At 51.3% G+C, this 112,500-nt stretch carries 108 protein-coding genes, 5 tRNA genes and 2 rRNA genes (2 of these 115 cut by a window edge); 24 read left to right on the top strand and 91 right to left on the bottom strand.

The annotated features are described in order from the left end of the window. The 3 genes in view from ilvC to ACJJIQ_RS23355 are tightly spaced (at most 22 nt apart) and all read right to left on the bottom strand, a layout consistent with a single transcriptional unit that may run on beyond the window. A protein-coding gene (ilvC, locus tag ACJJIQ_RS23365; protein WP_282934339.1) for a ketol-acid reductoisomerase crosses the window boundary here: on the bottom strand, positions 1–167 show its start. The gene continues 859 nt to the left of window position 1, outside the view; the window shows 167 of its 1,026 coding nt (coding positions 1–167); it begins with the start codon at positions 165–167; its stop codon lies beyond the left edge, outside the window. 22 nt (positions 168–189) lie between these two features. Then, positions 190–681, bottom strand: coding sequence for an acetolactate synthase small subunit (gene ilvN / locus ACJJIQ_RS23360; protein ID WP_282934340.1), 492 nt, complete (start codon positions 679–681; stop codon positions 190–192). An 11-nt stretch (positions 682–692) separates the two neighbouring features. Next, a complete protein-coding gene (locus ACJJIQ_RS23355) occupies positions 693–2,429 on the bottom strand; it encodes an acetolactate synthase 3 large subunit (RefSeq protein ID WP_413664326.1) in 1,737 nt (578 codons plus the stop codon). A 451-nt stretch (positions 2,430–2,880) separates the two neighbouring features. Between ACJJIQ_RS23355 and ACJJIQ_RS23350 the strand changes: the two genes are divergently transcribed. After that, on the top strand, positions 2,881–3,354 hold the full coding sequence (locus ACJJIQ_RS23350) for a DUF4124 domain-containing protein (protein ID WP_445363147.1): 474 nt from the start codon (positions 2,881–2,883) through the stop codon (positions 3,352–3,354). 24 nt (positions 3,355–3,378) lie between these two features. Here ACJJIQ_RS23350 and ACJJIQ_RS23345 read toward each other — a convergent pair whose 3' ends face one another. Together ACJJIQ_RS23345 and ACJJIQ_RS23340 are read right to left on the bottom strand one after the other, a co-directional pair. Continuing rightward, on the bottom strand, positions 3,379–4,452 hold the full coding sequence (locus ACJJIQ_RS23345; RefSeq protein WP_445363146.1) for a DUF4785 family immunoglobulin-like domain-containing protein: 1,074 nt from the start codon (positions 4,450–4,452) through the stop codon (positions 3,379–3,381). A gap of 30 nt (positions 4,453–4,482) precedes the next feature. Further along, on the bottom strand, positions 4,483–5,700 hold the full coding sequence (locus ACJJIQ_RS23340) for a hypothetical protein (protein WP_444926624.1): 1,218 nt from the start codon (positions 5,698–5,700) through the stop codon (positions 4,483–4,485). A gap of 255 nt (positions 5,701–5,955) precedes the next feature. Between ACJJIQ_RS23340 and ACJJIQ_RS23335 the strand changes: the two genes are divergently transcribed. Continuing rightward, on the top strand, positions 5,956–7,020 hold the full coding sequence (locus ACJJIQ_RS23335; RefSeq protein ID WP_444895245.1) for a helix-turn-helix domain-containing protein: 1,065 nt from the start codon (positions 5,956–5,958) through the stop codon (positions 7,018–7,020). A gap of 16 nt (positions 7,021–7,036) precedes the next feature. On the opposite strand, the gene ACJJIQ_RS23330 is transcribed toward ACJJIQ_RS23335, so the two are convergent. The 5 genes from ACJJIQ_RS23330 to rluD form a co-directional block, all read right to left on the bottom strand. Continuing rightward, positions 7,037–10,102, bottom strand: coding sequence for an efflux RND transporter permease subunit (locus tag ACJJIQ_RS23330; protein WP_445363145.1), 3,066 nt, complete (start codon positions 10,100–10,102; stop codon positions 7,037–7,039). 18 nt (positions 10,103–10,120) lie between these two features. Next, on the bottom strand, positions 10,121–11,227 hold the full coding sequence (locus tag ACJJIQ_RS23325) for an efflux RND transporter periplasmic adaptor subunit (protein WP_445363144.1): 1,107 nt from the start codon (positions 11,225–11,227) through the stop codon (positions 10,121–10,123). Between the two features lie 207 nt (positions 11,228–11,434). Next, a complete protein-coding gene (clpB, locus tag ACJJIQ_RS23320; RefSeq protein ID WP_282934348.1) occupies positions 11,435–14,038 on the bottom strand; it encodes an ATP-dependent chaperone ClpB in 2,604 nt (867 codons plus the stop codon). A gap of 282 nt (positions 14,039–14,320) precedes the next feature. After that, positions 14,321–15,100 carry a peptidoglycan editing factor PgeF gene (pgeF, locus tag ACJJIQ_RS23315; RefSeq protein WP_445363143.1) on the bottom strand — a complete coding sequence of 260 codons (780 nt, stop codon included), beginning with the start codon at positions 15,098–15,100 and terminating at the stop codon, positions 14,321–14,323. 75 nt (positions 15,101–15,175) lie between these two features. Then, a complete protein-coding gene (gene rluD, locus ACJJIQ_RS23310) occupies positions 15,176–16,129 on the bottom strand; it encodes a 23S rRNA pseudouridine(1911/1915/1917) synthase RluD (protein ID WP_445363142.1) in 954 nt (317 codons plus the stop codon). A 100-nt stretch (positions 16,130–16,229) separates the two neighbouring features. Between rluD and ACJJIQ_RS23305 the strand changes: the two genes are divergently transcribed. Then, on the top strand, positions 16,230–17,180 hold the full coding sequence (locus ACJJIQ_RS23305) for an outer membrane protein assembly factor BamD (protein ID WP_444906458.1): 951 nt from the start codon (positions 16,230–16,232) through the stop codon (positions 17,178–17,180). A gap of 57 nt (positions 17,181–17,237) precedes the next feature. Here ACJJIQ_RS23305 and ACJJIQ_RS23300 read toward each other — a convergent pair whose 3' ends face one another. Beyond that, on the bottom strand, positions 17,238–18,866 hold the full coding sequence (locus ACJJIQ_RS23300; protein ID WP_445363141.1) for an NAD+ synthase: 1,629 nt from the start codon (positions 18,864–18,866) through the stop codon (positions 17,238–17,240). 92 nt (positions 18,867–18,958) lie between these two features. Between ACJJIQ_RS23300 and ACJJIQ_RS23295 the strand changes: the two genes are divergently transcribed. Further along, positions 18,959–20,539, top strand: coding sequence for a sensor histidine kinase (locus ACJJIQ_RS23295; RefSeq protein WP_445363140.1), 1,581 nt, complete (start codon positions 18,959–18,961; stop codon positions 20,537–20,539). A 116-nt stretch (positions 20,540–20,655) separates the two neighbouring features. Continuing rightward, entirely contained in the window at positions 20,656–22,047 is a 1,392-nt protein-coding gene (locus tag ACJJIQ_RS23290; RefSeq protein WP_445364848.1) for a sigma-54-dependent transcriptional regulator, read from the top strand. A 66-nt stretch (positions 22,048–22,113) separates the two neighbouring features. On the opposite strand, the gene ACJJIQ_RS23285 is transcribed toward ACJJIQ_RS23290, so the two are convergent. Genes ACJJIQ_RS23285 through ACJJIQ_RS23260 form a run of 6 tightly spaced genes read right to left on the bottom strand, consistent with a single transcriptional unit; the run spans position 22,114 to position 28,731 of the window. Continuing rightward, a complete protein-coding gene (locus ACJJIQ_RS23285; RefSeq protein ID WP_445363139.1) occupies positions 22,114–22,536 on the bottom strand; it encodes a type IV pilin protein in 423 nt (140 codons plus the stop codon). Between the two features lie 13 nt (positions 22,537–22,549). Continuing rightward, positions 22,550–26,074 (bottom strand): pilus assembly protein, encoded by a 3,525-nt coding sequence (locus tag ACJJIQ_RS23280; RefSeq protein WP_444895254.1) that lies wholly within the window; start codon positions 26,072–26,074, stop codon positions 22,550–22,552. A gap of 24 nt (positions 26,075–26,098) precedes the next feature. Next, positions 26,099–26,647, bottom strand: a complete 549-nt coding sequence (locus tag ACJJIQ_RS23275) for a pilus assembly PilX family protein (protein WP_444895255.1) — start codon at positions 26,645–26,647, stop codon at positions 26,099–26,101. Between the two features lie 14 nt (positions 26,648–26,661). Beyond that, positions 26,662–27,711 carry a PilW family protein gene (locus ACJJIQ_RS23270; RefSeq protein WP_444895256.1) on the bottom strand — a complete coding sequence of 350 codons (1,050 nt, stop codon included), beginning with the start codon at positions 27,709–27,711 and terminating at the stop codon, positions 26,662–26,664. A gap of 11 nt (positions 27,712–27,722) precedes the next feature. Further along, a complete protein-coding gene (gene pilV / locus ACJJIQ_RS23265; RefSeq protein WP_444895257.1) occupies positions 27,723–28,160 on the bottom strand; it encodes a type IV pilus modification protein PilV in 438 nt (145 codons plus the stop codon). A gap of 10 nt (positions 28,161–28,170) precedes the next feature. Next, positions 28,171–28,731, bottom strand: a complete 561-nt coding sequence (locus ACJJIQ_RS23260) for a GspH/FimT family pseudopilin (RefSeq protein ID WP_444895258.1) — start codon at positions 28,729–28,731, stop codon at positions 28,171–28,173. Positions 28,732–28,929: 198 nt separating this feature from the next. Between ACJJIQ_RS23260 and ACJJIQ_RS23255 the strand changes: the two genes are divergently transcribed. Beyond that, complete coding sequence (locus tag ACJJIQ_RS23255) at positions 28,930–29,442, top strand: GspH/FimT family pseudopilin (protein ID WP_444895259.1); 513 nt, start codon at positions 28,930–28,932, stop codon at positions 29,440–29,442. A gap of 41 nt (positions 29,443–29,483) precedes the next feature. On the opposite strand, the gene ispH is transcribed toward ACJJIQ_RS23255, so the two are convergent. From ispH to murJ, 6 genes are all read right to left on the bottom strand, one after another. Beyond that, a complete protein-coding gene (gene ispH / locus ACJJIQ_RS23250; RefSeq protein WP_445363138.1) occupies positions 29,484–30,416 on the bottom strand; it encodes a 4-hydroxy-3-methylbut-2-enyl diphosphate reductase in 933 nt (310 codons plus the stop codon). Between the two features lie 43 nt (positions 30,417–30,459). Further along, the gene (locus tag ACJJIQ_RS23245) at positions 30,460–30,900 is read right to left on the bottom strand and encodes an FKBP-type peptidyl-prolyl cis-trans isomerase (protein WP_282934364.1); all 441 of its coding nucleotides are present in this window, start codon (positions 30,898–30,900) and stop codon (positions 30,460–30,462) included. A gap of 6 nt (positions 30,901–30,906) precedes the next feature. After that, entirely contained in the window at positions 30,907–31,434 is a 528-nt protein-coding gene (gene lspA / locus ACJJIQ_RS23240) for a signal peptidase II (protein ID WP_444895261.1), read from the bottom strand. Then, positions 31,427–34,231 (bottom strand): isoleucine--tRNA ligase, encoded by a 2,805-nt coding sequence (ileS, locus tag ACJJIQ_RS23235; protein WP_445363137.1) that lies wholly within the window; start codon positions 34,229–34,231, stop codon positions 31,427–31,429. Before ileS ends, lspA begins: the two co-directional genes overlap by 8 nt. 51 nt (positions 34,232–34,282) lie before the next feature. Next, positions 34,283–35,263: a bifunctional riboflavin kinase/FAD synthetase gene (ribF, locus tag ACJJIQ_RS23230; RefSeq protein ID WP_445363136.1), complete on the bottom strand. Its 981-nt coding sequence runs from the start codon at positions 35,261–35,263 to the stop codon at positions 34,283–34,285. Between the two features lie 99 nt (positions 35,264–35,362). Beyond that, the gene (murJ, locus tag ACJJIQ_RS23225) at positions 35,363–36,973 is read right to left on the bottom strand and encodes a murein biosynthesis integral membrane protein MurJ (RefSeq protein ID WP_108731696.1); all 1,611 of its coding nucleotides are present in this window, start codon (positions 36,971–36,973) and stop codon (positions 35,363–35,365) included. A 174-nt stretch (positions 36,974–37,147) separates the two neighbouring features. On the opposite strand from murJ, the gene ACJJIQ_RS23220 reads away from it, so the two are divergent. The 5 genes from ACJJIQ_RS23220 (at position 37,148) to rpsT (ending at position 41,499) form a co-directional block, all read left to right on the top strand. Next, positions 37,148–37,282 (top strand): hypothetical protein, encoded by a 135-nt coding sequence (locus tag ACJJIQ_RS23220; protein ID WP_445363135.1) that lies wholly within the window; start codon positions 37,148–37,150, stop codon positions 37,280–37,282. Positions 37,283–37,441: 159 nt separating this feature from the next. Continuing rightward, positions 37,442–38,128, top strand: coding sequence for an OmpA family protein (locus ACJJIQ_RS23215; protein ID WP_445363134.1), 687 nt, complete (start codon positions 37,442–37,444; stop codon positions 38,126–38,128). A gap of 211 nt (positions 38,129–38,339) precedes the next feature. Continuing rightward, positions 38,340–39,029, top strand: a complete 690-nt coding sequence (gene pdsR / locus ACJJIQ_RS23210; protein WP_108735148.1) for a proteobacterial dedicated sortase system response regulator — start codon at positions 38,340–38,342, stop codon at positions 39,027–39,029. Positions 39,030–39,064: 35 nt separating this feature from the next. Further along, positions 39,065–41,089: an ATP-binding protein gene (locus ACJJIQ_RS23205; protein ID WP_445363133.1), complete on the top strand. Its 2,025-nt coding sequence runs from the start codon at positions 39,065–39,067 to the stop codon at positions 41,087–41,089. A gap of 143 nt (positions 41,090–41,232) precedes the next feature. Continuing rightward, on the top strand, positions 41,233–41,499 hold the full coding sequence (gene rpsT, locus ACJJIQ_RS23200; protein WP_108731693.1) for a 30S ribosomal protein S20: 267 nt from the start codon (positions 41,233–41,235) through the stop codon (positions 41,497–41,499). Between the two features lie 67 nt (positions 41,500–41,566). On the opposite strand, the gene proB is transcribed toward rpsT, so the two are convergent. The 4 genes from proB to rplU form a co-directional block, all read right to left on the bottom strand. Next, the gene (gene proB / locus ACJJIQ_RS23195; RefSeq protein WP_445363132.1) at positions 41,567–42,703 is read right to left on the bottom strand and encodes a glutamate 5-kinase; all 1,137 of its coding nucleotides are present in this window, start codon (positions 42,701–42,703) and stop codon (positions 41,567–41,569) included. A gap of 64 nt (positions 42,704–42,767) precedes the next feature. Further along, positions 42,768–43,976, bottom strand: coding sequence for an Obg family GTPase CgtA (gene cgtA, locus ACJJIQ_RS23190; RefSeq protein WP_445363131.1), 1,209 nt, complete (start codon positions 43,974–43,976; stop codon positions 42,768–42,770). A 189-nt stretch (positions 43,977–44,165) separates the two neighbouring features. Further along, entirely contained in the window at positions 44,166–44,423 is a 258-nt protein-coding gene (gene rpmA / locus ACJJIQ_RS23185; RefSeq protein WP_073277572.1) for a 50S ribosomal protein L27, read from the bottom strand. Positions 44,424–44,440: 17 nt separating this feature from the next. Then, the gene (gene rplU / locus ACJJIQ_RS23180) at positions 44,441–44,752 is read right to left on the bottom strand and encodes a 50S ribosomal protein L21 (protein WP_444936710.1); all 312 of its coding nucleotides are present in this window, start codon (positions 44,750–44,752) and stop codon (positions 44,441–44,443) included. 249 nt (positions 44,753–45,001) lie between these two features. Between rplU and ispB the strand changes: the two genes are divergently transcribed. Beyond that, complete coding sequence (ispB, locus tag ACJJIQ_RS23175; protein WP_445363130.1) at positions 45,002–45,964, top strand: octaprenyl diphosphate synthase; 963 nt, start codon at positions 45,002–45,004, stop codon at positions 45,962–45,964. 251 nt (positions 45,965–46,215) lie between these two features. Continuing rightward, a complete protein-coding gene (locus ACJJIQ_RS23170; RefSeq protein WP_445360580.1) occupies positions 46,216–46,845 on the top strand; it encodes a hypothetical protein in 630 nt (209 codons plus the stop codon). A 90-nt stretch (positions 46,846–46,935) separates the two neighbouring features. On the opposite strand, the gene ACJJIQ_RS23165 is transcribed toward ACJJIQ_RS23170, so the two are convergent. Both ACJJIQ_RS23165 and galU read right to left on the bottom strand, forming a co-directional pair. Next, positions 46,936–48,282 (bottom strand): phosphohexomutase domain-containing protein, encoded by a 1,347-nt coding sequence (locus ACJJIQ_RS23165; RefSeq protein ID WP_445363129.1) that lies wholly within the window; start codon positions 48,280–48,282, stop codon positions 46,936–46,938. Next, positions 48,279–49,130, bottom strand: coding sequence for a UTP--glucose-1-phosphate uridylyltransferase GalU (galU, locus tag ACJJIQ_RS23160; RefSeq protein ID WP_445363128.1), 852 nt, complete (start codon positions 49,128–49,130; stop codon positions 48,279–48,281). Before galU ends, ACJJIQ_RS23165 begins: the two co-directional genes overlap by 4 nt. Before the next feature lie 318 nt (positions 49,131–49,448). On the opposite strand from galU, the gene fabA reads away from it, so the two are divergent. Together fabA and fabB are read left to right on the top strand one after the other, a co-directional pair. Then, on the top strand, positions 49,449–49,973 hold the full coding sequence (gene fabA / locus ACJJIQ_RS23155; RefSeq protein ID WP_108731685.1) for a 3-hydroxyacyl-[acyl-carrier-protein] dehydratase FabA: 525 nt from the start codon (positions 49,449–49,451) through the stop codon (positions 49,971–49,973). Between the two features lie 67 nt (positions 49,974–50,040). Further along, on the top strand, positions 50,041–51,264 hold the full coding sequence (gene fabB, locus ACJJIQ_RS23150; protein ID WP_413664294.1) for a beta-ketoacyl-ACP synthase I: 1,224 nt from the start codon (positions 50,041–50,043) through the stop codon (positions 51,262–51,264). Between the two features lie 59 nt (positions 51,265–51,323). Here the strand turns inward: fabB and ACJJIQ_RS23145 are convergent, their stop codons facing one another. The 4 genes from ACJJIQ_RS23145 to ACJJIQ_RS23130 form a co-directional block, all read right to left on the bottom strand. Then, positions 51,324–52,172, bottom strand: coding sequence for a sugar nucleotide-binding protein (locus tag ACJJIQ_RS23145; protein WP_445363127.1), 849 nt, complete (start codon positions 52,170–52,172; stop codon positions 51,324–51,326). Between the two features lie 15 nt (positions 52,173–52,187). Then, positions 52,188–52,811 (bottom strand): single-stranded DNA-binding protein, encoded by a 624-nt coding sequence (gene ssb, locus ACJJIQ_RS23140; RefSeq protein WP_282934376.1) that lies wholly within the window; start codon positions 52,809–52,811, stop codon positions 52,188–52,190. Between the two features lie 172 nt (positions 52,812–52,983). Then, a complete protein-coding gene (locus ACJJIQ_RS23135) occupies positions 52,984–54,135 on the bottom strand; it encodes an MFS transporter (RefSeq protein ID WP_444934820.1) in 1,152 nt (383 codons plus the stop codon). Positions 54,136–54,225: 90 nt separating this feature from the next. Next, positions 54,226–55,632 (bottom strand): mannose-1-phosphate guanylyltransferase/mannose-6-phosphate isomerase, encoded by a 1,407-nt coding sequence (locus tag ACJJIQ_RS23130; RefSeq protein WP_445363126.1) that lies wholly within the window; start codon positions 55,630–55,632, stop codon positions 54,226–54,228. Between the two features lie 159 nt (positions 55,633–55,791). Between ACJJIQ_RS23130 and uvrA the strand changes: the two genes are divergently transcribed. From uvrA to ACJJIQ_RS23100, 6 genes are all read left to right on the top strand, one after another. After that, on the top strand, positions 55,792–58,617 hold the full coding sequence (gene uvrA, locus ACJJIQ_RS23125; protein ID WP_444918924.1) for an excinuclease ABC subunit UvrA: 2,826 nt from the start codon (positions 55,792–55,794) through the stop codon (positions 58,615–58,617). 87 nt (positions 58,618–58,704) lie between these two features. Beyond that, entirely contained in the window at positions 58,705–59,304 is a 600-nt protein-coding gene (locus ACJJIQ_RS23120) for a hypothetical protein (RefSeq protein ID WP_444940089.1), read from the top strand. Positions 59,305–59,370: 66 nt separating this feature from the next. Continuing rightward, positions 59,371–60,120 carry a 5-oxoprolinase subunit PxpA gene (gene pxpA / locus ACJJIQ_RS23115; RefSeq protein ID WP_444918922.1) on the top strand — a complete coding sequence of 250 codons (750 nt, stop codon included), beginning with the start codon at positions 59,371–59,373 and terminating at the stop codon, positions 60,118–60,120. After that, complete coding sequence (gene pxpB, locus ACJJIQ_RS23110) at positions 60,117–60,845, top strand: 5-oxoprolinase subunit PxpB (protein WP_445363125.1); 729 nt, start codon at positions 60,117–60,119, stop codon at positions 60,843–60,845. The genes pxpA and pxpB overlap by 4 nt, the downstream gene beginning before the upstream one ends. A 12-nt stretch (positions 60,846–60,857) precedes the next feature. Beyond that, entirely contained in the window at positions 60,858–61,835 is a 978-nt protein-coding gene (locus ACJJIQ_RS23105) for a 5-oxoprolinase subunit C family protein (RefSeq protein ID WP_444918921.1), read from the top strand. Positions 61,836–62,195: 360 nt separating this feature from the next. Beyond that, positions 62,196–63,650, top strand: coding sequence for a pectin acetylesterase-family hydrolase (locus ACJJIQ_RS23100; RefSeq protein ID WP_413664286.1), 1,455 nt, complete (start codon positions 62,196–62,198; stop codon positions 63,648–63,650). A gap of 56 nt (positions 63,651–63,706) precedes the next feature. Here ACJJIQ_RS23100 and ACJJIQ_RS23095 read toward each other — a convergent pair whose 3' ends face one another. From ACJJIQ_RS23095 to rpsJ, 30 genes are all read right to left on the bottom strand, one after another. Then, positions 63,707–64,342 carry a hypothetical protein gene (locus tag ACJJIQ_RS23095; protein WP_444940090.1) on the bottom strand — a complete coding sequence of 212 codons (636 nt, stop codon included), beginning with the start codon at positions 64,340–64,342 and terminating at the stop codon, positions 63,707–63,709. A gap of 133 nt (positions 64,343–64,475) precedes the next feature. Continuing rightward, entirely contained in the window at positions 64,476–64,733 is a 258-nt protein-coding gene (locus tag ACJJIQ_RS23090; RefSeq protein ID WP_413664284.1) for a YeaC family protein, read from the bottom strand. A gap of 72 nt (positions 64,734–64,805) precedes the next feature. After that, complete coding sequence (gene rplQ / locus ACJJIQ_RS23085; RefSeq protein ID WP_108731671.1) at positions 64,806–65,192, bottom strand: 50S ribosomal protein L17; 387 nt, start codon at positions 65,190–65,192, stop codon at positions 64,806–64,808. Between the two features lie 123 nt (positions 65,193–65,315). After that, positions 65,316–66,320, bottom strand: a complete 1,005-nt coding sequence (locus tag ACJJIQ_RS23080; RefSeq protein ID WP_282934387.1) for a DNA-directed RNA polymerase subunit alpha — start codon at positions 66,318–66,320, stop codon at positions 65,316–65,318. Positions 66,321–66,364: 44 nt separating this feature from the next. Then, on the bottom strand, positions 66,365–66,985 hold the full coding sequence (rpsD, locus tag ACJJIQ_RS23075) for a 30S ribosomal protein S4 (RefSeq protein ID WP_108731669.1): 621 nt from the start codon (positions 66,983–66,985) through the stop codon (positions 66,365–66,367). 15 nt (positions 66,986–67,000) lie between these two features. Continuing rightward, positions 67,001–67,390, bottom strand: coding sequence for a 30S ribosomal protein S11 (gene rpsK / locus ACJJIQ_RS23070; protein WP_020411406.1), 390 nt, complete (start codon positions 67,388–67,390; stop codon positions 67,001–67,003). Between the two features lie 87 nt (positions 67,391–67,477). After that, positions 67,478–67,834, bottom strand: coding sequence for a 30S ribosomal protein S13 (gene rpsM / locus ACJJIQ_RS23065; RefSeq protein WP_282934388.1), 357 nt, complete (start codon positions 67,832–67,834; stop codon positions 67,478–67,480). Between the two features lie 344 nt (positions 67,835–68,178). Next, a complete protein-coding gene (gene rpmJ / locus ACJJIQ_RS23060; RefSeq protein ID WP_010133825.1) occupies positions 68,179–68,295 on the bottom strand; it encodes a 50S ribosomal protein L36 in 117 nt (38 codons plus the stop codon). Positions 68,296–68,336: 41 nt separating this feature from the next. After that, a complete protein-coding gene (gene secY, locus ACJJIQ_RS23055; protein WP_444918919.1) occupies positions 68,337–69,683 on the bottom strand; it encodes a preprotein translocase subunit SecY in 1,347 nt (448 codons plus the stop codon). Positions 69,684–69,694: 11 nt separating this feature from the next. Continuing rightward, a complete protein-coding gene (rplO, locus tag ACJJIQ_RS23050) occupies positions 69,695–70,129 on the bottom strand; it encodes a 50S ribosomal protein L15 (RefSeq protein ID WP_282934390.1) in 435 nt (144 codons plus the stop codon). Position 70,130: 1 nt separating this feature from the next. After that, positions 70,131–70,316 (bottom strand): 50S ribosomal protein L30, encoded by a 186-nt coding sequence (gene rpmD / locus ACJJIQ_RS23045; protein ID WP_020411402.1) that lies wholly within the window; start codon positions 70,314–70,316, stop codon positions 70,131–70,133. 38 nt (positions 70,317–70,354) lie between these two features. Next, positions 70,355–70,861, bottom strand: coding sequence for a 30S ribosomal protein S5 (gene rpsE / locus ACJJIQ_RS23040; protein ID WP_282934391.1), 507 nt, complete (start codon positions 70,859–70,861; stop codon positions 70,355–70,357). Positions 70,862–70,871: 10 nt separating this feature from the next. Continuing rightward, entirely contained in the window at positions 70,872–71,222 is a 351-nt protein-coding gene (gene rplR / locus ACJJIQ_RS23035) for a 50S ribosomal protein L18 (protein ID WP_282934392.1), read from the bottom strand. Between the two features lie 13 nt (positions 71,223–71,235). Continuing rightward, positions 71,236–71,769 (bottom strand): 50S ribosomal protein L6, encoded by a 534-nt coding sequence (gene rplF, locus ACJJIQ_RS23030; RefSeq protein WP_282934393.1) that lies wholly within the window; start codon positions 71,767–71,769, stop codon positions 71,236–71,238. A gap of 12 nt (positions 71,770–71,781) precedes the next feature. Beyond that, positions 71,782–72,174 carry a 30S ribosomal protein S8 gene (gene rpsH / locus ACJJIQ_RS23025; RefSeq protein ID WP_282934394.1) on the bottom strand — a complete coding sequence of 131 codons (393 nt, stop codon included), beginning with the start codon at positions 72,172–72,174 and terminating at the stop codon, positions 71,782–71,784. A gap of 40 nt (positions 72,175–72,214) precedes the next feature. Beyond that, a complete protein-coding gene (gene rpsN / locus ACJJIQ_RS23020) occupies positions 72,215–72,520 on the bottom strand; it encodes a 30S ribosomal protein S14 (protein WP_020411397.1) in 306 nt (101 codons plus the stop codon). A 9-nt stretch (positions 72,521–72,529) separates the two neighbouring features. Beyond that, positions 72,530–73,069, bottom strand: a complete 540-nt coding sequence (rplE, locus tag ACJJIQ_RS23015) for a 50S ribosomal protein L5 (protein ID WP_020411396.1) — start codon at positions 73,067–73,069, stop codon at positions 72,530–72,532. Positions 73,070–73,100: 31 nt separating this feature from the next. Then, positions 73,101–73,412 carry a 50S ribosomal protein L24 gene (gene rplX / locus ACJJIQ_RS23010; protein ID WP_108731661.1) on the bottom strand — a complete coding sequence of 104 codons (312 nt, stop codon included), beginning with the start codon at positions 73,410–73,412 and terminating at the stop codon, positions 73,101–73,103. Between the two features lie 20 nt (positions 73,413–73,432). Further along, a complete protein-coding gene (gene rplN / locus ACJJIQ_RS23005) occupies positions 73,433–73,801 on the bottom strand; it encodes a 50S ribosomal protein L14 (RefSeq protein ID WP_067151032.1) in 369 nt (122 codons plus the stop codon). 46 nt (positions 73,802–73,847) lie between these two features. Next, positions 73,848–74,111, bottom strand: a complete 264-nt coding sequence (gene rpsQ, locus ACJJIQ_RS23000; RefSeq protein ID WP_108731660.1) for a 30S ribosomal protein S17 — start codon at positions 74,109–74,111, stop codon at positions 73,848–73,850. Between the two features lie 2 nt (positions 74,112–74,113). Further along, positions 74,114–74,305: a 50S ribosomal protein L29 gene (rpmC, locus tag ACJJIQ_RS22995; RefSeq protein WP_020411392.1), complete on the bottom strand. Its 192-nt coding sequence runs from the start codon at positions 74,303–74,305 to the stop codon at positions 74,114–74,116. Continuing rightward, positions 74,305–74,718, bottom strand: a complete 414-nt coding sequence (gene rplP, locus ACJJIQ_RS22990) for a 50S ribosomal protein L16 (RefSeq protein WP_282934395.1) — start codon at positions 74,716–74,718, stop codon at positions 74,305–74,307. The genes rpmC and rplP overlap by 1 nt, the downstream gene beginning before the upstream one ends. An 11-nt stretch (positions 74,719–74,729) precedes the next feature. Continuing rightward, positions 74,730–75,410: a 30S ribosomal protein S3 gene (gene rpsC / locus ACJJIQ_RS22985; protein ID WP_282934396.1), complete on the bottom strand. Its 681-nt coding sequence runs from the start codon at positions 75,408–75,410 to the stop codon at positions 74,730–74,732. A 19-nt stretch (positions 75,411–75,429) separates the two neighbouring features. Then, positions 75,430–75,762 (bottom strand): 50S ribosomal protein L22, encoded by a 333-nt coding sequence (rplV, locus tag ACJJIQ_RS22980; protein WP_282934397.1) that lies wholly within the window; start codon positions 75,760–75,762, stop codon positions 75,430–75,432. 15 nt (positions 75,763–75,777) lie between these two features. Then, positions 75,778–76,056 carry a 30S ribosomal protein S19 gene (rpsS, locus tag ACJJIQ_RS22975; protein WP_069946924.1) on the bottom strand — a complete coding sequence of 93 codons (279 nt, stop codon included), beginning with the start codon at positions 76,054–76,056 and terminating at the stop codon, positions 75,778–75,780. Positions 76,057–76,093: 37 nt separating this feature from the next. Then, complete coding sequence (gene rplB, locus ACJJIQ_RS22970; protein WP_108731657.1) at positions 76,094–76,918, bottom strand: 50S ribosomal protein L2; 825 nt, start codon at positions 76,916–76,918, stop codon at positions 76,094–76,096. Positions 76,919–76,932: 14 nt separating this feature from the next. Beyond that, on the bottom strand, positions 76,933–77,229 hold the full coding sequence (gene rplW, locus ACJJIQ_RS22965; protein ID WP_282934398.1) for a 50S ribosomal protein L23: 297 nt from the start codon (positions 77,227–77,229) through the stop codon (positions 76,933–76,935). Continuing rightward, positions 77,226–77,840 carry a 50S ribosomal protein L4 gene (rplD, locus tag ACJJIQ_RS22960; RefSeq protein ID WP_020411385.1) on the bottom strand — a complete coding sequence of 205 codons (615 nt, stop codon included), beginning with the start codon at positions 77,838–77,840 and terminating at the stop codon, positions 77,226–77,228. The genes rplW and rplD overlap by 4 nt, the downstream gene beginning before the upstream one ends. An 18-nt stretch (positions 77,841–77,858) precedes the next feature. After that, positions 77,859–78,494: a 50S ribosomal protein L3 gene (rplC, locus tag ACJJIQ_RS22955; protein WP_108731654.1), complete on the bottom strand. Its 636-nt coding sequence runs from the start codon at positions 78,492–78,494 to the stop codon at positions 77,859–77,861. 110 nt (positions 78,495–78,604) lie between these two features. Then, positions 78,605–78,916 carry a 30S ribosomal protein S10 gene (gene rpsJ / locus ACJJIQ_RS22950; RefSeq protein ID WP_010133849.1) on the bottom strand — a complete coding sequence of 104 codons (312 nt, stop codon included), beginning with the start codon at positions 78,914–78,916 and terminating at the stop codon, positions 78,605–78,607. A 174-nt stretch (positions 78,917–79,090) separates the two neighbouring features. Here rpsJ and ACJJIQ_RS22945 point away from each other — a divergent pair, with 174 nt between their 5' ends. Then, positions 79,091–79,567: an aminoacyl-tRNA deacylase gene (locus ACJJIQ_RS22945; protein ID WP_445363124.1), complete on the top strand. Its 477-nt coding sequence runs from the start codon at positions 79,091–79,093 to the stop codon at positions 79,565–79,567. 1,601 nt (positions 79,568–81,168) lie between these two features. Here ACJJIQ_RS22945 and ACJJIQ_RS22940 read toward each other — a convergent pair. Beyond that, positions 81,169–82,182, bottom strand: coding sequence for a hypothetical protein (locus tag ACJJIQ_RS22940; RefSeq protein WP_445363123.1), 1,014 nt, complete (start codon positions 82,180–82,182; stop codon positions 81,169–81,171). Between the two features lie 131 nt (positions 82,183–82,313). Between ACJJIQ_RS22940 and ACJJIQ_RS22935 the strand changes: the two genes are divergently transcribed. Continuing rightward, a complete protein-coding gene (locus tag ACJJIQ_RS22935; protein ID WP_445363122.1) occupies positions 82,314–83,282 on the top strand; it encodes an IS30 family transposase in 969 nt (322 codons plus the stop codon). A gap of 137 nt (positions 83,283–83,419) precedes the next feature. Here ACJJIQ_RS22935 and tuf (ACJJIQ_RS22930) read toward each other — a convergent pair whose 3' ends face one another. The 25 genes from tuf (ACJJIQ_RS22930) to ACJJIQ_RS22810 all read right to left on the bottom strand — a co-directional run bounded on the left by tuf (ACJJIQ_RS22930) (position 83,420) and on the right by ACJJIQ_RS22810 (position 109,560). After that, positions 83,420–84,613: an elongation factor Tu gene (tuf, locus tag ACJJIQ_RS22930; RefSeq protein ID WP_108731642.1), complete on the bottom strand. Its 1,194-nt coding sequence runs from the start codon at positions 84,611–84,613 to the stop codon at positions 83,420–83,422. Between the two features lie 76 nt (positions 84,614–84,689). Then, on the bottom strand, positions 84,690–86,795 hold the full coding sequence (gene fusA, locus ACJJIQ_RS22925; protein WP_282934400.1) for an elongation factor G: 2,106 nt from the start codon (positions 86,793–86,795) through the stop codon (positions 84,690–84,692). A 90-nt stretch (positions 86,796–86,885) separates the two neighbouring features. Then, positions 86,886–87,356: a 30S ribosomal protein S7 gene (rpsG, locus tag ACJJIQ_RS22920; RefSeq protein WP_152451131.1), complete on the bottom strand. Its 471-nt coding sequence runs from the start codon at positions 87,354–87,356 to the stop codon at positions 86,886–86,888. Between the two features lie 110 nt (positions 87,357–87,466). Further along, positions 87,467–87,841 (bottom strand): 30S ribosomal protein S12, encoded by a 375-nt coding sequence (gene rpsL / locus ACJJIQ_RS22915; protein ID WP_108731651.1) that lies wholly within the window; start codon positions 87,839–87,841, stop codon positions 87,467–87,469. A gap of 250 nt (positions 87,842–88,091) precedes the next feature. Further along, positions 88,092–92,321, bottom strand: a complete 4,230-nt coding sequence (gene rpoC, locus ACJJIQ_RS22910) for a DNA-directed RNA polymerase subunit beta' (RefSeq protein ID WP_282934401.1) — start codon at positions 92,319–92,321, stop codon at positions 88,092–88,094. A 135-nt stretch (positions 92,322–92,456) separates the two neighbouring features. Further along, positions 92,457–96,530: a DNA-directed RNA polymerase subunit beta gene (gene rpoB / locus ACJJIQ_RS22905; RefSeq protein ID WP_282934402.1), complete on the bottom strand. Its 4,074-nt coding sequence runs from the start codon at positions 96,528–96,530 to the stop codon at positions 92,457–92,459. A 298-nt stretch (positions 96,531–96,828) separates the two neighbouring features. Next, positions 96,829–97,197 (bottom strand): 50S ribosomal protein L7/L12, encoded by a 369-nt coding sequence (gene rplL, locus ACJJIQ_RS22900; RefSeq protein WP_282934403.1) that lies wholly within the window; start codon positions 97,195–97,197, stop codon positions 96,829–96,831. Positions 97,198–97,274: 77 nt separating this feature from the next. Beyond that, positions 97,275–97,769, bottom strand: a complete 495-nt coding sequence (gene rplJ, locus ACJJIQ_RS22895) for a 50S ribosomal protein L10 (protein WP_282934404.1) — start codon at positions 97,767–97,769, stop codon at positions 97,275–97,277. A gap of 277 nt (positions 97,770–98,046) precedes the next feature. Further along, positions 98,047–98,742 carry a 50S ribosomal protein L1 gene (gene rplA / locus ACJJIQ_RS22890; protein ID WP_444895283.1) on the bottom strand — a complete coding sequence of 232 codons (696 nt, stop codon included), beginning with the start codon at positions 98,740–98,742 and terminating at the stop codon, positions 98,047–98,049. Continuing rightward, complete coding sequence (gene rplK / locus ACJJIQ_RS22885) at positions 98,743–99,174, bottom strand: 50S ribosomal protein L11 (RefSeq protein WP_108731645.1); 432 nt, start codon at positions 99,172–99,174, stop codon at positions 98,743–98,745. A gap of 154 nt (positions 99,175–99,328) precedes the next feature. Then, positions 99,329–99,862, bottom strand: a complete 534-nt coding sequence (gene nusG / locus ACJJIQ_RS22880) for a transcription termination/antitermination protein NusG (RefSeq protein WP_108731644.1) — start codon at positions 99,860–99,862, stop codon at positions 99,329–99,331. Positions 99,863–99,872: 10 nt separating this feature from the next. Continuing rightward, positions 99,873–100,241, bottom strand: coding sequence for a preprotein translocase subunit SecE (gene secE, locus ACJJIQ_RS22875; RefSeq protein WP_108731643.1), 369 nt, complete (start codon positions 100,239–100,241; stop codon positions 99,873–99,875). A gap of 116 nt (positions 100,242–100,357) precedes the next feature. Next, positions 100,358–100,433, bottom strand: a tRNA-Trp gene (locus ACJJIQ_RS22870). A gap of 97 nt (positions 100,434–100,530) precedes the next feature. Continuing rightward, the gene (tuf, locus tag ACJJIQ_RS22865; RefSeq protein WP_108731642.1) at positions 100,531–101,724 is read right to left on the bottom strand and encodes an elongation factor Tu; all 1,194 of its coding nucleotides are present in this window, start codon (positions 101,722–101,724) and stop codon (positions 100,531–100,533) included. A gap of 129 nt (positions 101,725–101,853) precedes the next feature. Further along, positions 101,854–101,928 (bottom strand) — tRNA-Thr (locus tag ACJJIQ_RS22860). Positions 101,929–101,997: 69 nt separating this feature from the next. Next, positions 101,998–102,071, bottom strand: a tRNA-Gly gene (locus ACJJIQ_RS22855). 56 nt (positions 102,072–102,127) lie between these two features. Further along, positions 102,128–102,211 (bottom strand) — tRNA-Tyr (locus ACJJIQ_RS22850). Between the two features lie 108 nt (positions 102,212–102,319). Beyond that, a tRNA-Thr gene (locus ACJJIQ_RS22845) sits at positions 102,320–102,395 on the bottom strand. A gap of 192 nt (positions 102,396–102,587) precedes the next feature. Then, positions 102,588–103,277 carry an SPOR domain-containing protein gene (locus ACJJIQ_RS22840; protein ID WP_445363121.1) on the bottom strand — a complete coding sequence of 230 codons (690 nt, stop codon included), beginning with the start codon at positions 103,275–103,277 and terminating at the stop codon, positions 102,588–102,590. 14 nt (positions 103,278–103,291) lie between these two features. After that, a complete protein-coding gene (locus tag ACJJIQ_RS22835; protein ID WP_445363120.1) occupies positions 103,292–104,029 on the bottom strand; it encodes a type III pantothenate kinase in 738 nt (245 codons plus the stop codon). After that, positions 104,026–105,027, bottom strand: coding sequence for a bifunctional biotin--[acetyl-CoA-carboxylase] ligase/biotin operon repressor BirA (birA, locus tag ACJJIQ_RS22830; protein ID WP_445363119.1), 1,002 nt, complete (start codon positions 105,025–105,027; stop codon positions 104,026–104,028). Before birA ends, ACJJIQ_RS22835 begins: the two co-directional genes overlap by 4 nt. Positions 105,028–105,032: 5 nt before the next feature. Then, positions 105,033–106,145, bottom strand: a complete 1,113-nt coding sequence (alr, locus tag ACJJIQ_RS22825; protein ID WP_445363118.1) for an alanine racemase — start codon at positions 106,143–106,145, stop codon at positions 105,033–105,035. 27 nt (positions 106,146–106,172) lie between these two features. After that, a complete protein-coding gene (locus ACJJIQ_RS22820) occupies positions 106,173–107,363 on the bottom strand; it encodes an ABC transporter permease (protein ID WP_444895288.1) in 1,191 nt (396 codons plus the stop codon). Beyond that, entirely contained in the window at positions 107,360–108,097 is a 738-nt protein-coding gene (locus ACJJIQ_RS22815; RefSeq protein WP_444895289.1) for an ABC transporter ATP-binding protein, read from the bottom strand. Before ACJJIQ_RS22815 ends, ACJJIQ_RS22820 begins: the two co-directional genes overlap by 4 nt. After that, positions 108,094–109,560: an alpha/beta fold hydrolase gene (locus ACJJIQ_RS22810; RefSeq protein WP_445363117.1), complete on the bottom strand. Its 1,467-nt coding sequence runs from the start codon at positions 109,558–109,560 to the stop codon at positions 108,094–108,096. The genes ACJJIQ_RS22815 and ACJJIQ_RS22810 overlap by 4 nt, the downstream gene beginning before the upstream one ends. 136 nt (positions 109,561–109,696) lie before the next feature. Between ACJJIQ_RS22810 and ACJJIQ_RS22805 the strand changes: the two genes are divergently transcribed. After that, complete coding sequence (locus ACJJIQ_RS22805; protein WP_444895291.1) at positions 109,697–110,656, top strand: hypothetical protein; 960 nt, start codon at positions 109,697–109,699, stop codon at positions 110,654–110,656. Between the two features lie 771 nt (positions 110,657–111,427). On the opposite strand, the gene rrf is transcribed toward ACJJIQ_RS22805, so the two are convergent. Together rrf and ACJJIQ_RS22795 are read right to left on the bottom strand one after the other, a co-directional pair. Beyond that, positions 111,428–111,543 (bottom strand): 5S ribosomal RNA (gene rrf, locus ACJJIQ_RS22800). Positions 111,544–111,746: 203 nt separating this feature from the next. After that, positions 111,747–112,500 (bottom strand): 23S ribosomal RNA (locus ACJJIQ_RS22795) (it continues 2,128 nt past the right edge of the window).

The following is a 112,500-nucleotide window of genomic DNA, read 5'->3' as shown; positions in this document are numbered from 1 at the left end:
TTTTTCCAGGAAGCAGACCCCTCGCGCAACCCAACAACAACATTCGCTACACCAGAGTCTTTCAGGTTATTGGCATGGGCATGACCTTGAGATCCATAACCAATAATGGCTACTGTTTTTCCCTGAATTAAAGAAAGGTCACAATCTTTGTCGTAATAAACTTGCATCGCTCAATTCCTGTTTTTTGCTCTATACACTTAATACTTTTTCACCACGGGCAATCCCGGAAACTCCGGATCGCACCACTTCCATAATTGTGTGTTCCCCCAGCGCCTGGAGGAACGCATCGAGTTTTTCGCCGGTTCCTGCCACCTGTACCGTGTACATACTGCTGGTGACATCAACGATCTGCCCGCGAAAAATATCGACACTACGCTTCACCTCATCGCGCTGGGCACCATTGGCTCGCACTTTCACCAATAGCAGCTCCCGCTCGATATGAGAGCCTTCAGTGAGGTCCACCAATTTCACAACATCGATAAGCTTGTTTAGGTTCTTGGTAATTTGCTCAATCTTGTGATCGTCACCAATCGTCACCAAAGTGAGACGCGATAAAGTCGCATCCTCAGTAGGCGCCACGGTGAGGCTTTCAATGTTGTAGCCACGCTGGGAAAATAAGCCAACAACACGAGACAAAGCCCCTGGTTCGTTCTCCATCAGAACCGAAATTATTCTACGCATCGCCCTACCCTTTAAGTTCTCTCAGTTTTGCTCAGCCACATGTCACGCATGGAGCCATTTGGTAGCACTTGCATGGGATAGACATGCTCAGATGGGTCGACGTATACGTCGATAAATACAGTGCGATCCTTAATTGCAAAAGCTTCTTGTAACTTGTTGTGTAGGTCTTCACGACGCTCCACTTTCACTCCGACGTGACCGTATGCCTCGGCGAGTTTCACAAAATCAGGCAGCGATTCCTCGTAAACACTATTGGAAAGCCTTCCTTCATATTGCATCTCCTGCCACTGCTTCACCATCCCCAGAGCCTGGTTGTTAAGGCAGAGGATTTTTACTGGCAGATGATATTGGGTAGCCGTAGAAAGCTCCTGAATACACATCTGGATACTTCCCTCGCCAGTTACGCACACAACCTCTTTATCCGGGTGAGCTATTTTCACCCCCAAGGCTGCCGGTAAGCCGAAACCCATAGTCCCCAACCCACCGGAGTTAATCCAGCGGCGCGGCTTATCAAACAGGTAATATTGCGCAGCAAACATCTGGTGTTGCCCTACATCGGATGTCACAAAAGCATCACCCTCAGTAATGTCATACACCGCCTTGATCACATCCTGCGGCATTATCAGAGCACCATTCGTCTGATAACGAGGAGCCGTGTAGAGTCCGTGACGCTCACGCCAATCATCGATTTGGCGCCACCAGTCAACTATCGCGGAGTGATCCGGCTGCTCATCATTGGCTTTCAACGCTTCGAGCATCTCCCGAAGGACAGCCTGGACCGTGCCGACAATCGGGATATCGGCAACAATCGTTTTAGAGATCGAAGCCGGATCGACGTCGATATGAATAATTTTGGCACCCGGGCAGAATTTGCCTGGAGTATTTGTCACCCGGTCATCAAAGCGCGCACCTACAGCCAAGATAACGTCGGCGTGATGCATGGCTGTATTTGCCTCGAAAGTGCCGTGCATACCGAGCATTCCCAAGAAACGCCTGTCACTTCCGGGAAATGCTCCGAGCCCCATCAAGGTATTAGTCACCGGGTAGTTCAACTTTCTAGCCAGCTCGGTGAGAAGCTCGGCGCCGCCACCCTGCACCACTCCCCCGCCGGCATAAATCACCGGGCGGCGAGCTGATAGCAACATAGCAATCGCTTTGCGAATCTGGCCGCTATGCCCCTTACCGGCTGGGGTATAGGAGCGCATCCGCAATTTTTCAGGGTAGTGGTAGGGGAATCTCTCCGCCGGGTTGGTTACATCCTTTGGAACATCGATCACTACGGGACCGGGACGGCCAGTATTGGCGATAAAAAATGCCTTTTTGACGATCGTAGGAATATCTTCAGCATTTTTTACCAAAAAGCTGTGCTTCACGATCGGCCGCGAGCAACCGACCATATCTGTTTCCTGAAACGCATCCTCACCGATCTTATCCCTGGGTACCTGGCCGGATATCACCACCATAGGGATAGAATCCATATAGGCCGTTGCGATGCCAGTAATCGCGTTCGTAGCACCGGGACCAGACGTCACCAGTACCACACCCGCCTTACCAGTAGACCGTGCATAGCCATCAGCAGCATGGGTCGCACCCTGCTCGTGGCGCACGAGAATATGCTTTATCGATTTCTGCCGAAAAATAGCATCATAGATATGTAACGCTGAGCCGCCCGGGTATCCAAAAATCAGATCCACCCCTTCATCCTGCAGCGCGCGAACCAACATATCGCCGCCGGAAAGTAATTCCACTTGAGTCTCCTCAATTTTCCTGTTTTATAGGATAGCCATCACCGAAAACGTATAAAACGCCTACTAGCAAGAATGCCAGACAGCAATTATAGGGGAAAATGGTGACAAATATCAGCCTGTTGCGTGTTTAGCTGCCGATTTTTAGGATGAACTGATCGCGCATAAACACCCAACCCCAAGTAAATCTACAAAGGTTCACTACGGGGTTAGCAGGCCTCCAGGGGTGGGGAGGGCCACTCAGTAGAATTTCGATGGAGGATGTTCCACCAGGGTTAGACTCAAAACCACGGGTTTGCGGTGAAATCTAGTCACTGAGTAAACCCCCGATTTTGCCAATTGAGTCCTAGCTGTCAATAGGTGTCTGCGAAAGTGTTAAGACAGTTACAGGAAAACCCGCCAGTACCGGTACAATAAGGGGACGGAAGGAACATCAACACAAGGGGTAAGCACCATGCGCATCTTACTGGCGCTATTGATTGCAGTAACAGCTACGACCACTCAAGCCGACGGCATCTATAAATGGGTAGATGAGAATGGTGTTGTCCACTTCGGTGAGCAACCTCCAGGAGACGCTCAAGTGGACGTGATCAAAAAGCCCAAGTCAGAGCGCTATAAGAAATGGGAAGCTGAACAACATGCGATAGCCGCACGTGAAGCACAGAAAAATGCACCTCAAGTACCTCAACAGTCAAAGGAAGAACAGCTGCCCGACGCTGAGCAACAGAGACAACTGGAGGCCAGAGCTAAAGAAGAGGCAGCAAAACGAGCAGAGCTCTGTGTCGCGTACCAAAAGAACCTTAAGAGCCTGACCACACACGCGAGAGTGCGCGAAAAAGATAAAGATGGAAACTATCGCAGGCTCGGAGAAGATGAGCGGCAAGAACGCATTACCAAAGCCCGCGAGCAAATCAAGAAAAACTGCTAGTCGCCCTTCTAACGATGCCGATTCCTAAGGCTCACGGTAGGGGCTATCAGTAAATTGATCCAGGCTATAGCGCTCAGTGTAATAGCCTGGTTCAAAAGCACTATCCCTGGCCATAGGTACCGTCACCCTGGCAATACTCAATTGTTTCACCAAGTAGGGGCCGTCCTGCCCGGCATCGCGAATTAAGAGCCCATAAAACTCTAGGGGAATCCAGTGCCGCCCCGCCGTTAACTCAAGAGCATTTTGCGTTGTGCCTATCGGGGATTGCTCATCGTTATACAGGGAGCCCTGAAAATAGTAGCGCCCCTCTCTGCTGATATCGACTTCCGCCTCAATTAATAAATTGCCATCGGCGGTAACGGAATCCCGCAACGAGCCCGTATAGCTTCCCGTATCCTCAGATAGGGTGAATGCTGCCGCATCTCGGAGACCATCAATATCCGTATCCACAATGACCTTAAAAATGCCCGCTTCCAGCACCTGGCTATTAAAGGAGCCCGCCTCCATCAATACTTCGTAGACTAAGTCTCCATCCGAATCACTAAAAGCCAAGGTACCCACGACTTGTTGGTCTTCGTAAACCAACAGCGCAGTCAGGTCAGCACTGACCCGATCTCCATCACTATCGGCCTGATAGGCAAAAACCCGAATAGTATCCCCACGCAAATAAAACTTTTCATCTGTCCATATAGTCAGAGAATCCCCTTCCTCACTGTGAGTGGTTCTTTCATCCACCGCAAATGTCTGAGTAATCGGGTCCTGTTCAGGAGTTTTAATTGCTCGGTTTTCTGGCGGATAGCGATGAAAGCGGGCCAGATCCGAGAGAAGGGATTCGTGTAACTCAGTCTTGTTGGGCAGGGACTGAATTCCCTTCCATAGTTTTACAGACTGATCCTCTTGCTCCAGTTCCGCCGGCTTAACGTTATCAGGCTTGCGGCTTCGGATAGATTGCTCTTCAGCTTTTGCTTTGGCTACAACAACGGGCGTCGCCTCTTCACCACCAGCCAGGGCCCAGTAACCCACCAATCCAGTAACTACGGCCAGTACACCCCAGCCTGCCAGCCGGGCCTTTGAGCGATCTTTGCTTGATGTGGACATCAATACCTCCGAAGCCTTTTATTTTTTTAGTTAATTTGTGCAGGCTGAGATTCTACCCGCGCTGTTCTTTCCTGAGCCACAGTCCAGTCCATCGGGAATAGAATCATAATCGGGGGATAGAATACCACCGTTACGCTGCGCATCATGATCTGTATAGATACTGGCCAAATTGTAAGATCGAGCAGTGCCTTTACTGTCGTTATCACAAGAGAAAATCGCGCTGCCGTAAGCTACGCCAAACAGGGTTTCATATTCTTTGAGATTCGACCACAGGTTGCGCTTGGCAGATCCGGAACAGTTCATTTGCGAAGCCAAATTAATGTAACCGTCATCCTCACCATTCAGCAGCATGGAGGTAGCACTTTCCACACCTGGGAAGCCCGCATAACCCCCAATGGTGTACACCGGCGCACCGAGATTAGTCCCTACATAATTTCTCACAGTGTAAACATCATTAGTCTGCATATAGCGAACCGCCGAACACTCACGCCCAAGAAATAGTGCATTGACCAAATCGTCATACCAGCTTCCATTACATATCCGATCAACGCCTTCAGTACCGGTAATTGCACCTCCTGTGGTGAATATTGCAGCAACACCGCTGATAGCCGCATCAAAATCAACGCTCACTGCGTAGCTCTCGTTAAGCCCGGCAACTCGAACTTCTTCTTCAACCGTTTTACAGGATTTACTGCCATACCAAGTCGTGGAACATTTTTTTACTTCTTGAATTTCTGTATTGCTATCGAACTGGTTGTAGGCGCGATTGTAGTATGGAGATCCTTCAACAGCGTTACCCGCGATATACACCATTTGAGCGGCACCCTGGCTGTGGGAAATAATCCAGAAAGTGTCCTCTGCTGAGCACTGGTTTTCGTGTTCAAACCGATCTCCCTGGCCAGAGCGGATCTCTATAATTTGACGAGCAATTTCACCCGCAGTCTCATCATGCCAGTAGGGAAATTCACCTTCATCAGTTGAGTTATAACCGACAACGCCGTAATTGCCGCCATCAACTAACAATTGCTCAATAAAATCACTGCTAGAATATTCGTCGAAAACCGCCTCACTCCAATAGTCCAGTGCTGGCTGCACTAAACTCCCATCATTACTTTCACTTGTAGTGTGTCCTTCGACTCCGTGTCCATGAACCAGGATATAGCAGTTTTCCGCTACCGCTGATGAAGCTCCAATTATCGCCGAGAAAAAAATAGACAGGCTTGTACCCAGCCTTTTAGACAGTGCCATTGTTATTTTCCTTTATTGTTTTAGTAAGTGGTAACTCTCGTGACTGAAGAGTTTTAAAAAATCTGAATAACGCAATGTACAGCAGACGACTAAAACTTATCCTTAACGCTCTATTTCGGAATAGGATTAAAGGCGCCAGAGGGGGGTCGAATCCGCCACGCGAAGCGACCAATTCGTCATATTCCTCAATTTATACTCGTGCTTTGAGGCGCCTTTGCTATGATGCCGGCAACGCCACCCGGACGGCAGTAAGTCATGAGAGACCAAAATAAAAATATGTCCGGCCATGCCGGCGTGCCCAAGATATTTGCGCCTTACTTTGTGGTTGCAGCCGCCAGGCTCGGCATCCCCACCGAGACGCTAATTGAACGATTGCCATTCTCATTTAGCTGGAATCCAGGAGAGAGTGAATGGCTCAATTACAGTGAATTCAATGCTCTAATTGAAAGCATACTTGCGCTATCCCCTGTTACCTCACCAGGTCTCAGCTTTAGTCGCTTCCCAATTATGCTTTGGCTTGAAGAAACTATTATCGAAGCTCAGCCCTCCTTGAGACGGCCGAGGGAGATCTTTCGCCCTGCAGAAATTGTACTCTCACAAACTCTGGCCCCCCTCCTGCGGTTCCAGACTTACCAGGAAGCCGATGCGGAAGTACTCACACTCAACTGGCAGCAGGAACTCTTTAGCGCTCCGGTCAATCATTTTATTGCTGAAATGCTGATGAGTCGTGGAGTAGACCTATTGCGCACTCTTAACCCCAGGTTTCCCGAGGTCCGGGGATTAAAGTTACGCAGTGAAAAGCCAGAAGATGACTCTATCCACAAGAGGATTTTCCAGTGCCCGATTGAATTTTCCGCTGATGAAAATGCGATTATCCTGGGATCCCAGATACTGGACTTCCCTATACCCAGTTACCATAAAATCATTCGCAGCCAGAGCCGAAATATATTAAAAGCAGTTCTACACAACACTTTGACCAGCTATAACCTGGCAGCGAGTTTGCGAGCCTGGCTCGAAAAGCACTTGCTCAGTGAAGAAATTACTATCAAACAAGCCGCAGCCCACTTCCGCACCAGCGGCCGTACTTTACAGCGCAGACTGAGAGAACAGGGAGTAACATTCCAGCAGCTTAAAGACAGTGTTACGCTATCTCTGACCAAGAAACTCCTTCTCTCAACCAATGATTCCGTAGAAAGTATTGCGGTACAACTTCATTTTGCCGAACGCGCAGTATTTACTCGCTTCTTTAAAAAACATGAGGGAGTCACCCCTTCTGAGTTCCGTCGCAGCAATGTCGACAGAGATATTTTCGAAGCGTAAATAAGTGTAAAGAAACTCAGGAGGCCGCTACAGCCTCCGCCTCAAAATTCCGCCCAAGATACATATACATCGCCGGCACGACAAATAAAGTAAATAACGTTCCAATTGTCATACCGGTCGCCACTACCAAGCCCATTGCAAACCTTGCTCCTCCTCCTGGCCCCGACGCTATTAACAATGGAACCATCGCCAAAACCAGAGATGCGGTAGTCATTAAAATCGGTCGCAAACGGATTGAAGTGGCCTGCTCAATCGCTGATCGCTTATCAAGCCCTGAGAGCTGTAACTTATTGGCAAACTCCACTATCAGAATGCCGTGTTTGGAAATAACCCCAATCAGGGTAACCAGGCCCACTTGTGTGTAAATATTGAGAGTCGTCAATCCTAGACTGACAAAAATCATCGCTCCGCAAACACTCATCGGTACGGTGACCAACATAATCAAGGGATCGCGCCATGATTCAAATTGAGCAGCCAGCACCAAATAAATTACTATCAAGGCAAAGAAAAAGGTAACCACCAAATCTGATCCTTCAGTTTTGAACTGTCTGGACTGCCCCGAGTAGTCCACAGAATACTCGACCGGTAAGATTTCTTTTGCCGCATTATCCAACACCATCAGTGCTTCACCCAACGTAATTCCAGGGCGTGGCACACCCGAAATAGTGACGGCATTTAACTGTTGAAATCGCTTTAGTTGCTGTGGTTCAACAGTTTCCGTGAGCCTTATCAAAGTACTCACAGGAACCAACTTGTCGTTTACCGCCCGAATATAATATTGCTCCAACTGATCAGGGGTTAGGCGGTCAACTCTCTCGACTTGAGGGATAACTTTATAACTGCGATTATCCAGGGAAAAACGGTTAACATAAGCTCCGGATAACATCGCACCTAAGTCACGACTCAAGTCCACCATTTCCACACCCATACTGGCCGCTTTATCACGATCAATTTCTATTACAATTTTTGGCTTATCAATTTTCAGATCAGAATCTAGAAAAATAAACTTTCGACTCTCCAAAGCTCGGGTCATAATATCGCTTGCCACCGATGCCAGATTCTCCATGGGCTCTGTAGAACCGATAACAAATTCAACCGGAAGCTGCCCTCCCGCAGTTGGCAGACTTGGTGGCACCACAACGGCTATTTTTAACCCGGCTATTTGCTGTACATCACTGCTAATCAACTCCTGCATCTTTTCCGTATCGCGGTCTCTCCCTTCCCAAGGAGCCAAAACAAACCCGGCCACCGCATTATTAACACCACTACTGAAGGTGCCCGCCCCATTAAGCAGAAAAAGATTTTCAACCTCAGTAAATCTCTCAGCAATGACATTAAGTTCACCACTGTACTGTTCAACATAATCTAAAGTTGCGTAAGCATCGGCAGTAGAAATTGTAAGAACAAGCCCCCTATCCTCTGTAGGTTCAAGCTCTTGAGGGGACGTCACAAATAAGAAGTAACAACTTATCAATACAATTAAGCCGAAAACCAAAATAACTCGGCGCTCATCAAGAGAAGAATGGAGCGATTTTTCAAATCTCGTCTGAAGTCGATTAAATTGGCGTTCCAGCCAAATTTCAAACCGGGTACCTCCACCATCGCGAGGCTTTAATATTTTCGAGGCCATCATGGGAGATAAAGTAAGAGCGACCACTCCAGACAGTAATACGGCGCCAGCTAGGGAGAATGCAAACTCTATGAATAGGGTCCCGGTTAAACCACCAAGAAAACCAATAGGAATATATACTGCAATTAGCGTTGTAGTCATAGCCACTACAGGCCATGCCAACTCTCGAGCCCCTACGATCGCAGCCTCTTTTGGAGGCAAGCCCTCCTCTATATGTCGATGGACATTTTCCAGAACAATAATGGCATCATCAACAACAATTCCGATTGCCAGAACCATGCTTAGCAATGTGAGCAAGTTGATGGAAAATCCCATTAAAAACATTAAAAAGAATGCACCAACAAGAGAAAGCGGTAGTGCAATTGCTGGAATTAATACGCTTCGAACTGATCCCAGAAACAAATAAATCACCAAAATTACTATAAACACTGCTTCAACAATTGTTTTGACGACCTCTTCAATGGAGTCCTGAATATATTCAGTACTGTCGTAAGGAGTCTCGCCTAGCATACCCTCTGGCAACTGTGGAAAAATTTTCTGCTCCAACTCCTCGCGTACTTTTTTAATAACATCAAGGGAGTTCGCATCGGGTGCCACCTCAATAGCAATAAAAGTGGCCGATTGTCCGTTAAAAGTCACAGAGCTGTCATAGGATTCCGCTCCTAACTCTATCTCCGCCACTTCACCTAGACGAACCAACTTATCCCCATCGGCTCTAACCACTAGCTTGCGGAAATCCAATTGACGTGCAATATCTGTATCCGCACGTATTTCCAGTGCCACACGGGTTCCCTTTGTTGAACCAACTGCCGACAGAATATTATTATCCCTAAGCGCATCAGAAATATCCGCAGGTGTGACTTCCAATGCCGCCATCTCTGTCGGTTTTAACCAGACTCTCATTGCAAAGGTACTGTCCCCCAAAAGGCGAGCTCGCTGCACACCAGCTATAGTCGCCAATTTAGGTTGAACAACGCGTGTCAGATAATCCGTAATTTGATTATTAGCGAGAATATTTGAGGAAAAAGAAAGGTACATTGCAGCAGTGGTTTCTCCCTGCTGCATTTCCACGCTGGAATCCTCTGATTCATCAGGCAATTCACTGCGCAGCTTATTTACCTTGGCAACGACCTGAGTTAACACTTCATTTGGATCGTAATCAAAACGTACATAAACGTTTATCGTCGAGAGACCTTGCACGCTGGTGGAGACCATGTAATCGATACCATCTGCAGTAGCAATCTCTTGCTCAAGCGGCGTAGTAATAAACCCCTGCACTAGATCTGAGTCGGCACCAACATAAACGGTGGTTACTGTAATAACTGCATTTTCAAGTTCCGGGTACTGCCTGACATTTAATTCCGTTAGCGACCTTAAACCCAATAGAAAAATAAATAGGCTGACTACGCAGGCCAACACTGGTTTTCGAATGAAAATCTCTGTGAAATTCACAACCTATAAATTCCAGGTTTAACTATTTTCCGGTGTGGGGTCCGCGCTTTCTGGGGGTTGATTCTGATTATTGATAACCGCTTTCTCTCCATTGCGAAGTTTGAGTAATCCGCTGCTAGCCACTATATCCCCCACCAAAAGCCCTTGTGTAATTTCAACTAGATCCCCACGCTCCTCACCAGTTTTCACAAACCGTTTAACTGCGATCATATGCTCGCCATCTTTATCGGGCTCCAACACAAAAACCGCCACCCCATAGGGAGCAAAAGCCAATGCGGTTCTGGGAATAACGAGCACTTTTCGCTGTGCACTTATCTTTACGGATACCTGGGCAAACATCCCAGGACGTAAATCGTGTTGGGGATTTTCCAGAGTAGCTTGAATCAGAAAGTTTCTACTCGCACTATCCACTTGGGGGTCAACAGCGGTAATTCTTCCTTCGTAGGTATTTTTAGGGAAAGCATCTGTTGTCAACTGAATAGCAAGCCCAGCCTTAACCAAGGCATATTTTTGTTCAGGGAGGGAAAAATCAACAAAAATAGGATCAAGTTGCTGTAGAGAAACAACAGACTCCCCCGGGCTTACATTCTGCCCAAGATCGATTTGTCGAATTCCCAGTACTCCACTAAAAGGCGCCACGATAACTCGCTGATCCACCCTGGCCCGCTGCACTTCTATATTGGCAACCACCTGGTCCAAAGTACTGCGAGCGCTATCCAAATCTGCTTCGGTTGTTACACCTCGCCCCAGCAGAGTCTTGATCCGCACGTAATTACGACGGGCCAAGCGAAGCTCTGCATCCAACACCTGCAACTGCGCTTTTTCCGGTTCAGCAAAAATTTCCGCCAATAAATCGCCCTTACTAACATGCTGGCCCGACTTGAAGTGAATAGCGCTGATAACCCCCTGAGCTTCGGTAGTAACCTCTACACCATTAACAGCTCGAATGGTGCCTATTCCTTTCAGGTCTTCCTTCCAATATTGAAACTGGGCGGTTGCTGAAGTCACTGTGGCCGCAGGCAGGGCTAAGTTGTCTATGAACTGATTCACCATATGCCTGCCAATTAATTTATAAGCAAAAATTCCGCCGAAGAGCAAAAGGCATCCCAGCAGCATTAGCAACATACGCGTACTGATATCAGGCCCCCGTAAGGTGTCGTCAATAAAAACTATAAACTGATACTTGCAAGGGAAACTATGCGCTACGGAGGGGTACCCCTCTACGTAAATATCCGAACAAACGGATTAGCGCACCTGTGAGTATAGATATGGAGAGAGTGAGGAATCGGCGGGAGTTTAGGGGTGCACTATATGGCACCCCCAAGTGCTTTTTTATCGGAATACGGCTTTATCGCCTTCAACATCCGCACGGATTGTTGCTCCCGGGGAAAACTTACCGGCGAGAACATCTTGCGCCAGCGGGTTTTCCAGCCATACCTGAATAGCACGCTTTAATGGCCGTGCACCATAAACGGGATCGAACCCAACTTCTGCTAATTTATCCAGCAGACTTTCAGATACCTCTAATTTCAGGTCCCTCTCTGTCAGTCGACGGCAAAGTTGTTGCAACTGAATTTCGGCAATAGAGCGTACTTCTGCCTTATCCAGTGGATGGAAAACAACCACTTCGTCAATACGATTTATGAACTCTGGCCTGAAATGGTTCCCCACCACTTCCATCACCGCACTTTTCATCTGTCGATAACGAATTTCAGCGTCCAGGTCATCACCATTTTCAGCTGTGGCGTATTTTTGAATTAAATCTGAGCCAAGGTTTGAAGTCATTACGACAACGGTATTACGAAAGTCTACCGTGCGTCCCTGGCCGTCGGTCAGGCGGCCATCATCAAGAACCTGTAAAAGAATATTGAATACATCGGGATGCGCTTTCTCCACTTCGTCTAATAGCACAACAGAATAGGGCTTTCTCCGCACCGCTTCAGTCAGGTATCCCCCTTCTTCATAACCTACATATCCGGGAGGTGCGCCAATCAGTCGGGCAACAGAGTGCTTCTCCATAAATTCCGACATATCGATACGCACCATGGCATCTTCTGTGTCAAACAAGAACTGAGCCAATGCCTTGCATAATTCCGTCTTACCCACACCGGTTGGGCCGAGGAACAAGAATGAGCCATTGGGTCGGTTGGGATCAGCTAGTCCCGCCCTCGAGCGGCGTACGGCATTAGCAACCGCCTCCACCGCTTCCCCCTGTCCGATGACTCGCTTGTGCAACTCATCTTCCATTCGCAGTAGCTTTTCACGCTCACCTTCGAGCATCTTAGATACAGGAATACCCGTCCAGCGGGATACCACTTCAGCCACCTCTTCATCGGTCACCCGATTGCGCAGCAGGCGGGGTTCTTCAGAAGCTTCAGCGGTAGCGGCACTTTTAAGCTGTTGTTCAAGTTGTGGAATTACACCGTACTGTAATTCAGACATTCTATTGAGATCACCTGCACGCCGTGCAGACTCCATATCGAGCTTGGCCTGCTCGAGCTTTTCCTTGAGGTCGTGGCTGCCGGCAAGCTGTGCCTTCTCCGCCTTCCAAACCTCTTCAAGGTCGGAGTATTCCCGCTCCAGTTGTAGAATCTCTTCTTCCAGTTTCGACAGGCGTTTTTTAGTCGCCTCGTCATCCGTATCCTTTTTAACCGCCTCACGTTCAATCTTTAATTGAATTAAACGGCGCTCCAATTTATCCATGGATTCCGGTTTGGAGTCGATCTCCATGCGTATCCGGCTGGCGGCTTCATCAATAAGATCAATCGCTTTATCTGGTAATTGACGATCAGTGATATAACGCTGCGATAATTTTGTCGCGGCAATAATTGCAGAGTCGGTAATATCAACACCGTGGTGTACTTCGTAGCGTTCTTTTAATCCGCGCAGAATCGCAACCGTATCCTCTTCAGTTGGTTCATCAACCAATACTTTTTGGAAACGCCGCTCAAGCGCTGCATCTTTCTCAATATATTGCCGATACTCATCCAGAGTGGTTGCACCGACACAATGTAATTCCCCGCGGGCCAAAGCGGGTTTCAGCATATTTCCCGCATCCATGGCCCCCTCAGCTTTACCGGCACCCACCATCGTGTGGATCTCATCGATAAAGAGAATAATGCGACCTTCCTGTTTTGATAATTCGTTGAGTACTGCTTTTAATCGCTCTTCAAATTCTCCACGAAATTTTGCGCCCGCCAACAATGCCCCCAAATCCAGGGAAAGAAGACGTTTGTCCTTTAGCCCTTCCGGTACTTCACCATTGACGATACGTTGAGCGAGCCCTTCAACAATGGCAGTTTTACCAACACCCGGCTCACCAATTAGTACAGGGTTATTCTTGGTACGCCGCTGTAAGACTTGAATCGTCCGCCGTATTTCATCATCGCGGCCGATCACTGGGTCAAGCTTGCCGGCCAGAGCCCTCTCGGTCAGGTCGAGAGTATATTTATCCAGCGCCTGGCGCGCTTCTTCCGCATTGGGGTCATCCACTTTTTCGTCGCCACGCACTTTTTGAATTGCCGCCTCTAATTGTTTAATGTCGCCGTTGGCATTTAAGATTTTGGAAATCTCTCCCGCCGCAGAGTCGAAAGCCGCCAGTAATACAGTTTCACTGGAAATAAAACTGTCACCATTTTGTTGGGCTCGCTTGTCCGTAAGATTCATTAAGCGCATTAATTCCTGGGACATCCCCACATCACCCGTGGGGGAAGTCACCCGCGGCAAGCTATCCAACCGCTTAGCAAGATCATTGCGCAAGCCGTTTAGGTTAAATCCCGCCTGTGACAGGAATGCGGGTACGCTTCCGTTGTTCTGGTTAAGCAGTGCCAGAATCAAGTGCTCGGGATAAATCTGGTTATGGTCGCGCCCTACCGCCAGGGATTGCGCATCAGCAAATGCCGCCTGTAGCGGGTTTGTCATTCGGTCAATTCGCATGAACGAAACCTCTTTTACTCGATTTTTTCAAAAGCGCTGCAATAGTGGCACTAATTTGCCTTATACATTCGCTATGGTACTGACAAGTAAAATAGGGGCGCAGGAAGGGTTTTCAATGATTTAAATCAATAGCGGCATTTATTCTATGCAAAATGGTTTTGCGGCAAATCTATCTCTTATAATTTTTACAGCTCAGTCAACACCCAGCCTTGTAATTGCCCAAGCTGCCCCAATATTATCGATTGGCTTACACAGAAAAAATAAGCCATCTAGAACTTCAATTCAGTCTTTATCCCGCCATATCAAAGTTGCCATACGACCGGTTTCAGACTCTCTGCGGTAGGAAAAAAACTTCTCAGGTTCTGACATTGTGCAGAGCCCCCCGCCATACACCCCGCCATACACCTCGCCAATCCCCAGCTCTGCCAACTCCGCGCGAGCCAGGGCGTAAATATCTGTTAAAAAGTGCAGTGGTTTCTTAGTGTGTGGGCGGAAACAGCTAGCGATTTTTTCTGTGTGCCGACTGCTAATTGCATTTTCAAAGAATGCCTCGAGGACATCGATTCCGGTTTCAAAGGCCTCCGGGCCAATCGCTGGCCCCAACCAAACCATCAACTCCTCAGGATCACACTTCATCGCGCGTACGGTGTTGCGCAATATACCACCGGCCAATCCGCGCCACCCGGCATGGGCTGCTGCTACACGGGTACCACTCTTATCGCTTAACAAAACAGGCAAACAGTCTGCGGTTAACACGGCACAGACAACACCTCTTTTCATGCTAAAGCAGGCATCTGCGGTTCGAACTAAGGCGTCATCACTTGCCTCGACTACCTTGTCGCTATGGATCTGCTCCAGCCACTGCGGTTCTGAGGGCAACTCAAGCTCCCCCCTTAACTGTTGGCGATTGGCAGTAACAGCTGACTCCTTGTCCCCCACGTGAGCAGCAAGGTTAAAGGAGGAGAAATGGCCACAACTTTGGCCCCCAGTGCGTAGCGTCGTCGCCGCCCTCACCCCTGCGGGTGCGGGCCAATCGGGTATCAGGTAGTGGTTACTTGGCATTGAGATATCTTGCTTTGCGAAATTGTCCTTTCGAGAACCGGCGATAGGTGCCCAGGCGAATTTATAACCGGTACTTCAAGGTTCATCAGCGCGCAACTGATCGAGCAGTGCTTGCATGTCAGCAGGCATTGGCGCACACCAATGCACGTCCTGTCCACTGGTGGGATGCACTAGCGCTAGTTCAGCCGCATGCAGAGCCTGCCGAGGGAAGCTTTGGAGAGCTTCAACAAGGTCTGCCGAGGCCTCTGGAGGCAACTTTGGGCGGCCTCCGTAGAGTGGATCTCCCACGAGCGGGTGCCTGATATGGGCCATGTGTACCCGAATCTGATGAGTACGACCGGTTTCCAGCTTGCAGCGTAAGAGCGTGTAAGCACTGTAACGCTCCTGTACACGATAATGAGTGATCGCCTCTTTGCCGCCAAAGTCCAAAACAGCCATCTTGAGACGATTTTGACGATGCCGACCGATGGGCGCATCAACACGACCCGCAGTGGTGATATATCCTTGGACCAGGGCATCATACTGTCGACTCACCGTTCTCTGCTTTAATTGATCCACGAGATGGGTCTGAGCGGCCAAAGTCTTAGCCACAACCATCAGGCCACTGGTGTCCTTATCCAGCCGGTGAACAATACCGGCTCGGGGTATCAGCTCCTGTGCTGGATTGTGATAAAGCAGGCCATTGAGCAGAGTGCCGTCGGGGTTACCGGCAGCGGGGTGGACTACGAGGCCCGCGGGCTTATTGACCACCATCAGGCAGTCATCTTCGTACATAATATTGAGGTCGAGGTCCTGGGCAGCCCAGCTACCCTGGGGTTCCAGCTCTGCGCGAAGCTGGATAAGCTCGCCGCCAAAGAGCTTTTCCTTGGCCTTAGCTGGGGCTCCGTTTAAGGTGAGCTGACCGCCTTTGATCCACGATTGGAGGCGCGCGCGCGAAAAATCGGGAATTAATTCGGCTGCGGCCTGGTCTAAGCGTCGACCAGCCATATTGGCAGGAACTTGGATATCTAGTTTTAGGTGTTCAATCATCAATCAATTGCAAATACTTTGGGCAGCTCCGCGACTGTGGTTAAATGTCCGACGCGCCAGGTTAATACTGGTGGGTAGTTTAATAAGGTAGAGTGTAAGAATGATAGAGCGAGGGGCTATGCAGACCTGGAAAATGCTGTGGCTGGCCTTGGTGTCCGCAATATTGGTTGCCTGCGCCAACACAGATGATTCGGAAGTGGGCCTACCCACAGGTTCACGTACAGAGCAGGCATACTACGAGATGGCCCAGCGACAGCTGCGAACCAGCCAGTGGGATCTTGCCATCAGAAACCTGCGAGCCCTGGAAGACAACTTCCCATTCGGCAACTACGCGGAACAGGCTCAGCTTGAGCTGATCTATGCCTACTACCGCAACTATGAAAACGATGCTGCTATCGCCGCTGCAGACCGCTTTATCCGCCTACACCCCCAGCACCGCAATGTCGACTACGCCTACTATATGAAGGGCCTGTCGTCCTTTACTGAGGGCACAGGCCTGTTCGAGCGCTTTATGCCTACCGACTTAACCAGTCGCGATCCAGGATCGGCTCGAGAGTCATTCGCTTACTTCTCCCAGTTAATGGCCCGCTACCCTGAGAGCCGCTACGCTCCAGACGCGCAAAAGCGCATGATCCACTTGCGTAACCTGCTGGCCCGCTATGAAGTTCACGTGGCCAACTACTACTTTAAGCGCGGCGCCTACCTTGCAGCGGCCAATCGCGGCCGCTACATTGTGGAAAACTTCCAGCAGACACCCGCAATTCCCGATGCCCTGGCAGTTATGGTTCAAGGTTACCATTTGATGGAAATGCAAGATCTTGAGGCTAATGCCCTGGATGTGCTGCGTAATAACTATCCAAAGCACCCCGCTTTTAACGAAGACGGCACTTTCAACTACGACTTTTACAAAGGTCCGAGCGGCCGCAGTCTAGTGCACAGGGTCACCCTGGGCCTGTTTGAAAAATCTGATCCGCGGGGCTTTGACAGCCGGGAGCTCTACAATCCCGAATACAACCGGGACGAGACTCCCCTGCCTCCAGAGCTTCTGTAACTTATCACTTAAAAATAGAAACGGCGCCATTCGGCGCCGTTTCTATTTTCAGGATAGCTAGTCACCCAGCTTCCAGCCATTGGTGATGGGATAACGGCGATCCCTTCCAAATCCGCGTTCAGAAATGCGCACCCCGATGGCTGCCTGGCGCCTCTTGTACTCATTGCGTCCCACTAACCTGACCACACGCTCTACATCCTCTCTCTGGAAACCACGCTGAATGATTTCCTCAGCACTGTGGTCTTGATCAACATAGAGGTTGAGAATTTGATCCAGAATCTCATAAGGCGGAAGGCTGTCAGAATCCACCTGGTCCGGGGCCAACTCAGCACTGGGAGGGCGAGTAATAACCGTTTCAGGAATCACTTCAGAAATTGTGTTTCGATAACGGGCCAGCTCGAATACCAATACTTTGGGAACATCCTTCAGGGCATTGAATCCGCCTACCATATCCCCGTATAAGGTTGCGTAACCAACGGCCATCTCACTCTTGTTACCGGTGGTCAGGACCATCGCGCCCTTCTTATTGGAGATAGCCATCAAAAGAACACCACGAGAGCGGGCCTGCAGGTTCTCCTCAGTGGTATCCCTCTCACTGCCAGCAAATTCTTCAGCGAGAGCGCCCATAAACGAATCAAAGATGGGCTCGATACTAATTTCCCGATAGTGAACCCCCATTCTTTCCGCTTGATCGGCCGCATCGCCTTTACTCAGATCCGAGGTATAGCGAAACGGCATCATTACTGCCTCAACACGCTCTTTGCCCAGCGCATCGACCGCAACTGCCAATGTAAGAGCTGAGTCGATTCCACCCGACAACCCCAGTACAACACCATTAAAACCATTTTTATTAACGTAGTCGCGCACCCCAAGTACCAGGGCTTGGTACACGGAAGCCAAATCGCCTTGAGGAGAAGCAATTTCCCCAGGGAGTACCGTCAAATCCTGTCCCTGCAAAGATATGGAAGCTGGCAGCAACTGCTCTGTAAACTCCTCAGCCCTGGCACATACCTCTCCCTCAACGTCAACAACGATTGAGCCACCGTCAAAAACCAGCTCGTCCTGACCACCGCACCAGTTTACATAGGCAATGGGGACTCCGGCATTTCTTGCCTGCCTGGAAACCAATTCCAACCTCTGCTGAGCCTTGCCCCGATGGAAAGGTGATGCATTGATGTTGAGAATCAACTTGGCTCCAGCATCGACTGACTGCTTGATGGGCTCTGGAAACCAAATATCCTCACAAACACTCAGCCCCACAGGAACTCCCTTGATATGCACTACACAGGGAGATTTACCCGGTTTGAAGTAACGCTTTTCATCAAAGACCTGATAGTTAGGCAGCTTCTGTTTGGCATATTCTGCGATTAACTCTCCCTCAACTATTACCCCCGCCATATTGAACATAACGCCATCGAGCAACTTGGGGTAACCCACAACAATGGCACAGGGCAGATCTGCAGTTTTGAGTTCATCCAATGCCGTATCAATACGAATCTGCATACTGGGTCGCAACAACAAGTCTTCAGGAGAGTAACCGCACAGGGTCAGCTCCGGAAAAAGTACCAAGTCAGCACCCAGTTCCTGGTACGCTCGGCGCGTAATTTCTATCACCTGCTTGGTATTCCCTGGAATATCTCCCACCAGGGAATTGATTTGTGCCAGCACTAACTGCAAAGTAGACATCGTTGAACCTCGGACAAGACAGGCCGCTATTGTAACCTTATCGGGGTAACAACAGCAGCGGCTCACCACTACAAGAATACCGGGCATCTACAGTGAGCAGTTCCCAAACATCCCCCCAACAACACCATGAGCTTTTGCGCATAAGCGCAATCTACCGAGTAGCAATAGCCCTAGTTCTGCTAGGAGTATTCTACTCCGACATAGGTGGAGGCTCACTTGGCACGTACTTGCCAACACTATTTATATATACAACATCTTCCTATGCCCTTCTGAATGTGGCGTGGTTACTATTTTTACGCCAGAAGGCTTACCAGACAAATAGCAGCCAAGTTGGGATTATTTTGGGCTGTGACATTTTGGTTTTCTTGTTATTGATCGAGGCTAGTGGAGGGCTAAACTCTGGCCTCGGTTATTTACTGCTTATCAGTTGTTCAATCGGTGCCATCCTACTTGATAAGCGCCTCAGTGCATTTTTTGCGGCCATTGCCAGCTTGGGTGTTATCGCACTCCAGCTTTACCATTTACTAACTGAATCGGGTTCTAGCCAGGAGATTGTGTCTGCTGGCGGACTAGGTCTACTACTATTTGTAACCGTAAGTGCCATCCAATACCTATCGGAACGTATTCGTAAAGCTAATATTCGCGCAGACAAACAAAGCCGCCAGGCTGCACACCTTCAACGCCTGGCTCAAGAAATCATTGAAAGAATGAATACCGGTGTATTAGTTTTAGGCCCTACTTACAAGCCAGAACTGATCAATAAATCAGCAAGAAGATTACTAGAAAACCAAATCGATACAGCACATGACTACCATGCAGAGCTGAGGCAAAAGGTTAAGGAATGGCGCAGTCATAAGAGTCAAAATAATGTCCTTATCCCCGCAAAAAATGGAGACGAGCTTCATGCAAACTTTTCAGAATTACAGCATGACACGGGTCATAGCACATTAGTTTTTGTGGAGGACAACCGGAAGCTGGCAGAGGCAGCCCAAAAGCTCAAACTCGCCTCCCTGGGCCAACTAACAGCTTCAATTGCTCACGAAATACGTAACCCCTTAGCGGCAATCAAACACGCCGCACAGCTACTATCGGAGTCCCCAGAATTAAAAGAAGAGGACCACCAATTAACAGACATAATTTGTCGCCAAAGCCAGCGCATCAATCAGATTGTTGAAAACGTAATGCAGCTTTCACGAAAGCGCGCCCACTCAGCCCAAAAATATGAGCTGGGGGCTTGGCTCAAGCAATTCTTAGTAGACTTCAATGCCGGGAAAGCGGATGACCTCGTCGAGTTGGACGCTATAGGGCAGGTGCCACTGGTATATTTTGACTCCGCACAATTGTCACAAGTAGTCACCAACTTAACAGAGAACGCCTTGGAACACTCAAAACTAGCTACAGGAGTGGGCCATGCCTCTATTAGTGCTTACTACAATATGGAGCGCAAGAATACAGTTTTAGAGATCAAAGATCTTGGTAAGGGTGTACCTGAAGAGGTTCTCAATAAAATATTTGAGCCATTTTTCACAACAGGAAAAAACGGCAGTGGACTGGGCCTATATATCGCGCGCGAGCTATGTGAAGCCAACAACCTTACCCTCTATCACTGCCGGAGTAGTGATAACAAAAGTTGTTTTAGGATTGAATTTTCCAACTGTGAAGAAGTTACTTGATCTGGCTCATAGATTTTTTTCGACCTATGAGCCATTATGCTATAGAGATTTCTGACATAATTTCAGTTAGTAAGCCGCCAAATAATTTCACCGCAACAAGAAAAGACAAAGAAATAATGCGACCTCTGGCACTGGTTGTTGACGACGAACCAGATATTTGTAACTTAATTAGCCTAACACTTAAGCGAATGGATGTAGACTGTCACAGTGCAGGCACGCTCGCACAAGCAAAGGAACTGCTACACAACCATAGCTATCAATTTTGCCTCACAGATTTACGACTTCCTGATGGCGATGGCTTACAACTGGTTGAATATATTCAGCAAGTTGTCGAGACACATCTGCCTATAGCGGTCATAACCGCTCACGGGAATATGGATAGTGCAATCAAAGCATTGAAGCTGGGCGCATTTGACTTTGTTAGTAAACCTGTTGATTTAGAGCGCTTAAGGAATCTTGCTCAACTGGCCCTCCGGTTGAATCATCAACAAAGCGACGAGTTAACCCAAAGTGACACAGAGTTGTTATTGGGTGATGCTGGTAACATGCGTATACTAAGGAATCAACTGGCAAAAGTTGCACGCAGTGATGCACCTATATTTATCAGCGGTGAATCCGGATCGGGGAAAGAGCTTGCAGCTCGATCCATCCATCAGCACGGAGCCAGAGCTGATAAGCCTTTTGTCCCGATTAATTGCGGAGCGATTCCAAAAGAATTAGTAGAAAGTGAGTTTTTTGGGCATCGAAAAGGTAGCTTTACTGGCGCTTATAAGGACAAGGTCGGCTTACTTCAAAGTGCAGAGGGAGGAACTCTGTTTCTCGATGAAATCGCTGACCTTCCCCTGGATATGCAAGTCAAGCTACTTAGGGTTATACAAGAAAAATCTGTTCGTCCTATTGGCGCAAACCAGGAAATCCCTATTGACATTCGCATTCTGAGCGCGACTCATAAAAATCTAGCTACTGAAGTGGCGGAAGGGCGCTTTCGTAGCGACCTCTACTATCGAATCAATGTTATAGAGATCTCTATACCTCCACTACGTGATCGTGTTGAAGATATTCCTGTTCTTGCACAAGCTTTCATGCAAAGAATTGCACGGAAGTCCGGCCTACCCCGACCGAAAATACATCCTCAAGCAATGTTAGCCCTTCAAAAATTTCATTTTCCAGGAAATGTTAGGCAGCTAGAAAATATTCTCGAAAGGGCTTTCACTTTATGCGAAAAGAGAGAAATTAAAGAGTCAGACCTTAAGCTTGATCAAAATACGGCATCAGCAAAAGAGCTTCCTGAGCTTAGCCAGTTCCCCGTCATGCCTGTTCCTTCACGACAGTTATTTGAGTCCTCTCAATACACAACGATTGATGAATATCTACAAGAGATAGAAAAAGAAGTTATAGAGAGCGCACTAAGCAAGACAAGATGGAATAGAACTGCGGCAGCAGAGCGCCTTGGAATCAGCTTTCGCTCACTTCGATATCGACTAAAGAAATTAGGTCTAGAAACCTAACCTGCTAGATTGAGTAGCTCCATAAAAAAGAGCTACTCAATATTTATCTTATAATTTCACAAAGAATTACCAACAGTCTCCACTACTAGCACTTTTTACACCTGCCTGAGTTAAAGTAAAACTAGCACAGCTACTGTCACCCGCTTGAACCGAGCCCGACTGAGGCGCTGCCGTCAATGTATAGGTTGTCGCCGTTAGAACACCCGAAATAGAATAAAGGTCATTTTCCGTTGATAGGGTATTCCCACTAGATATTTCACCGGCAACAGAACAGTTAGCATCATCATAAGCGCTAAAAGCCGTAAAGCAGCGTTGCAAACGCTGCGCCACATCATTTAGTTCAGTTTTAGCCTCTGCACGATTACTTTTCCTAACAGAATCCATATAGGAGGGGTAAGCAATTGCCCCTAAGATTCCAATTATTGCAACAACCACTAAAACTTCTATTAACGTAAATCCGTAATTTATACTCAAACTAGAATTCTTCATAAAATGCTACTCTTTATGGTTGCCGCCAAGATAAACGATCATTTAATCGCTCCAAAGCGCCATCAAATGAGTCCACAGGAGAGCCTGACGTATCTGAGTAAGGGATAAATACTTTTTTCCCTGCAATAATAACATCAGAAAAAGCGATGGTAGCGCTATCTTCTTTCGTGTTGGGCTCATCCAGGATACTCTCATTTGCAAACCTGGGATCGCCTAGCCCAATAAGTTCCATAGTCCAGCCTGTTGCACCGTAAGCACAAGGATCCTTAGATGGAGTTAGAGTCGGAAAAATTAAGCGATCTCGAATTAATAGGGGCTTACTGATAATTCTTTCACCTGTTACATTTACAGTAGATCCAGAAACCGCCCCAAAATCTAAATACCATCCCTTTTTAGTATCCCACCAAGAGGTATCGCTATCCCCGTTAATGGTTCTCGAACCAGAAGACTCTGAGATAGTTTTCTCAAACAACTCTGACCTATCTGTAGATGTGATATTAGTGTCGTTATCAACAATGCCATAAAAAGTATGGACCACATCCCCTTCCCCGTCATCAGCTGAAGATAAATAACTACCGGTACCAAAGTACACCATAATAGCATTATCCACCTTCGAATTGGCTCCCAGCACTGGCGCTGCGGTGATAGGCTGTGGGCGGCCATTAATATCATTTGCAGTGAATAGGGGCTCGGGGGATGAATCGCTTCCAAATGCAACCTTCCAACTGCTCTCAGATTCACTGCTTAGATCAAACTTCCACATATTGCCGTAAATATCACCTGCATATGCAGCTCTAACTATTCCGTAGATATCAGGTAATAGTGATGGCCCAGCCAAACCGTTATTGGTTGAGCTACCGGCCTCTAATACTTCAATATCGCTCGGATCAGCCAAGTCAACAATCACTAATGAAGCAGCATCATTATCGGAGTTGTATCCATTTCCAAAAATTAACTTCCAGCCCGCTGGTGTAGGCGCAATAAGCGGTTGCCCAATAATATTTCCTATACTGTCATCATCTGAACTATCCAGTTCAAACAGAACTTCTGGGCTCGATGGGTTAGTTACATCAAGAACAAACAGGCCCTCTGATCCAGCACCGTAAGTGCCCACTAAAATATTCCGCCATGACTCACTGGCGCCCTTCTTAAAGTAGGCATCGCTTACATATAAGGGACCATCCACAATATACTCATGGGGGTTAGATTCAGTGCCGTAATCAGTCTCTGTTAAATCAGCCAACTTTTCATAAGCGCCCGATGGTATATAAGCAAACTCCTCGACACCAGTGGCAGAGTTTAGCCCATGCAACATTCCATCGTTGGCACTCACATAGAGAATTTCTTTCGAGCGAGCTTCTTTAGTATCTGATAAGTAAGAAGCGTATTTGTCTCCACCAAGGTAAGTGGGTAGAGACGAATAATACATATCCTTATTATCCGCTAATGCTGGGCTGCTATTAACAACATCACCCAACAAATAAGTTCGGCTACGCATTCCTGAGATCGATTTACCCCACAGCCATTCCAAACGCTCCTCACCGACAGAATCACTATCAGTTCCAATCAGGGCTGATTTTTGTTTGTCTGTTAAATTATTCCAAGTAAAACTCACTGTGTCGGAGCCATCATAGGTGAGTATCGTTCGACCCGACGTGGGTATTTTCCCTGAGGACGAGGTACTCCACTTAGGGGTATCGCTCAAGTCTCCATCTGTATCCATCGCAAAAGCTTTGACTTCACCACTCCAGTCGTTTGAATCAAATAGCGCTTGGAAAACCAATGTATCAGTTCCCAAGCGAGTGGAGTTGGCAGCAACCGCTGATGACGATCCAGCGCGCCCGCTAATATTACTTAATACTGCGGTTAGTTGATCGGCGAAAGTTTTGGAATCACTTGCGCTGTAGAAACCTCCACGACTATTCAGAGAGGCATGTAATAGATCGTCTAATTTATTTGCATTAATATTGGAGTCTGTATAACTGGGATCTGGATCTCCCCAGGAAATAGCGGTACTGGTATCAATCGCATTAAATGCGGTAGTCGGGTCAACGTTGCCTGTAACTCCAAGCGCAACCCCAAAAGTCACCATATGTTGCCAGGTGGCTGTATCAATACTTCCTTCAGCTTGGTTTACACTATTTGATAGATTGGTGTTTAAGTCAGTTTTCCAATAATGCATGGCAATATCTGCCAATGTATTCGCATATGAATCAGAGAATGGCGCGCCATAGGCTCCATCCACATTGCCGTAGTAACTAACCTCGTCACTACCATAATCATTACCATAACCATCTGTCATCAGAATGGTATAGCTGGATCTACAGGCTATATCTGAACTAGTGCTACCGCTTTCTCCAGGTGTTGAAGACCAAGGCCCCCTGCTATCCGTGCGACTGTAGTACTTACCCGCTGCTTCCAGAGCGTTTAATAAAGGAGTCCCTTCTGAAGGAATCGTTGTTCCATACAGTCTCTCAAAGAAATTCTCTCTATCGGTATCCTTAAAAGTTCGCACCCCCTCTAGGACCACATCAGTGCTATAGCCATCAATAGTTTTACTACCAGTATTAAGTGTACCAAAACCTACGCGCAACCCCTCCCCTTGAGCTGAAAAAGCATGTCCGATCCCTGCCCGGGACATCAATACACGAGAGCGATGGTAGCTATACCAGTTAGCAAAATTCTGAATTTCCTCTGCATAGGTACAAGCACTTGAATCTGCACAGTCCGTTCGCGCACTGCCCCCCGCATAGGTACTTCCATCATTCTTAATTTGGATGCGATCATAGCTACTAGACAAATAAACGTCTGATGAAGCTGTACCTTTATAATTAAAATAGGTAGCGGGATAGAAAGTAAGGTCTCCGCTCTCACACAGATTGCTTGATGAATTACTTGAATCCTTAGTAGCGCTATTTTTTATCCAACAATTTGCACTCTGCGTATTATTTACCGTGAGGTTGCGCCAGCCTTTAGAGGTATCATACGGATTGTGATATGCCTTCTGAGGATTTGCATCAGAAAATTCATTGCCATTTTCATCCTCCTCAGCCCATGGAAGATACAAAATAGTCGGATCATAATAAGATTTGTTATTGTATGAAGAGCGATAATAGGCAGCCCATTTATTGTCACTGTCAAATTTTGCTATTGTCTGTTTATCATTGGAGCCATTCCAATAATCACAACCGGAAGTCGAAGAGCTATTGTAAGGGCAGGGCGTTAATCGCACAGCAGAATTACTACTGCCAGCCTCAGTCTGCGGAAAGGTATAACGGACCGGATAAGAGTCGTTATAAGTACGACCTCTTCTATGTACAGGAACATAAAAATAGTCGGTAATTTCCGAGGGAGTAACTTCAAATTGCATTGATCCAGAGTCATCCAAAATAAACATAATATTTGGATCAACAGAAGTACTTAAAAACAGTGGCTGTTGGGAAAAATCAATAGATACCGCACTATGTGATATTCCTAAACTTAAAAATGCGGCCGTAATTGTCGAGGCGCTTTTTAATTTTTTTACAAGACTAATCATAATCATTATTCCAAGCGCAAATTATTAACGAACAGCATTAGACTGGAGAATTACTACGGTACTATCGCTACCGCCGACACCGCGACTGGTAATTCGGTAGTACTCTGGCGGCTCTTCACCAGCTAAGCAAGCCTGATCAATACAGCCACCGTCATTAGCATTCCACTTTGCCCCCTTAAATCTCTCGACGACATAAACCGGCTGGCTGGCAACCCCACTGAGTTCGAGATCGGTCGAAACCGAGACGCTGTCCCAGTCATAATCCAGCCAAAACTCAGTCGCAGAAGAGCCGTCCATTTCTTCAACATATCCAACATTAGTTCCATCGTAAAGCTGGCTTATCGAACGGTCAAAGTCCTCTACCAGCCTAACTTCAGCAACCCGCAATGCAGCTTCAGCCGCCTGGAATGCAAGCTGGCGATCGCGCATATTACCGGCCATTAACTCCTGCATACCACTTCCGCGAATCGCCGCCAGCCCGATAAAAGTCATCAGTAGTAAAATAATCAGCCCAACAAGCAATGTTGCCCCACCTTGCTGTTGCAGGCTTTTAACATAAGGTCTTTCTTTCATTTCCCTACCTCCAATTACGGCAAACTACGGCTACGGAGAGATACAATACTCGTGAAGACCTGGCGCAGGCGCCTATCGCCTGGATCGAGATCCTCCTCTCCATTGAAACTGTATAGCTGCGTGTCCTGAAGTACATTATCGTCGTCTGAGGAAACCAATAACTCCACCCTAATACTGACTAATCTTTCCCAGCCTTTACTGGAAATTTCTTTTGCGGTCTTAAACTCATCTGGGTTATTAGTATCCAAGCCGTAAGTGATCTGCATTTGTTCAACTCCAGTTAAGAGTTCTTGAGATTCACCATTTATCTCTCGAAACAAACTTGGGCGACCGGAGGTACCATTATCGATATAATAAAATGTACTGGTTGTTACAAAAACCTGTGCATCTTGATCGAAATAATGGCCTTGGTTTTTTTCACTTTCGTTAAAGACTCCATAGCCCTTTTTATTTCCCGGTGTAAAGCCATCGGCATCTGAGTGGTATAGCCCAACCTCCCCAGGCCTACTTCCACTATCAAACCCAGTCACTTGGAAAGCTAGCGCTTTTGTACAATCGGCAATTATCGCAATATCACTGGCACAAATACCGCTGTATTTATCTTTACCTTCATCGCAGCCATCTTTTTCGACTTCGGTATTTTCAATATAAAATCGATCTCTCGATGTTGCGCCAGTTACTGCCACAGCCGCCTCATTCGCGCTTCGCAACAACAAAACATCCGAATCTCCGGAATGGTTTGGATAGCTTGGATCGACTTGGTCGTGATCGATTCCCTCTGCGGGATCAGCAAAATTATAAAGCGTTGATTCGCTATCATTTAATATGTTTTCAAAATCACCGGTCGCGGCATTCATACAGCCGAGAAAACCGGCCATACGTATATCTTCACTCATAAAATCAATTGCAAGGCGTCCAGTTTCCTGCACCCTAGCGATGGCCTGCTGGGTAGTGAATGTGACTTTACTCGACAAAAAAAGCTGTACCACTCCAGCCATCAATATCAAACCAACGGTAATAGATACCATGAGTTCAACAAGTGAGATTCCTCGCTGCTTAAACATTACAATTTCCACTAAATTATTGTCATATATTGAAAGCTACTGGTACCTTCATCATCACCAGTGCCAGTGGAATCCTCCTCCCCCCACTGGACAATTACCGTACACACATCATTTACATCACAACTAATTCCCCCCGTACCCGCCGGGAGGAGATCTGACAATAAGTTTCGCCACTCACCTAAATCAATATCAGCGCGGTTTGAACTCGAACTTGGCGTGGGATCATCAACATCTATCTCATAGTCTGATAAATTCTCACGATTAGCCCTTAAACGCTCAAATACATCTTGAGCCAGAATATTCGCCTGTGAGCGCATGTAGGCACTGTGATTGTATTGCAGCGCTTTGTTTTGCAGCGCTGCCAAGCCAAGCAGTGATGTGGAAAGGATTAATACGGTTACTAGAACTTCGATTAATCCAACTCCACGCTGGGAATTTAATAATTTCACCTCATCTCCTTTAGCAGTCTGCTCTTGCTACTGTTATCAAGCCGGCTGCACCAACTGTCATGCTTCTAGCGTTACTGCTAATACATTTAGAGTTTTTCGCAACTATAGTAGTATCAGTAAAGCGCCCTAGAGTACCCAGGCTTGTGTAGCGGATAAAATTTGTAGCTGCACCCTGATCAACCGTAATAGAAGCATCTGGATCATCAACATCCCACACTCTTAAAACTGTATCGACAACGGGCGTACCAGCCTTATCGGTAGCCGCGCTGTCAACAAATACTATCCATCCCTGGTCCCAAGTATTTGCAGCTCCACAGCTAGCCCCATTTGTACTCGCACAGATAGAAACCCTCTCCCCACGTCTAATGGCCTCCGAGCGCGAGTAATTAAGGGCCCCTATAAAGTCCTCAGCCAAAGCCACTGAACGGCTGTTGTTGATCATATCTGTGAACTTTGGGACTGCAATACCAATGAGTACAGATAAAACCACCAGTGTGGTCATCATCTCTATCAGAGTAAATCCATATTGCTTCCGGGGAAGATTTCCCGGATCTGTGTTTCTAAACTGCATCTATTTCAAACGCCTGTGCCAATAATTCAGAGTTCACTTTACCGCCAAACATCTAGAAAGAGAAAAAGACCGTGGATATAGTCGGGAAAGTAGCATTTCACTTCGTTATCAAACCAGATCAAACCGACTAACGGCCTTTCCAGCAGATTCAATGGTCATTTAAATGAGACCTGCGTCTAATAATCCCGGGAGGGAATCATGACTCAGCGGGGATTTACGTTACTTGAGCTACTAATCACACTTTGTATTTTATCCATACTTCTATTTGTCGGTCTGCCAAGCTTTACGCAGATTATTGAAAAAACACAGTTAGAGCTTGCGGGTGAGGAGCTAATTAGCGCTATACAGCTAACAAGAAATACGGCTGTTGTGAAGAATCAGCGCGTCACTATGCGTAACTCAGGAAGCTGGGATCTTGGGTGGGAGATTTTTGTCGATGCCGACAATGACGGTTCCCGCGGTGAAAGAGACACTCTAGTAATGTCTGGGGCTAGATTAGATAAAGTGCAGGTTCTATCTAACTCTCCACTTAGAGATTACATTTCCTTTATTGGAACCGGTGAAAGTCGCAAGGCAGGCTCTCCTCAAGGCGCATTACAAATGGGAAGTCTCTATGTTTGCAGCCTTGATGGATCACAGGGCCTAGCCCTGATATTGTTTCACAGCGGTCGCCTGAGAGTCGAGCAGGCGAATCAAAGCCAATGCTCCTAGCCTCCTAAAACCAAAGGGAAAGGAGGCGCGAGAAGTTTTGATTATTTGAGTTCTTTAGGCAGGGAAAATCGTATATTTTCAGCTCGCCCATCCATTTCTTCAGGAAGGCTCGCACCAAGTTGTTGCAGTCGGCCAATCACTCCTTGTACCAAAACTTCCGGTGCCGAGGCTCCTGCCGTGATTCCTATGGCCGACTTATCCTGAAGCCAATCCGCATCGATATCATCCGCACCATCGATCAATTTGGCAGCAGCACCACAGCGTTCAGCGAGTTCACGCAGGCGATTAGAGTTAGAACTATTCGGGCTACCAACAACAAGGACCAGGTCACTTTCCAGAGCCAGCTGCTTTACCGCATCCTGGCGATTCTGGGTTGCGTAACAGATATCATCTTTTCGGGGGCCACGAATTTCAGGAAAGCGCACTCTCAGGGCATCAATGACTCGAGCGGTATCATCCATGGATAGTGTTGTTTGGGTAACATAGGCGAGATTACTCTCGTCTTTAACAGTTAACTTCGCAACATCCTCTTCGTCTTCAACCAGGTAGATGGCACCGCCAGCAGAGTTGTCATACTGCCCCATTGTGCCCTCCACTTCCGGGTGCCCGGCGTGGCCGATAAGTATGCATTCAGCACCGTCGGTGCTGAACTTACTCACTTCAATATGCACCTTGGTAACCAGCGGGCAAGTAGCATCGAATACACGCAGGCCGCGCTCTTCAGCTTCGCGCTGCACAGCTTTTGAAACACCGTGAGCACTGAAGATAACGATAACATCATCGGGCACTTCATCGAGTTCATCGACAAAGACCGCACCTCGCTCTTTCAGACTTTCCACCACAAATTTATTGTGCACCACCTCATGGCGGACATAGATCGGCGCACCAAATACATCCAGGGCACGATTCACAATATCAATTGCCCGATCAACACCGGCACAAAAGCCCCGGGGGTTAGCCATTCGGATTTGCATGTCTACTTCAGCACCCTACTTGCGACAAAGGGGGACCCCGACCCTATTGGATCGAATCCACCGCAATAATTTTTACATGGAAATTTAACGTTTGGCCGGCCAATGGATGGTTAAAGTCGACAGTAACATCGTCCTCACCAATCTCACTGATTACTCCGGGGAGTTCGCCGCTGCCATTGTCAAAAGAGACTACCAACCCGCGCTCCAGCTCCATATCGGGAGAAAAGGTATCCCGGCGCACCTTTTGCAGGTTTTCCGGGTTGCGCTGACCAAATCCTATCTCCGGCGGTATCTCGATCTCGGCTTCATCCCCCGCTTTTAAACCAAAAAGCGCTTTTTCAAAGCCCGGCAGCAAACTGCCATCGCCAACACTGAAAGAGGCTGGGTCACCTTTGAAGGTTGAATCCACCTCAGTGCCATCATCCAATTTCAGGCTAAAGTGCAGTGTCACCCGGCAGTGTTCACCGATAACGGCATTACTCATAGTTCGTTAGACTTCCACGTTATTTTTTGCTTTGCCACTTTCTTTTTCTGCAAAAAAAAGTAGCTCAATAACCAGCATTGCAGCGCCGATACTAATTCCCATATCCGCAACATTGAATACCGGGAAGTGCCAGTTGCCGTAATAGACCGAAATAAAATCCCTTACGTAACCCAGCAGCACTCGATCCCAAAGGTTGCCCAAGGCCCCCCCCAGAATTAGCGCCAGGGCACAGGGTTCCCAGCGCTTTGTTGCCGGCAAGCGCCATAGCCAAACACTGACAACAACGCTAAATACAAAGGCAATAATTCCGAAAAACCACCGCTGCCACCCCCCAGCATCAGACAGGAAGCTAAAGGCGGCACCGTAGTTTTCCGCATAAGTAAATTGCAGCAAGCCGGGAATAATTTGCATTGATGGGCCGTGCATAAACATATCCACGGCCCAGACTTTGCTGGCGATATCGAGGACAACCACCACCAGCGCCAGCCAGTACCAGCGCCATGGATGCCCCCAAACAGGGTTGGAACTAGGCATAGTGCCTCACTTCTCCTTCACCAGAAACGTTTTCCACGCAGCGCTCACAAATGTCTGGATACTCTGCTGATACACCCACATCGGCACGGTAATGCCAACAGCGCGCACACTTGGGGTGATCCACTTTGCTTACGCTGACTTTCAATCCTTCCAGCTCTGTGGACTCTGCACCGGCAGCATCGCTGAGTGGCTGTACAGAAGTGGAGGAGCAAATCAAAACAAAGCGCAACTCGTCTTCGAGCTCCAAGAGCTTTTCACGCAGGTCATCCTCGGCGAACAGAGTCACCGCCGCTTGCAGGGAGCCGCCAATAGCACCAGCTCCACGCTGCTCTTCAAGCACCTTGTTTACCGCAGTTTTTACTTCGGCGATGGCGGCCCAATAGTCCGCACCTTTAACCGAGTCTGCGGGCAGCTTCGGCAGCGAATACCATTCTTCAATAAAGATGCTGTCCGCTTTGGCACCGGGAATAAACTGCCACAGTTCTTCTGCGGTAAAGCTCAGGATAGGCGCAATCCAGCGAACAAATGCCTGAACAATATGATAGAGGGCAGTTTGCGCAGAGCGGCGTGCAGTACTGTCCTCTTTAGTGGTGTACTGGCGATCTTTGATGATATCCAGGTAGAAGCCACCCATTTCCACGACACAGAAGTTATGTAACTTCTGGTAGATTTGGTGGAACTGGTAGTTATCGTAAGCCGCGATAATTTCATCCTGTAGACGCGCAGCCTTATCCAGCGCCCAGCGATCCAGCGCCAGAAGTTCACTTTCCGGCAATAAATCTTTTTCCGGGTCAAACCCAGCCAGGTTGGACAGGAAGAAACGAGCCGTATTGCGCAAGCGACGGTAAGAGTCCGCTGTGCGTTTCAGGATCTCATCGGAAACCGCCATTTCACCACTGAAGTCTGTGGCGGAAACCCAAAGGCGCAATACATCTGCACCCAACTTGTTGATTACATCCAGTGGTGCAACGGTATTGCCGATGGACTTGGACATTTTCCGTCCCTGTGCATCTACCGTGAAACCGTGGGTCAACACTTGCTTATAAGGGGCACAATCGTTGATAGCGATGGAGGTCTTCAGTGAAGACTGGAACCAGCCTCGGTGCTGATCAGAGCCCTCAAGGTACAGATCTGCCGGGAAACGCAGGCCGTTGCGGCGCTCCAGTACGGCGTAATGAGTCACACCTGAATCGAACCAGACATCCAGGGTGTCGGTAACCTTTTGATATTGGTCTGCCTCATCTCCCAGGAGTTCCTGCGGGTCCAGGTCAAACCAAACATCCATACCCTCGGCATCGACCTTTTCAGCCACTTTGTCCATCAAAGCGGGAGTGTCCGGGTGGATTTCATGGGTCTCTTTGTGAACAAACAAAGCGATGGGCACGCCCCAGGTACGCTGGCGGGAAATACACCAATCCGGGCTGCCGTCGAGCATGGCATCGATACGAGCCTTGCCCCAACCGGGGATCCACTGAACTTCATCCGCTGCCTTCTGTGCATTCTCCAGAAGGTCATTCTGCTGCATGCTCACAAACCACTGCGGAGTTGCGCGGTAAATAAGCGGCGTCTTGGTGCGCCAGCAGTGGGGGTAGCTGTGCTCCATCTTACCCTGGTGCAGAAGTACTCCGCGCTCCTGTAACAGGGCCACAATTTTGTCGTCCACCTTGTAGACGTGCTCACCGGCAAACAGCGGTACCATATCGCGGTATACGCCATTGTCATCGATATAGTTCAGGGTATCGATGCCGTAGCGCTTGCCCACCTGGAAGTCATCGGGACCATGGTCCGGCGCAGTGTGTACACAGCCTGTACCTGCATCAGTGGTGACATGGTCGCCGAGGATCATCGGCAATTGCTTCTCGTAGAAAGGATGGTTTAGCTTCAGGTGCTCCAAGGCGGCACCGCGAATACGGCCTACCACTTCACCTTCGAGCCCCGCCTTCTCCAATACGGCATCCTTGAGTGCTTCGGCAACGAGCAATCGGCGCTCAGCCGTTTGCACCACAACATATTCCAGCTCAGCATTGACAGAAACCGCTTGGCTTGAAGGAAGCGTCCAGGGGGTTGTGGTCCAGATAACAACGGATAGGGGGCCTTCACCCGCGTGTCCACCTGCCGCATCGGCGATAGCCAGGGATGTCTCTTCCGTCGCCGGATAGCAAACGTAAATGGAGTAGGAGATTTTATCCTGATACTCCACTTCCGCTTCCGCCAGGGCTGATCCGCCCACAACGCTCCAGTACACAGGCTTGAAACCCCGTGCCAAATGGCCATTTTTGACCACTTGCCCAAGCGCTCGGATGATATCGCCTTCAAATTGGAAATCCATGGTGCGGTAGGGATTGTCCCATTCACCGAACACCCCCAGGCGAATAAAGTCTTTCTTCTGTCCGTCCACCTGCTTGGCTGCGTATTCGCGGCACTTCTGGCGGAAAGTTTTGTGATCCACCTTTGCGCCAGCCTTGCCAATCTTTTTCTCGACGCGGTGCTCAATCGGCAGGCCGTGGCAGTCCCAGCCAGGCACATAGGGAGCGTCAAAACCGCTCAGGGTTTTCGACTTGATAATAATATCTTTGAGAATCTTGTTGACCGAGTGACCTATGTGAATATCCCCGTTGGCATAGGGAGGACCGTCGTGCAGGATAAACTGCTCGCGCCCCTCCCGCGCTTCGCGGATTTTTTCGTAGAGCTTGGTTTCCTGCCACTTCTTTAAAATAGCCGGCTCGCGCTGGGGCAGATTGCCGCGCATAGGAAAGTCGGTCTCAGGCAGGTTTAAGGTCACTTTATAATCAGTCATTGGATGTCTACTTCAGCTCTAGTAGAGAATAATTCATCGTCTATACACCGGTTAGTGTCCCTTGGGGTTTTGCACAAACCAGTCTTTAGCATCGTCAATATCCTGAGCGATGCGGGCTTTGAGGATTTCCAGGGAGGCAAACTTCTCTTCATTGCGAAGTTTGTGGCAAAACTCTACCGCTAGTTCTTTCCCGTAGAGGTTGCCATCAAAATCAAACAAGTTGACTTCCAGTAGTGGCCGGGCGCCCTCTCCCTCAACTGTCGGGCGAAATCCCACATTGGCAACACCGTCAATTTCCGGCCGCCCAGCTGCGAGTTCACTTCCATTCGCGGCTTTGGTGCGAACGGTGTAAACGCCAACCAGCGGGGAGCGGTAGCGGTGCAAACGCACATTGGCTGTGGGAGCACCCAGTTGCCGGCCCAAGGCGCGGCCGGGGGCAACCCGTCCGGTAATACTGTAAGGGCGTCCGAGTAAGGCCTCGGCCAACTCAAATTCGCCCCGCTGCAACGCTTCGCGGATGCGGGTGCTACTCACCCGGGCTCCGCGAACCTCAAGCGTAGCCGTGTCTTCCACCGTGAATCCATTTTCGGCCCCGGCGCCCTGAAGGAATTGATAATCGCCACTGCGATCACAGCCGAAGCGGAAATCGTCTCCCACCACCAAATGGCGGATTCCAAGGCCGTCCACCAGAATACGGCGCACAAAGGCATCGGCACTCAGGTTGCGCAGTTTCTCGTTAAACTGCAGGCACAACACCCGGTCGGCACCAGCATCAAATAGCGCCAATACCTTCTCTTTAAAGCGCATCAGACGCGCGGGCGCCCTTTCCCCAGAGAAGAACTCATGTGGCTGGGGCTCAAAGATAATCGCCACCGAGGGCAGATCATGTTCCTGCGCGCGCTGCTTGAGCTGCGCAATAATCGCCTGGTGACCGAGGTGTACACCATCGAACGAGCCGATTGTCGCCACGCTTCCCCGGTGGCGGGGGCGCAGGTTGTGCAACCCGCGAATTAGTTCGCGCTCCTGGGCCAAAGCGATTTTCCCATCCTCATAAAATCGAGCCGCACAGTATAGCGGATTCCCACTGGGCGGCCAGAGGCCATATTTATCCAGATATGCCCACTTAATAAACTAACTTGTGGCGCGGAAGTGGCGGGGGCGCAATCCCGAAACTAGTAAAACTGACAGATAGGTCGCTCCCCCAGCAGCCACTATTAGCCCCATACGCCAGGCGCGGTCATACCAGGCCCATTCACTCCACTGTGACCACAGGTGCAGGGCCCCGAGCAAAATCGCAACCATCGCCAAATTCGCCAGAAGCAACCTTACCAGGTAAGTGCCCCACCCAGCCTCAGGTTTATAGACATCATCTCGACGCAGGCCTTTATAGAGGAGCCAGGCGTTAATAGCGGCCTGACAAGCCGTAGCCAGTGCCAGGCCCATATGGCCGAGCTTGAAGTAGTAGTTAAGCGGTATCACAAACAGCAGGCTCAACACCATTTTGGCCGAGATAGCGATTAAGCCAAAGCGCACTGGGGTGTAGGTATCCTGGCGGGCAAAATAGCCCGGCGCCAGCACTTTAATCAGCATAAACGCCAACAACCCCATGGCATAAGCGCGCAGGGACCAGGCGGCCATTTGCATATCGCGCGGCTGCATCTGCCCATACTGAAAAAGGGTTGTCAGGAGCGGCTCAGCCAGTACCACCAAGGCTACAGAAGCGGGCAGGGAAATTAGCGTGACACTGCGCAAAGCCCAGTCGAGGGTATGACGAAACCGGCGGGGGTCTCCGTCAGTGTGCTGGCGCGACAAGCTCGGCAGAATCACCGTGGCCACTGCAACCCCAAACACCCCCAGGGGCAACTCGGTGAGGCGGTCGGAAAAATAGAGCCAGGAAACACTGCCGCTGGGCAGGAATGAAGCCAGCAGGGTGTCCATCACCAGGCTGATCTGGGTCACTGACACACCAAAAATCGCCGGCGCCATCAGGCGTAAAATTTTACGCACTCCTTTGTGCTGCCAATCCCACTTAGGGCTAGGCAGCAAACCTTCACGAGCGAGAAAAGGCAGTTGAAACAGCAGCTGCACCACCCCCGCAACAAAAACGCCCCAAGCCAGCGCCATAATTTGCGGATCAAACCAGCTGGTAGCAACAGTCGCCGCAGCAATCAAAACCAGGTTAAGCATCACTGGGGTTAGCGCCGGAATCGCAAAACGATCGAAAGTATTGAGTATTGCCCCGGTAAATCCCGCCAGGGAAATCAGCATTAAATAGGGAAAGGTGATCTGCAACATATCGGTAGCGAGATCGAACTTCTCACGCTCACTGCCGTCCCACCACCAACCAAAAGCAAAAATACCCGTAACTAGTGGAGCGCAGAGAACACCAAACAGAGTAACCAACAAAAGTACGCCGCCAAGGGCGCCAGCAACCCGGTCATTTAACTCTCGCGCAGCCGCCTTACCGCCCTTTTGGCGGTATTCGGCCAGTACCGGCACAAAGGCCTGGGCAAATGCACCTTCGGCAAATAAGCGGCGGAAAAAGTTGGGAATCTTGAATGCGACAAAAAAGGCATCGGCAGCATCGCCCGCACCGGCAAAGCGGGCCAGTGCCACGTCGCGAACCAGCCCGGCCACTCGCGACAGCATAGTGGCAGCACCGACAACGGAACTGCCCCGCAGCAATCTGGAAGCACCAGATTTTTCGACTGCCTGTTCCTGAGCTGGGGATGACTGCGACAAAACTCGGACTCCTGGCGAAAGTTGAAACTTGTTGGCCGGCAAGTCTACCCCAAAACCTGGGGATATATGGGCTCCTCTACAGAGCTGAGGCCCTGCGACTGCGGAACCGCGAGCCTATACTAAGAGCGAGCTAGTCGCGCCACCCATGGAGCTGGTGGTGCGGGGAGAGAAGGGATGACCATTAGTGCTTTGATTATTGCCCTGGTTCTGGCAATTGTGCGGTACATAGCAGCTGTTGATGGCCCCAGCCCCGTCTGTCCATCCACCCCCTGCTATAACTGCGGTCGCCCAGCCCCTTCCAGCTTCTGAGCTGGGTTTCGGAGCGATCGCCATATTTCGCCACAATTGAGCCGCAGTTGGTCATAGCTGCGCCACGCCAGCGCCTCCTTGGAGCTTTTTAATAACACTCAAACGGGCCACAACAGAACAGGCCCACACGAGTAAGAAAAGCCGCTAAGGAGCAGAACAATGAAAAAAGTAGTGATGGCCGTCGCCCTGGGTTCTCTGATTGCCACCGGAGCCCACGCTAAGGAACAAAACGAATCCAATTTGACTCCGGCCAAGCAGGCCTCAGTCTTTACCGGCTCTGCAATTGCCGGTGCAGCATTGGGTGGGCCCGTTGGCTTTATCGCCGGAGCACTCGGCGGAGCCTGGCTCGGAGAGCAGATCAAGCAAGCAGACGAGGCAGATATGCTGGCAACACAACTGACAGAGAGCCGTGCAGAGCTCAGCAACCTGGCACAGCAATTGGATGCGGCTCAACTGTCCGCGAACGACGCCAGCCAACTGGCCCTGGATTCACTGCAATTCCAAATGCTGTTTACCACTGGGGAGGACAAGCTTCAGGAGGGCCAAATGCACCAGCTGAGTGCCATGGCTGACTTCCTAAAGCGCCACCCCCACCTGCAAATTCACCTGGAGGGACACGCAGATCCTCGCGGCAGCGACGGCTACAACAATGTACTGTCCGATCAACGCGCCCTGAGTGTGGAAGAGGCTTTGGTATCGCTGGGAGTTGATGCCTCAAGAATCAGCCGCAGCGCACTCGGCTCCACCTATTCCCAGGCAGCCCGAGGCGATGTAGACGCCTACGCCATGGAGCGCCGCGTCGACATCCGCTTCTCCCTTCCGGAGTCCATGGCGGGAAACTTCTGAGTCAAAGGGGCACGGCGGACAACAAATCCGCATATCCCTTCGCCTTCAAGCCGCACTACATAAGCGTGAGTGGATCGCAAATCCACTCACGCAACTCCAAGCTGATAGAAACCCTGTTGTATTTGCGGGCGCCTTGCGCCCGCCTTTTTGCCTAACCCCTGCAACTTCGTGCATGATTCTCCGCCAGAAAGGAATTAAGTCGGGATTTGTCATGAGTGCAACCATCGCCATTGTCGAAGATGAACGCGCTATCGCAGAAAACTACCGCGATGCTCTGCGCCGCCACGGTTACCGGGTCGATTTATACAGCGCCAGGATTGAGGCCATGGATGCTTTTCGCCAGCGGCTGCCAGACCTGGCCGTGATCGATGTTGGCCTGGGCAGCGAGGTGGAGGGCGGTTTTGAGCTCTGCCGGGAATTGCGCGCTATGGCGCCGAGCCTGCCAATATTATTTCTCACCGCCAGGGACTCAGAGCTGGATATTATTTCCGGACTGCGCCTGGGGGCTGATGATTACCTCACCAAGGATATCTCCCTACCCCATATGCAGGCGCGAATTAACGCCCTACTGCGCCGCGTTAGCGTGCTGCGAGATCAAAACGATGAAGGCGAGAGCTTAACTCAGGGAAAGCTATGGCTGGATATTTCCAGGCTCCATTGCCACTGGGATGAGCAACCCGTGGACTTAACCGTGACCGAATTCTGGATTGTCCACGCCCTGGCAAAAAGGCCCGGTCACGTTAAATCCCGCAGCCAACTTATGGAAGCGGCCCGCGTAGTGCTGGATGACAACACCATCACCTCTCACGTCAAAAGAATCAGGCGCAAGTTCCAGGCGCTGGACACCGAGTTTAATGCCATAGGAACCGCCTACGGCATGGGGTATCGCTGGCAGCTGTAAACCGCCATCGGGCGAACAATTTCAAAAATTTAAGTATGAACCTACGCCGCCAACTCTTGCTCGTCAGCCTTGTCGCACTCACCCTGCCCTGGGCCGGCTGCCAGTACCTCCGCCAGGTGGACGCCGCCCTAGCACAAGGCCAGATCCAGGCAATCGAGGCAACTGCGGCGGCAATTGCTGCGCGCTTGGCCAGCGCCCCCCAGCTTATCGCTCCAGATCCTCAGCGCCTTTCACGCCCACCAGGGGCTCAGCTCTACCTGAATCCCCTATCTCAAGCTCCGAGAGTCGACGGCTATGGCGATGAGTGGCGAGCGCAGCAACTGGAGCCCAGAGCCCTTGAGGACGGGCAGCTATCCCCTATGGCCCAGGTGACGCTGGGGCAACTGGATAAGCAAATCTACCTGCTTCTCACTGTTTCAGACTCAACCCCCGCCTATCGGGACCCCCGCACAGGCCTAATCGCTGGAGGCGACACCGTAGAGCTATTTACCGCTGACCGGCACTACATCCTGCCCGTCGCCAGCCAAGGGGCCGCCAGCGCCTTGTGGCACAACCCTAGAGAGGGCCGCTACGAGCGCGAGCTGCGTTTCAGGGGCCGATGGACTACTTCTGGTGCCGGTTACCAATTGGAGCTGGCTCTGCCACAAGCCCTAACCGGTGGAGCCCTCGCTATCCGTATTCACGACAGGGCAAACAGCAGTGGCTCCTCACCGACTCGCAGCGCCAGCACACTTCCGGCAGATGGTCACCCAGGACGCTTGGTAAGCCCTCTGCCAGACCTTCAAAGAGAACTCGACCACTTTGCGCGCCCTGGACTGCGCCTCGCGGTAGTGGACAGCGAGGGGTTTCTTCTTGCCAGCAACGGACAACTACACCTTACAGATTCCGAGAGCGATTCGTGGCTGAGAGACTGGGCTTATCGCAAATTGCTTTCCAGGGGGGATTTGCCACAGCTGCCGGAAAATAGCTTGCCTCTTCCGACGCCTGACAGCCGTGGCACCCAGGAGCAATGGTTTTCAGGGCCGCTGCAATCCCGAATTGGTGCGGTGAGTGTGCCCGTTATCACCCGGGTCGACGAAGTGGTTGAACGGCCACTTCTGGGGCAGGTACTCGTCCTGCAATCTGGCGAAGCGATGCAATCAGTCACCGAGGGGGCAGCCCACCGGTTGTGGTTGATCAGCTGCGCCGCGGCCGCAACCGCCCTGCTCTTCCTCTTGGGCTACGCCAGCTGGCTTTCCTGGCGCGTGCGCAAACTACACCAGGCTGCCCGCAACGCAGTAGATTCCAGCGGCAAACTGCGCGGCAACTTTCCCCATTCAAAGGCTGGCGATGAACTGGGAGACCTAAACCGGGCCTTCGCCAGCCTGCTCGCAGAACTGGACCAATATCACCAGTACCTGCGCACTCTCGCCAGTAAGTTGTCACACGAGCTACGCACACCGCTGGCAGTGGTTCGCTCATCCCTGGATAACCTCGCCGCCGGAGAACTCGACGACCACAGCCGCCGCTATGCAGGGCGGGCTATGGATGGCAGTGCAAGGCTGTCGGGGATTCTCAACAGTCTCTCCGCAGCCAGCAATCTTGAAACCAGCATCCACCAAGCGGAGCGGGAGCCTTTCGACCTGGCAGACCTGCTTGAAGTCATGACACAGTGCTATGGCGATGCTCACAGCGAACACCGATTTACTCTAAACAAACCCACTGGGGAGCTAGCCTGCCACGGCGCACCGGAGTTATTGGCTCAACTGCTGGACAAGCTGGTGGATAACGCATGTAGCTTCGCTCCCGAAGGCAGTGAAATTTGCCTGTCAGTGGCAACAAACAGAGGTACCTACTTGATCACAGTGGGCAATGACGGCCCACTGCTCCCGGAAGGTTACGCTCACAAGCTGTTCGACTCTCTCGTTTCTGTGCGCAACCAGGGCGATAATGCCGGCCACCTGGGGCTGGGACTGCATATCGCCAAACTGATCGCAGACTTCCACGGTGGCTCCTTAAAAGCCCGAAACCGCAGCGACGGCAGCGGTGTAGAGTTCAGCCTGGAGTTGCCGACCGGGTAACCGCCGTTGTGGATTGACAACATATCTGCACCGAGACGCCCGCTATGGTTGACAAACAACCAACTGTGGGGATAATGTCGCGTCCCGATCGGGCCCCAGGGCCTGTTAGTTACAGATTTATAGATTCCAGACAGGAGCAACCGGTGGCCAACTCACCTCAAGCGAAGAAACGCGCGCGCCAGAACGACAAGCGCCGCATGCACAACGCCAGTCTGCGCTCCATGGTGCGCACCTACATCAAGAAGGTAGTTGCGGCCATCGATGCCGGCGATGCGGAAAAAGCAAAAACTGCGTACGCAGAAGCAGTTCCCGTTATTGACCGTATGGCAGACAAAGGCATTATTCACAAGAATAAAGCCGCTCGTCATAAGAGCCGTCTGAACGCTCAGATCAAAGCTCTGGCCGCCTAATCCCTTAGGCAGCAGACACAAAAAAGCCCCGCATTGCGGGGCTTTTTTGTATTCGGAACTTGCCAATTCAGAGCAGGATCAGGTTATCGCGGTGAATCAATTCATCGTCATCCCGATACCCTAAAAGGTCGGCAAACTTCTCCGATGACTGCCCCAGAATCCGACCGCTCTCACTACTGTCATAATTGACCAGGCCCCGCGCTATCTCGCGACCTTCAGCATTCCTGCAAGACACCAGATCCCCCCGCCTGAAATGCCCTTCAACGGCGGTAACCCCCACCGGCAACAGGCTGCTACCGCTCCCAGTCATAGCCACTTCGGCACCGGCATCCACTAACAGGGTTCCGCGCACCTGTAACTGTCCAGCGAGCCAGCGCTTACGCGCCGCCAGGGGATCTGCCTCTGGCAGCAACAGGGTACCCAGCTGCTCGCCGGCACAGACTTTATCTATCACCGCCTCCAAGGCCCCGCCAGCGATCACTGTGCGAGCTCCTGAGCGCGCTGCCAACTGCGCTGCGCGCACCTTGGTGGTCATACCACCACGACCCAGACCGCTGCGGGAATCCCCCGCCATCTCCAGCAGCTTGGGATCAAGTGCAGATGCCTCGCTAATTAATTCTGCTTCGGGGTTATCGCGGGGGTCTTCAGTAAACAGCCCATCCGCATCGGTCAAAATCAGCAGCGCATCTGCCTCAACCAGATTTGCAACCAGGGCCGCCAGGGTATCGTTGTCGCCGAAACGTATTTCGTCAGTCACTACCGTGTCATTTTCATTCACGATAGGCACAGCCCCCAGTGACAGGAGCGTGCGCAAGGTGCTGCGAGCATTCAGGTAGCGAGTGCGATTGGAAAGGTCATCGTGATCCAACAGGATCTGAGCGCTGCGAATATCAAAACACCCAAAAGCCTGCTCATACACCTGCACAAGGTGGCTCTGCCCCACAGCGGCAGCCGCCTGTAACTGGTGGATAGACTCGGGCCGGCGACACCAGCCCAACCGATCCATTCCGGCCGCAACAGCACCGGATGAAACCAGAACCACTTCGATCCCTCGACGGCGCAAATCAGCCATCTGCGCAACCCAAGCAGAAATAGCAGCGGTATTCACACCTCGACCATTATCTGTCAGAAGGGCGCTACCAATTTTTACCACCCACCGCTGGGCCTTGGTCAACGCCTGCCGGGACACTGTTGCGGAGTCCATGTTTCCCCCTCAGGACAAGATAACTATTGAGCGAGCCAAGCTAACTCAGCTCGCTCCATGCCATTTAAGAGCGATACTCGACATCCACATCGTGGTCGTCGTCATCATCCCAATCCTCATCGTCATCCACCTGCCCCTTGGCAGCTTTGCGCTTGGCGCGATGACTCTCTCTCAACTCTTCAATTCGCTCGCGAGCTTCGCGCTGCATTTGACGCTGCGCTTCCAGCTCCGCCACAGCCAAGTCGGGATCTCGCTCTTCGATTTCCTGGCGCTCTTCCAGGTAGTCCATCAAGCGACCACCGAGGGCATCGGTACCCTCTTTGCGAATAGCTGCCACACGGAACACAGGCCCTTCCCAGCCCAGAGCATCCACTACCGCCTGGCAGCGCTCTTCCAGCTCCGCAGCGGGAACCAGGTCGGTCTTGTTCAATACTAGCCAGCGCTCACGCCCTGCCAGTGTCGGGCTAAAGGTGGACAACTCGCGCTCAATGGCTCGGGCATTCTCTACCGGATCAGAGCCATCAAAGGGAGCCAGGTCAACCAGGTGCAACAAAACACGACAGCGGGTTAAGTGCTTGAGGAAGCGAATCCCCAGGCCCGCCCCTTCGGCTGCACCTTCAATCAGGCCGGGAATATCTGCAATCACAAAGCTGCGATGCTTCTGAACCTGCACCACCCCCAAATTTGGCACCAGGGTAGTAAAGGGGTAGTTGGCCACTTTCGGTTTGGCCGCAGAGACGGCGCGAATAAACGTGGATTTACCCGCATTAGGCAGTCCTAACATGCCCACATCTGCCAGAACCTTCAGCTCGAGCTTGAGACTGCGCATCTCACCCTCAGTGCCGTGTGTGGTCTGACGCGGCGCACGGTTAGTACTGGACTTGAAGCGGGTATTACCCAGGCCGTGGAAGCCCCCCTGGGCCACCAGCTGACGCTCACCGGCTTCGGTCATATCGCCGATAGTCTCGCCAGTATCCACATCAATGATCGTGGTGCCCACCGGCACCTTAAGGACCAGGTCCTCACCCTTGGCGCCAGTACAGTTGCGCCCTCGACCCGGCTGACCACTCTCAGCGGCGTAGCGGGGCTGGTAGCGATAATCCACCAGGGTGTTCAGGGAATCATCAGCTTCCAGGTACACGGAGCCGCCATCGCCGCCGTCACCGCCATCCGGGCCACCCTTCTCAACAAATTTTTCCCGGCGAAAGCTCAGGCAGCCATTGCCGCCCTTGCCTGCCTGCACAGAGATGGGCGCCTCATCGACAAACTTCATAATCACTCCACCGCCACAGCGGTTGTCTCATCCGGTGCGCAGATGCGCGCACTATCATCATACCAGCCGACAAGCCGCCTCCTGTGGGCAACTGCCACCCTAACTTCCCGTCGCGGCCTTTTTGCGACTTTTCCAACAAAAAAGCCCCGCAATAGCGGGGCTTTTTATGAAGCTTGGGCTAATGACCGCTTAAGCAGTTTCGATAGAAACGAACTTGCGGTTGTTGGGGCCCTTAACTTCAAACTTCACAACGCCGTCCGCAGTGGCGAACAGGGTGTGGTCTTTGCCCATACCAACGTTAACACCGGCGTGGAACTTGGTGCCACGCTGACGAACGATGATGTTGCCTGCTGCTACAGACTGGCCGCCAAAGCGCTTCACGCCCAGGCGTTTACTCTCGGAATCGCGACCATTTCGCGTACTACCGCCAGCTTTCTTATGTGCCATGAGTCGTTACTCCTCTCTTATGCCTTGATGCCAGTGATTTTAACTTCGGTGTACCACTGACGGTGGCCCTGGCGCTTCATGGAGTGCTTACGACGACGGAACTTGATGATTTTCACCTTCTCGCCGCGGCCGTGGCTTACCACTTCAGCAGTTACTTTAGCGCCATCTACAATAGGAGCGCCAATGCTGATCTTGTCGCCATCGACAACCATGAACACTTTATCAAAATCAATGGATTCGCCAGTTGCTACTTCCAGCTTCTCCAGGCGAAGAACTTCGCCTTCCTCTACACGGTGTTGCTTGCCACCGCTCTCAAAAACAGCGTACATATTTCTATGCTCCGGTATGGACGACACGAAGCAGCGGGAGGACCAGTAAGTCACTGCTCCGCATTTCGGGAGCTTGCGCCGTGTGTTTAACATCTATTCGCCAAAAGGCCCGCAGACGACCCAATAGCCGCAAAGAGCCCGCAATTGGCGGGGCGCAGATTCTAATCAATTCGCCGGGTTGATACAATAGCGCCCCTTCGCCTTCCGGCCCCCGGGAGGCCTCTGTCTAGTCGTATAAGGAACTCTCACATGCTGCCTTTTCACCGGGTCGCCGCCGAAGACTTTGCTGCGGTTAACCAGCGCATTCTCGATCAACTGCACTCGGACGTTCCCCTGGTGGAAAATATAGGTCACTATCTGGTCGAAGCCGGGGGGAAGCGCCTGCGCCCACTACTGGTACTGCTTTGCGCCAAAGCTTGCGACTATCAGGGTGAGAACCATATCGATCTCGCCACAATTATCGAGTTTATTCACACTGCTACCTTACTGCACGACGACGTCGTAGACACCTCTGATATGCGCCGCGGCCGCCTTACCGCCAATGCCAAGTGGGGCAATGCGCCCAGCGTACTCGTGGGAGATTTCCTCTATTCCCGCGCCTTCCAGATGATGGTTGCCCTGGAAGACATGAGCATCATGGCAATTCTCTCAGAAACCACCAACACCATCGCAGAGGGTGAAGTACAGCAGCTGGTCAACGCCGGTGATCCCGCAGTAAGCGAAGAGAATTACTTCACCGTTATCCACAAAAAGACCGGCGCACTGTTTGAAGCCGCCTGTGAAACTGCGGCCGTATTAGCCAACTGCTCAAGTGAAGAACAAACTGCACTGAAACTCTACGGCCGACACCTCGGACTCGCCTTCCAGCTGGTTGATGACGCTCTCGATTATCGCGGTAATTCGGAAGAACTGGGTAAAAATGTTGGGGATGACCTGGCTGAGGGCAAACCGACCCTGCCCTTGATCTACACCATGGCCAACGGCAGCAAGGACCAGGCACTGCTGGTAAAAACTGCAATTGAACAGCGCAGTGCGGAAAAGCTCAGTGAAATAGTAGAGGCCATTGAAGCCTGCGGTGCTCTGGACTACACCATGGATCGTGCCCGGGCCGCTGTAGAAGACGCCAAAAAGCAATTGGCCTTTATGCCCGAGAGCGAACAAAAAACCGCCCTGCAGCAATTGGCGAGTTTTGCTATAGAGAGAAACGTCTAGAAGTAAATGCTGCTCGGGCTATATCGATAGCACGGGCAGCGCCGCTACCTTAAGCACAATGCGAAACAACGCAGCTCCCCCCCTCGAGCAGCTACCAAACCTGACCAACCTCCAAGCTTTATTCGTCTCTATTTCCCGCTACCCCTCCAACATTGGGTACGATTGTTCCTCTTGTTATTTCAAGCGCCAACACCAATTCCTCAGGGGCAAAAATAACGAGAAGAATATAATTGGTATGGAGAGATCAGCACATGAGAAGCTCTACTGCGCTTTATCAGCTTAGAAATTACCCGGAAATGTTCTTAAAAAATAACCTGGTGAGGATTACCGGTACAAAAGATACTGGAGTCATGGATTATCAATTCGGGACCTACACCATGGGCATGGGCGCACCTGGTATCGATAGCCCCAATGAAATTTTTGCTTTCCACCGCCAAGGGGTCTTTATCGAAGATCCGCAAACAATCAAGGTCCACCATATTCGTATGATCGATTGGGATGAAGACCTTGCCCTAGATCGCCTTGAACCCTACCAAATGCGCAGCGGTGCCGACATTATGATTACCGGGCAACTCAGTGACTGCTGTTTCTGTATTGGCGGGCGCAATGCGAATATGCCGGCCGTTGCTCATGTTCGCCCAAGGAAAAAGCAGGGACTCAATGGCAAGGCCACACACAACGAAATTATCAACCGGGGAAAGTTCAGGTTTTTAGGTAACGTCACAAAATCCCTTGGGCGCTCAACGCTAAAGCCCCACCATCACATCTACACAGACTACGCCTATGTTATTGGAGTACGGGTTAAGAACCAGTGGCAAATCTTCGCTCAACACGTAAAGACCCCCAAAGGCCCCATCCAAGCTGTCACCCGACTCTTATAATTTCTTCCATAAAACCAGATAAATAACTTTTAGCACCCCAAACCAAAAAGCCCCGCAGTTGCGGGGCTTTTTAATATTAAAAAACGAGTATTAACCGATAAGCTTAAGCAGCTCCTCTGTTTTCTCCCGCATTAACTCCTCACTTCCTCGGGATTCAACATTCAAGCGAACAACCGGTTCAGTATTTGACATACGCAAATTAAAACGCCACTCGGGGTAAGCGATACTCAACCCATCCACGTGCTCAACGCTGTCAGCTGCAGGTCCATACTTTTCCTCTGCCGCCTTTAACAGTGCTGCAGCATCCTGAACCTTAGAGTTGATCTCTCCCGAACAGGGGAAAGCAGCCATGCGCTCACCAACAAGCTGTGACAGCGATTTACCACTGCGACTTACCAACTCAGCAACCAATAACCATGGAATCATACCGCTATCGCAGTAGGCAAAATCCCGGAAATAATGATGCGCACTCATTTCACCGCCATAAATGGCATCTTCCTTGCGCATGCGCTCTTTAATAAAGGCATGACCGGTTTTACTCTGTACCGGCTCTCCACCAGCAGCGCGGACAATATCCTCGGTATTCCAGAGCAGGCGTGGATCATGAACAACTTTGGCACCGTTGTTTTTTGCCAGGAAAGCTTCTGCCAGCAAGCCAACAACATAGTAACCTTCAATAAAATCACCACTTTCATCGAAGAAAAAGCAGCGATCAAAATCACCATCCCAGGCTATACCAAAATCAGCACCGCTTGCCCGCACTGCCTCGGCAGTAGAATTGCGGTTTTCTGGCAAAATTGGGTTGGGAATACCGTTGGGAAAGTTGCCGTCGGGCTCGTGGTGAACTCGCACAAACTCAAATGGCAGGTGTGGAGCCAGCACATCAACAACCTCCCCCGCACCACCATTACCGGCATTAACTACCAATTTTAATGGTTTCAATGCAGTATTATCGATATACCCCAATAAGTGCTGCACAAAATCAGCGCGGTGTTCAAAGCGCTGCAAAGTGCCTCTTTGCTCAACCGGAGCAAAGTTGTTTTCTTCTGCCAAGCGCTTGATATCCAGTAGACCGGTATCACCACTGATTGGACTACTGCCTGCACGTACAAACTTCATGCCGTTGTAGTCCATAGGATTGTGACTAGCAGTAACACAAATACCGCCGTCAAAGTCCCCGTGGAAATTGGCAAAGTAGACCTCTTCTGTACCGCACTCGCCGATATGGAAAACATCGGCACCCGCATCTCGCAATCCATTGACCAGCGCATCTGTCAGCTCGCCACTGGTAAGCCGAATATCATGCCCAACAACTACTCGACGGGCATTCAGGAACTGGGCAAAGGCACGCCCCACTCGATATGCAACATCGGTATTAAGTTCATCGGGTACACGGCCGCGAAGGTCATAAGCCTTAAAGCAAGTCAGCTCACTCACTTAGCCTTCTCCTTAGCAGCCTGCTCTGGCAAATAGACATTTTCGTAAACGTGGTTGGTTGCATCGATAAAGCCCTCTACAGAACCACAGTCGTATCGGCGGCCCTTAAAGGCATAGGCCAATACACAGCCCTGTTGAGCCTGCGCCATCAACGCATCGGTAATTTGAACCTCACCATTTTTGCCTGGCGGAGTGTCACGGATAAGGTCAAAGATATCTGGTGTTAGGATATATCGACCAATAATCGCCATATTACTAGGCGCATCTTCAGCTGCGGGCTTCTCGACCATGTCAGTGACTTGATACAATCCAGGCTTAATTTCGTTGCCAGCAATGACACCAAACTTATGGATCTGATCTTTCGGCACTTCTTCCACAGCAACAATACTGCAGCGGAACTGCTTATACAGCTGAACCATTTGCCCTAACACCCCCATGTCTTTATTCAGACACAGGTCATCGGCCAAAACAACGGCAAAGGGTTCGTCACCAACCAGGCGATGCCCTTGCAAAATGGCATCACCCAAGCCTCTCATTTCACCCTGACGCGTATATGAAAAGCTCGCCCTGTCGATTACTTTACGCACTGAGTCGAGATAACTTTCTTTACCGGTACCGGCGATCTGGTGCTCTAGTTCAAAGTTGGTATCAAAGTGATCCTCAATTGCACGCTTGCCACGCCCTGTGACGAAACCGATCTCAGTTAAACCTGCCTCTATAGCCTCCTCAACTCCGTACTGCACCAGAGGTTTGTTCACCAACGGCAGCATTTCTTTCGGCATTGCCTTAGTGGCAGGAAGAAAACGAGTGCCGTAACCGGCTACAGGAAATAGGCATTTCTTGAGCATTCTGCTCCCCCAATCAATTTAAAACAGCGCACCCCCGGCGCAGGGCAGGCAACTTATCATAGCCTCGCGATGCGAGCACTTACACTCGATAACATTAAACTCAGCCCGAAATATGAATTTCCCGAGGATAAACACCAAAACTATACGAATATGCTCAGGACTTAATGCGCTTCGCAGGTGATATTTGTGAAGACAATTCTCACGCCAGTCACAAAAACCGCCTTGACCGACTGGACAAGCGACACAGACCCCTTAGAATGCCCGCTCTTGCAAAAGTGTCCAATCTCAATTGCATAACCACCCACTAACGGGGAAATGATGAGTAATTTTGTACAAAAAAGTGAGTATACCAGAGAGGAGCTCCTGACCTGCTCCCGTGGCGAGATGTTCGGCCCAGGCAACGCCCAGTTGCCGGCTCCCAATATGTTGATGCTCGATCGTATCACCCATATATCCAAGGAAGGTGGTGCTTTCGGCAAGGGAGAGCTGATCGCTGAGCTCGACATTCACCCCGACTTATGGTTCTTCGACTGCCATTTTCCCGGCGATCCCGTAATGCCCGGCTGCCTCGGCCTGGATGCTATGTGGCAATTATTGGGTTATTTCCTGGCCTGGAAAGGCAACCCCGGCCGCGGCCGCGCTCTGGGCTGTGGGGAAGTTAAATTTACAGGCCAAATTCTCCCCACCAGCAAGAAGGTGACTTACCATATTCAGATGAGCCGGATTGTTGAGCGCAGGCTTGTTATGGGTATTGGCGACGGCAGTGTCTCTGTGGATGGAAGAGAAATTTACACAGCAAAGGATCTTCGCGTAGGCTTATTTACCCGTACGGACAATTTTTAAACTCGTTTAAGACTAATACCGGTAGAAACCATCAGTCCTCTGCCGACAAGCTATGCTGGAGATCACTATGCGTCGGGTCGTCATTACCGGAATGGGTATCACTTCCTGTATCGGTACCAACACTAAAGAAGTCACCGAGTCACTGAAAACTGGTCGAAGCGGCATCCGCTTTCAAGAAGAGTATAAGGAGCTCGGCCTGCGCAGCCATGTGGCTGGGCCTGTGGACATCGATTTCAAAGAGCATATCGATCGCAAGCAACTTCGCTTTATGGGCGACGCTGCAGCCTATGCGTACATTGCCATGCGTGAGGCAATCGAGATGTCGGGCCTGCAGGAGGAGCAGATATCTAATCCGCGCACGGGTATTGTGATGGGCTCTGGCGGCACATCCACTCAGCAGATTATTGATGCTGCACATACTCTGAAGGAAAAAGGTGTTCGCCGTGTGGGCGCCTACCGCGTGCCCCAGGTAATGAACAGCACCGTTTCCGCATGCTTAGCCACTCCCTTCAAGATCAAAGGGGTGAACTACAGTATTTCTTCCGCTTGTGCTACTAGTGCCCACTGTATAGGAAACGGAGCTGAGCTTATCCAGATGGGTAAGCAGGATGTAGTGTTTGCTGGCGGTGGTGAGGAACTTGCCTGGAGTTTGACTCACTTGTTTGACGCTATGGGCGCCCTCTCAAGCAAATATAACGATACTCCGACAAAAGCATCACGCCCCTACGATGCCGATCGCGATGGCTTTGTGATCGCCGGTGGTGGTGGCTGTCTGGTGCTCGAAGAAATGGAACACGCCGTGGCTCGCGGTGCGACCATCTATGCGGAGCTGACCGGTTACGGCGCAACTTCCGATGGTTACGATATGGTTGCCCCAAGCGGTGAAGGCGCCACCCGCTGCATGCAGCAGGCTCTGGCCGGAATGGACGGCAAAGGCCTGCAGGGTAGCGTGGATTATATCAATACCCACGGCACCTCTACGCCTGTAGGCGATGTCGCCGAATTGAAGGCCATGCGCGAAGTCTTCGGGGATACCGTTCCGGCATTCGCCTCTACCAAATCTCTGACAGGCCACTCTCTGGGAGCTGCAGGAGTTCAGGAGGCCATTTACAGCCTGCTGATGATGCAGAATAACTTTATTGCTGCGTCAGCCAATGTAGAGAACCTCGACCCCGCTGCGGAAGGCATGGACCTTGTCCGCCAGCTGCGTGAGACTGAAGTCAAACGGGCTATGTCCAATAGCTTTGGCTTTGGCGGAACTAATGCCTGCCTGATTTTCGATAAAATCTAATCGAAATAAAAAGGGCGCCTCGCGGCGCCCTTTTTATTGACTGCGCAACAGAAACCAAACTATTCCGGAGTCGCGTGCAGGCGCTCCAACCACAGCTCAACCTGGCGTGTCAGTCCCTGTCTCCAGCTCCGCTGCTGAACACCAAAGACATCCCGCAGCTTGCCACATGAAAGTACTATGCTACGATCTCGCTTCTCAGCCTCATCCCCTAATGAAGTAAATTGCGCAAAGCGCTCTTCATCGTAAAAAGCCTGGGCGCGCTCGACCACCTCCAGGGCAAACTCCATCGCTGTGCAGCTATCAGAACTACCGTAGTGATAAACGCCTCCTGCCTTGGCCCCGCTAGCGAGCTGCTGGGCAACCGCCACTGCGACACGAGCCATATCCACCACTGTTACTGGGTTGCCGCTGTTCCTTCCATCTAGGGCTAAAGGCTCCCCAGACACAAAGTTGCGTAAAATACGCCCTAACAAGGCATCTTGACCACTATCCACCATCCAGCCAAAACGCAAAATCGTCAGGTTTTGCAGCCCATTAAAGGCATCTTCGCAAGCCAGCCATTCGCGTCCACTCGGGGACTGCGGTTCTGCGGGCTCATCCTCGTCATAGCGGCGGCGCTCACCACCAGAAAAAACTTGGTAGGATGAGAGGTGAATAATATGTTCACAGGGTGCAGCACAAAGCCGCTTACTCACCAGCAGTGACTCCGGCATGCCTCGATTGTCGGCACAGGCGGAGGCATTAATCACAATTGAGCCCGGTCTCAATTGATCGATTTCCCCGGGGGTCAACTGCTGTATGCGAAAGCCTGCGCGCTGCAGTCTTTTTTGCAGCGCGCCATCAATCTCATTACCAGCTGTGATAATGGCGACGGTATCCGGCATATAACCTGTATTCAATTCAGACACTGGTAAATCCAGTTCTTAGAACGGGATATCGTCATCAAAGCTATTATCGAAACCACCGGCAGGACCCTGGTTCGGCTGTTGCTGGGGCTGCTGGTTAGCTGGTGCCATCGGTGAGGGAGCGGTACGCCCCTGCCCGTATGCCTCCTGGCCGCCCTGCTGCTGGTAGCCACCCTGGAAACCGCCGCCCTGTTGGTCAAAACCGCTGGAACCACCCATCGGCTGGCCGCCACCCATTTGGCCACCTGCGGCTGCGCCCATTCCAGCGCCACCCATACCCTGACCAAAGCCGCCCTGCTCACCGCGACCGTCCAGCATCTGCATTTCGCTGGCAACGATTTCAGTGGTGTAGCGGTCCTGGCCGGAATTCTTATCCTGCCACTTACGGGTGCGTAGAGAGCCCTCTACATAAACTTTGGCCCCCTTGCGCAGGTACTCACCGGCGATCTCAGCCAGGCGGTTAAAAAATACTACGCGATGCCACTCAGTGCGCTCCTGCTGCTGGCCAGTCTGCTTGTCTTTCCAGCTCTCACTGGTAGCCAGGCTGATGTTGGTAACAGCACCGCCACTCGGCATATATTTGGTTTCCGGGTCATTCCCCAGATTACCGATCAGAATTACTTTATTAATACCCCTGGCCATGGCCCTCTCCTCTCGTCAACCCGGGCTCCACCCGGGGCAATAAACTATTTAAACAATCAATTAATCTATCAAGTGTTATGAAATACCGTCAGTGCTGCATTGCACCATCGGTAAATATTGTATTTTTATCCAGTAGGATACAATAGCGGCTCAGTGTTAGTAAGCGCTACCTTCACGCTCTCTCGCGCAAACCCCACCACAGCAACATCCATAGCAGCAGCACCGCCAAGCCCAGAGCAGCAACTGCGGAAGCGCCCCCCAGACCGAACAGCAGGCCACCCAGGCTACCGCCGACAAAGGTGCCGAAGAACTGTAAAGTCGCATAGAGCCCCGTAGCTGCACCTCTCGCTTCCGCCGGAGCCTTCCTGGTTAGCTGCGCTGGCAACAGGGCTTCAAGCAGGTTGAAACCGGTGAAGAACACTGCCAGCAAGACTACCAGCACCCAGGTGCTTGCAGACAACAAGGCCGCACTGCCACCGATCAAAGCTAAACAAGCAAAATTAAGCGCAAAAGGCACCCGATCACTTTTCTCTGCCGCCCTCATCATTGGCAACATCACCAGGAAGGTGCCGAGCATTAGTGGCCCATACAGTTTCCAGTGTTCGCTCGCCGGCCAATCCAATCTATCGACTAGCACTAATGGCAAGGCGACGAACAATGCCGTGAGCAACAAGTGGGAGAAAAAGGCCCCAGAAACCAAGCGCCAAACAAGACCGCTTTTAACTACCGTACGAAAACCACTGCCATAAACGGCCGGCCGCCTAGCCGCCTCTGGCGTCGGCACCAGGCGCCAAACCAACAGTCCACCCAGCAGTGCTAATCCAGCAGTGACCCAGAAAATTGCTGGCAAGCCGCCCACACCGGCCAGCGCCGGCCCCAGGATCACCGCCAGCATAAATGCGACGCCAATAGACGCTCCGATAATCGCCATCGCAATACCGCGCTTTTCATCGCGGGTTAAGTCAGCAACCAGCGCCATCACAGCAGCGGCAATAGCACCACAACCTTGCAGTACCCGCCCTACAATAAGGCCATAAACCGAATCCGTCAGCGCAGCGATGACACTGCCCAGGGCAAAAAGTGCAAGGCCGGTATAAATAACCGGCTTGCGCCCCCAGCGATCGGACAGGAGCCCAAGAGGAATTTGGAGTATCGCCTGACTCAGGCCATAGGCACCCATTGCCAGCCCCAGCAGCATGGGCGTGCTATCGCGATAGCCCTCGCCGTACACAGTGAGAACCGGCAAGACCATAAACAGGCCCAGCATACGAAAGACATACAGGGAAGCCAGCCCACCCAGGGCGCGGCGCTCAATGGAATTCATGCAAATCCCGGAACAGCATCAAATAGGGCGCGCATTGTACAGTGAGCCGCCTCCCGGCTGTAGGGGAAACAGCACAACTTTTATCCACAACTAGTTACGACCGTACTCATCATCGAGGCGGACAATGTCATCCTCCCCAAGATAACTGCCGGATTGCACCTCAATCAGCTCCAAGGGAATCGTACCGGGGTTCTCCAAACGGTGGACCACCCCCAGGGGGATATAAGTCGATTGGTTCTCGGTGATCAGGACCTCTTCTTCACCCCGGGTAACCTTCGCAGTACCCTGCACCACAACCCAGTGTTCAGCGCGGTGGTGATGCATCTGCAGGGATAGCTGCTGGCCCGGCTTCACCACAATACGCTTCACCTGAAAGCGTGGACCCGCATCAATCGAGTCGTAGTAGCCCCAGGGCCTATATACTTTGCGGTGCCTTTGGGCCTCACTGCGGCCAGTGCTCTTGAGGTTACTGACCAGTTTTTTGACTTCCTGGACCCGCTGCCGGTCTGCGATCAGAAGCGCGTCGTCAGTATCGACAACCACCAGGTCGGATACACCGAGAAGGCTGACCAAGCGGCTCTCACCACGCACCAGGCAGCGCTGGGAGTCTTCTAGCAACACATCACCCTGAAGCAAATTGTCATTGGCATCGCGCTTTGCCAACTCCCACAGCCCCTGCCAGGAGCCCACATCGCTCCAACCCGCATCCATTGGTACAACTGCAGCGGATTCAGTCGGCTCCATCACTGCATAATCTACAGACTCATCTGCGCAGGCTGCAAAGGCCTCTCTATCCACCCGGGTAAAATCCAGGTCTCTAGCAGCACTCTGATAGGCACTGCGGCAGGCTGCGAGAATATCTGCACGGTAACGCTCCAACTCCTCCAGATAGCGGGAGGCGCGGAACAGGAACATGCCACTGTTCCAGGAGTATTCCCCGGATACCAGGTAAGATTCAGCGGTTTCAGTGTCCGGCTTTTCGACGAACTCCGCCACTTTCCAAGCAGTTTCCGCCAATTTATCCCCGCGCCGAATGTAGCCGTAGCCGGTCTCCGCCCGGGTCGGCACAATGCCAAAAGTGACCAGGTGTCCCTGCTCTGCCAAAGCTCGAGCCGACTCTACAGACTCTTGAAAGTTTGCCTCGTCGGAAACGGCGTGGTCTGCCGGTAATACCAGCAGCAAAGGGTCAGCTCCTGACTCCAGTGCTGCCAGGGCAGCCAGGGCAATAGCCGGTGCAGTATTGCGCGCGCAGGGCTCCAGCAAGATGGACTGAGCACCGTGGCCGATTTCCTGCAATTGCTCGGCAGCGGCAAAACGATGCTCTTCATTGCATACCAGGATCGGCGCCTGTAATGGCTCAATGCCCTCCAGGCGCCTTACGGTTGCCTGTAACATCGTTTCACCACCGATAAGGGGTAAGAACTGTTTGGGGTAGGCCTCGCGCGAGAGTGGCCACAGGCGCGAGCCAGTGCCACCACAGAGAATCACAGGAATCATCGAATGCTATCTGCCTGAATGTCGGGTATTGCGAAAGACAATTTTCGCACATCAGGTGGCGAGTTTATACTTGACTGTTTTTCCGGCACCGCAGTTGTGATCGCCCCGCGCGGAGCAAGTCCGAGGCCCGGCCCAGTATTAGCAGCATATAGGTAGAGCGTGGACACGATTTATGTAAGGGGTGCTCGCACCCACAACCTGAAGAATATCGATCTGGACATTCCCCGCGATAAACTGATCGTTATCACCGGCCTGTCCGGTTCCGGCAAATCTTCCCTGGCCTTTGACACCCTCTACGCAGAGGGGCAGCGCCGCTACGTGGAATCACTCTCCACCTACGCCCGTCAATTCCTGTCGATGATGGAAAAGCCGGATGTGGATACCGTCGAGGGGCTATCACCGGCTATTTCAATCGAGCAGAAGTCCACCTCACACAACCCCCGCTCCACTGTGGGCACCATCACAGAGATCTATGACTACCTGCGGCTGCTATTTGCCCGGGTTGGAGAACCCCGCTGCCCCGAGCACGACGAACCCCTGCAAGCCCAGACAATCAGCCAGATGGTGGATCAGGTACTGGCTTTACCGGAAGGCAGCAAGATTATGTTGCTGGCGCCGGTAGTTCGCGATCGAAAGGGTGAGCACCAGCACGTATTTGAACAATTGCGCCGGGACGGATTTGTGCGGGCACGGATCGACGGGGTTATCTGCGACCTGGACGACACCCCCAAGCTGGATAAGCGCCGCAAGCACACCATTGAGGTGGTGGTAGACCGCTTTAAGGTGCGTGAGGACCTGCAACTGCGTTTGGCGGAGTCCTTCGAAACTGCCCTGAATCTCACCGACGGTATCGCCTCCATCAGTTTTATGGATGGAGACCAGGAAGATCGCCTCTTCTCTGCCCGCCACGCCTGCCCCGTCTGTGATTACTCACTGGATGAGCTGGAACCGCGTCTGTTCTCCTTCAACAACCCCGCGGGTGCCTGCCCCAGCTGTGACGGCCTGGGCGTCAAACAGTTCTTCGATGAAGACAAGGTAATTATCGATTCGGAAAGCAGTATTTCCGAGGGCGCCATTCGCGGTTGGGACAGACGCAACATTTACTATTACCACATGCTCGACTCCCTCGCCGAGCACTACGGTTTCGATCTGGATAAGCCCTGGAAAAAATTACGCAAAGCCCACCGCAAGGTTATCCTGCAGGGCAGTGGCGACGAAGAGATAGACTTCAGCTACGTCAATGATCGCGGCGATGTCACCGTGCGCCAGCACACCTTCGAGGGCATTATCCCCAACTTCCAACGCCGCTATCGGGATACCGAGTCCCAATCGGTACGGGAGGAGTTAGCCAAGTATCTGAGTACCCAAAAGTGCCCAGAGTGCCACGGTACCCGCCTGCGCCGCGAGGCCCGTCATGTCTTTGTGGATAACCGCACCCTGGCGCAAATTACTGAGCTGCCTGTAGGCGATGCGTTCGAGTATTTCGACCATGAGCTGGCTTTTAAAGGCGCTCAGAAAGAGATTGCCGATAAGATTCTCAAAGAGCTCCGCGATCGATTCCGCTTCCTCGTCGATGTCGGCCTGAATTACCTGACCCTAAACCGCAGTGCAGAAACCCTCTCCGGCGGCGAAGCGCAGCGCATTCGCCTCGCCAGCCAGATCGGCGCCGGCCTCGTGGGCGTAATGTATATTCTCGACGAGCCCTCTATCGGCCTACACCAGCGAGACAACGAGCGTCTGCTCAACACCCTCACCCACCTGCGCGATATCGGCAACACGGTTATTGTGGTGGAGCACGATGAGGATGCCATTCGCAGTGCCGACTTTATTGTCGATATTGGCCCCGGTGCCGGTGTCCATGGTGGAGAAGTCGTGGCAGCGGGTACAGCCGATAAAATTGCCAAATGCAAAAAATCCCTAACCGGTCAGTACCTCTCCGGCAAAAAGAAAATTGCCGTACCGGAAGAACGCTACGTACCCGACTCGGACTATTTGTTGCGCCTCGAAGGGGCCAGTGGAAATAATTTACAGGACGTCGATCTGGAGATCCCAGTAGGATTATTTACCTGTGTAACCGGTGTATCGGGCTCTGGTAAGTCCACCCTGATTAATACAACACTCTATCCACTTGCCGCCACTGCACTTAACAAAGCAACAACTCTTAAGGCCTCTCCCTATAAAGAAGTACACGGTCTGGAGCACTTCGACAAATGCGTGGATATTGATCAGAGTCCTATCGGGCGCACTCCTCGCTCAAACCCAGCAACTTATACCGGTATTTTTACCCCAATTCGCGACTTGTTTGCCGGCACCCAGGAAGCCCGCTCAAGAGGCTATAAACCTGGACGCTTCAGCTTTAACGTCAAGGGTGGGCGCTGCGAGGCCTGCCAGGGCGACGGGGTGATTAAGGTAGAAATGCACTTTTTGCCGGATGTCTATGTACCCTGTGATACCTGCCACGGCAAGCGCTACAACCGCGAGACCCTGGAGGTACACTACAAGGGCAAGAATATCCACGAAGTATTAGAAATGACCGTGGAAGATGCACGGGAATTCTTTGACCCTGTGCCCGCAATCGCGAAGAAGTTGCAAACCCTAATGGATGTCGGCCTCTCATATATCAAGCTGGGCCAGGCTGCCACCACTCTCTCAGGTGGTGAAGCCCAACGGGTAAAACTCTCCCGCGAGCTATCCAAACGAGACACTGGGCAAACCCTGTACATCCTCGACGAACCGACTACCGGCCTGCACTTTGCCGATATCCAATTACTGCTGGATGTTCTGCATCGCCTACGCGATCACGGCAATACCATCGTAGTGATCGAACACAACCTGGACGTGATCAAAACTGCAGACTGGATTGTAGACCTTGGCCCGGAGGGTGGCTCTGGCGGCGGGCAAATTATTGCCACCGGGACACCTGAGGATGTTGCGGAAATGGACATTTCCCATACCGGACGTTTTCTAAAAACCATGCTGAACTGATTGAACAAGAAAGGATGCTGAACTATCAATCGGCATCCTTTCTTATCAACTCACTTGAAAATAACAATTAGATAGGTGCGACAAGATATGAAGTTATTCAATCGCGACCGCTTAAATTTAGTGATCGCGGTAAGTGCAATTATGATTTCTCTGGCATCCTTCTACGCCACCTACTTGCAAGCCAGAGCTGCCAATCAACAAGTCAAAATAATGACAATGCCGGTTATCCAGTTCAGCCATGGAAACTATGATGAGAAGAGAAATCAGAATAGGATCACTTTTAATTTTCACAATGCTGGAGCTGGCCCAGCCATCCTAAAATCCGTTAGTTTTAAATATAGAAATGTAGAATACTCAAGCACCCATGATTTTTTGCAAGCCTGCTGTCAGGAGGAGCATAAAATGATGAAAAATAAATTTAATAGAAACCATAGAAATCACCACCCACCCCTTGATGAAGGCTTTCAAAGCTCTTCAGAAATAAATGAAGTTATCATTCCCGCACAATCTGAGTATCCTTTCTATTCTTTAAGTCGTGGCACTGCAACTTCTGAACTATGGGAAAAAGTTAATACGGAAAGATGGGAACTTTCGGTTTCCGCCTGCTTCTGCTCACCGCTGGGAAATTGCTATGAGTCAAATTCAAAGAAAATTTCAATGGAAGTCAGCCAGTGCCCTGACAATTAACCACTTTAATAGGCAGATTCTTAGCGTTAAAACCCATTCAAAATATATTACAGGCAGGATGCCACAGTGAACATTGATATCAACTGCGATCTGGGTGAAGGTGCTGATTTACACAGCTGTGACAGGGACGCCCAAATCATGCCGTTTATTTCCCGTTGCAATATAGCTTGCGGCGGTCACGCTGGCACTCCCGAGATCATGGGTAGATCAATCGAAAACGCCCTAAAAAACAGCTTAAAAATCGGCGCGCACCCCAGCTACCCCGACAGGGAAAATTTTGGCCGCAAATCTCTAGTTATTCCTCAAAATAAATTGCTCGACTCTCTTTGCACACAAGTAAACCAACTAGAAAATATCGCGCGCAGCCTAGGAGCAACTTTAGACCATATTAAACTACACGGCGCTCTCTACAATGATACAGAGTCAAACAGAGAACTCGCTAAAAGCATTATTACCCTACTCGACAAAGAATATCCTTCACTGAAAATTATTGGGTTAGCCAACGCTGCCATGCAGTTCGCTGCTGCCAAACAAAATAAAACATTTATTCGCGAAGGATTTATGGACAGGCAGTACCTCAGCAATAACCAACTAACTCCACGCTCAATGGCGGGCGCTGTTATTGCTGAGACAGAACAGTGCTTAGAGCAAGCTATCTGCTTGGCAAAGGGTTTAGAATTTAACGATTATCATGGTGAAAAATTACAATTCTCTGTGGATACCATCTGCCTCCACGGCGATAATCCCCAAGCGCCCATTATCGCCAGACAACTTAATCAACATCTCAATGCAAACGGCGTGAGTATAGCTCGGTGACACACCCTGCCCCCCATATACCACTAGCTATTACCATTAACGGAGATTGTGCAGTAGATATCCGCTTTTCCGGCAAACCATGCAAAGCTCTTAGCCGGACAATTATCGGTTTGAGAGCGGCTCTATTAAATGAAGTTCATCCAGGTATCATTGATATCATTCCTGCATACCAGTGCTTAACTGTTATTTTCAATCCTTCCCTATGGGATCACAAAACCTTATACCAATTACTCACTAAAACTACCGAGGACTTTCTAAACAACCCTGCCCCCTTCACCAGTAGACCACGCATAGTGCGTATTCCCGTATGCTACGAAGAAGGCTTTTCTCCAGACCTTGAGGCATTATCAGAACATACCAAATTATCGTCACAGGAAATCATCAAACGACATACCGCACAACGTTACTTAGTGCATATGTTGGGCTTTACTCCAGGCTTCTTATACCTTGGCGGACTTGACCCAAAGCTATATTGCCCCAGAAAAGAAGCTCCCCGAACCAGAATTCCCGCAGGCGCTGTCGGGATAGGTGGAGAACAAACAGGCATCTACCCACAAGCTACACCGGGGGGATGGCAAATTATTGGCCAGACACCCCTTAGTCTTTTTCAACCTGCGGAACCCTCCCCATTTATCGCTGCACCTTTAGATGAAATTGAATTTTATGCAATAGATTCTCAGCAATTTCATATACTCTCGCAGAGTACTAAAAGTAGTTCACCCTAAAAAGGAGGGTCTATGGGTATTCACTTTCTTCGAGCAGGGCTACAGACAAGTATTCAGGACCTGGGTCGTCCAGGCATGATGCACTGTGGAATTCCATGGGGAGGTGCTGCCGACCCACTATCGATGAAAATAGCCAACCTGTTATTAGGAAACCCGTTAGGGCACCCAACCTTTGAGATCACCCTGCTCGGTCCTAGAATCGAATTCCTCTGCAATCTCACTATCGCTATAGCCGGAGGCCAATTCAGAGGCTCCTTAAATAACGAGTCAATTGATAATTTCCGAACCTATAGGGTTAAGCCTGGTGATATTTTGGATATAGCTCAAGCTATTTCCGGTGCAAGAACCTACCTTGCGATTTCTGCCAAGATAGACGCACCCAATATCTTAGGTAGCTCTGCAACTCACGTTATAAGTAAATTTGGCGCAAATAGTGGCAAACCGATCACATCTAACGAAGTCATCCACTTTAAAGAAGTCCATACCGCAAAAGAATCTGTACTAAATAAAAGGTTTCACCTTCACTACTCACATAATTCAAAGCTACGACTAGTGGCTGGACCAGAGAGCAATTTATTTTCCAAGAAATTTATTGAACACTTTTACGGCTCAACCTATCTGGTTTCTACCCAAAGCAATCGTATGGGCATTCGTCTATCCACTAAAAACAATTCTACAATTCATAAAATTACAAACGGAAAGCCACAACTATCATCAGCAGGACTCTATCCCGGCAGCATTCAAGTACCACCCGATGCCAATCCTATTATTTCCTTTATTGAGGGACAGACTATTGGCGGGTACCCCCGAATAGGCCATATTATAAAATCGGAACTTCATCGCCTGGGTCAGCTAGCCCCAAAAAACAAAATCACATTTCAAGAAATAAGCATTGAAGAATCGCGTGAAATTTTCAAAAAGAAACAAGACCTAATTAAAAAACTCCAACAGAGCCTAAATCTTAATCACAGGGAGGCACTATCCCTTTAATACAAGCATAAACATTATCAGATACAGAACTATTTAATGCTCAAAAATAACAGCATAAAGTAGAGAATAAAAATTACGCCAAAATAGACAAAATAATTTTATTAAAAATTTAAATGGAATATTTTTGGACAAAAAAGAAAAAATATTACAGAAATTCTGTGACCGGCAAGTTTCCCCTCATATCTTTCTAGACCAAAACATCATTATTAACTAACCTCATTGGGTTTTACCCAAACAGCGATTTGGACTAGCGTGCAAGTTGATTATCTATAGGGAGCAAATAAATCTCCAAACAATTATTGCAGGATCAACAAAGCACATTCCAAAGAGAAAACACACAATACCTTAAGGGGATTAATAATGATAAAAATTCTCCGTGGTTTTATTTCAATACTCTTAGCGAGTTCTCTACTTATCACAGCGCATGCAAATGCAGAACCGGGTGATTACAACTTCTGGACTACCCTAAAGCATTTGTTTGATCCACCCAATGCCGATGCGCCAGTCACCTCACAGCAAGCTGAAGGGATGTATCCACTAACTATGGATGATCCCAGTTTTAATGATGATTTTGATCCTGGCGACTACAACACCTGGCAAAAAATTGATGTACCTACCAGTACAGGTGCCATGTGTGGGAATGGATCACCCTATAAGTTCTTTGTTCACCGTGTTCCAGATACCAGTAACACCATTTTCTATTTCGAGGGTGGTGGGGCATGCTGGGACTATGAAAGCTGCTCAGGACAAGCTGGTATTCGCGGGGCTCGCAACCCCAATGGCATTCCCGATGATTACCTAAGCAATGTGCACTTGTTAGATTTTACAAATTTCGAGAATCTTACTACCGCTGGCGTATCCCCTTTGATTTATACACATCATCCCTACGACCAGTATAAAACTGGCGAGTGGAATATGGTTTACGTGCCGTATTGCACTGGGGATATCTACGTAGGCGATAAAACTGAAATATACGAGGACACTACTGGCGAGAACCCCGACCTTATCTGGCACCACAATGGATTACGCAACGTTCAGGCAGTTACTTCCTGGGTGAAAAATAATTTGCAAAAACCGAAGCAGATGCTCGCTGCGGGTTGTAGTGCAGGCAGTATTGGTGCTCTGTTTAATTATTCGAAGTTGCGCGAGGATATGAATGTCGACTATGGCTATCTCCTCGATGATTCAGGCCCTCTCTATCAGGCACCTTTAGACGGGAGTGACAGCACCCAATATCCCTCTTTACCGCTACATAAAGAAGTGCTGCGTTCTTGGACTACCTATACCGCCGATAGCGATGAAAGCTCGGAAAATCCCATCACTATGTTAAAAGCCATAACACCGGGATTCGAAGCCAATCAGCTAGCCTCACTTTATGCTGCGCTTTCCAATAAATTCCCCTCAGATCGACTGGGTATTACGCACTTTCTTGCTGACGGGAATTTTTCATCGTACTCCTACGAGAGATTTTATGAGGATATTTATAATGATCCCGATGCAGACTCCCGTTTAAATAAATTGCGACAGCGCTGGCAGAAAGATACCCATGAAAATTTGATTCCACTGCTGGATCAAACAAGTAACTGGGGCTATTACTTCCCGATGTTCCGCAACTTGAACGAGAGCCACTGCACAACCATTATCGATTTAAACTATGGTGAGATTGCCGAGCACGGGCTTGAATTAAAAGATTTCCTCGACAACATCGTCAATCATAACGGTGGAGGAATGATTCGGGCATACGAAACCGATGAGGTTTCAGATTATGAGGACAATAGTAACTGGTTTTATGATCTGATCGGCTTGTTTATGTAATTAAAATGCCCCCAGCGCTGCCGGTAACTAGCTGGCAGCGCTGAATGATAGAAAGCCTAACTGCCATATACCGCCTCACGGGCGTCCTGAAGGCGTTTACGTAAGTATTCATGTCTACTCATACCATCGGGAAAGGACCTCATCTGCTGAACTTCCTCAACGATCGAGCGCTCAAGATCCTTATAGGTGGAAAAGCCCGGAACCTCGACATGAGGGTCGTAATCCCTGATCACCGTTTGCGCTTTATCCCGATAAATATTAAATAGCTCTTCAGCTCTTTGGGTGAACTCTGCCTGGTTAAGGCTATTTTTTTCCAGCCAGGCCAACTTCATTGAAAGCGCTTCATAGCCTGTAATACGCGATTCCCGCTCTATTTTTTCAATTGCATCCCAGGCCTCTTCACCAGAGAGATTGCCCAGGTCTGCAAAGTAGTCCTTGAGCGCCTGCTTAACATTCTCACGGTCCAGATAAGCCTGAACCCGAGGATGATTTAATAACTCTTCGACCTCCGCATGTTCCAGCTGGGACCAGGGTATGCTGTCAGAAATATTCTTTACTAATTCACTATCATCTTTTAGCGGCTCTATCATCTGGCGCACCTTGGCCACACTTGAGCGCACATCAATATCGTAGTGATCAACCCCTACAACGGCGAGCGTTACTGCTCCGGCAAGCAAAATCAGCTTTTTCATAATTAGTTACCGAGCAAATTAGAAATTATGTATTTGTCTGTCGGTAACTATCTAAGCAGAGAATTGGGAGAGCATGAAAGAAAATAACGCCCTCACCAATGAATAAAGTGCCAATATCTTACAGACTGATTAGCTAGCCAACCCAGTTAACAGCTTGCTCATCGTCTTTTTTTCCTACACAGGGCTCATCCTTGGTCTTCGGCGCCACATAGCCTACCTGTTGCTCCCGCGGAAGGTTTGCGGACTCCCAATTGGAAACCGCTTCTGCGCAGAGGCTGCGTTGCTCAGGGGATAGCGCAACACCATTAGGCCATTTTCCAAGTTCAATGGCCCGCTTTAAGCTGCCCACAATCTCGGGATTCAAACTCTTTAACAGTTGCTCAAAAGACATACAAAAATCTCCTTATGGCAAAAAAAAGGCCGGTCAAAGACCGGCCTTCCGTAGCGCTATGGCTAATAACGCTTAAGCTTCAGCAGCTTCGTCTTCTACTTGAGGACGGTCTACCAGCTCAACGTATGCCATCGGCGCCTTATCACCAGCGCGGAAACCACACTTCATGATACGGATGTAACCACCAGGACGGGCTTCGTAACGAGGACCCAGCTCGTCGAACAGCTTACGCACAGCATCCTTATCACGGATACGAGCGAAAGCCAGACGGCGGTTAGCAACACTGTCTTTCTTAGCCAGAGTGATCAGCGGCTCGGCAACGCGGCGCAGTTCTTTGGCTTTGGCCAGTGTGGTTTTGATCAGTTCGTGCTCCACCAGAGAGGCGCTCATGTTCTTGAACATGGCCTTGCGGTGAGCGCTCGTGCGGCTGAATTTACGGCCACTATAGCGATGACGCATGACTCAATTCCTTACGACCTAAGTTGCTGTCACAGCAGGTCGTTCTGGAGCGGTGTCGCGCTAAGCTGTAGCACCGCTCGGGTTCTTTCTACTAATCACGACACCGTCGCGACTACCAAATGCTTACAGGGGGCTTAACTTGCTGTCGCCTTTCAGGCTGGCCGGCGGCCAGTTTTCCAGGCGCATACCCAGGGACAAACCACGGGAAGCCAGTACGTCCTTGATTTCAGTCAGAGACTTCTTACCAAGATTCGGCGTCTTCAGCAGTTCTACTTCAGTGCGCTGAATCAGATCACCGATGTAGTAAATGTTCTCTGCCTTCAGACAGTTCGCCGAACGTACAGTCAACTCCAGGTCGTCTACCGGGCGCAGTAGTACCGGATCAACTTCAGGCTCTTCAGCCTTCGGCTGTGCATCCTTCTCGCCTTCCAGGTCCACAAATACTGCGAGCTGTTGCTGCAGAATAGTGGCGGCGCGACGAATAGCCTCTTCCGGGTCCAGGGTACCGTTGGTCTCCAGATCCAGAACCAGCTTATCCAGGTCAGTGCGCTGCTCTACACGCGCGCTTTCCACGCTGTAGGAAACACGACGCACTGGGCTGTATGAAGCATCCAGCTGCAGACGGCCAATTGCACGGCTTTCCTCTTCTTCGCCACGACGAGCATCGGCGGGCTGGTAGCCACGGCCGCGCGCTACAGTGAGACGCAGGTTGAGCTCGACATCACCAGTAATATTGGCGATCACGTGCTCAGGATTAACGATCTCGATGTCGTGATCTACCTGGATATCTCCAGCAGTCACCGCACCTGGGCCCTTTTTGCTCAGGCTCAATACCGCCTGATCCTTACCGTGCATAACAACGGCGATTTCTTTCAGGTTGAGCAGGATTTCAATTACATCTTCCTGCACACCTTCGATCGCGCTGTACTCGTGCTCGACACCTTCGATTTCCACCTCGGTGACGGCGCAGCCCGGCATGGAGGACAGCAGGATGCGACGCAGCGCATTGCCAAGAGTGTGGCCAAAGCCACGCTCCAGGGGCTCCAAAATCACTTTGGCGTGATTCGGATTGTACTCGGTGACGTCAATACGACGCGGTGTCAAAAACTCGTTGACAGCAGTCTGCATAGCCATACCTGTTTACAGTTGCATTCCTTAAAGTGGACTTATTGTTACTTGGAGTACAGTTCCACGATAAGGTTTTCGTTGATCTCTGCCGGCAGATCGACACGATCTGGAGTGCGCTTGAAAGTGCCTTCCAGTTTGCTCGCGTTTACGTCTACCCACTCGACATCGCCACGCTGGGCAGCGAGGGAAACGGAATTCTGGATACGCAGCTGCTTCTTGGCTTTCTCACGTACAGCGATAACGTCGCCTTCTTTAACCTGGAAAGAAGGGATGTTAACGGTAGTGCCGTTTACAAGAATCGCTTTGTGGGAAACCAGCTGACGCGCTTCAGAGCGAGTTGAGCCGAAGCCCATGCGGTAAACCACGTTGTCCAGACGCTGCTCGAGAAGTTGCAGCAGGTTTTCACCTGTAGCGCCCTTCAGACGTGCTGCTTCCTTATAGTAGTTACGGAACTGCTTTTCCAGTACGCCGTAGATACGACGAACTTTTTGCTTTTCACGCAGCTGAATACCGTAGTCGGACAGACGACCACGACCAGCGCCGTGCTGACCGGGTTTGGATTCTGCGCGACACTTGGAGTCGTGCGGACGAACACCACTCTTCAGCTGCAGGTCAGTCCCTTCACGACGGGACAGTTTACATTTTGGTCCAATATAACGTGCCATTTTGTCAGCCCCCTCTTACACGCGACGCTTTTTAGGTGGACGACATCCGTTATGCGGGATAGGCGTCACGTCGGTGATGTTGGTGATCTTGTAGCCGCAGTTGTTCAGTGCACGAACGGCAGATTCGCGACCGGGGCCAGGGCCCTTAACTTCTACGTCGAGGTTTTTCAGGCCGTATTCCTGAGCTGCAGTACCTGCGCGCTCAGCGGCAACCTGGGCTGCAAACGGGGTGCTCTTACGCGAGCCACGGAAGCCAGATCCACCTGCGGTGGCCCAGCTGAGGGTATTACCCTGGCGATCAGTGATCGTCACGATCGTGTTGTTGAACGATGCGTGGATGTGGGCAATACCGTCGACAACGGTCTTTTTGACCTTTTTGCGAACAGTAGTTTTTGGCTTAGCCATACCAGTATCCTAAATCCTGTATCAAATCCCCTCGGCGATTAGCCGGACGGGGCATCTTGAACCGCGATTTCGCGCCTTAGTTAAGGCTTACTTGCGAATCGGCTTGCGCGGACCCTTACGGGTGCGAGCATTGGTCTTGGTGCGCTGACCACGCAGCGGCAAGCTGCGACGGTGACGCAGACCGCGATAACAACCCAGGTCCATCAAACGCTTGATGTTCATGGATATTTCACGGCGCAGGTCGCCTTCCACGGTCAGTTTTGCAACTTCACCACGGATGGTTTCGATCTGCTCTTCAGACAGTTCGCGGATTTTGGTGGATTCAGCGATACCAACCGCTGCCAAAATAGACTTAGCCGTAGTGCGACCAACCCCATAAATGTGGGTCAGGGAGATTACGGCGTGCTTGTGGTCTGGTACATTGACACCAGCAATACGTGCCATAGAGGCGTACTCCACGTATTGGAGTCACTGCTTTATATTAAGTATGTGACTCTACTTTGATTTCGGCGCTGACAGCGACTAAAAAACCGGCGGCGCCACCAAAAAGGCGCGCAAGAATAGCTTTTCAGACACTAATTTGCAATAGCCAACGTCCGCATCGGTCCCCCGAAGCGGATGAAGACGACAGTCAACGCCCCCAGTTGGAAGTTTGCTGTTGCTAACTTCCCACCCCAAAAAACTTCCCGGGGTGTTGCCATTCGATACGGGGCTGTATCGAGTAGCGAATTTTTCCAGCTTTTACAGAGGCGCCCTGAGGGCGCTCTCCGCAAGGGGCTGGCCCCTTCTTAGCCTTGACGCTGCTTGTGACGTGGCTCAGCGCTGCAGATTACCCGCAGAACACCCTTGCGACGCACGATTTTGCAGTTACGGCAGATCTTTTTTACAGAAGCGCGTACTTTCATGACCTTACCTCAATTCAATCAAACTGCGAGCAGGCGACGCCCTAGCGACGACCGTAGCTTTGCAGGTTAGATTTTTTCATCAAACCCTCGTACTGGTGCGACAGCAGATGCGATTGTACCTGTGCCATAAAGTCCATCACTACGACTACAACGATCAGCAGTGAGGTACCCCCCAGATAGAAGGGAACGTTAAACCCAACCACCAGGAACTGCGGCAGCAGGGATACCAGTGCGATGTATACAGCACCCACCAGAGTGAGGCGAGTCAGCACGCTATCGATATAGCGGGCCGTCTGCTCTCCAGGGCGAATACCTGGCACATAAGCACCGGACTTTTTCAGGTTATCCGCAACTTCATTCGGGTTGAACATCAACGCCGTGTAGAAGAAACAGAAGAAACCAATCAACAGTGCGAACAGAATAATGTTCAGCGGTTGCCCTGGTCCAAGCTGCAACGCCATCCACTGCAGGATCTCTGCACCGAGACCTTCCCCGCCCTGACCAAACCACTGTGCCAGTGTGGCCGGGAACAACAGGATACTGCTGGCAAAGATTACCGGAATTACACCGGCCATGTTTACCTTCAGCGGCAAGTGGCTCGCCTGTGCAGCTGGAGCTGCAGAGTAACGTCCCGCTTGGCGCCTGGCGTGGTTGATCGTAATGCGGCGCTGGCCGCGTTCCATAACAACCACAAAGAACACTACAGCAAGAGCGATGACGCCAATCATCAACAGCATGAGTATGTGCAGCTCACCCTGTCTCGCCTGTTCAAATGCCTGGCCGATGGCACCGGGTAAACCGGCGACGATACCGGCAAAAATCAGCATGGAAATGCCGTTGCCAACACCGCGCTCAGTGATCTGCTCACCGAGCCACATCATAAATACAGCACCAGTCACCAGTGACGTTACCGCCACAAAGTAAAAACCAAACGCGGGCTCAGATGAGTAAGCCAGGTTCTGCCCTGCCAGGCCGAAAGTCATACCGACCCCCTGAATCAGGGCCAGTATTACCGTCAGATAGCGGGTGTACTGGTTGATCTTACGTCTTCCGGCCTCCCCTTCCTTCTTCAACGCTTCCAGAGAGGGAGTCACCGCGCTCATCAACTGCATGATGATGGACGCGGAGATGTAGGGCATGATGCCCAGCGCCAGAATACTCATCCTTTCCAGGGCGCCGCCTGAAAACATGTTAAACAGGCCAAGGATGGTTCCCTGGTTCTGGTTAAACAGGTTTGACAGCTTTTCCGGATCAATGCCGGGCACCGGAATATGTGTCCCCAGTCGATAAACAAGAATCGCTAGAAACAGAAAACGAAGGCGAGCCCAAAGCTCGCCCAATCCCTTGCTGTTGCCCAGGGGATTTCCACCGGATCCTGGTCGTGCCATTGGCGCCTCGATTAGTCTTCTATTTTACCGCCAGCAGCTTCAATCGCTGCCTTTGCACCTTTGGTAACTCCCAGACCCTTAACGGTAACAGCTTTGGTCAGCTCACCTGAGAGGAACACTTTGGCGCGTTTAATATGGCTGCCGATAATATCGGCATTCTTAAGCGCTGCCAAATCGATTACGTCATTTTCTACCTTCGCCAGCTCAGCCAGACGTACTTCTGCGGTAAAGCGAGAAACACGAGCGGTGAAACCGTACTTAGGAAGACGCTTCTGCAAAGGCATCTGACCGCCTTCGAAGCCCGGACGAACACTGCCGCCGGAACGCGCTTTCTGACCTTTGTGGCCGCGGCCACCGGTCTTACCAATTCCGCTACCAATACCGCGACCAACGCGCTTGGCGCTGTGCTTGTGGCCTGGTGCTGGAGACAAGTCGTTCAAACGCATGTTATTCCCCCTCAACCTTAACCAGGTAGTTTACTTTGTTGATCATACCGCGCACGGAGGGAGTATCCTCCACTTCCACTGTGTGGCCGATGCGGCGCAGGCCCAGACCCGCAACGCACGCCTGATGACTTTTCAGGCGTCCGTTGATGCTTTTGGTCTGGGTCACTTTTATGGTCTTCTTAGCCATGGTCTTAACCCACCAATAACCTTAAATCCGAGCTGTAATTAGCCCAGAATCTCTTCGACAGATTTACCGCGCTTGGCAGCTACATCTTCCGGGCTCTGCATTTGCTCCAGAGCTTTGAAAGTTGCACGTACTACGTTCACCGGGTTGGTGGAGCCGTAACACTTAGCCAATACGTTGTGTACACCAGCCATTTCCAGAACGGAGCGCATAGCACCGCCGGCAATTACACCGGTACCCTGGGAAGCGGGCTGCATGTAAATCTTGGAACCGCCGTGGCGACCATTGGTAGCGTACTGGATGGTGTCACCATTCAGGTCTACCTGGATCATGTTGCGGCGTGCAGATTCCATCGCCTTTTGAATCGCTACAGGCACTTCACGTGCCTTGCCACGACCAAAGCCAACACGGCCATTGCCATCACCAACTACGGTCAGTGCGGTAAAGGCGAAGATACGACCACCTTTAACAGTCTTGGCAACGCGGTTGACCTGGACCAGCTTCTCCTGCAGGCCTTCGTCGTTGCTTTTGTCTTTCTCTCTAGCCATAACTCAACCCTTAGAATTTCAGACCGGCTTCGCGGGCAGCGTCAGCCAGAGCCTTAACACGGCCATGGTATCTGAAGCCGCTACGATCGAAGGCAACTTGTTCAACGCCAGCGGCTTTCGCGCGCTCAGCGATCAGTTTGCCAACTGCGGCAGCAGCGTCAGCGTTGCCAGTTTTACCAGAGCGCAGGTCCTTGTCCAGGGTAGAGGCGGAAGCCAATACCGCGCTGCCTTCGGCAGACAGGATCTGTGCGTAAATGTGGCGCGGGGTGCGGTTCACGGTGAGGCGAACGGCGCCCAGCTCACGGATCTTGGCGCGGGCACGACGTGCACGACGCAAGCGAGATGCTTTCTTAACGTTCATATCTATGCCCTACTTACTTCTTCTTGGCCTCTTTGCGATACACGCGCTCGTCGGCATAACGGACACCCTTACCTTTGTAGGGCTCCGGCGGACGGAACGAGCGGATCTCAGCGGCCACTTGGCCCAGCAGCTGTTTATTGCTGCTCTTCAGTACGATTTCAGTCTGGGATGGAGTTTCCGCAGTCACACCTTCCGGCAACTGATAATCGATCGGATGGGAGAAGCCCAGGGTCAGGTTAACCGCTTTACCGGCTGCTTTCGCACGATAACCAACACCCAGCAACTGCAGCTTCTTCTCGAAGCCCTTGCTTACGCCTATCACCATGTTATTGACCAAAGCACGGGTGGTACCCGCCAAGGCTCTGGCCTGCTTGGAGTTATTGCGCGCGGCAAAAGTCAGCTGGCTTTCAGCCTCGCTCACTTCTACATCACCGTGAATAACCATATCCAGGTTACCGCTACCGCCTTTAACAGCGATATTTTGACCTTTCAGGTCTACGGTTACACCTGCGGGGATAACTACCGGACTATTTGCTACTCGAGACATTGCAACCCCCGCTTAGAATACGGTGCAAAGCACTTCGCCACCGATACCAGCCTGACGTGCAGCGCGGTCAGTCATCACACCATTAGAGGTGGAAACGATCGCGACACCCAGGCCACCACGTACGGTAGGCAGAGCTTTTTTACCAGTGTAAGCGCGCAGGCCCGGACGGGAAACGCGATTGAGCTCGGCAATAACCGGCTTGCCCTGGAAGTATTTCAGAGCAATGGTCAGTTCCGGCTTAGCGCCTTCGCTTACGTTTAAATCAGTAACGTAACCTTCGTCTTTCAGGACTTTGGCCACTGCTACTTTCAGTTTGGATGATGGCAGGGTGACTTCCGCCTTTCCGCGCGCCAGGGCGTTGCGGATGCGAGTCAGCATATCTGCCAACGGATCTTGCATACTCATCTTATGAGACTCCTCAAATCTGCCTTAAACCAGCTGGTAATTACCAGCTGGACTTCACGAGGCCAGGAACATCACCACGCATCGCAGCTTCACGAAGCTTGTTACGGCACAGGCCGAACTTGCGGTATACAGCGTGGGGGCGACCAGTAATACGACAGCGGCGTTGCTGACGTACCGGGCTTGCATCGCGCGGCATTTTCTGCAGCTTGAGTTGAGCCTCCCACTGCTCCTCTTCGGAAGCAGTGGAACTGGCGATGATCGCCTTCAGCTCTTGACGCTTCTCGGCGTACTTAGCTGCGGTTCGAGCGCGCTTGTTTTCGCGCGCAATCATGGATTTCTTCGCCATGGAATCCTCTTAACCCTTGAAAGGGAAGTTGAACGCTTTCAGCAGCGCACGACCTTGATCGTCGTTTGCAGCTGTAGTGGTAATACAAATATCCAGACCGCGGAGCTTGTCTACTTTGTCGTAGTCAATTTCCGGGAAGATGATTTGCTCAGTCACGCCCATAGAGAAGTTACCGCGGCCGTCGAACTGCTTCGGGCTAATGCCACGGAAGTCGCGGATACGCGGAATCGCGATGTCAACCAAACGCTCCAGGAACTCATACATGCGCTCACCGCGCAGAGTTACCTTGCAGCCGATCGGCCAACCGTCACGAATCTTAAAGCCCGCAATAGACTTGCGCGCTTTAGTAACGATGGGCTTTTGACCAGTAATTGCTGTCATATCGTTGACAGCGTGCTCCAGCACCTTCTTATCACCAATCGCTTCACCAACACCCATGTTGATGGTGATCTTGGTGATGCGCGGCACTGCCATCACATTCTCGAGACCAAGCTCTTCTTTTAGCTTGGCCACGAGGTCCTTAGTGTAGAGCTCTTTAAGCTTTGCCATGATCTACCAACCTGCTTTTGCGTCAAGAGCCTTAGATGGCTTCGCCGCTGGATTTGAAGACGCGAATCTTAGTGCCGTCTTCCAGTACTTTAAAGCCCACCCGGTCAGCCTTCTGGGTGTTAGGGTTGAAGATGGCTACGTTGGAAGCTTGGATAGCAGCTTCTTTCTCAACGATGCCACCTGCAATACCCATCTGTGGGTTTGGCTTTTGGTGCTTTTTGATCATCTGTATGCCGGAGACAATCAGACGACCGTCGTTCAGTACTTTACGTACTGAACCACGTTTGCCCTTGTCACGACCGGCGATAACGATCACTTCGTCGTCACGCTTGATCTTGCGCATAACTCTTCTCCGCTCGAGGCCTAGATAACTTCGGGAGCGAGGGAGATGATCTTCATGAACTTCTCACCGCGCAATTCGCGAGTTACCGGACCAAAAATACGGGTGCCAACCGGCGCCAGTTGCTGGTTCAGCAGCACCGCTGCGTTATCGTCAAATTTAATCAGGGAACCGTCCGCGCGACGCACACCTTTTTTGGTGCGAACCACAACGGCGTTCATTACCTGACCTTTCTTCACTTTACCGCGGGGGATGGCTTCCTTAACGGTTACCTTGATAATGTCGCCCACGCCGGCATAACGACGATGGGAGCCGCCCAGCACCTTGATGCACATGACGCGGCGAGCCCCACTGTTGTCAGCTACTTCTAAGTAGGATTCCGCTTGAATCATTGTCTCTCTCCGAAACCTTTCAATTCGGCAGTCAATGCGCTAGGGGTTATACCTTCGCCGCACGCTCTACAATTTTCTGTAAAGCCCAAGATTTGCTCTTGGACAGAGGACGAGATTCCTCGATGGTTACAACATCACCGATGCTGCAATCATTGTTCTCATCATGTGCCTTGAGCTTTGTGGACTTGTTTACAATTTTGCCGTAGATCGGGTGCTTAACACGGCGCTCGATCAAAACGGTGATGGTTTTATCCATCTTGTCACTCACAACCTTGCCGGTCAGAGTACGCTTCAGTTTTGCTTCAGCCATGATTAATTACCTGCCTTCTCGGTCAACACAGTCTTTATGCGAGCAATGTCGCGACGAGTCTGCTTCAGCAGATGAGTCTGAGCCAGTTGACCGGTGGATTTTTGCATACGAAGCTTAAATTGAGCTTCGAGCTGGTTCAGCAGTTCCTGGTTCAGCTCTTCAACTGACTTTTCGCGTAGATCTGCAGTCTTCATTACATCACCGAACGCTTAACGAAAGTTGTTTTTACAGGCAGCTTGGCCGCAGCTAGTGCGAAAGCCTCACGAGCCAGCTCCTCGGACACACCCTCCATCTCATAGAGGACCTTGCCCGGCTGGATCTGAGCTACCCAGTATTCAACGCCACCTTTACCTTTACCCATTCGAACTTCGAGGGGCTTATTGGTAATGGGCTTGTCTGGAAACACACGAATCCAGATTTTACCGCCACGTTTAATGTGACGAGTCATTGCGCGACGAGCCGCTTCGATCTGGCGCGCAGTAATGCGACCACGACCGGTAGCCTTAAGGCCAAACTCGCCAAAGCTCACTTTAGAGCCGCGCTGAGCAAGACCGCGGTTGCGACCCTTCTGTACCTTGCGGAATTTTGTACGCTTTGGTTGCAGCATTTGCGTACCCCTTATTTAGCAGCTTTTTTGCGGCTCTTTACCGGCTTCTCATCGGGCACTTCGTCACCGATTACCTCGCCTTTAAAGATCCACACCTTGATACCGATGATGCCGTAAGTAGTCTTCGCTTCAACATTGGCGTAGTCGATGTTGGCGCGCAGGGTGTGCAGGGGCACACGGCCTTCGCGATACCATTCGGTACGCGCGATTTCTGCACCGCCAAGACGGCCACTTACTTGAATCTTGATACCTTCGGCACCCTGACGCATAGCGTTCTGTACGGCACGCTTCATAGCGCGACGGAACATAACACGGCGTTCCAGCTGCTGGGCAACGTTCTGGCCAACCAGAGCCGCGTCCATATCAGGCTTGCGCACTTCTTCGATGTCGATGTGCACAGGTACGCCCATCTGCGCGCTTACTTCTTTGCGCAGACGTTCTACGTCTTCACCTTTTTTACCGATCACGATGCCCGGACGTGCAGTGTGAATCTTCACACGTGCAGTGTTTGCCGGACGTTCGATCTCGATACGGCTCACAGAAGCGTGGGCCAGTTTTTTGCGAATGTATTCGCGAACTTTCAGATCCGTGTACAGCTTGTCTGCGTACTCGTCGCTGCCGGCATACCAAACAGAGGTATGCTTTTTAACGATACCCAGACGAATGCCGGTAGGATGTACTTTTTGTCCCATGGTTTTCTCGCCTGCTCTCTTATTTCTCGGCCACTTTCACAGTGATGTGACAAGTACGCTTAAGAATGCGATCAGCACGACCTTTGGCACGCGGCTTAATGCGCTTCATGGTCATACCTTCGTCCACAAAAATTGTGGAAACCTTCAGCTCGTCAACGTCAGCACCTTCGTTGTGCTCAGCGTTGGCAATGGCCGACTCCAGTACTTTCTTAATGATCGCCGCACCCTTTTTAGTACTGAAAGCCAGTATATCCAGGGCCTCTTCAACGCCTTTGCCGCGAACCTGATCAGCTACCAGTCGCGCCTTTTGCGCCGATAGACGTGCGCCGCGTAATTTTGCTGCTACTTCCATCTTTATAACCTCGGCTTAGCGCTTCTTCGCTTTCTTGTCCGCAGCATGACCGCGGTAAGTGCGGGTAGCAGCGAACTCGCCCAGTTTATGGCCAACCATTTCTTCGTTAACCAAAACGGGCACGTGTTGACGACCGTTGTGCACGGCAATCGTCAGTCCAACCATTTCCGGCATAATCATGGAACGGCGGGACCAGGTTTTAATCGGCCGACGATCGTTTGCTGCAATCGCTGCCTCCACCTTCTTGATCAAATGCAGATCAATAAAGGGACCTTTCTTTAATGAGCGTGGCACTGTCGATTCCTCTCTAGCTGCTCAGACATCGCGCGGCTTACTTGCCGCGACGACGTACTATCATCTTATCGGTGCGCTTGTTCTTGCGCGTTTTCTTACCCTTGGTCGGAACGCCCCACGGAGTAACCGGATGACGACCACCAGAGGTACGGCCTTCACCACCACCGTGCGGGTGATCTACCGGGTTCATCGCCACACCGCGAACGGTAGGACGAACACCACGCCAGCGTGCAGCACCAGCTTTACCCAGCTTGCGCAGGCTGTGCTCGGAGTTGCTCACTTCACCCAGGGTTGCGCGGCACTCAGCGAGAACCTTGCGCATTTCGCCGGAACGCAGACGAATGGTCGCATACTGACCTTCACGAGCTACCAGCTGCACAGAGGCACCAGCAGAACGGGCCAGCTGAGCGCCTTTGCCTGGCTTCAGCTCGATCGCGTGGATTACAGAACCTACCGGAACGTTGCGCAGAGGCAGAGTGTTACCCACAACAATCGGTGCGGCATCGCCGGACTGAATGGTGGCACCTGCTTTCAGGCCTTTCGGTGCGATAATGTAACGACGCTCACCGTCGGCGTAACACACCAGAGCGATGTGTGCGCTGCGGTTGGGATCGTACTCCAGACGCTCAACTTTAGCCGGAATACCGTCTTTGTTGCGCTTGAAGTCGATTACACGGTAGTGCTGCTTGTGGCCACCACCGATGTGACGGGTAGTGATACGACCATTGTTGTTACGGCCACCACTTTTGCTCTTGCTCTCCAACAGAGGAGCGTAAGGAGCACCCTTGTGCAGGTCGGTGTTAACAACCTTAACCAGGTGACGACGGCCGGCGGAGGTCGGTTTTGTTTTTACAATTGCCATTGTAACGGTCCCCTTTACTCAGCAGCTTCAAAATTGATGTCGCTGCCCTCAGCCAGGCGAACGTAGGCTTTTTTCCAATCGCTGCGCTGGCCCATGCCATTGCGAGTGCGCTTGGTTTTACCCTTTACGTTCACGGTGCGAACCTGCTCAACGGAAACGTTAAACAGCTTCTCAACCGCAGCCTTGATCTCAGCTTTTTCGGCGTCGGTGGTAACCTTGAAAACTACCTGGTTGGCGCTATCGGCCAGTCCTGCAGCTTTTTCGGAAATTACCGGGCCCAGCAGTACTTTGTAGAGTCGCTCTTGGTTCATCCCAGCACCTCTTCAATTTTCTTGAGCGCAGAAACGGTAACCACGACCTTATCAAAGCGAATCAGGCTTACTGGATCGATCGCCTGTACATCGCGGACGTCGATCTTGTGCAAGTTGCGTGCGGCCAGGTAGAGGTTTTCGCTAACCTCTTCAGTCACGATCAGCGCATCGGACAGGTCAAACTGAGCCAGTTTGCTTACCAGCTGCTTGGTCTTGGGTGCATCCACATCAAAGGACTCAACCACTACCAGGCGCTCCTGACGAGCCAGCTCAGACAGAATGCAACGCAGTGCAGCGCGGTACATTTTTTTGTTCAGCTTAACGCTATGATCGCGTGGATCAGCGGCGAAAGTTACGCCACCGGAACGCCACAGCGGGCTGCGGATAGTACCGGCACGTGCGCGGCCAGTACCTTTTTGGCGCCATGGCTTCTTACCACCACCAGAAACATCGGAACGATTTTTCTGCGCCTTGGTACCCTGGCGAGCGCCGGCCATGTAGGCCACAACTGCCTGGTGTACCAGATCTTGGTTGAACTCACGTCCGAAAGTCACTTCAGAGACAGCTACTGTGCCTTTAGCGCCTTCGGGAGTAGCGATATTCAGTTCCATATCTATTTCCCCTCAGACTTAGGCTTTAACTGCCGGACGAACGATAACGTTGCCACCGGGTGCACCGGGTACGGCGCCTTTAACCAACAGCAGGTTGCGTTCGGCATCGACACGAACCACTTCCAGGTTTTGCACGGTTACGCGCTCAGCACCCATATGTCCGGCCATCTTCTTGCCTTTCCATACGCGGCCAGGAGTCTGACATTGACCGATAGAACCGGGTGCGCGGTGAGACAGGGAGTTACCGTGGGTTGCGTCCTGGGTGCGGAAATTCCAACGCTTAACGCCGCCCTGGAAGCCTTTACCTTTGGAAGTGCCGGTTACGTCGATCATCTGGCCAGCTTCGAAGCTAGAAACAGTAATTTCAGAACCGATTTCGAAAGTCTCTTCGGAACCGTCAGTGCGCAGTTCGAAAAGATTTGTGCCAGCCTCTACATTGGCTTTGGCGAAGTGGCCCGCTGCGGGCTTGGAGACACGGGAAGCTTTGCGGCTGCCTACTGCTACTTGAACAGCGCTGTAGCCGTCAGTTTCCTGAGTTTTCACTTGGGTGACGCGATTCGGAGCAACCTCAACAACGGTTACCGGAATGGATACGCCATCTTCAGTGAAGATGCGAGTCATGCCGCTCTTGCGGCCGACAATACCTATAGTCATCTTTTTTAACCTCTCAGTGCACGGGGCTTTAACCCACTGCGGCCGCCCAATTTCAGAGCGTTACACTACCCGGACCGTTTTCGCCCGGGATTCGGTAGTTAGTAAAAGTGTTAGCCGAGACTAATTTGGACCTCAACACCGGCCGCCAGATCGAGCTTCATCAGCGCGTCGACGGTTTTCTCGGTAGGCTCAACGATGTCCAGCAAACGCTTGTGAGTACGGATCTCATACTGATCGCGAGCGTCTTTATTAACGTGCGGGGAAATCAGTACGGTGTACTTCTCTTTGCGAGTCGGCAGCGGGATAGGACCGCGAACTTGTGCGCCAGTGCGCTTAGCCGTCTCTACGATCTCCTGAGTGGACGCGTCGATCAGCTTGTGATCGAAGGCCTTCAGGCGAATACGGATACGTTGACCCTGCATGGAATCAAACTCCAATTATTAACTAAAGAACGTCCTCTTACGCAGCCCCGAGGGCGGGCGAAAAGGAGCGCGAATTCTACGGGGAGCGCAGCAGGCTGTCAACTGTACAGGCTGATCAAATTTCAATCTGCTGAAACTACAATTGAGTACCCCAAGCGGAACGAGGTATCCACAATGACTATCGCCGCAACACTGAGTCAATATTTAAATGACCAATCGGTCGATTACCATCTGATTCAGCATCCACACACCCGCACCAGCCGGGAAAGCGCCCGCGCCGCCCATGTGCGTGAGGATCAGGTGGCAAAAGCGATTTTGCTTCAGGATATAGAGGGTTACGTAATGGCTGTGATCCCAGCCAGCAGCAGCCTCGATATGCGCTCGCTTCACAATGAGACCGGGCGAAACTCACTGCAAATGGTCTCGGAAACCGAACTCGGCGCCATATTCCCAGACTGTGAACTGGGCGCCCTGCCCGCCCTCGGCCAGGCTTACGGCATTACCACCCTGCTAGACACCAGTCTTGGACACTGTGAAACCATTTACTTTGAGGCCGGTGACCACGAAGAGTTGGTCGAGATGAGCGGCCCTCAATTCACCAAGCTGTTCGCGGGCAGCAGAAGCTGTGATTTAGGCAAAGACTGGCCGTAACCTTTATTAAGAGGCGGGGACTGGACGGCCAGCCGCCTCCGTTAACTTCAGAGAACACAACCAACCCTTCAGTTCAGGCAAAAGGCAAAAGGCAAAAGGCAAAAACACACATGCTGATCGTATATTGACCGGGAATACTTCCAATTCCCAATCGCTAAGGGCGGCAAAAAAGAGCAGCGGCTGTACCCATCACTAAAAGCGGAAATCCCATTAACTACCTACGCAGGATGTCGGCTTACCAAACACACCCAGCATTACGCAAAGGAGGCAATTATTGCCAACTAAGACCTACAAGTCGCTTAAACTCATTTTCGTCAAACCCCAATCACCCCCCGCTTATAAATAACCAAAGCGGCGAGCTGCAACTGACACCTTTCAAGATCCTGAAACAAACCTTCTAGCATTACTATATGGTCTAGGGTCTCTACGACAGGAAAAACACCTCAAAATGACTCGCGCTTCAAAAAATACTAAAAACTTTAGCTCAATAACTTCCGGCAAAGCCACTCCAAACTCAACGAAGTTTAGCATTGAGCTTACCTACCGCCTCTGATTTCCTGAATAACCGTCCGGAATTAAGCAGCCCCAACCCCTGCATCAATAGAGAATTACGGCCACCTTTATATAACCCCACTAACAATGCCTACCAACATTCAACCCCTTTTAAGACTGGCAACTTAAAGGTACAACCGCGAGCTGGGTGTCAACGTCCCAAATTAGCCTACCCATGAGTAGTACAATTATCATACTGGCTACCGTTGCAGCTTCTGAAGCGACACTAAGCAGGATGCTCAGCCGATGACAACATAAGAATTTTTTGGAAGTTTAAATTTCGGAATCGCAGGGAACAGTCGTAAGCATGCCAACTCTTATATGAAACCGCTGACACTTCTTCGGCAAAATTATTGATGCTTATACGCCACCTAACAGGACAACCATAAATGAGCATTCTCACCTGCTCCAAATAAGATAACCCGCAGCGCACTCGAAAGAAGGTGACACAGAGTGTTCCAGACAAAAATGGACATCGCCATTACCACGCTAATTACGCGCACTACAGGAGCAACATAAAGCGGGAAGGAAACTGCCACAACACTACCATCTTCGCTACCACATACAAAAGCTTAATATTCCGGCGGGCCCTATCCATCTTTTAGCGAGAAGTTATCAATCGTAACCTATCGAATACCATCAAAGTAAAAACTGCGGAAAGGGCCGCCGCACACCTTCTTTACCCCGAAAGAAACCGTACTGTGTCAGCACTTAATTGTTGATGAGATCATATGTGGGCATCATAAACTCAGATAATAGTAGCGTATGCAAACGTGTAAAATGGGGCAACTTGGATCACCCCCCTAAAAAGGAGAATTTTACTCATCCAATTCCAAAAATGAATATCAATCAAACTGCGACAAGCAAAAGACCGGCGGTAATACTTCACCAGCAACTCTACTCCTACAACCCTGCAAAACTACCTTTATTTTTGAACACCCAACAAAAGACAATTCAGCAATTCGCAGAATTGCCCAGCCTACCAAATGTCAACTCAACACCTTTCGCAAGCCATCACAAAATTACCAAAACTGCCATTTACAAAGAAACTAAATTATTGTCAGCTTTTCCTCGTATTCCTTTAGTTTCTTCTTAATCCATGGCCCCTCCGGTCTCAAAACACTGGCCCCAGCAAGCAGCTTATAACTAAGCTCCAAATTTTCACTTTCAATTTTTACCGCAGCCTCACGCAGCGCCGCAATGAAATCATCACCAAAGGTATCCTCCCCCTGATATGCTAGGGCCGCTCGCCTATACCTCTTTAACACTGCAACTTTGCCCGGGCTCAGCAGATCTTTTCGCAGTAATAATTCATTATAATATCGCGGTAATAGCCGTCTATTTCTAGCACACTTCCGAAACCAAAGTTCATCGACACTGTCACTGATAAAATCATTTACGAGCTTTCTCAACATGCCCATAGCCTGTAACCAAGGGGCCAATCCATGTCCCAAACCTGGCACTCGTAAGTGTTTTAAGTTTCTGTATCGACTAGCATGAAGGGCATCACGTCTCAATAAATTATCGTATACGACATATCCACCAGCGTTAAATTCCGCACCATCTGAGTAAGCTCCACTCCAATTAAGTGATCGACTTTTTCCATGCCCCGATTCACTAGGCACAATACTGACACTTAAAGTTGTTATTGGGGTAATCAATAAAACGCGATCCACCCTCAACACCGAAGCAAACGCACCGACAGCGAATCCCCCCATACTCCCGCCATATCCTAAACGAAGCGAAAATGGCAATAGGAAGTTTGATATCCCTTGTATAAATTCATGTAACTTATGCCCCCTATACCAAGACGCATCTTCAATACATGAAAAGGCCAGAACATTACAATCCAAGCCTTTTAAGAAATTGAACCCCCAGGGACTATAGTTTTCATTATTTAAATTATTATTTGATGTTAATGAAGCAGCATTAGCGAATGCTATAACTAGCGGACGAGAATAATCGAAGAAGAAATATTTACAGTACACATCCCCAACTACAAAACCGTTTTCTACCGGAAATTTCGATTTTACATCAATCTCAAACTGCTTTAGCTGGTCCATCAACAACACCTGAAAATTAACACAGTATCAAATCAAAGAAATAATACTTGGTTTCAGATAATAAGTGCAATTGGTAAGGGAGGGCTCAGCTGGTAGAGTCGGCACCTCTCCCGACCAAGAGAAAGGCACTGATGAGCTACTACCAACTGAGCGAGAACGAACGATACCAGATTTACAGTTTAAAAAAAGCCGGACACTCTCAAAGAGCAATAGCAAGACTGTTAGAGAGGCACCCCGCAACGATCAGCCGAGAGCTACGACGCAATACAGGTTTGCGAGGATATCGCCCAGGGCAAGCACATAAGCTTTCGGAGCTTAGACGCAGGCAAGCGTATAAGGCACAGAAAGTGACTAATGGAGTGTGGCAACAAATAGTCATCCTAACTCGGAAAGAATTAAGTCCTCAGCAGACTGCAAGCTATTTAAAGAGACATACAGGTGTATCGTTACATCATGAGACGATCTACCAACTCATTTATTTAGATCAGGCAAATGGTGGAGACTTATACAAGCATCTTAGGATTGCATCAAAGCCCTATCGTAAGCGCTACGGTAAGTATGATCGACGCGGAAAGATCAAAAACAGAGTGAGCATAGATGAACGACCAGCGGTTGTTGATCGGATGAATCGGATAGGTGACTGGGAAGGTGATACCGTTATAGGCAAGGGGCGTGGTGGAGCTTTGCTGACCATGGTTGAACGCAAGACGTTATTTACTGTTATTGTCAGATTAACAGGTAAACGATCAGGCTTATTGGCTGAAGCAGCGGTTAGTCACATGGTGAGTTTCAAAGATAAAATCAAAACAATTACCTTCGATAATGGTCTTGAGTTTGCTGGTCATGAAACAATTGCAGAAGTCTTAGAAGCTAATATTTATTTTGCTCACCCATATTCATCTTGGGAGAGAGGGATCAATGAAAATACTAACGGCCTCATCCGGCAGTATTTTCCAAAGGATACCGACTTTAATAAGGTAACAGACGAGCAGGTTCAATTTGTAATGGATCGCCTGAATAGTAGACCAAGAGCGAGTCGGGGTGGAAAGTCACCGAATGAGTTATTTATAGGGCTGCAAGATGATCTGCTTGCGGTATAAAAGGATTGCACTTAATACTTGAAACCAAGATATATAAACCAATGGAACTGACACCAAAAAACAAAACATATAGAGTCACCCATAAAAAAAGCCGCAGCGTACCCGCTGCGGCTTTTTATATAGATCAGGAGTAACTATTACTCGATGATCTTGGCAACAACGCCCGCACCTACGGTACGACCACCTTCGCGGATAGCGAAACGCAGGCCGTCTTCCATGGCGATCGGAGCGATCAGGGTAACAACCATTTGAATGTTGTCGCCCGGCATTACCATTTCAGTACCTTCCGGCAGCTCTACCGCACCAGTTACGTCGGTAGTACGGAAGTAGAACTGAGGACGGTAGCCTTTGAAGAACGGGGTGTGACGACCACCTTCGTCCTTGGACAGTACATACACTTCCGCTTCGAACTTGGTGTGCGGAGTGATGGAGCCCGGCTTAGCCAGTACCTGACCACGCTCTACTTCGTCACGCTTGGTGCCACGCAGCAGTGCGCCGATGTTCTCACCAGCACGACCTTCGTCGAGCAGCTTGCGGAACATTTCAACACCAGTACAGGTGGTAGTGGTGGTTTCTTTGATACCAACGATTTCGATCTCGTCGCCAGTGTTGATCACACCGCGCTCTACACGACCAGTTACAACAGTACCACGGCCAGAGATAGAGAATACGTCTTCGATCGGCATCAGGAACGGCTGATCTACAGCGCGCTCTGGCTCAGGGATGTACTCGTCCAGAGTCTCTACCAGCTTCTTAACAGCGGTAGTACCCATTTCGTTGTCGTCTTCGCCGTTCAGGGCCATCAGAGCGGAACCAACGATGATCGGAGTGTCGTCACCTGGGAACTCGTACTGGTCCAGAAGTTCGCGAACTTCCATTTCTACCAGCTCGAGCAGCTCTTCGTCGTCTACCATGTCCGCTTTGTTCAGGAATACAACGATGTAAGGTACACCTACCTGACGGGAAAGCAGGATGTGCTCACGAGTCTGCGGCATGGGGCCGTCAGCTGCGGAACATACCAGGATAGCGCCGTCCATCTGAGCAGCACCGGTGATCATGTTCTTAACGTAGTCGGCGTGTCCCGGGCAATCTACGTGCGCGTAGTGGCGAGTCGGGGACTCGTACTCAACGTGAGAAGTAGCGATGGTGATACCGCGCTCACGCTCTTCCGGTGCATTGTCGATACCGTCGAAAGCAACAGCGTCACCGCCCCAAACTTCCGCACATACGCGGGTCAGAGCAGCGGTCAGGGTGGTTTTACCGTGGTCAACGTGACCGATGGTGCCCACGTTCACGTGGGGCTTGGAACGTTCAAACTTTTCTTTTGCCATCTTTAGATGTCCTCTAGCTAAAAGTTTGCCAAAGGGGCCCCAGCTGTTGGCCCGGCCCCCTTTAAGCAGAAGTTAATTAGGCCTTAGTCTTGGCGATGATCTCATCGGCAACATTTTTCGGCGCTTCGGCGTACTTCAGGAATTCCATGGTGTAGGTAGCACGGCCCTGAGTAGCAGAACGCAGGTCGGTTGCGTAACCGAACATTTCTGCCAGAGGTACTTCCGCATTGACAACCTTACCGGAGGGGTTGTCTTCCATACCCTGGATGAGGCCACGGCGACGGTTGAGGTCACCAACCACATCACCCATGTTCTCTTCCGGAGTTACCACTTCCACCTTCATCATCGGCTCGAGCAGTACCGCACCGCCCTGACTGGACAGCTTCTTGGTCGCCATAGAACCGGCGATCTTAAACGCCATTTCATTGGAGTCCACATCGTGGAAGGAACCGTCGTACAGAGTCGCCTTCAGGCCCAGCAGCGGGTAGCCAGCCAGAACACCGTTCTTCATCTGCTCTTCGATACCTTTCTGTACCGCAGGAATGTATTCCTTCGGTACCGCACCGCCCACGATTTCGTTAACGAATTCCAGACCTTCCTGAGACTCGTCTTCGGCGGGCTCAAACTTCACCCATACGTGACCGTACTGACCGCGACCACCGGACTGACGAACGAACTTACCTTCGATCTCAGAGGTGTTGCGAATAGTTTCACGGTAGGCAACCTGAGGCTTACCGATGTTCGCTTCAACGTTGAACTCACGCTTCATGCGGTCAACGATGATATCCAGGTGCAATTCACCCATACCGGAGATAATGGTCTGACCGGTTTCCTCGTCAGTCTTCACGCGGAAGGACGGATCTTCCTGGGCCAGCTTGCCGAGGGCAATACCCATTTTTTCCTGGTCCGGCTTGGACTTGGGCTCAACCGCAACAGAAATTACCGGCTCGGGGAACTCCATACGCTCCAGAACAATCTTGTTGGCTTCGGAGCACAGGGTGTCACCAGTGGTTACGTCTTTCAGACCAATCGCAGCAGCGATGTCACCAGCCAGTACTTCTTTAATTTCCTGACGATCGTTGGAGTGCATTTGCACCATACGACCGACACGCTCTTTCTTCATTTTTACGGAGTTGTATACCGCAGTACCGCTCTCCAGCTTACCGGAGTAAACACGGAAGAAAGTCAGGGTACCAACGAAGGGGTCGGTAGCAATTTTGAACGCCAGTGCAGCAAACGGCGCGTTGTCGTCAGCTTCGCGGCTCTCAACAGTTTCGCCATCTTCCAGAGTACCTTCGATCGCCTTAACTTCAGTCGGCGCCGGCAGGTATTCGATAACTGCGTCCAGTACAGCCTGTACACCCTTGTTCTTGAACGCAGAACCGCCCAGAACCGGTACAATTTCGTTGGCCAGGGTACGCTGACGGATAGCTGCCTTGATTTCTTCTTCGGACAGCTCACCTTCTTCCAGGTATTTTTCCATCAACTCTTCGCTGGCTTCAGCGGCCGCTTCTACCAGGTACTCGCGCATTTCGTCGCACTCGTCCTGCAGCTCAGCGGGGATGTCAGCGTAGTCGAAAGTCATGCCCTGGTCGGCTTCATTCCACAGAATGGCCTTCATCTTCACCAGGTCAACAACACCCTTGAACTCGTCCTCAGAGCCGATGGTCATCTGCAGAGGTACAGCATTCGCGTTCAAGCGGTCTTTCAGCTGACTCACAACGTTGCGGTAGTTCGCACCGGCGCGGTCCATTTTGTTTACAAATACCATGCGCGGTACTTCGTATTTGTTCGCCTGGCGCCATACGGTTTCAGTCTGAGGCTGAACACCAGAGGAGCCACACAGTACAACAACAGCACCGTCGAGTACGCGCAGGGAGCGCTCAACTTCAATAGTGAAGTCAACGTGTCCTGGGGTATCGATGATGTTTACGCGGTGCTGGTCGAACTGCTGCTGCATGCCAGACCAGAAACAGGTAGTTGCAGCAGAAGTAATGGTGATACCACGCTCCTGCTCCTGCTCCATCCAGTCCATGGTGGCAGCACCTTCGTGTACTTCACCAATTTTGTGGGATAGACCAGTGTAGAAAAGTACGCGCTCGGTAGTAGTGGTTTTACCAGCGTCTACGTGGGCACAGATACCGATGTTACGGTAACGTGCGATGGGCGTTTTACGTGCCACAGTTGTATCCTCGATATAACGGCAAAAGGCAGCCTGGAATTTTCCGTGCTGCCTTTCGGTATTAATTTCCGATGTTGGTATTCATCAGACTTAGAAGCGGTAGTGAGAGAATGCCTTGTTGGCTTCTGCCATGCGGTGTACATCTTCACGCTTCTTGACCGCGCCACCCTTGTTTTGGGCTGCATCGATCATTTCGTTGGCCAGACGCTGAGCCATAGATTTCTCACCGCGCTTACGGGAGAACTCCACCAACCAACGCATTGCCAGAGCCGTACGACGCGAGGGGCGCACTTCTACAGGCACCTGATACGTCGCACCACCAACACGGCGGGACTTTACTTCCACCATAGGCGCGATATTTTCCAAAGACTCCTCGAATACTTCGATCGGATCTTTGTTCAATTTTTCAGAAATAGTTTCAAGCGCACCGTATACGATACGCTCTGCAACTGACTTCTTGCCGCTGATCATGACGTGGTTCATGAACTTGGCCAGGGTGACGTTCCCGAACTTGGGGTCCGGTAGCACTTCGCGCTTGGCGACTACTCGTCTTCTCGGCATGGGTATTGCCTCTCTTCAGGGTTATTCTGAGACGCCGCCGTAAAACATTACAATCCGGCGAGCTCAGCCTTACTCCGGTTGGAAACCGAAACGCAAATCGTTAAAGGTGATTAACCTTTAGGACGCTTGGCGCCGTACTTAGAACGGCCCTGCTTGCGATCGTTTACGCCGGCACAGTCAAGTGCACCGCGTACAGTGTGGTAGCGCACACCCGGCAGGTCTTTTACACGACCGCCGCGAATCAGCACCACGCTGTGCTCTTGCAGGTTGTGGCCTTCACCACCGATGTACGAAGTTACTTCGTAACCGCTGGTCAGACGCACACGGCAAACCTTACGCAGTGCAGAGTTCGGCTTCTTCGGTGTAGTGGTGTACACACGAGTGCAAACTCCGCGACGCTGCGGGCTAGCCTGCAGAGCAGGAACGTCGCTTTTTTCAACTTTGCGTTTTCTCGGCTTACGAACCAACTGGTTGATCGTTGCCATTAAAAATCACTCCAAAAATAAAATGCCCCCACCTCTAACAGTGAGGGCCTATCGTCTGTGTGTATCGTCCGATCCTGGGATCAAACGGAACACCCCACATAAGCGGGGGCCGCATTCTATAAGCGACAACCCGCCTAGTCAATCGGCGACGGAAGTAAGTGCTTACATCACAGACAGTCGCCAATATCAGATCGGGCACCTAAGTGCCCCAACCTACCCCACTCCACCAACAGATAGAGTGGGATACGCCTTATTCGCCTGAGGACTTCAGTGCCTCAGTCAGAGCCGCTTCAACCTCAGCTGCGGAAGGTCCTTCACCGAAGGCCTCTTCCAACTGCAGGCTGCGTTTGCGCTTGCGCTCGCTGTGGTAAGCCAGACCGGTACCAGCCGGGATCAAGCGACCCACTACCACGTTCTCTTTCAAGCCGCGCAGGTTGTCTTCCTTACCAGTTACCGCCGCTTCGGTTAGAACGCGAGTGGTTTCCTGGAACGAAGCCGCTGACAGGAAGGACTCAGTTGCCAGGGACGCTTTGGTAATACCCAGCAGCAGGCGCTCGAACTGAGCGGGCTGCTTGTTCTCGGCACGCAGCTGTTCGTTCTCTTCGATCACGCGCTGGTATTCAACCTGGTCGCCCTTAATCAAGCTGGAATCACCCATCTCGGTGACTTCAACTTTACGCAGCATCTGACGCACGATGGTTTCGATGTGCTTATCGTTAATGCCTACACCCTGGAGGCGGTAAACCTCCTGGATCTCGTTGGTGATGTAGCGAGCCAGCTCTTCAACACCTTTCAGGCGCAGAATATCGTGCGGGTTGGACGGGCCATCGGAGATAACCTCACCCTTCTCTACGGTTTCACCTTCGAACACGGTCAGCTGGCGGTGCTTTGGAATCAGAACCTCGTAGTGGTCCTTACCATTGGCCAGCGGCTTGCCGTCGCGCGGAGTAATCTGCAGACGAACCTTGCCTTTGGTCTCCTTACCGAAGGAAACGGTACCGGAGATTTCCGCCAGAATGGACGGCTCTTTCGGCTTACGCGCTTCAAACAGGTCGGCAACGCGGGGCAGACCACCGGTGATATCCTTGGTACCGCCGGATTCCTGCGGAATACGTGCAATTACGTCACCCACGTTCACCTGCTTACCTTCAGCCAGGCTGAGGATTGCACGCGGCGGCAAGGCGTAGTGCGCAGGCGCATTACTGTTAGCCAGAGTCAGCTCTTCGCCGTTCTCATCCAGCAGGGTTACCGCTGGGCGCAGGTCTTTACCCGCTGCCGGGCGCTCGGCCGGATCGATAATCTCGATAGAGGACAGGCCGGTGATATCGTCGGTCTGCTTGCGGATGGAGAGCCCTTCTTCCATACCGGACAGTTTCACCCAACCGGCAACCTCGGTGATGATCGGGTGGGTGTGCGGGTCCCACTTGGCCACGATCTGGCCACCGTCTACCTCGGCACCTTCGTAGACGCTGATCACAGCACCGTAAGGCAGCTTGTAGCGCTCGCGCTCACGACCGGCGCTGTCGGCAATCGCCAGCTCACCGGAACGGGACACGGCCACCAGAGTGCCGACTTCGGTTTTAACCGTCTTAACATTGTGCAGACGTACGGTACCGCCCTGCTTCACCTGGATGCTGTCCGCAGCGGAGGCACGGCTTGCAGCACCACCGATGTGGAAGGTACGCATGGTCAGCTGGGTGCCCGGCTCACCGATGGACTGTGCGGCAACAACGCCCACAGACTCACCCGGGTTGGCGCGGTGGCCACGGGCCAGGTCGCGGCCGTAACACTGGGCACAGATACCGTGTGCAGTCTCACAGGTGATCGGGGAGCGAACCAGAACCTCATCGATGCCCATGGCTTCGATGCGCTCTACCCACTTCTCGTCGATCATAGTGCCGGCAGAAACGGCGATTTCATCACTGCCCGGTTTCAGTACATCGCGGGCCACTACACGGCCGAGGATACGGTCACCGAGAGATTCGATAACGTCACCGCCCTCGATTACCGGCGCCATGGTCAGACCGTCGTCGGTGCCACAATCCAGCTCGGTAATTACCACGTCCTGGGCCACGTCAACCAGACGACGGGTCAGGTAACCGGAGTTAGCGGTTTTCAGTGCGGTATCCGCAAGACCTTTACGAGCACCGTGGGTCGAGATGAAGTACTGCTGTACAGTCAGACCTTCACGGAAGTTTGCCGTAATGGCGTTCTCGATAATGGAGCCATCCGGACGGGCCATCAGACCACGCATACCAGCGAGCTGACGGATCTGAGCTTCAGAACCACGAGCACCGGAGTCTGCGTACATATATACAGAGTTGAAGGAGTCCTGCTTGGTCTCGTTGCCCTCGCGATCGATCACCTTCTCTTTCTTGATACCGGCCATCATCGCCTGGGTTACCTTGTCGTTGGTGCGGGACCAAACATCGATAACCTTGTTGTACTTCTCACCCTGGGTTACCAGGCCGGAAGCAAACTGGCTTTCAATCTCTTTCACTTCCGCTTCAGCGGCATCGATCAGTTCAGCTTTCTCAGCCGGAATCTCAAAGTCGTTCACACCAATGGAGGAACCGGACTTGGTAGAGAAATCGAAACCGGTGTACATCAGCTGGTCGGCAAAAATAACCGTCGCCTTCAGGCCTACCTTACGGTAGCACTCGTTCAGGGCGCGGGAGATTGCCTTTTTCTTCATCGGCTGGTTGACGTGCGCAAACGGCAGGCCTTCCGGCACGATGTTCCACAGCAGCGCGCGGCCTACAGTGGTGTCCTGAATGGAGATAGTCTCGTGCTTCTCACCGTCTTCGCCGACGATATTTTCGCGGATACGTACTTTGATCTTCGCTTGCAGACCAACCTGCTTGGCGTAGAAAGCGCGGCTCACTTCTTTGATATCGGAGAAGAACATGCCTTCGCCTTTATCATTAACGCGCTCACGGGTCATCCAATACAGACCCAGTACCACGTCCTGGGACGGTACGATAATCGGCTCACCGTTGGCAGGCGACAGGATGTTGTTGGTGGACATCATCAGCGCGCGGGATTCCAGCTGCGCTTCGATCGTCAGCGGTACGTGTACCGCCATCTGGTCACCGTCGAAGTCGGCGTTATAGGCCGCACAAACCAGCGGGTGCAGCTGGATTGCCTTACCTTCAATCAGTACCGGTTCAAACGCCTGGATACCCAGACGGTGAAGGGTCGGTGCACGGTTAAGCAGTACCGGGTGCTCGCGGATCACTTCGTCGAGGATATCCCAAACGACAGCTTCCTCGCGCTCAACCATCTTCTTGGCAGCTTTGATCGTAGTGGCCAGGCCACGGGATTCCAGCTTGCCAAAGATAAACGGCTTAAACAGTTCCAGTGCCATCTTCTTGGGCAGACCACACTGGTGCAGACGCAGGGTCGGACCTACCACGATCACGGAACGACCGGAGTAGTCAACACGCTTACCCAGCAGGTTCTGACGGAAACGACCCTGCTTACCTTTAATCATGTCAGCCAGGGACTTCAGCGGGCGCTTGTTGGAGCCGGTGATGGCGCGACCGCGACGGCCGTTATCCAGCAGTGCGTCAACAGATTCCTGCAGCATGCGCTTTTCGTTGCGCACGATAATGTCTGGCGCGTTCAGCTCAAGCAGACGCTTCAGACGGTTGTTACGGTTGATCACACGACGGTAGAGGTCGTTCAGATCCGAGGTCGCGAAACGACCGCCATCCAGCGGTACCAGCGGACGCAGATCCGGCGGCAGAACCGGCAGAGCCTTCATCACCATCCACTCCGGGTTGTTGCCGGACTTGTAGAAGGCTTCCAGCAGCTTCAGGCGCTTGGACAGTTTCTTAATCTTGGTTTCGGAGTTGGTCGCCGGGATCTCTTCACGCAGGCGCTGGATTTCTGCGGGCAGCTCGATATCCGCCATCAGCTCCTGGATCGCCTCGGCACCCATCTTCGCTTCAAACTCGTCGGCGAACTCTTCCATCGCCTCAAAGTACTGCTCGTCATTCAGCAGCTGACCGCGCTCCAGGGTAGTCATACCCGGCTCGGTAACCACGTAAGATTCGAAGTACAGCACGCGCTCGATATCGCGCAGGGTCATGTCCAGCAGCAGGCCGATACGGGACGGCAGGGACTTCAGGAACCAGATGTGTGCAACCGGGCTGGCCAGCTCGATGTGACCCATGCGCTCACGGCGAACCTTGGCCTTGGTCACTTCAACGCCACACTTCTCACAGATAATGCCGCGATGCTTCATGCGCTTGTACTTACCGCACAGGCACTCGTAGTCTTTTACCGGGCCAAAGATCTTGGCACAGAACAAGCCTTCACGCTCAGGCTTGAAGGTACGGTAGTTGATGGTCTCCGGCTTTTTCACTTCGCCGTAGGACCAGGAGCGAATCATGTCCGGTGATGCCAGACCGATACGAATCGCATCAAACTCTTCCAGCTGCTCCTGGGACTTCACCAGATTTAATAAATCTTTCAAGGCCTTTCCTCCACTAGGGGGTAGTCAACCCGGCACTCGCACTAGCCGCCGGGCTAGCCAGCTGCCCCACTGCTTCGAGGGGCGCTGGCACTTGTCTCATTTCACCTGCCAACAGGCTTCGGTACGGGTTCGGATTTACTCGTGCTCAAGCTCGAAGTTCATACCGAGAGAGCGGATTTCCTTAACCAGTACGTTGAAGGATTCCGGCATGCCCGGCTCCATACGGTGGTCGGAGTCCACGATGTTCTTGTACATCTTGGTACGGCCTTCCACGTCATCGGATTTAACCGTGAGCATTTCCTGCAGGGTGTATGCAGCGCCGTAAGCTTCCAGCGCCCACACTTCCATCTCCCCGAAGCGCTGACCACCGAACTGGGCTTTACCACCCAGCGGCTGCTGGGTAACCAAGCTGTAGGAACCGGTAGAACGCGCGTGCATCTTGTCGTCTACCAAGTGGTTCAGCTTCAGCATGTACATGTAGCCCACAGTTACCGGACGCTCGAAAGCATCGCCGGTACGGCCGTCGTGCAGGGTGATCTGACCGGAGTCCGGGATATCGGCAAGACGCAGCAGCTGCTTGATCTCACTTTCATCGGCACCGTCAAATACCGGGGTCGCCATAGGTACACCGCGACGCAGGTTTTGCGCCATGGTCATGACTTCCTCATCGGAGAACTCGTCGAGTTCTTCCTTGCGTCCGCCAGTGGAGTTGTAGACCTCTTCCAGGAATCCGCGCACCTTGGCGATTTCCTGCTGCTCCTTGATCATCTTGTCGACTTTAACGCCGAGGCCTTTAGCGGCCATGCCCAAGTGCATTTCCAGAACCTGACCAACGTTCATCCGCGAGGGAACGCCCAGCGGGTTCAGGACGATATCTACCGGCTCACCGTTTTGGTCATAAGGCATGTCCTCAACGGGCTTGATTACGGAGATAACACCTTTGTTACCGTGACGACCGGCCATCTTGTCGCCCGGCTGGATGCGGCGTTTGATCGCCAGGTAAACCTTGACGATTTTCAGCACGCCCGGAGCCAGGTCATCGCCGGACTCCAGTTTCTTCTTCTTGTCTTCGAAGGCTTCGTCGAGCAGCTTGCGACGCTCTTTCAGCTGAGCTTCCGCTTTTTCCAGCTGATCGTTCAGGCTGTCGTCTTCCATACGCAGCTTGAACCAGTCTTCGCGCGGCAGAGCGGCGAGGACTTCAGCGGTCATCTCATCGCCCTTCTTAACACTCTTACCACCGGCGGCCTTTTGGCCCAGCAGAGCCTGTTGCAGACGCTCGAAGGTCGCACCTTCAACGATGCGGTATTCCTCGTTCAGATCCTTGCGAACCTCGTCCAGCTGTGACTTCTCGATATCGAGGGAGCGCTGGTCTTTCTGCAGGCCGTCGCGGGTAAATACCTGAACGTCGATCACCGTACCGCGAGTGCCACTGGGCGCGCGCAGGGAGGTGTCCTTAACGTCGGAAGCTTTCTCCCCGAAGATTGCGCGCAGCAGTTTTTCTTCCGGAGTCAGCTGGGCTTCGCCCTTCGGAGTGACCTTACCGACCAGGATATCGCCAGCGCCTACTTCTGCGCCGATGTATACGATGCCGGACTCGTCCAGCTTATTCAGGGCAGATTCGCCAACATTGGGGATATCCGCAGTAATTTCCTCACTGCCCAGCTTGGTATCGCGGGCAATACAGGTCAGCTCCTGAATGTGGATGGTGGTGAAGCGGTCTTCCTGTACAACGCGCTCACTGATGAGGATGGAGTCCTCAAAGTTGTAACCATTCCAGGGCATAAATGCGATGCGCATATTCTGGCCCAGAGCCAGCTCACCCAGGTCTACAGAGGGACCATCGGCGAGGATATCCCCACGGACTACACGATCGCCAGTATTAACGATCGGGCGCTGGTTGATACAGGTATTCTGGTTGGAACGGATGTATTTGGTCAGGTTGTAGATATCCACACCTGCATCACCGGCTTCCACCTCAGCGTCGGCCACGCGAACAACCACACGGCTGGAGTCAACGCGCTCAATAATGCCGCCGCGCTTAGCAACCACACACACGCCGGAGTCGCGCGCTACAGTGCGCTCCATACCGGTGCCCACCAGCGGCTTTTCAGCGCGCAGGGTCGGTACCGCCTGACGCTGCATGTTCGATCCCATCAATGCACGGTTGGCGTCATCGTGCTCAAGGAATGGAATCATCGCCGCAGCTACGGAAACCACCTGCTTGGCGGAAACATCCATATACTGGATTTCGCCCGGTGCTTTCAGGGTAAATTCGCCCTGGTGACGCACGCTGATCAGGTCATCAACAAAGTTGCCGTTGTCGTCTACTTCCGCAGACGCCTGGGCAATAATGAAGTTGGCTTCATTGATCGCGGACAGGTACGCAATTTCATCAGTTACCTTGCCGTCAACCACTTTGCGGTAGGCGCTCTCGAGGAAACCGTAATGGTTAGCGCGGGCGTAAGTAGCCAGGGAGTTAATCAGACCGATGTTCGGTCCTTCCGGCGTCTCAATCGGACATACGCGGCCGTAGTGAGTCGGGTGCACGTCGCGCACCTCAAAGCCAGCGCGCTCACGGGTCAAACCACCCGGGCCGAGGGCGGAAACACGACGCTTGTGAGTCACTTCCGACAGCGGGTTGTTCTGGTCCATAAACTGGGACAGCTGCGAGGAACCGAAGAATTCCTTAACGGCAGCGGCAACCGGCTTGGCATTGATCAGGTCCTGAGGCATCAGGCCTTCGGACTCCGCCATGGACAGACGCTCTTTAACAGCGCGCTCTACACGTACCAGGCCAACGCGGAACTGGTTTTCAGCCATTTCACCTACGGAACGCACGCGGCGGTTACCCAGGTGATCGATATCGTCGACCATGCCCTGACCGTTGCGGATATCGATCAGAGTCTTCAGAACTTCGACGATATCTTCTTTGCTCAGAGTGCCGGGGCCAGTCTCGTCTTCGCGACCCAGGCGGCGGTTGAACTTCATGCGGCCAACAGCGGACAGGTCGTAACGCTCGTCGGTAAAGAACAAGTTCTCGAACAGCGCTTCTGCGGACTCCTTGGTGGGCGGTTCGCCCGGGCGCATCATACGGTAGATCTCTACCAGCGCTTCCAACACAGTGCGAGAAGGCTCTGCACGCAGGGTGTCGGAGATAAACGGACCGCGATCCAGGTCGTTGGTGTACAGGGTTTGGAAACTCTTAACGTTCAGTACACGCAGCTTGGCGATTACTTCATCAGTAATCTCGGTGTTACAGTCGATCGCGATCTCACCGGTGGACTCATCGATGATGTCGTTCGCCAGTACACGGCCAAACAGGTACTCGAGCGGTGCTTCCAGCTTTTCTACGCCGGCCTTTTCCAACTGACGGATATGACGCGGGGTAATACGGCGACCCTCTTCGACAATCACCTTGCCCTGGCCGTCTTTGATGTCAAAGGAAGCAACATCACCGCGCAGGCGGGACGGAATCAGTTCCAGGCTGACGCGGTCTTCCAACAGCTCAAAGGTGCTGGTCTCGAAGAACATTTCCAGCATTTCCTGGGAGGTGTAACCCAGGGCGCGCAGCAGAATAGTCGCAGGCAATTTACGGCGGCGGTCGATACGCACGAATACCAGGTCTTTCGGATCGAACTCGAAATCCAGCCATGAGCCACGGTAGGGGATGACACGCGCGGCGTACAACAGCTTACCGGAAGAGTGAGTCTTGCCTTTGTCGTGATCGAAGAATACACCCGGGGAACGGTGCAGCTGGGATACGATAACGCGTTCGGTACCATTGATTACGAAGGTACCGTTGTCGGTCATGAGCGGAATCTCGCCCATGTAAACTTCCTGCTCTTTAATGTCCTTAATGGACTTATTCGCAGATTCTTTATCGTAAATAATCAGACGCACACGCACGCGCAGCGGGCATGCATAGGTTACGCCGCGCAGGGTACATTCCTTAACGTCAAAAGCGGGCTTACCCAGCGTATAACTTACGTACTCCAGGGCGGCATTGCCGGAATAGCTGACAATCGGAAATACAGATTTAAACGCCGCTTGCAGGCCAACGTCCATACGGTCGTCGGGGCGCTTGTCGGCCTGTGTAAAGTTGCGATAAGAATCGAGCTGTATCGCAAGCAGAAAGGGCACATCCATGACCTTAGGCAGTTTGCCAAAATCCTTGCGGATACGTTTTTTCTCAGTATATGAGTAAGCCATTCAAATTCCCCAGCTTGATCAGTGACAAGACTTCGTGGGACTCCGGTCCAGAGCCCCTCCGGGCGAGAAGCCTCTGGTCAGTGCAACTTGCCTGCACTGGCCAGAAACCTCTCCGCTTGCTTTTGGGTAGCGCTACTGCGCTATGGTTAAATGAGGTTTGCCACGGTTTTTAAATCCCGCCGGCACCGGTAAAAACCTCAGTACCGCAAACGGCAAAAAGGCCGGCGGACAAAAGTCCACCAGCCTTACCGCTACCCGCCGCTTTACGCGACAGCTAGCGGGAGACGCAAGAACCGAATTACTTCAGTTCTACAACTGCGCCAGCTTCTTCCAGCTCTTTCTTAGCTGCTTCAGCTTCGTCTTTGCTTACGCCTTCTTTCAGCGGGCTCGGAGCGCCGTCTACCAGACCTTTAGCTTCTTTCAAGCCCAGGCCAGTGATGCCGCGAACAACTTTGATCACGTTCACTTTCTTGTCGCCTGGGGAGGTCAGGATTACGTCGAAAGAGTCTTTCTCTTCAGCGGCAGCTTCGCCACCAGCTGGGCCAGCTACAACTGCTGCAGCAGCAGTTACGCCGAATTTCTCTTCCATTGCTTCGATCAGCTCAACAACATCCTTAACGGACATTTCGGCAACAGCATTGATGATATCTTCTTTAGTCAGAGACATGATTCAGTACCTGAATTGGTTTGAGCAGTAGCTGCTCGTATTTCGTTTTGAAACTGCGATTCGCTCTAGCGAATAAATTACGCAGCTTCCTGCTCTTTTTGGTCGCGAACGGCCGCAATAGTGCGAACCAGCTTGCCAGCAGATGCTTCTTTCAACACGCTCATCAGCTTGGCGATCGCCTCGTCGTAAGTCGGCAGGCTTGCCAACAATGCAACGTCGGTGATCGCGCCTTCGAAGGCAGCACCTTTCAGTTCCAGCTTGTCATTGCCTTTAGCGAACTGGCTCAGGATGCGCGCGCCGGCACCTGGGTGTTCGTTAGAGAATGCAATGATGCTAGGACCTACGAATTTGTCAGTCAGACATTCGTATTCGGTACCTGCCAGAGCGCGACGCGCCAGAGTATTGCGGACGACTTTCAACCAAACGCCGTTCTCGCGAGCCTCTTTGCGCAGAGTGGTCATGTCATTCACGGTTACGCCGCGGGAATCCGCAACAACCGCAGACAGAGCACCTTCAGCAGCTTGCTGGACATCTGCGACAATCGCTTTCTTGTCTTCGAGTCCAATAGCCATAGTGTCACTCCTGGATTTGAAAAAAACCGGACTTAAACGTCCGATCCGTTCCGGTGCATAAAGCTCAAATCCAGTAAAAATACTGGTTTGGGCGACACCGTCTGCGTAGGCTCGAACCTCGCAATGGCCAACCTGGCCGAAGTTCGGATTAAGCCAGGCACGTTAAACCTCAACGTACCTGACACCTACGGTCTTTGACGGCCCACCTTGTGCCGAAGCATTCAGGTGGACCCCAAAGTTCGATTTACTGAGAGGTGATCACACCCCGCAGTGATATTTAGATGTTCAGGGAAGACTGATCGATAACCAGACCCGGGCCCATAGTGGTGCTCAGGGTGATCTTCTTCAGATATACACCTTTTGCAGAAGCCGGCTTGGCTTTCTTCAGGTCGGCAACCAGAGCTTCCAGGTTCTCTTTCAGAGAGTTCGCATCGAAAGCCACTTTACCGATACCACCGTGGATAATGCCGCCTTTGTCAGCGCGGAAACGCACCTGACCAGCTTTGGCATTTTTAACCGCAGTAGCAACGTCTGGAGTTACGGTGCCAGTCTTCGGGTTCGGCATCAGGCCGCGCGGGCCGAGGATTTGACCCAGTTGACCTACAACGCGCATCGCATCGGGGGAAGCGATTACTACATCGAAGTCCATCTTGCCTGCTTTAACGTCGGCAGCCAGCTCGTCCATACCGATCAAGTCAGCGCCCGCTTCTTTAGCGGCGTCAGCGTTAGCACCCTGGGTGAAAACAGCTACGCGAACTTCTTTACCAGTACCGTGCGGCAGAGTAGTTGCACCGCGAACAGCCTGGTCGGATTTACGTGGGTCGATGCCCAGGTTTACAGAAGCGTCTACAGTTTCTGCAAACTTAACGTTGGACAGCTCTTTCAACAGAGCTACGGCTTCTTCCATGCCGTAAGCTTTACCAGCTTCAACTTTTTCAGCGATTACGCGCTGACGCTTGCTCAATTTAGCCACTTAGAGACCCTCCACTTCGATACCGGCGCTGCGAGCGGAACCGGCGATAGTGCGCACGGCCGCGTCCAAGTCGGATGCAGTCAGGTCTGCTTTCTTCATTTCTACGATCTCTTCCAGCTGAGCGCGGGTTACTTTACCCACTTTCTCAGTGTTCGGACGACCGGAACCGCTCTTGATCTTGGCAGCCTTGCGCAGCAGTACAGCGGCGGGCGGCGACTTCATGATGAAGGTGAAGGAGCGGTCGTTGTATACAGAGATTACAACTGGAACTGGCAGACCTGGCTCGAGGCTCTGGGTCTGGGCGTTGAACGCCTTACAGAATTCCATGATGTTCACACCGTGCTGACCCAGTGCGGGACCAACGGGCGGACTCGGGTTGGCCTGACCGGCCTTAACTTGCAGCTTGATATAAGCTTCTACTTTCTTAGCCATTACAGCTCTCCTCTAGTTGGGTATTAACGCCCGCCACTCAGCCATAAGGTTTAAGGGCAAGCTCCCCGAACCCCGAAATGAAAACTCATTTTTCGGGGACGCGAAAACCCCCTTCCACCTCACGGCGAAAGGGGGCAAAAAATTTATACTGGAATCAGGTCTTCTCTACCTGACTGAACTCCAGTTCAACCGGGGTGGAACGTCCGAAGATCAACACAGCCACTCGCAAGCGACTCTTCTCGTAGTTAACCTCTTCAACCACACCGTTGAAATCATTAAACGGACCGTCGATAACTCGAACCATTTCACCAGGCTCAAACAGAGTCTTGGGCTTGGGCTTATCGGCGGAATCGTCGATGCGATTCAGGATAGCCTGCGCTTCGCGGTCAGTAATCGGGGCTGGCTTATCCGCCTTACCGCCGATAAAACCCAGTACTCGGGGAGTTTCTTTCACCAAGTGCCAGGTATCGTCATTCAATTCCATTTCTACCAGGACATAGCCCGGGAAAAACTTGCGTTCACTCTTACGCTTTTGCCCTGCGCGCATCTCAACCACTTCTTCCGTGGGAACCAGGACTTCACCAAACAGGTGGTCCATTTCGTTCAGCTCAATGCGCTCTTTCAGGGAGCTGGCGACACGCTTCTCATAGCCCGAGTAAGCCTGGACCACATACCAATTCTTTGACATGTATCAACCTTTAGCCGATAAATTTGGAAGCCGCCCAACCCAGAGCCGAATCAAGCGCCCACAAGATAAGCGCCATAATCAACACGAAAACAACCACAATCGCTGTGGTCTGGGTTGCTTCTTGGCGGGTCGGCCAAACCACACGCCTGACTTCAGTTTGCGCTTCGCGCAACAGTTGCCACAACGCATTGCCTTTGGCGGTGTTTACAGCCACAACCAGAGCTACCAGACAGATGGCAGTTACTGCCAACACTCGGTAAAACAAAGGGAATTCGGCGTAATATGAATTGCCTGCAACAGCACCGCCCACCAGCAGCACTATTAACAACCACTTCAGACCGTCAAGACGAAAGGTTTTCGCTTCTGTTTTAGCATTCATATAAGAAGCCCTTAGCGCACTATAGATAATCTTTTAGCGCTCATAAACACAAAAGCCCCACTGACAAGTAGGGTTTTGCGACACCCCTAAGCTTATCTAAGCGGAGTGATTAAAAATGGCAGGCCAGGAGGGACTCGAACCCCCAACACCCGGTTTTGGAGACCGGTGCTCTACCAATTGAACTACTGGCCTGTACAGTGTGAGCACTTTCGCACTCAAAGATGAGAGAGCTACAGGAACTCTCCCACCTAGTGCACCACATAGAATATTGTGATGCAGAAATCAAAGATTACTCAATGATCTTAGCAACAACGCCCGCACCTACGGTACGACCACCTTCGCGGATAGCGAAGCGCAGGCCGTCTTCCATGGCGATCGGAGCGATCAGGGTAACAACCATTTGAATGTTGTCGCCCGGCATTACCATTTCAGTGCCTTCCGGCAGCTCTACCGCACCAGTTACGTCGGTAGTACGGAAGTAGAACTGAGGACGGTAGCCTTTGAAGAACGGGGTGTGACGACCACCTTCGTCCTTGGACAGTACATACACTTCCGCTTCGAACTTGGTGTGCGGAGTGATGGAGCCCGGCTTAGCCAGTACCTGACCACGCTCTACTTCGTCACGCTTGGTGCCGCGCAGCAGTGCGCCGATGTTCTCACCAGCACGACCTTCGTCGAGCAGCTTGCGGAACATTTCAACACCAGTACAGGTAGTAGTGGTGGTTTCTTTGATACCAACGATTTCGATCTCGTCGCCAGTGTTGATCACACCGCGCTCTACACGACCAGTTACAACAGTACCACGGCCAGAGATAGAGAATACGTCTTCGATCGGCATCAGGAACGGCTGATCTACAGCGCGCTCTGGCTCAGGGATGTACTCGTCCAGAGTCTCTACCAGCTTCTTAACAGCGGTAGTACCCATTTCGTTGTCGTCTTCGCCGTTCAGGGCCATCAGAGCGGAACCAACGATGATCGGAGTGTCGTCACCTGGGAACTCGTACTGGTCCAGAAGTTCGCGAACTTCCATTTCTACCAGCTCGAGCAGCTCTTCGTCGTCTACCATGTCCGCTTTGTTCAGGAATACAACGATGTAAGGTACACCTACCTGACGGGAAAGCAGGATGTGCTCACGAGTCTGCGGCATGGGGCCGTCAGCTGCGGAACATACCAGGATAGCGCCGTCCATCTGAGCAGCACCGGTGATCATGTTCTTAACGTAGTCGGCGTGTCCCGGGCAATCTACGTGAGCGTAGTGGCGAGTCGGGGACTCGTACTCAACGTGAGAAGTAGCGATGGTGATACCGCGCTCACGCTCTTCCGGTGCATTGTCGATACCGTCGAAAGCAACAGCGTCACCGCCCCAAACTTCCGCACATACGCGGGTCAGAGCAGCGGTCAGGGTGGTTTTACCGTGGTCAACGTGACCGATGGTGCCCACGTTCACGTGGGGCTTGGAACGTTCAAACTTTTCTTTTGCCATTGCAGCCTCCTATATATAGGCGAGCCGATAACGGCACCACCCACGTCCAGAACATGCACATCCGACCCGGAAAATCCGACCCCGGACACAAACAACCGCAAGAGCTTTCACTCTTGCGGTCATATAAAATGGAGCTCATGGGCGGATTTGAACCGCCGACCTCACCCTTACCAAGGGTGTGCTCTACCCCTGAGCTACATGAGCCAAAATCTTGCCGATAACGGCATCTTAAAATGCTGCACCCTGGAGAGCATTCCAACCAACCCCAAAACTTGGAGCGGGCAGCGGGGATCGAACCCGCATCATCAGCTTGGAAGGCTGAGGTTCTACCATTGAACTATGCCCGCTTTCGGGACCTCCATGCAAAACCCTTCGATTTCGCGCAACACCCTAAGGTGTAATATGGTGCAGGGGGGTGGATTCGAACCACCGAAGCTTTCGCGTCAGATTTACAGTCTGATCCCTTTGGCCACTCGGGAACCCCTGCTCAAAGCGGTGTGCATTGTCTACACATCTCGCTGCGCTGTCAACAATTTTTCTTTAAATTTCACATACTTAGCAGCGAAACCTAATTTTGACAGCAACGGGATGAAAATGGAGCTGGCGAGAGGAGTCGAACCCCCGACCGGCTGATTACAAGTCAGCTGCTCTACCAACTGAGCTACGCCAGCCCTATCCCGTTCATTGCCGAAGTTGTTAAGTCACCCTCGTCAATGGAGGCGGGATTCTATGGGAACTTATCTCGACACGCAACACCCTTTTTGCAGATAAATCATATTTTTTATGTCGCCTATTCCAACCTGTTGAAAAAAACAGCGATTCGAGACGCCACCTGATGGTTTTCTGATAAATCTGCTTTTTTGTTAGCCAAGTACTTCAGAACAAAGATTTGGGCGCCGATCCAGATCCGGGTATTCACTTTGCAGTTGTCGCCAAAATTCTTCTGCAAGACTTTCTGTGCTGCCAGGGGGCATAACTATCCACCGCTCCATATAGGTTTGCGGCTCCTCCTTGAACTGCGCGGTAACCCCCCTCTCCTTCAAAACGGCGGTATGGGACTCAGCTCGGGCTCGCTCACTGAAAATCCCAAATGAAATGCCATTTCCCAATGCGCCTTTGGGAATGACATAGCTGTCGATCCCCTGAGACTGTAGTTCACGCAAGCGGTTGTAGGCCTCCCGCCTCGAACTCAGTGGCGGCAGATATACCCAGTAGCGCATCTGCCCCTGCATTTCTATATCACGCAGTTCGGCTTTAACCTGAAGGGACCGGATTCGCTGCAAGAGATCCTCACCCTGGTACTCCTCCGCGAAAGGCCCCAACAGCGTACAAAGCTGCTCAACCTCAAAGGACTCCTTACTCAATGCGCCGGTCTTCTCTGGAGCAGGCAGCTCTTCAGGGGATATTTCGCTAACGAGAGTGATTTTCTTTCCCTCCGACTCGTGAGGGATCGGGCTCTTGCCGCTACTTAACTGCGGAGACGGCGCTACCAACATATACCAGGCAAAAAGCACAGCGTTCAGGGCGACTAAAGAAAGGGCTATCCAGCGCATAACAGAGTAAATTTTTATGGATTACTAAGGGCCAACCCATCCATCACCAAATCGGGAACCAGGCGATGTTCGTGCTGGTAAACTGCGGAGAGCAACTGCGCATCCCCGCCGGTTAACCACAATAAAGGGGGGGAACCGGAGTGGACCTGCAATTCTTCCATTGCTCGATCAACCGCACCCAACACCATCAGCAAGAGGCCACGGTTTATCGCCTCATTGGTATTGCGTCCCGCGCCCAATGTTTTTGTCAGGGCCAGTGCCTCACGACTCTTTGCCGCATGGGTATCGACACTGAGAACGCGATTCATCAATCCGAAACCGGGAACGATATATCCCCCAATGTGGCGTCCGCTATTGTCCAGCAAATCTAAGGTGACCGCACTGCCGCAATCCACAATTAATGATGCTCGGGGAGATTGCTGGTAGGCCGCCAACATTGCGAGCCACCGATCCACCCCTAGCGCGGAGTGGTCTTCATACCCACAGATAACGCCGGCACATTGGGGCGCTACTGCCGAGAATTCAGCCTCCAGTGTGAACAGGTCTCGGGCCACCTGACTCAAGAATTCAGCAACAACGGGACCGGCAACATTCACTACCCGAAAACGGTAGGGGGTTAACTCTGCCCACCCCTCAGGCAAAATCTGCTGGCGCAACTGCCCAGTTTCGATATCACCACGGGCTATTACCTCGCCTTCGACCAGGTAGCGCCACTTACCCCGTGTATTGCCGACATCCAGCTCTAGAATCACACCTGCCCCCGCAACGAGATTTCCCCCCCATGAAATGATTTTTGCCCTTTATCAGTGTCGAGTAACAAGGCTCCTTTTTCATCGACACCGGCCGCAACACCTTCCCAGCTCAAATTACCTGACCGCAACCGAATTGGCTGCCCGGCAAACTGGTCTAGGGTTGACCACGATTTCCGGTAAGCGGCGAAGCTCTCTTCCGGGTAAGTTTCCAGCATCGGTAACAGCTCGCTGAGTATCGCCGCAGTTAATTCACTACGGCCAATACCAGGACGGACTTGCTGGAGATCTGCCCATGGTTGATCAATCTCCTCAGCTGTCTTCGCATTGAGACCATTATTCAACCCGATACCGATAACCACTGAACAGCGATCGGTTAAATCCCCTTTTAGCTCAAGTAATACACCGGCCAATTTACGGCCCTGGCACCACACATCATTTGGCCACTTTAGGCGCACGCCCGGTACAGAAAAACGCTCGAGCGCTTTTGCCACAGCAACACCGACGGCAAGACTCAACCCCTCCAGGCTTTGTACACCACCATTAAACTCCCAGCCCACTGAGAGGCTGATACTTGTGGCATACGGGCTGATCCAATTGCGACCACGGCGACCCCGACCGGCACTTTGCCGCTCGGCGAGAATCGCTACAGCATGCCCCTTACCTTCTTCAAAACGTTCCAGTAACAGGGAGTTCGTTGAACTCAACTCATCAAAAACCTGCAACTCGCGCAGTAGCGCTCGGGCTGAACCATCCAGTTGATTGGTAACAGTCTGCTCAGATAGCAAGTCGAGACCTCCCGGCAAGCGATAACCTCGCCCCTTAGCAGACTCAAGCGTCAGGCCGTAGCTCTCGAGCTTTTGTAGTTGTTTCCAAACAGCGGCTCGGCTGACACCAAGCGCATTCCCGAGGGATTCTCCCGAGTGTATTTCCCCATCCGCCAGAAGCTCCAGCACCGGGCGAAGCTGTTCTAATGGTGTTTTTGCGGCGACGTCCTGCAATTTGTTCAACCTTTTACATAATGGCGGCCATAGCGATGCCCGAGGCTCGTCAGGACTTCATAACCGATAGTCCCGGCATACCCAGCAACCTCATCCACCGTAAGCTGGTCATTGAGAATCTCGATCGACTGAAGGGAGTCCCGCTCCTCTTCGCTGAGACCCGAAATATCGAAAGTGGTAGAGTCCATTGATATACGCCCGACAATTGGTAGAGGGCGGCCGTGCCCCCATCCGCGCCCCCGCCCCCCTTGGGCTCGTATAATGCCATCGGCATATCCACCCCGAGCTACCGCAAGCCAACTATCTCCGGGAACTTCCTGGGTCGCACCATACCCCACAGACCGGGACTGACTGACATAGCGCTTTTGGACAATTGGCAAGCCCAAAGTCACCGTTGGACGCATCGGGTTTTCAGCCTCAGGGACAGGGTTAAGGCCGTATAGTGCGGAGCCCGGTCGGGCAATATCAAAGTGATAGTCCTCACCCAAAAAGATGCCGGATGAGTTCGCAAGGCTGAGCTGAATATCCGGGCACAGTTCCCGCAAGCGATCGCCCGCGATCTTAAACTCGTTCAACTGAAGCTTGTTATGCGGATGCTGGGGCTGGTCTGCACAGGCAAGATGACTGAAGAACATCCGAACATCGGCGGACTCCAAGAGAGGGCGGTCCTTGAGGAGTAATTCGAACTCATCTGGGGTCAATCCCAGCCGAGTCATGCCGGTATCAATTTTTACGGCGCAAGGGGCCTCCAACTGAGCTTTCTCGCAGATTTCAACCCAGCTCTTCAATTGATCCAGAGTAAACAATGTGGGGATCAAACCCGCGCGAGCGCACTCTAGTTCAGCACCAGGCCTGACACCGGTAAAAATGACTATATTCACATCGTTGCCGAGGTCACTGCGCAAGCGCTCCCCCTCGACTTGGGTGGCCACAAAGAAATCGCGGCATCCCTGAGCGTATAGCGCCGGTGCAACATGAGCCATTCCCAAGCCGTAAGCATCCGCTTTAACCACAGCACCGCACCGGGTGCCGGCTTTCAAGCGATTAGCCAGATCCTGATAGTTATCTGCTATAGACCTCAGGTTGATACTTAATAACCCTTCACGAAAGTCACTCATACCAGTACAACTCTCTAAATCAGTAAGCTAGGTAGCTCCGAGCAGACTCTCTCGCTGCAGCGCTCGGGCACCGCCTAATATACACCCAACAACCAACAAAAGGCTGACCAGTGAGCCAGCGATCATTAGTGATATGGAGACCGTATCCCCAACCAGTAGAGCCTTAAACCACTGCTGTTGCGCGACCAGCGGGACCAACTGCCAGACAGGTTCCTCTAGCTCTATGGATGACATATCCAATATTAACAACATAGTGACAGGTAAAATCTGCAATATACTCAATTGAGTTTGAGCATCTTTAAATGACTGGGAACGCAACGCTAACAATATTTGCAGTACAGCAACCAATAGAGCCAATGGCAGCAGGGCAAGCGCCATAGCGACCATTCCACTTAGCGTAGTTGCATGTTGTATCCCCATTTCAGCCAAGGGCAAAAATGGAAAAACAGCCATTAGCGAAACTAACGCAAGAATAGAAGATAACCAACTGATACTGGCTACAGCGAGCACCTTGGCCAGGACCACCTGCCAGGCGGCCAGAGGTTGTTGCAGCAATACCTCAAAACTCATTCTCTCCCGCTCACCGGCAGAGGCATCAATGGACGAGGACAAGCAACCTATAAACAGCGTCATTATCAGGAGTGCCGGTATTGAACCAACAATCCAGGCACTGCGGGTAGAGGGGGTACTGACATCCCTGACCTGTACTTGCCAGGGTGCCATTGTTTTTAGTGGGACTCCCCTAGCGACCATTCTTTGTTGAATAACGAGCTGTTGTAGCTCACCCAGCTTTTGTTGAACATGGCTCGCGCCTTGCCCGCTGAAACGATCGGAGCTATCAACATACAAATAAATCTTGGGGCTGCGGAAATTGCGATAATCGGTAGAAAAGCCTTCGTCAATTTTCACAACTGCATCGTAACCTTCATCAAGTAAAGCCATCGGGTCCCCTTCTGACAGGCTATCCAGTTCCACCCGCCCTTTACTCAGCTGCTGCTCCAATACTGGTAAATCCTGACCGCCTAACAACGCTAGCTGAAATGTCCTCTCTCCTTGGGACTTAAACATAAACAGAGTCATTGATGCGATCATTCCGGGAAATAAAATGGCAAAAAACAACGATAAATACAGTGCTCGCCGGTCACGCCAAACCTCTAATAACTCCTTTTTCAAAAGAGCAGACATGGCGGGAGTAAATAATAGGTTTAAAAATTTCATGCCATCACCTCCCCTTTAACCCCGTAAGCCAGAGTGACAAAACTATCTTCCAGGTTTTTACAGCCTGTGCGCTCTACAAGCTCATCTGGGGTACCACTGTCGACAATAGCACCGTTAGCCATCACCAACACTCTATCTGACAACTCAGTGACTTCAGCCATAATATGGCTGGAAAATAAAATGGCTACGCCCTCAGAGCGCAACCGCAGAAGTGTTTTCCGCAGCAGTCTCGCTGCAAGGACATCAAGACCGCGAGTCGGTTCATCTAGTATCAAATGCGTAGGCCGGTGGACTAGTGCCCGCGCCAGCGACACTTTCATTCTCTCCCCCTGGGAAAAGCCTTTTGTCCGACGTTGCCACAAATCTTCTAATTCCAGCTCTTCTCGAACAGAATTCAATGCGCGCTTAAGCTCTGCCCCAAATAATCCTTGCGCACTGGCAAAAAATGATAAGTACTCCGCTACAGTAAGTCGTTCATACAAGCCTTCACGATCGCCGACAACGCCCAATTGCCGCTTTATTTCTAATGGCTTTTCGGCCACATTAAGCCCACTAACAAATACTGTACCTTCATCCGGTTTTACCAACCCCGCTATAATTCTCAGGCAAGTAGTTTTACCGGCTCCATTAGCCCCCAGCAAAGCGGTTATTTGGCCATCAGGTATATTGAAGTTCAGGTCTTTGAGTACTTTCTTTCCAGAGAATTGCTTGTGAATAGATTTAACAGCAATCATTTGTTATCCCCTTGGCTCGATAGCAACTCACTGGATACCGCTTTATCAATTTCAGGTCCAAAAGCACCCGCCATAAAAGGTGGTCTTTGAATATCCGCAATACAATCACTATCTAAAGAAGCAAGTGGAGATTTTAGAAAATCATCTATTAGCTTTGGTATACAACCGCGCATACTATTGATATGCCCACCACCTGGAACCACTACCTGTTTTAATTCTGAAAGATACCCCAAGCTTTGTTCAGCATAATAATGTGGGGTAATAGGGTCAGCCTCCCCGGAAATAATTAACACAGGATGATTTCTTTCTTCCGGGACTTCGTAAGTGATAGGAGATACGGGCCACACCTTGCAACCCTCAGCAAAAATCTCAAAAAAAGCATCACCTAAAAAGCTATTGCGAATATCTGCAGCCAGCTCTTCCTCTGTAGTGCGATTTAACTCTTCAGCGCAAGCAACTGATAAGGTGAGCCCCATAGACATACTTCCATCATCAGATAAAAGTCCAGCCAATCCCGATAGCGGCAAATAATTACCTTCCTCAGCCTGGCTAATAGCGTATGGTAACTGCGCTGCCATTTCAGGTGTGTAGAGCGCGGTCCTTATCAGGTTTTGTATGAAGCTCCGGGGAACACTTGTTTCCATTGTGCGACCAGAGTGGGGGTCCGGGAAATTCGATGCTCTTCCATCCCAGTCCCTAAGCAAGCTATCCAGGTCAGATCTCCAATCGCCAAATTCGGAGCACACCGGATCCTGACTGCAGTCTTTCTCCAATTTTAGCAGCGCCTTTTCAGCAGCTTGCGCAGTAAGAAAAACTTTTGAATCAATCGGGGCTACGGCATCCAGGATCAGGACACTCAAACTTTCGGGATACCATTGCTGGTAAAGAAGCGCTGTGCGAGTTCCCCAAGAACCTCCCCACAAAGCAATTTTTTTATGCCTCAACTGGAGGCGCACTTCCTCCAGATCATCAACCGCTTGACGGCTATGCAGGGCTTTCGCAAAGGAAGAGTTTTCAAGGTAGCAAGTTGAGAATTGATCGGTGACCGCCTCCAGATCCATATGGACTTCTCCGTCGATCCCACAATCAAATGCAGCCGAGTAACCCGAGCCGCGCCTATCGACAAGAACGATCGCCCTACTCTGATTGACTTTATATAAGGCATTTAGAATTGGGGTCAGATAACTGGCTGCCTGGCCGGGGCCACCGGCCAGTAAATAAAGTGGCTCCAGTCCAATGTCATTAACTGCTGGGGCTATCATTACCGCTAGATCTACTGCAGCTTCTCCTTCACCAACCGGTATCTTTGTACAGTGCAGAGCATGGCTCCAGCCGTCCAGGTAGCAGGGCGAGAAGTTACTCTCTTCTCTCTCCTCTGCAACTGCTGGAGATAGCCCTATAAACAAGCCGATCGCGAAGATCGCAAACCTCTGTATCCAAACCACTGACAACTCCCTATCCATCTAATTTATCCCAGCCAGTGTATCGAACCATTTTCAACATGTCGCCATTCAACAAAAGACAGATAATTGCATTTGCATTAGCACCCACCCCTGCACAGTGGTATGGTTTCTTATTTACTTGCCCATGATTGCACCCATGAGCTTTTCAGACCGAGAAAAACACCTAATCCGAGCCGCCTTTGCCTGGGGCCAAATCACACAACAGGAAGGCTATACACTTTCTGATCTTGAAATTGAAAAATCGGTTCTCTTCCGACGATTACTTGGCGGCCGGCCGCCATTGGCATTCCCGCCGCCATTGCGTCACGGATTTCCCTGGTATGACGTTATTGAAGGGCGTAGCGAACACTTAGTGAGTGCATCCGAAGCCTCACCTGAATGCAGCATCATTGCTCCGGGCTGCAAGCTCGGGGATACCTGCATTCTTATTGACGGCGCCTTTTGGCGCGTAGTCGAAACTGTTCGCGAGCACGAAGAATATATCGTTGAATGGGGCCAATACCCAATGCAGTGGCGCTTGAAAAAGCACTGGGAAGTAAACTATGAAATGACACAACAGCTTCATAGTTTTCGTAAAGATAACCCCAATGCCGAAGTGAGCTTTGACAACTATTTAAGCCAAAGGGAGTACCGGGAATTTCGCATAGACGATGATCAGACGGTATGGCTCTGTGAATGGCAATTAAGCCGCACCAGCCTCTCTGGTTGGGTATGGGTGGGGACAATACTACCTGTTCCCGGTTATCAGCTCATTCCAGTATTCGACGATGATCAAGGTCCGGTTATTCTCGGCGAGGATGGTAATTCCAATGGGCAGGCCTGGCTGCGTATTGAAGATGCCACGGATGAATACCGCTTCGTTAAACTATTGGGAACCTACGACTACCAGTCGCTAATTACTGCGAGCACCACTGAGCTGAAGACCTTTTTACAAGATCTACAGCAAGAAGAGTTAGCAGACATTGAAGTATTGGATTGGCACCAGAACAATGCCGCACGACGCTTTGCTCTCCCTGCCGAGCTGGTTCCACTGGAAGACCTCAGTTTGAATGATATGAACTTTGAGCTCGTTCCAGATAACGCCTTTGCTTGCTAGCCCACCCAAGCCCCACCTGATGGGGCTTTTTTTATCCCCAAATTTTTCTTCTCTCGCATACTGGCGTACCAATCAGCCGCAGTAATCCACAGATTTATCGCTCATAACACTGTTAATAACTGATGTCCGTTTTATGGCGTCTTTGTTACCAACAGAAACCATGGATAGAGCTGTGTATAACTCTTGGATATCCCCGGCCAGCCCCGTGGTTGCTTGGCTCTATTGAAGGCGGGTAAAAAAGCAGCACTTTTTGCACGGATTTCCACAGCCAGAGGTTACTAACAGAAAGTCTGGATAGAGTTGTGCATAACTTTAATAAACGGGCTACAGGCCCCGTGGTTACAGGGGATTACTGCAGAGACTAAAAAATCACCGATATTTTTACCGGCTAATTTTAATTTTTGGCGGGAGTGGTATGGGTACTTTTCTGAGTTTTACACGAGTTATTTTTGTTGGATTATTTTTTGAGTGAGCGTAAAGGCATTTGGAGAGAAGATCGGTAAAGACCTATTTTTATAGGCTTTTTAGGAGAGCGTCTATTTAAGGTGCTCAGGTAGTTTTAGGCTTTTCATTTTTAATTACTGACTGATTTTTTAAATAGAAAGTTGAGCACTAAATTTTTCAGAGCTATTTTTATCTTTTTCTATTTAATTTCTGCCAAGTAATTTCTGCTTTCTCTTTCTTAGCTTTTTTGTTTTTTTTGTTTTTTAAAATATTTTTTCAGCCATAAAAAAAGGGCCACCCTGTTGGGTGGCCCTTTTCGGATTAGAAGCCTGACGATGACCTACTCTCACATGGGGAAGCCCCACACTACCATCGGCGATGTTGCGTTTCACTTCTGAGTTCGGCAAGGGATCAGGTGGTTCCACAACTCTATTGTCGTCAGGCAAACTGGCTTGGGTTGGCGTTGGTCTTATAAGCAAAGTGCTTGGCCTGCCGCGTTATCGCTGTTTGCCTCGGTCATGTTGCTGACCGGCGATAACCCCAAATAAGTCGGTAAAACAATCTGTAGTAATACACCGCAAGCGATCGTATGTCTCTAACTCACAATCCGCTAGCCTAGCTAGTCGTTAGTAACCATCTCTGTTGTATGGTCAAGCCGCACGGGCAATTAGTACTGGTTAGCTCAACGCCTCACAACGCTTCCACACCCAGCCTATCAACGTGGTAGTCTTCCACGGCCCTTCAGGAGGCTCAAGGCCTCAGGGAGATCTTATCTTGAAGGAGGCTTCCCGCTTAGATGCTTTCAGCGGTTATCCCGTCCGAACATAGCTACCCGGCAATGCCACTGGCGTGACAACCGGAACACCAGAGGTTCGTTCACTCCGGTCCTCTCGTACTAGGAGCAACTCTTCTCAAATCTCCAACGCCCACGGCAGATAGGGACCGAACTGTCTCACGACGTTCTAAACCCAGCTCGCGTACCACTTTAAATGGCGAACAGCCATACCCTTGGGACCGGCTTCAGCCCCAGGATGTGATGAGCCGACATCGAGGTGCCAAACACCGCCGTCGATGTGAACTCTTGGGCGGTATCAGCCTGTTATCCCCGGAGTACCTTTTATCCGTTGAGCGATGGCCCTTCCATACAGAACCACCGGATCACTATGACCTACTTTCGTACCTGCTCGACATGTCTGTCTCGCAGTCAAGCGCACTTATACCATTATGCTCATTGCATGATTTCCGACCATGCTGAGTGCACCTTCGTACTCCTCCGTTACTCTTTGGGAGGAGACCGCCCCAGTCAAACTACCCACCATACACTGTCCTCGATCCGGATAACGGACCAGAGTTAGAACCTCAAACATACCAGGGTGGTATTTCAAGGACGGCTCCACAAC

The sequence above is a fragment of the Microbulbifer maximicatervae (SeqCode) genome (genome assembly GCF_052468295.1).
Note: the sequence above shows the minus strand (reverse complement) of the source record. Positions and strands in the feature narration are given on the sequence as shown.

Coding starts and splice junctions, on each gene's coding strand:
- rpsG (WP_152451131.1), bottom strand. CDS start 87,356: ATGCCGAGAAGACGAGTAGTCGCCAAGCGCGAAGTGCTACCGGACCCC.
- ACJJIQ_RS23090 (WP_413664284.1), bottom strand. CDS start 64,733: ATGTCTTTTGAGCAACTGTTAAAGAGTTTGAATCCCGAGATTGTGGGC.
- pgeF (WP_445363143.1), bottom strand. CDS start 15,100: ATGCCAAGTAACCACTACCTGATACCCGATTGGCCCGCACCCGCAGGG.
- rplJ (WP_282934404.1), bottom strand. CDS start 97,769: ATGGCTATTGGACTCGAAGACAAGAAAGCGATTGTCGCAGATGTCCAG.
- proB (WP_445363132.1), bottom strand. CDS start 42,703: ATGGACTCCGCAACAGTGTCCCGGCAGGCGTTGACCAAGGCCCAGCGG.
- ACJJIQ_RS23345 (WP_445363146.1), bottom strand. CDS start 4,452: ATGTCCACATCAAGCAAAGATCGCTCAAAGGCCCGGCTGGCAGGCTGG.
- ACJJIQ_RS23275 (WP_444895255.1), bottom strand. CDS start 26,647: ATGAAAGAAAGACCTTATGTTAAAAGCCTGCAACAGCAAGGTGGGGCA.
- ACJJIQ_RS22935 (WP_445363122.1), top strand. CDS start 82,314: ATGAGCTACTACCAACTGAGCGAGAACGAACGATACCAGATTTACAGT.
- rpsD (WP_108731669.1), bottom strand. CDS start 66,985: ATGGCACGTTATATTGGACCAAAATGTAAACTGTCCCGTCGTGAAGGG.
- ACJJIQ_RS22945 (WP_445363124.1), top strand. CDS start 79,091: ATGACTATCGCCGCAACACTGAGTCAATATTTAAATGACCAATCGGTC.
- ACJJIQ_RS22815 (WP_444895289.1), bottom strand. CDS start 108,097: ATGATTGCTGTTAAATCTATTCACAAGCAATTCTCTGGAAAGAAAGTA.
- ACJJIQ_RS23135 (WP_444934820.1), bottom strand. CDS start 54,135: ATGAATTCCATTGAGCGCCGCGCCCTGGGTGGGCTGGCTTCCCTGTAT.
- rpsE (WP_282934391.1), bottom strand. CDS start 70,861: ATGGCTAGAGAGAAAGACAAAAGCAACGACGAAGGCCTGCAGGAGAAG.
- clpB (WP_282934348.1), bottom strand. CDS start 14,038: ATGCGAATTGACCGAATGACAAACCCGCTACAGGCGGCATTTGCTGAT.
- ACJJIQ_RS23220 (WP_445363135.1), top strand. CDS start 37,148: ATGACCATTAGTGCTTTGATTATTGCCCTGGTTCTGGCAATTGTGCGG.
- ACJJIQ_RS23300 (WP_445363141.1), bottom strand. CDS start 18,866: ATGTCTACTTTGCAGTTAGTGCTGGCACAAATCAATTCCCTGGTGGGA.
- ACJJIQ_RS22810 (WP_445363117.1), bottom strand. CDS start 109,560: ATGGATAGGGAGTTGTCAGTGGTTTGGATACAGAGGTTTGCGATCTTC.
- ACJJIQ_RS23120 (WP_444940089.1), top strand. CDS start 58,705: ATGAAGTTATTCAATCGCGACCGCTTAAATTTAGTGATCGCGGTAAGT.
- ACJJIQ_RS23285 (WP_445363139.1), bottom strand. CDS start 22,536: ATGAAGAATTCTAGTTTGAGTATAAATTACGGATTTACGTTAATAGAA.
- rpsQ (WP_108731660.1), bottom strand. CDS start 74,111: ATGGCTGAAGCAAAACTGAAGCGTACTCTGACCGGCAAGGTTGTGAGT.
- tuf (WP_108731642.1), bottom strand. CDS start 101,724: ATGGCAAAAGAAAAGTTTGAACGTTCCAAGCCCCACGTGAACGTGGGC.
- alr (WP_445363118.1), bottom strand. CDS start 106,145: ATGAGTGACTTTCGTGAAGGGTTATTAAGTATCAACCTGAGGTCTATA.
- ACJJIQ_RS23170 (WP_445360580.1), top strand. CDS start 46,216: ATGAGAAGCTCTACTGCGCTTTATCAGCTTAGAAATTACCCGGAAATG.
- ACJJIQ_RS23095 (WP_444940090.1), bottom strand. CDS start 64,342: ATGAAAAAGCTGATTTTGCTTGCCGGAGCAGTAACGCTCGCCGTTGTA.
- rpmJ (WP_010133825.1), bottom strand. CDS start 68,295: ATGAAAGTACGCGCTTCTGTAAAAAAGATCTGCCGTAACTGCAAAATC.
- rluD (WP_445363142.1), bottom strand. CDS start 16,129: ATGATTGAACACCTAAAACTAGATATCCAAGTTCCTGCCAATATGGCT.
- secE (WP_108731643.1), bottom strand. CDS start 100,241: ATGAATGCTAAAACAGAAGCGAAAACCTTTCGTCTTGACGGTCTGAAG.
- rplK (WP_108731645.1), bottom strand. CDS start 99,174: ATGGCTAAGAAAGTAGAAGCTTATATCAAGCTGCAAGTTAAGGCCGGT.
- ACJJIQ_RS23105 (WP_444918921.1), top strand. CDS start 60,858: ATGGGTATTCACTTTCTTCGAGCAGGGCTACAGACAAGTATTCAGGAC.
- galU (WP_445363128.1), bottom strand. CDS start 49,130: ATGCTCAAGAAATGCCTATTTCCTGTAGCCGGTTACGGCACTCGTTTT.
- secY (WP_444918919.1), bottom strand. CDS start 69,683: ATGGCACGACCAGGATCCGGTGGAAATCCCCTGGGCAACAGCAAGGGA.
- rpmC (WP_020411392.1), bottom strand. CDS start 74,305: ATGAAGACTGCAGATCTACGCGAAAAGTCAGTTGAAGAGCTGAACCAG.
- ACJJIQ_RS23335 (WP_444895245.1), top strand. CDS start 5,956: ATGAGAGACCAAAATAAAAATATGTCCGGCCATGCCGGCGTGCCCAAG.
- rplO (WP_282934390.1), bottom strand. CDS start 70,129: ATGCGTTTGAACGACTTGTCTCCAGCACCAGGCCACAAGCACAGCGCC.
- rplW (WP_282934398.1), bottom strand. CDS start 77,229: ATGAACCAAGAGCGACTCTACAAAGTACTGCTGGGCCCGGTAATTTCC.
- ACJJIQ_RS23280 (WP_444895254.1), bottom strand. CDS start 26,074: ATGATTAGTCTTGTAAAAAAATTAAAAAGCGCCTCGACAATTACGGCC.
- ACJJIQ_RS23255 (WP_444895259.1), top strand. CDS start 28,930: ATGACTCAGCGGGGATTTACGTTACTTGAGCTACTAATCACACTTTGT.
- ACJJIQ_RS23305 (WP_444906458.1), top strand. CDS start 16,230: ATGATAGAGCGAGGGGCTATGCAGACCTGGAAAATGCTGTGGCTGGCC.
- rpsJ (WP_010133849.1), bottom strand. CDS start 78,916: ATGCAGGGTCAACGTATCCGTATTCGCCTGAAGGCCTTCGATCACAAG.
- rplN (WP_067151032.1), bottom strand. CDS start 73,801: ATGATTCAAGCGGAATCCTACTTAGAAGTAGCTGACAACAGTGGGGCT.
- ACJJIQ_RS23340 (WP_444926624.1), bottom strand. CDS start 5,700: ATGGCACTGTCTAAAAGGCTGGGTACAAGCCTGTCTATTTTTTTCTCG.
- rplF (WP_282934393.1), bottom strand. CDS start 71,769: ATGTCTCGAGTAGCAAATAGTCCGGTAGTTATCCCCGCAGGTGTAACC.
- rplX (WP_108731661.1), bottom strand. CDS start 73,412: ATGCGCAAGATCAAGCGTGACGACGAAGTGATCGTTATCGCCGGTCGT.
- rplC (WP_108731654.1), bottom strand. CDS start 78,494: ATGACTATAGGTATTGTCGGCCGCAAGAGCGGCATGACTCGCATCTTC.
- cgtA (WP_445363131.1), bottom strand. CDS start 43,976: ATGAAGTTTGTCGATGAGGCGCCCATCTCTGTGCAGGCAGGCAAGGGC.
- rpsN (WP_020411397.1), bottom strand. CDS start 72,520: ATGGCGAAGAAATCCATGATTGCGCGCGAAAACAAGCGCGCTCGAACC.
- ACJJIQ_RS23325 (WP_445363144.1), bottom strand. CDS start 11,227: ATGTTGCTAATGCTGCTGGGATGCCTTTTGCTCTTCGGCGGAATTTTT.
- rplP (WP_282934395.1), bottom strand. CDS start 74,718: ATGCTGCAACCAAAGCGTACAAAATTCCGCAAGGTACAGAAGGGTCGC.
- rpsH (WP_282934394.1), bottom strand. CDS start 72,174: ATGAGTATGCAAGATCCGTTGGCAGATATGCTGACTCGCATCCGCAAC.
- ACJJIQ_RS23260 (WP_444895258.1), bottom strand. CDS start 28,731: ATGCAGTTTAGAAACACAGATCCGGGAAATCTTCCCCGGAAGCAATAT.
- rplD (WP_020411385.1), bottom strand. CDS start 77,840: ATGGAACTGAATATCGCTACTCCCGAAGGCGCTAAAGGCACAGTAGCT.
- nusG (WP_108731644.1), bottom strand. CDS start 99,862: ATGTCAAAGAATTGGTATGTGGTCCAGGCTTACTCGGGCTATGAGAAG.
- ilvN (WP_282934340.1), bottom strand. CDS start 681: ATGCGTAGAATAATTTCGGTTCTGATGGAGAACGAACCAGGGGCTTTG.
- ACJJIQ_RS23215 (WP_445363134.1), top strand. CDS start 37,442: ATGAAAAAAGTAGTGATGGCCGTCGCCCTGGGTTCTCTGATTGCCACC.
- ispB (WP_445363130.1), top strand. CDS start 45,002: ATGCTGCCTTTTCACCGGGTCGCCGCCGAAGACTTTGCTGCGGTTAAC.
- rpsK (WP_020411406.1), bottom strand. CDS start 67,390: ATGGCTAAGCCAAAAACTACTGTTCGCAAAAAGGTCAAAAAGACCGTT.
- lspA (WP_444895261.1), bottom strand. CDS start 31,434: ATGCCTAGTTCCAACCCTGTTTGGGGGCATCCATGGCGCTGGTACTGG.
- ACJJIQ_RS22840 (WP_445363121.1), bottom strand. CDS start 103,277: ATGCGCTGGATAGCCCTTTCTTTAGTCGCCCTGAACGCTGTGCTTTTT.
- rplE (WP_020411396.1), bottom strand. CDS start 73,069: ATGGCAAAGCTTAAAGAGCTCTACACTAAGGACCTCGTGGCCAAGCTA.
- ACJJIQ_RS23205 (WP_445363133.1), top strand. CDS start 39,065: ATGAACCTACGCCGCCAACTCTTGCTCGTCAGCCTTGTCGCACTCACC.
- ACJJIQ_RS23270 (WP_444895256.1), bottom strand. CDS start 27,711: ATGTTTAAGCAGCGAGGAATCTCACTTGTTGAACTCATGGTATCTATT.
- rplR (WP_282934392.1), bottom strand. CDS start 71,222: ATGAACGTTAAGAAAGCATCTCGCTTGCGTCGTGCACGTCGTGCCCGC.
- ACJJIQ_RS22940 (WP_445363123.1), bottom strand. CDS start 82,182: ATGGACCAGCTAAAGCAGTTTGAGATTGATGTAAAATCGAAATTTCCG.
- rplU (WP_444936710.1), bottom strand. CDS start 44,752: ATGTACGCTGTTTTTGAGAGCGGTGGCAAGCAACACCGTGTAGAGGAA.
- ACJJIQ_RS22805 (WP_444895291.1), top strand. CDS start 109,697: ATGAGCTTTTCAGACCGAGAAAAACACCTAATCCGAGCCGCCTTTGCC.
- rpmA (WP_073277572.1), bottom strand. CDS start 44,423: ATGGCACATAAGAAAGCTGGCGGTAGTACGCGAAATGGTCGCGATTCC.
- rpoB (WP_282934402.1), bottom strand. CDS start 96,530: ATGGCTTACTCATATACTGAGAAAAAACGTATCCGCAAGGATTTTGGC.
- rplB (WP_108731657.1), bottom strand. CDS start 76,918: ATGGCAATTGTAAAAACAAAACCGACCTCCGCCGGCCGTCGTCACCTG.
- rplL (WP_282934403.1), bottom strand. CDS start 97,197: ATGTCTCTGACTAAAGAAGATATCATCAATGCTGTTGCCGAAATGTCC.
- rpsM (WP_282934388.1), bottom strand. CDS start 67,834: ATGGCACGTATTGCTGGTGTCAATGTACCAGACCACAAGCACGCCGTA.
- rpsC (WP_282934396.1), bottom strand. CDS start 75,410: ATGGGACAAAAAGTACATCCTACCGGCATTCGTCTGGGTATCGTTAAA.
- ACJJIQ_RS23130 (WP_445363126.1), bottom strand. CDS start 55,632: ATGATTCCTGTGATTCTCTGTGGTGGCACTGGCTCGCGCCTGTGGCCA.
- pdsR (WP_108735148.1), top strand. CDS start 38,340: ATGAGTGCAACCATCGCCATTGTCGAAGATGAACGCGCTATCGCAGAA.
- rpmD (WP_020411402.1), bottom strand. CDS start 70,316: ATGGCTAAGAAGACCATAAAAGTGACCCAGACCAAAAGCATCAACGGA.
- ACJJIQ_RS22820 (WP_444895288.1), bottom strand. CDS start 107,363: ATGAAATTTTTAAACCTATTATTTACTCCCGCCATGTCTGCTCTTTTG.
- rplQ (WP_108731671.1), bottom strand. CDS start 65,192: ATGCGTCATCGCTATAGTGGCCGTAAATTCAGCCGCACGAGCGCTCAC.
- fabA (WP_108731685.1), top strand. CDS start 49,449: ATGAGTAATTTTGTACAAAAAAGTGAGTATACCAGAGAGGAGCTCCTG.
- ACJJIQ_RS23350 (WP_445363147.1), top strand. CDS start 2,881: ATGCGCATCTTACTGGCGCTATTGATTGCAGTAACAGCTACGACCACT.
- ssb (WP_282934376.1), bottom strand. CDS start 52,811: ATGGCCAGGGGTATTAATAAAGTAATTCTGATCGGTAATCTGGGGAAT.
- ACJJIQ_RS23290 (WP_445364848.1), top strand. CDS start 20,656: ATGCGACCTCTGGCACTGGTTGTTGACGACGAACCAGATATTTGTAAC.
- ACJJIQ_RS23245 (WP_282934364.1), bottom strand. CDS start 30,900: ATGAGTAATGCCGTTATCGGTGAACACTGCCGGGTGACACTGCACTTT.
- fabB (WP_413664294.1), top strand. CDS start 50,041: ATGCGTCGGGTCGTCATTACCGGAATGGGTATCACTTCCTGTATCGGT.
- rplV (WP_282934397.1), bottom strand. CDS start 75,762: ATGGAAGTAGCAGCAAAATTACGCGGCGCACGTCTATCGGCGCAAAAG.
- ispH (WP_445363138.1), bottom strand. CDS start 30,416: ATGCAAATCCGAATGGCTAACCCCCGGGGCTTTTGTGCCGGTGTTGAT.
- ACJJIQ_RS23100 (WP_413664286.1), top strand. CDS start 62,196: ATGATAAAAATTCTCCGTGGTTTTATTTCAATACTCTTAGCGAGTTCT.
- rpsL (WP_108731651.1), bottom strand. CDS start 87,841: ATGGCAACGATCAACCAGTTGGTTCGTAAGCCGAGAAAACGCAAAGTT.
- ileS (WP_445363137.1), bottom strand. CDS start 34,231: ATGACTGATTATAAAGTGACCTTAAACCTGCCTGAGACCGACTTTCCT.
- tuf (WP_108731642.1), bottom strand. CDS start 84,613: ATGGCAAAAGAAAAGTTTGAACGTTCCAAGCCCCACGTGAACGTGGGC.
- ACJJIQ_RS23080 (WP_282934387.1), bottom strand. CDS start 66,320: ATGCAGACTGCTGTCAACGAGTTTTTGACACCGCGTCGTATTGACGTC.